General features: G+C 60.1%; 108 protein-coding genes, 4 tRNA genes, 3 pseudogenes and 1 riboswitch (2 of these 116 cut by a window edge). Of the genes and pseudogenes, 40 read left to right on the forward strand and 75 right to left on the reverse strand.

Annotated features, from left to right (window positions below; genetic code table 11):
• Positions 1-170, reverse strand: partial view of an AraC family transcriptional regulator gene (locus HRH33_RS20415; RefSeq protein WP_173603542.1) — the 5' portion only. The gene continues 724 nt to the left of window position 1, outside the view; 170 of the gene's 894 nt are visible here — the first part of the coding sequence; the start codon lies at positions 168-170; its stop codon lies beyond the left edge, outside the window.
• A 221-nt stretch (positions 171-391) separates the two neighbouring features.
• Between HRH33_RS20415 and HRH33_RS20420 the strand changes: the two genes are divergently transcribed.
• Entirely contained in the window at positions 392-1,444 is a 1,053-nt protein-coding gene (locus tag HRH33_RS20420) for an NAD(P)-dependent alcohol dehydrogenase (RefSeq protein ID WP_034099771.1), read from the forward strand.
• Here the strand turns inward: HRH33_RS20420 and HRH33_RS20425 are convergent, their stop codons facing one another.
• The 7 genes from HRH33_RS20425 to HRH33_RS20455 all read right to left on the reverse strand — a co-directional run bounded on the left by HRH33_RS20425 (position 1,445) and on the right by HRH33_RS20455 (position 9,148).
• Entirely contained in the window at positions 1,445-2,248 is an 804-nt protein-coding gene (locus HRH33_RS20425) for an IclR family transcriptional regulator (protein WP_167416835.1), read from the reverse strand.
• 444 nt (positions 2,249-2,692) lie between these two features.
• Positions 2,693-4,068, reverse strand: a protein-coding gene (locus HRH33_RS20430) for an IS3 family transposase (protein WP_425326810.1) whose coding sequence is annotated in 2 segments (ribosomal slippage) — positions 2,693-3,546 and positions 3,546-4,068 — 1,377 coding nt in all. Because the reading frame shifts where the segments join, the coding sequence is not laid out codon by codon here.
• Positions 4,069-4,173: 105 nt separating this feature from the next.
• Positions 4,174-5,142, reverse strand: a complete 969-nt coding sequence (araH, locus tag HRH33_RS20435) for an L-arabinose ABC transporter permease AraH (RefSeq protein ID WP_034096889.1) — start codon at positions 5,140-5,142, stop codon at positions 4,174-4,176.
• 9 nt (positions 5,143-5,151) lie between these two features.
• Positions 5,152-6,654: an L-arabinose ABC transporter ATP-binding protein AraG gene (gene araG, locus HRH33_RS20440; protein WP_173603543.1), complete on the reverse strand. Its 1,503-nt coding sequence runs from the start codon at positions 6,652-6,654 to the stop codon at positions 5,152-5,154.
• Positions 6,651-7,640 carry a substrate-binding domain-containing protein gene (locus HRH33_RS20445; protein WP_173603544.1) on the reverse strand — a complete coding sequence of 330 codons (990 nt, stop codon included), beginning with the start codon at positions 7,638-7,640 and terminating at the stop codon, positions 6,651-6,653. The genes araG and HRH33_RS20445 overlap by 4 nt, the downstream gene beginning before the upstream one ends.
• A 38-nt stretch (positions 7,641-7,678) precedes the next feature.
• Positions 7,679-8,500, reverse strand: coding sequence for an SDR family oxidoreductase (locus tag HRH33_RS20450; protein ID WP_167418081.1), 822 nt, complete (start codon positions 8,498-8,500; stop codon positions 7,679-7,681).
• A 168-nt stretch (positions 8,501-8,668) separates the two neighbouring features.
• Positions 8,669-9,148, reverse strand: coding sequence for a GNAT family N-acetyltransferase (locus tag HRH33_RS20455; protein WP_034139011.1), 480 nt, complete (start codon positions 9,146-9,148; stop codon positions 8,669-8,671).
• A 219-nt stretch (positions 9,149-9,367) separates the two neighbouring features.
• Here HRH33_RS20455 and HRH33_RS20460 point away from each other — a divergent pair, with 219 nt between their 5' ends.
• Genes HRH33_RS20460 through HRH33_RS20470 form a run of 3 tightly spaced genes read left to right on the forward strand, consistent with a single transcriptional unit; the run spans position 9,368 to position 10,449 of the window.
• Positions 9,368-9,700 (forward strand): hypothetical protein, encoded by a 333-nt coding sequence (locus HRH33_RS20460; RefSeq protein WP_167418082.1) that lies wholly within the window; start codon positions 9,368-9,370, stop codon positions 9,698-9,700.
• 51 nt (positions 9,701-9,751) lie between these two features.
• Positions 9,752-10,018 (forward strand): hypothetical protein, encoded by a 267-nt coding sequence (locus tag HRH33_RS20465; protein ID WP_034114858.1) that lies wholly within the window; start codon positions 9,752-9,754, stop codon positions 10,016-10,018.
• 50 nt (positions 10,019-10,068) lie between these two features.
• Positions 10,069-10,449, forward strand: a complete 381-nt coding sequence (locus HRH33_RS20470; RefSeq protein ID WP_167418083.1) for a termination factor Rho — start codon at positions 10,069-10,071, stop codon at positions 10,447-10,449.
• 51 nt (positions 10,450-10,500) lie between these two features.
• On the opposite strand, the gene HRH33_RS20475 is transcribed toward HRH33_RS20470, so the two are convergent.
• The 20 genes from HRH33_RS20475 to HRH33_RS20570 form a co-directional block, all read right to left on the reverse strand.
• Positions 10,501-11,418, reverse strand: coding sequence for a PfkB family carbohydrate kinase (locus tag HRH33_RS20475; RefSeq protein ID WP_167418084.1), 918 nt, complete (start codon positions 11,416-11,418; stop codon positions 10,501-10,503).
• Positions 11,411-12,877 carry a purine-cytosine permease family protein gene (locus HRH33_RS20480; protein WP_167418085.1) on the reverse strand — a complete coding sequence of 489 codons (1,467 nt, stop codon included), beginning with the start codon at positions 12,875-12,877 and terminating at the stop codon, positions 11,411-11,413. Before HRH33_RS20480 ends, HRH33_RS20475 begins: the two co-directional genes overlap by 8 nt.
• A 102-nt stretch (positions 12,878-12,979) precedes the next feature.
• A complete protein-coding gene (locus HRH33_RS20485) occupies positions 12,980-13,981 on the reverse strand; it encodes an ADP-ribosylglycohydrolase family protein (RefSeq protein WP_167418086.1) in 1,002 nt (333 codons plus the stop codon).
• Positions 13,978-14,691 (reverse strand): GntR family transcriptional regulator, encoded by a 714-nt coding sequence (locus tag HRH33_RS20490; protein WP_034139017.1) that lies wholly within the window; start codon positions 14,689-14,691, stop codon positions 13,978-13,980. Before HRH33_RS20490 ends, HRH33_RS20485 begins: the two co-directional genes overlap by 4 nt.
• Positions 14,692-14,761: 70 nt before the next feature.
• On the reverse strand, positions 14,762-15,322 hold the full coding sequence (locus tag HRH33_RS20495) for a DUF1285 domain-containing protein (RefSeq protein WP_034139018.1): 561 nt from the start codon (positions 15,320-15,322) through the stop codon (positions 14,762-14,764).
• Positions 15,323-15,349: 27 nt separating this feature from the next.
• The gene (locus HRH33_RS20500) at positions 15,350-15,955 is read right to left on the reverse strand and encodes a DUF4823 domain-containing protein (protein WP_034139019.1); all 606 of its coding nucleotides are present in this window, start codon (positions 15,953-15,955) and stop codon (positions 15,350-15,352) included.
• A gap of 87 nt (positions 15,956-16,042) precedes the next feature.
• Positions 16,043-17,011, reverse strand: a complete 969-nt coding sequence (locus HRH33_RS20505; protein ID WP_167418087.1) for a GTP 3',8-cyclase MoaA — start codon at positions 17,009-17,011, stop codon at positions 16,043-16,045.
• Between the two features lie 107 nt (positions 17,012-17,118).
• Positions 17,119-17,778: a TetR/AcrR family transcriptional regulator gene (locus HRH33_RS20510; RefSeq protein ID WP_034139021.1), complete on the reverse strand. Its 660-nt coding sequence runs from the start codon at positions 17,776-17,778 to the stop codon at positions 17,119-17,121.
• A gap of 443 nt (positions 17,779-18,221) precedes the next feature.
• Entirely contained in the window at positions 18,222-19,007 is a 786-nt protein-coding gene (locus HRH33_RS20515; RefSeq protein ID WP_167418088.1) for a TatD family hydrolase, read from the reverse strand.
• 65 nt (positions 19,008-19,072) lie between these two features.
• Entirely contained in the window at positions 19,073-20,062 is a 990-nt protein-coding gene (locus HRH33_RS20520) for a DNA polymerase III subunit delta' (protein ID WP_167418089.1), read from the reverse strand.
• Complete coding sequence (tmk, locus tag HRH33_RS20525) at positions 20,055-20,687, reverse strand: dTMP kinase (RefSeq protein ID WP_094066822.1); 633 nt, start codon at positions 20,685-20,687, stop codon at positions 20,055-20,057. The genes HRH33_RS20520 and tmk overlap by 8 nt, the downstream gene beginning before the upstream one ends.
• A 19-nt stretch (positions 20,688-20,706) precedes the next feature.
• Positions 20,707-21,816 carry an endolytic transglycosylase MltG gene (gene mltG / locus HRH33_RS20530; protein WP_123478789.1) on the reverse strand — a complete coding sequence of 370 codons (1,110 nt, stop codon included), beginning with the start codon at positions 21,814-21,816 and terminating at the stop codon, positions 20,707-20,709.
• 1 nt (position 21,817) lies between these two features.
• Complete coding sequence (gene pabC, locus HRH33_RS20535) at positions 21,818-22,633, reverse strand: aminodeoxychorismate lyase (protein ID WP_167418090.1); 816 nt, start codon at positions 22,631-22,633, stop codon at positions 21,818-21,820.
• Complete coding sequence (gene fabF / locus HRH33_RS20540) at positions 22,633-23,877, reverse strand: beta-ketoacyl-ACP synthase II (RefSeq protein WP_167418091.1); 1,245 nt, start codon at positions 23,875-23,877, stop codon at positions 22,633-22,635. The genes pabC and fabF overlap by 1 nt, the downstream gene beginning before the upstream one ends.
• A gap of 128 nt (positions 23,878-24,005) precedes the next feature.
• A complete protein-coding gene (acpP, locus tag HRH33_RS20545; protein WP_016973676.1) occupies positions 24,006-24,242 on the reverse strand; it encodes an acyl carrier protein in 237 nt (78 codons plus the stop codon).
• 193 nt (positions 24,243-24,435) lie between these two features.
• Positions 24,436-25,179 carry a 3-oxoacyl-ACP reductase FabG gene (gene fabG / locus HRH33_RS20550; protein ID WP_034139026.1) on the reverse strand — a complete coding sequence of 248 codons (744 nt, stop codon included), beginning with the start codon at positions 25,177-25,179 and terminating at the stop codon, positions 24,436-24,438.
• 31 nt (positions 25,180-25,210) lie between these two features.
• A complete protein-coding gene (gene fabD, locus HRH33_RS20555) occupies positions 25,211-26,149 on the reverse strand; it encodes an ACP S-malonyltransferase (protein ID WP_034139027.1) in 939 nt (312 codons plus the stop codon).
• A 126-nt stretch (positions 26,150-26,275) separates the two neighbouring features.
• Positions 26,276-27,286, reverse strand: coding sequence for a phosphate acyltransferase PlsX (plsX, locus tag HRH33_RS20560; RefSeq protein ID WP_080761471.1), 1,011 nt, complete (start codon positions 27,284-27,286; stop codon positions 26,276-26,278).
• 4 nt (positions 27,287-27,290) lie between these two features.
• Positions 27,291-27,473, reverse strand: coding sequence for a 50S ribosomal protein L32 (rpmF, locus tag HRH33_RS20565; RefSeq protein ID WP_003179396.1), 183 nt, complete (start codon positions 27,471-27,473; stop codon positions 27,291-27,293).
• Positions 27,474-27,486: 13 nt separating this feature from the next.
• Complete coding sequence (locus HRH33_RS20570) at positions 27,487-28,017, reverse strand: YceD family protein (RefSeq protein WP_034099894.1); 531 nt, start codon at positions 28,015-28,017, stop codon at positions 27,487-27,489.
• A gap of 105 nt (positions 28,018-28,122) precedes the next feature.
• Here HRH33_RS20570 and HRH33_RS20575 point away from each other — a divergent pair, with 105 nt between their 5' ends.
• Complete coding sequence (locus HRH33_RS20575; protein WP_034139029.1) at positions 28,123-28,701, forward strand: Maf family protein; 579 nt, start codon at positions 28,123-28,125, stop codon at positions 28,699-28,701.
• Between the two features lie 128 nt (positions 28,702-28,829).
• On the opposite strand, the gene HRH33_RS20580 is transcribed toward HRH33_RS20575, so the two are convergent.
• From HRH33_RS20580 to rluC, 3 genes are read right to left on the reverse strand one after another with little or no spacing between them, the layout of a single operon-like run.
• Complete coding sequence (locus HRH33_RS20580) at positions 28,830-29,813, reverse strand: S49 family peptidase (protein WP_034099896.1); 984 nt, start codon at positions 29,811-29,813, stop codon at positions 28,830-28,832.
• A gap of 21 nt (positions 29,814-29,834) precedes the next feature.
• Entirely contained in the window at positions 29,835-30,497 is a 663-nt protein-coding gene (locus tag HRH33_RS20585; protein WP_034114866.1) for an HAD-IA family hydrolase, read from the reverse strand.
• Positions 30,484-31,443 carry a 23S rRNA pseudouridine(955/2504/2580) synthase RluC gene (rluC, locus tag HRH33_RS20590; RefSeq protein WP_034114867.1) on the reverse strand — a complete coding sequence of 320 codons (960 nt, stop codon included), beginning with the start codon at positions 31,441-31,443 and terminating at the stop codon, positions 30,484-30,486. The genes HRH33_RS20585 and rluC overlap by 14 nt, the downstream gene beginning before the upstream one ends.
• A gap of 767 nt (positions 31,444-32,210) precedes the next feature.
• Here rluC and rne point away from each other — a divergent pair.
• Positions 32,211-35,411: a ribonuclease E gene (gene rne, locus HRH33_RS20595; RefSeq protein ID WP_167418092.1), complete on the forward strand. Its 3,201-nt coding sequence runs from the start codon at positions 32,211-32,213 to the stop codon at positions 35,409-35,411.
• A 59-nt stretch (positions 35,412-35,470) separates the two neighbouring features.
• On the opposite strand, the gene HRH33_RS20600 is transcribed toward rne, so the two are convergent.
• From HRH33_RS20600 to HRH33_RS20610, 3 genes are all read right to left on the reverse strand, one after another.
• Entirely contained in the window at positions 35,471-36,055 is a 585-nt protein-coding gene (locus HRH33_RS20600) for a nucleotidyltransferase family protein (protein ID WP_040269227.1), read from the reverse strand.
• Positions 36,052-37,038, reverse strand: coding sequence for an XdhC family protein (locus tag HRH33_RS20605; RefSeq protein ID WP_167418093.1), 987 nt, complete (start codon positions 37,036-37,038; stop codon positions 36,052-36,054). The genes HRH33_RS20600 and HRH33_RS20605 overlap by 4 nt, the downstream gene beginning before the upstream one ends.
• Before the next feature lie 136 nt (positions 37,039-37,174).
• Positions 37,175-38,506, reverse strand: coding sequence for a dicarboxylate/amino acid:cation symporter (locus HRH33_RS20610; protein WP_034099901.1), 1,332 nt, complete (start codon positions 38,504-38,506; stop codon positions 37,175-37,177).
• Between the two features lie 340 nt (positions 38,507-38,846).
• Between HRH33_RS20610 and HRH33_RS20615 the strand changes: the two genes are divergently transcribed.
• On the forward strand, positions 38,847-39,845 hold the full coding sequence (locus HRH33_RS20615) for an AraC family transcriptional regulator (RefSeq protein WP_167418094.1): 999 nt from the start codon (positions 38,847-38,849) through the stop codon (positions 39,843-39,845).
• A 99-nt stretch (positions 39,846-39,944) separates the two neighbouring features.
• Here the strand turns inward: HRH33_RS20615 and HRH33_RS20620 are convergent, their stop codons facing one another.
• Genes HRH33_RS20620 through HRH33_RS20630 form a run of 3 tightly spaced genes read right to left on the reverse strand, consistent with a single transcriptional unit; the run spans position 39,945 to position 42,292 of the window.
• Positions 39,945-41,291, reverse strand: a complete 1,347-nt coding sequence (locus HRH33_RS20620) for an ATP-binding protein (RefSeq protein ID WP_167418095.1) — start codon at positions 41,289-41,291, stop codon at positions 39,945-39,947.
• Positions 41,288-41,965: a response regulator gene (locus tag HRH33_RS20625; RefSeq protein WP_034099904.1), complete on the reverse strand. Its 678-nt coding sequence runs from the start codon at positions 41,963-41,965 to the stop codon at positions 41,288-41,290. The genes HRH33_RS20620 and HRH33_RS20625 overlap by 4 nt, the downstream gene beginning before the upstream one ends.
• A gap of 18 nt (positions 41,966-41,983) precedes the next feature.
• On the reverse strand, positions 41,984-42,292 hold the full coding sequence (locus tag HRH33_RS20630) for a hypothetical protein (RefSeq protein ID WP_167418096.1): 309 nt from the start codon (positions 42,290-42,292) through the stop codon (positions 41,984-41,986).
• Positions 42,293-42,427: 135 nt separating this feature from the next.
• On the opposite strand from HRH33_RS20630, the gene HRH33_RS20635 reads away from it, so the two are divergent.
• Positions 42,428-43,153, forward strand: coding sequence for a 4'-phosphopantetheinyl transferase family protein (locus HRH33_RS20635; protein ID WP_167418097.1), 726 nt, complete (start codon positions 42,428-42,430; stop codon positions 43,151-43,153).
• On the opposite strand, the gene HRH33_RS20640 is transcribed toward HRH33_RS20635, so the two are convergent.
• On the reverse strand, positions 43,154-44,770 hold the full coding sequence (locus HRH33_RS20640) for an ATP-binding protein (RefSeq protein ID WP_123478781.1): 1,617 nt from the start codon (positions 44,768-44,770) through the stop codon (positions 43,154-43,156). It abuts the gene before it with no gap.
• Positions 44,767-45,492 carry a response regulator gene (locus HRH33_RS20645; protein ID WP_034114870.1) on the reverse strand — a complete coding sequence of 242 codons (726 nt, stop codon included), beginning with the start codon at positions 45,490-45,492 and terminating at the stop codon, positions 44,767-44,769. Before HRH33_RS20645 ends, HRH33_RS20640 begins: the two co-directional genes overlap by 4 nt.
• Before the next feature lie 786 nt (positions 45,493-46,278).
• Here HRH33_RS20645 and HRH33_RS20650 point away from each other — a divergent pair.
• The gene (locus HRH33_RS20650; protein ID WP_034099909.1) at positions 46,279-49,173 is read left to right on the forward strand and encodes a ribonucleoside-diphosphate reductase subunit alpha; all 2,895 of its coding nucleotides are present in this window, start codon (positions 46,279-46,281) and stop codon (positions 49,171-49,173) included.
• 90 nt (positions 49,174-49,263) lie between these two features.
• On the opposite strand, the gene HRH33_RS20655 is transcribed toward HRH33_RS20650, so the two are convergent.
• From HRH33_RS20655 to HRH33_RS20685, 7 genes are all read right to left on the reverse strand, one after another.
• Complete coding sequence (locus HRH33_RS20655) at positions 49,264-50,367, reverse strand: hypothetical protein (protein ID WP_173603545.1); 1,104 nt, start codon at positions 50,365-50,367, stop codon at positions 49,264-49,266.
• A gap of 142 nt (positions 50,368-50,509) precedes the next feature.
• Positions 50,510-51,820, reverse strand: a complete 1,311-nt coding sequence (flgE, locus tag HRH33_RS20660) for a flagellar hook protein FlgE (protein WP_167418098.1) — start codon at positions 51,818-51,820, stop codon at positions 50,510-50,512.
• Between the two features lie 31 nt (positions 51,821-51,851).
• Positions 51,852-52,577, reverse strand: coding sequence for a flagellar hook assembly protein FlgD (gene flgD / locus HRH33_RS20665; RefSeq protein WP_034139038.1), 726 nt, complete (start codon positions 52,575-52,577; stop codon positions 51,852-51,854).
• Between the two features lie 15 nt (positions 52,578-52,592).
• Complete coding sequence (gene flgC / locus HRH33_RS20670; RefSeq protein WP_024076985.1) at positions 52,593-53,036, reverse strand: flagellar basal body rod protein FlgC; 444 nt, start codon at positions 53,034-53,036, stop codon at positions 52,593-52,595.
• Positions 53,037-53,039: 3 nt separating this feature from the next.
• Entirely contained in the window at positions 53,040-53,447 is a 408-nt protein-coding gene (flgB, locus tag HRH33_RS20675) for a flagellar basal body rod protein FlgB (RefSeq protein WP_003175633.1), read from the reverse strand.
• A gap of 296 nt (positions 53,448-53,743) precedes the next feature.
• Positions 53,744-54,571 carry a protein-glutamate O-methyltransferase CheR gene (cheR, locus tag HRH33_RS20680; protein ID WP_034099912.1) on the reverse strand — a complete coding sequence of 276 codons (828 nt, stop codon included), beginning with the start codon at positions 54,569-54,571 and terminating at the stop codon, positions 53,744-53,746.
• Positions 54,572-54,612: 41 nt separating this feature from the next.
• On the reverse strand, positions 54,613-55,545 hold the full coding sequence (locus HRH33_RS20685; protein WP_167418099.1) for a chemotaxis protein CheV: 933 nt from the start codon (positions 55,543-55,545) through the stop codon (positions 54,613-54,615).
• Positions 55,546-55,626: 81 nt separating this feature from the next.
• On the opposite strand from HRH33_RS20685, the gene flgA reads away from it, so the two are divergent.
• The 4 genes from flgA (at position 55,627) to HRH33_RS20705 (ending at position 58,207) form a co-directional block, all read left to right on the forward strand.
• Positions 55,627-56,382 (forward strand): flagellar basal body P-ring formation chaperone FlgA, encoded by a 756-nt coding sequence (gene flgA, locus HRH33_RS20690; protein WP_034139041.1) that lies wholly within the window; start codon positions 55,627-55,629, stop codon positions 56,380-56,382.
• A 140-nt stretch (positions 56,383-56,522) separates the two neighbouring features.
• Positions 56,523-56,843, forward strand: coding sequence for a flagellar biosynthesis anti-sigma factor FlgM (gene flgM / locus HRH33_RS20695; protein ID WP_034139042.1), 321 nt, complete (start codon positions 56,523-56,525; stop codon positions 56,841-56,843).
• A gap of 48 nt (positions 56,844-56,891) precedes the next feature.
• Positions 56,892-57,362, forward strand: coding sequence for a flagella synthesis protein FlgN (locus HRH33_RS20700; RefSeq protein WP_034139043.1), 471 nt, complete (start codon positions 56,892-56,894; stop codon positions 57,360-57,362).
• A gap of 95 nt (positions 57,363-57,457) precedes the next feature.
• On the forward strand, positions 57,458-58,207 hold the full coding sequence (locus HRH33_RS20705) for a flagellar brake protein (RefSeq protein WP_034099917.1): 750 nt from the start codon (positions 57,458-57,460) through the stop codon (positions 58,205-58,207).
• A 59-nt stretch (positions 58,208-58,266) separates the two neighbouring features.
• Here HRH33_RS20705 and HRH33_RS20710 read toward each other — a convergent pair whose 3' ends face one another.
• Both HRH33_RS20710 and HRH33_RS20715 read right to left on the reverse strand, forming a co-directional pair.
• Positions 58,267-59,658 carry an MFS transporter gene (locus HRH33_RS20710; protein ID WP_034139044.1) on the reverse strand — a complete coding sequence of 464 codons (1,392 nt, stop codon included), beginning with the start codon at positions 59,656-59,658 and terminating at the stop codon, positions 58,267-58,269.
• A gap of 285 nt (positions 59,659-59,943) precedes the next feature.
• A tRNA-Arg gene (locus HRH33_RS20715) sits at positions 59,944-60,020 on the reverse strand.
• 324 nt (positions 60,021-60,344) lie between these two features.
• On the opposite strand from HRH33_RS20715, the gene HRH33_RS20720 reads away from it, so the two are divergent.
• The 3 genes from HRH33_RS20720 (at position 60,345) to HRH33_RS20725 (ending at position 61,479) form a co-directional block, all read left to right on the forward strand.
• Positions 60,345-60,575 (forward strand): hypothetical protein, encoded by a 231-nt coding sequence (locus tag HRH33_RS20720; RefSeq protein WP_034139045.1) that lies wholly within the window; start codon positions 60,345-60,347, stop codon positions 60,573-60,575.
• A gap of 10 nt (positions 60,576-60,585) precedes the next feature.
• Positions 60,586-60,765, forward strand: a complete 180-nt coding sequence (locus HRH33_RS26450) for a PA3371 family protein (RefSeq protein WP_080761473.1) — start codon at positions 60,586-60,588, stop codon at positions 60,763-60,765.
• A gap of 387 nt (positions 60,766-61,152) precedes the next feature.
• Positions 61,153-61,479, forward strand: a complete 327-nt coding sequence (locus HRH33_RS20725; protein WP_024076996.1) for an Arc family DNA-binding protein — start codon at positions 61,153-61,155, stop codon at positions 61,477-61,479.
• Between the two features lie 128 nt (positions 61,480-61,607).
• Here HRH33_RS20725 and mgtE read toward each other — a convergent pair whose 3' ends face one another.
• From mgtE to ltaE, 8 genes are all read right to left on the reverse strand, one after another.
• The gene (mgtE, locus tag HRH33_RS20730) at positions 61,608-63,050 is read right to left on the reverse strand and encodes a magnesium transporter (protein WP_034099922.1); all 1,443 of its coding nucleotides are present in this window, start codon (positions 63,048-63,050) and stop codon (positions 61,608-61,610) included.
• A gap of 329 nt (positions 63,051-63,379) precedes the next feature.
• Positions 63,380-63,456: transfer RNA gene (locus HRH33_RS20735), tRNA-Arg, on the reverse strand.
• Positions 63,457-63,528: 72 nt separating this feature from the next.
• Positions 63,529-63,605: transfer RNA gene (locus HRH33_RS20740), tRNA-Arg, on the reverse strand.
• Positions 63,606-63,713: 108 nt separating this feature from the next.
• A tRNA-Ser gene (locus HRH33_RS20745) sits at positions 63,714-63,804 on the reverse strand.
• Between the two features lie 62 nt (positions 63,805-63,866).
• Positions 63,867-64,055 carry a carbon storage regulator CsrA gene (csrA, locus tag HRH33_RS20750; RefSeq protein ID WP_003175645.1) on the reverse strand — a complete coding sequence of 63 codons (189 nt, stop codon included), beginning with the start codon at positions 64,053-64,055 and terminating at the stop codon, positions 63,867-63,869.
• Between the two features lie 186 nt (positions 64,056-64,241).
• Entirely contained in the window at positions 64,242-65,483 is a 1,242-nt protein-coding gene (locus HRH33_RS20755) for an aspartate kinase (protein ID WP_034099923.1), read from the reverse strand.
• 95 nt (positions 65,484-65,578) lie between these two features.
• On the reverse strand, positions 65,579-68,197 hold the full coding sequence (alaS, locus tag HRH33_RS20760; protein WP_034139047.1) for an alanine--tRNA ligase: 2,619 nt from the start codon (positions 68,195-68,197) through the stop codon (positions 65,579-65,581).
• A 146-nt stretch (positions 68,198-68,343) separates the two neighbouring features.
• On the reverse strand, positions 68,344-69,348 hold the full coding sequence (gene ltaE, locus HRH33_RS20765) for a low-specificity L-threonine aldolase (RefSeq protein ID WP_167418100.1): 1,005 nt from the start codon (positions 69,346-69,348) through the stop codon (positions 68,344-68,346).
• 190 nt (positions 69,349-69,538) lie between these two features.
• Positions 69,539-69,708, forward strand: a riboswitch (FMN riboswitch).
• Positions 69,709-69,822: 114 nt separating this feature from the next.
• Between ltaE and HRH33_RS20770 the strand changes: the two genes are divergently transcribed.
• On the forward strand, positions 69,823-70,332 hold the full coding sequence (locus tag HRH33_RS20770) for a 6,7-dimethyl-8-ribityllumazine synthase (RefSeq protein WP_003193604.1): 510 nt from the start codon (positions 69,823-69,825) through the stop codon (positions 70,330-70,332).
• Between the two features lie 120 nt (positions 70,333-70,452).
• Here the strand turns inward: HRH33_RS20770 and astE are convergent, their stop codons facing one another.
• The 7 genes from astE to HRH33_RS20805 form a co-directional block, all read right to left on the reverse strand.
• A complete protein-coding gene (gene astE, locus HRH33_RS20775) occupies positions 70,453-71,457 on the reverse strand; it encodes a succinylglutamate desuccinylase (protein WP_167418101.1) in 1,005 nt (334 codons plus the stop codon).
• A 12-nt stretch (positions 71,458-71,469) separates the two neighbouring features.
• Positions 71,470-71,760, reverse strand: coding sequence for a hypothetical protein (locus HRH33_RS20780; protein WP_034099931.1), 291 nt, complete (start codon positions 71,758-71,760; stop codon positions 71,470-71,472).
• Between the two features lie 23 nt (positions 71,761-71,783).
• The gene (astB, locus tag HRH33_RS20785) at positions 71,784-73,130 is read right to left on the reverse strand and encodes an N-succinylarginine dihydrolase (RefSeq protein WP_034099933.1); all 1,347 of its coding nucleotides are present in this window, start codon (positions 73,128-73,130) and stop codon (positions 71,784-71,786) included.
• 156 nt (positions 73,131-73,286) lie between these two features.
• On the reverse strand, positions 73,287-74,756 hold the full coding sequence (astD, locus tag HRH33_RS20790; protein ID WP_167418106.1) for a succinylglutamate-semialdehyde dehydrogenase: 1,470 nt from the start codon (positions 74,754-74,756) through the stop codon (positions 73,287-73,289).
• Positions 74,753-75,778, reverse strand: coding sequence for an arginine N-succinyltransferase (astA, locus tag HRH33_RS20795; RefSeq protein WP_034139052.1), 1,026 nt, complete (start codon positions 75,776-75,778; stop codon positions 74,753-74,755). Before astA ends, astD begins: the two co-directional genes overlap by 4 nt.
• A 48-nt stretch (positions 75,779-75,826) precedes the next feature.
• Entirely contained in the window at positions 75,827-76,846 is a 1,020-nt protein-coding gene (gene aruF / locus HRH33_RS20800; protein ID WP_034099938.1) for an arginine/ornithine succinyltransferase subunit alpha, read from the reverse strand.
• Between the two features lie 204 nt (positions 76,847-77,050).
• The gene (locus HRH33_RS20805) at positions 77,051-78,271 is read right to left on the reverse strand and encodes an aspartate aminotransferase family protein (RefSeq protein ID WP_034099940.1); all 1,221 of its coding nucleotides are present in this window, start codon (positions 78,269-78,271) and stop codon (positions 77,051-77,053) included.
• A 304-nt stretch (positions 78,272-78,575) separates the two neighbouring features.
• Between HRH33_RS20805 and HRH33_RS20810 the strand changes: the two genes are divergently transcribed.
• Positions 78,576-84,506: a leucine-rich repeat domain-containing protein gene (locus HRH33_RS20810; protein ID WP_167418102.1), complete on the forward strand. Its 5,931-nt coding sequence runs from the start codon at positions 78,576-78,578 to the stop codon at positions 84,504-84,506.
• Between the two features lie 8 nt (positions 84,507-84,514).
• On the opposite strand, the gene argR is transcribed toward HRH33_RS20810, so the two are convergent.
• The 7 genes from argR to acs form a co-directional block, all read right to left on the reverse strand.
• A complete protein-coding gene (gene argR / locus HRH33_RS20815; RefSeq protein WP_034139054.1) occupies positions 84,515-85,495 on the reverse strand; it encodes a transcriptional regulator ArgR in 981 nt (326 codons plus the stop codon).
• A 205-nt stretch (positions 85,496-85,700) separates the two neighbouring features.
• The gene (locus HRH33_RS20820) at positions 85,701-86,465 is read right to left on the reverse strand and encodes an ABC transporter ATP-binding protein (protein ID WP_010208310.1); all 765 of its coding nucleotides are present in this window, start codon (positions 86,463-86,465) and stop codon (positions 85,701-85,703) included.
• Positions 86,466-86,492: 27 nt separating this feature from the next.
• On the reverse strand, positions 86,493-87,605 hold the full coding sequence (locus HRH33_RS20825; protein WP_034099947.1) for a succinylglutamate desuccinylase/aspartoacylase family protein: 1,113 nt from the start codon (positions 87,603-87,605) through the stop codon (positions 86,493-86,495).
• A 1-nt stretch (position 87,606) separates the two neighbouring features.
• Positions 87,607-88,305, reverse strand: coding sequence for an ABC transporter permease (locus HRH33_RS20830; protein ID WP_094066800.1), 699 nt, complete (start codon positions 88,303-88,305; stop codon positions 87,607-87,609).
• Positions 88,302-88,991, reverse strand: a complete 690-nt coding sequence (locus HRH33_RS20835; RefSeq protein WP_003193627.1) for an ABC transporter permease — start codon at positions 88,989-88,991, stop codon at positions 88,302-88,304. The genes HRH33_RS20830 and HRH33_RS20835 overlap by 4 nt, the downstream gene beginning before the upstream one ends.
• Positions 88,992-89,082: 91 nt before the next feature.
• On the reverse strand, positions 89,083-89,868 hold the full coding sequence (locus HRH33_RS20840) for an ABC transporter substrate-binding protein (RefSeq protein ID WP_167418103.1): 786 nt from the start codon (positions 89,866-89,868) through the stop codon (positions 89,083-89,085).
• 624 nt (positions 89,869-90,492) lie between these two features.
• Positions 90,493-92,448 (reverse strand): acetate--CoA ligase, encoded by a 1,956-nt coding sequence (gene acs / locus HRH33_RS20845; RefSeq protein ID WP_034099953.1) that lies wholly within the window; start codon positions 92,446-92,448, stop codon positions 90,493-90,495.
• Positions 92,449-92,847: 399 nt separating this feature from the next.
• Between acs and HRH33_RS20850 the strand changes: the two genes are divergently transcribed.
• The 5 genes and pseudogenes from HRH33_RS20850 (at position 92,848) to HRH33_RS20865 (ending at position 96,388) form a co-directional block, all read left to right on the forward strand.
• Entirely contained in the window at positions 92,848-93,117 is a 270-nt protein-coding gene (locus HRH33_RS20850; protein ID WP_034139056.1) for a DUF2790 domain-containing protein, read from the forward strand.
• A 510-nt stretch (positions 93,118-93,627) separates the two neighbouring features.
• Positions 93,628-94,878, forward strand: coding sequence for a ribonucleotide-diphosphate reductase subunit beta (locus tag HRH33_RS20855; RefSeq protein ID WP_173603546.1), 1,251 nt, complete (start codon positions 93,628-93,630; stop codon positions 94,876-94,878).
• A 75-nt stretch (positions 94,879-94,953) separates the two neighbouring features.
• On the forward strand, positions 94,954-95,463 hold the full coding sequence (locus HRH33_RS20860) for a hypothetical protein (protein WP_167416709.1): 510 nt from the start codon (positions 94,954-94,956) through the stop codon (positions 95,461-95,463).
• A gap of 31 nt (positions 95,464-95,494) precedes the next feature.
• Positions 95,495-95,713, forward strand: a pseudogene (locus tag HRH33_RS26795) (HNH endonuclease); the annotation flags it as partial.
• 27 nt (positions 95,714-95,740) lie between these two features.
• Complete coding sequence (locus HRH33_RS20865) at positions 95,741-96,388, forward strand: HAD-IB family hydrolase (RefSeq protein ID WP_034139059.1); 648 nt, start codon at positions 95,741-95,743, stop codon at positions 96,386-96,388.
• Positions 96,389-96,504: 116 nt separating this feature from the next.
• Here the strand turns inward: HRH33_RS20865 and HRH33_RS20870 are convergent, their stop codons facing one another.
• Complete coding sequence (locus HRH33_RS20870; RefSeq protein WP_034139060.1) at positions 96,505-97,464, reverse strand: LysR family transcriptional regulator; 960 nt, start codon at positions 97,462-97,464, stop codon at positions 96,505-96,507.
• A 194-nt stretch (positions 97,465-97,658) separates the two neighbouring features.
• On the opposite strand from HRH33_RS20870, the gene argH reads away from it, so the two are divergent.
• The 7 genes from argH (at position 97,659) to HRH33_RS20905 (ending at position 104,527) form a co-directional block, all read left to right on the forward strand.
• Entirely contained in the window at positions 97,659-99,086 is a 1,428-nt protein-coding gene (gene argH, locus HRH33_RS20875; protein ID WP_167416708.1) for an argininosuccinate lyase, read from the forward strand.
• 119 nt (positions 99,087-99,205) lie between these two features.
• On the forward strand, positions 99,206-100,084 hold the full coding sequence (locus HRH33_RS20880) for an amino acid ABC transporter permease (protein ID WP_034114941.1): 879 nt from the start codon (positions 99,206-99,208) through the stop codon (positions 100,082-100,084).
• Positions 100,085-100,108: 24 nt separating this feature from the next.
• Positions 100,109-100,873: an amino acid ABC transporter ATP-binding protein gene (locus HRH33_RS20885; protein ID WP_034099976.1), complete on the forward strand. Its 765-nt coding sequence runs from the start codon at positions 100,109-100,111 to the stop codon at positions 100,871-100,873.
• A gap of 25 nt (positions 100,874-100,898) precedes the next feature.
• Positions 100,899-101,717: an ABC transporter substrate-binding protein gene (locus HRH33_RS20890; protein WP_034099978.1), complete on the forward strand. Its 819-nt coding sequence runs from the start codon at positions 100,899-100,901 to the stop codon at positions 101,715-101,717.
• A 151-nt stretch (positions 101,718-101,868) separates the two neighbouring features.
• Entirely contained in the window at positions 101,869-103,038 is a 1,170-nt protein-coding gene (locus tag HRH33_RS20895; RefSeq protein WP_034099980.1) for an MFS transporter, read from the forward strand.
• 54 nt (positions 103,039-103,092) lie between these two features.
• Positions 103,093-104,040 (forward strand): hypothetical protein, encoded by a 948-nt coding sequence (locus HRH33_RS20900; protein ID WP_167416707.1) that lies wholly within the window; start codon positions 103,093-103,095, stop codon positions 104,038-104,040.
• Between the two features lie 106 nt (positions 104,041-104,146).
• Positions 104,147-104,527, forward strand: a complete 381-nt coding sequence (locus tag HRH33_RS20905; RefSeq protein WP_034099984.1) for a helix-turn-helix domain-containing protein — start codon at positions 104,147-104,149, stop codon at positions 104,525-104,527.
• A 29-nt stretch (positions 104,528-104,556) separates the two neighbouring features.
• Here the strand turns inward: HRH33_RS20905 and HRH33_RS20910 are convergent, their stop codons facing one another.
• On the reverse strand, positions 104,557-105,306 hold the full coding sequence (locus HRH33_RS20910) for a hypothetical protein (RefSeq protein WP_243269792.1): 750 nt from the start codon (positions 105,304-105,306) through the stop codon (positions 104,557-104,559).
• A gap of 106 nt (positions 105,307-105,412) precedes the next feature.
• Entirely contained in the window at positions 105,413-106,462 is a 1,050-nt protein-coding gene (locus HRH33_RS20915; protein ID WP_094066975.1) for an MBL fold metallo-hydrolase, read from the reverse strand.
• 124 nt (positions 106,463-106,586) lie between these two features.
• Here HRH33_RS20915 and HRH33_RS20920 point away from each other — a divergent pair, with 124 nt between their 5' ends.
• From HRH33_RS20920 to HRH33_RS20935, 5 genes and pseudogenes are all read left to right on the forward strand, one after another.
• The gene (locus HRH33_RS20920; protein ID WP_167416706.1) at positions 106,587-107,213 is read left to right on the forward strand and encodes a TetR/AcrR family transcriptional regulator; all 627 of its coding nucleotides are present in this window, start codon (positions 106,587-106,589) and stop codon (positions 107,211-107,213) included.
• A gap of 192 nt (positions 107,214-107,405) precedes the next feature.
• Entirely contained in the window at positions 107,406-108,464 is a 1,059-nt protein-coding gene (locus tag HRH33_RS20925; RefSeq protein ID WP_167416705.1) for a diguanylate cyclase, read from the forward strand.
• A gap of 340 nt (positions 108,465-108,804) precedes the next feature.
• Positions 108,805-109,497: pseudogene (locus HRH33_RS26800) on the forward strand (PAS domain-containing protein); the annotation flags it as partial.
• A 111-nt stretch (positions 109,498-109,608) separates the two neighbouring features.
• Positions 109,609-110,046 (forward strand): annotated as a pseudogene (locus tag HRH33_RS26805) (methyl-accepting chemotaxis protein); the annotation flags it as partial.
• A gap of 85 nt (positions 110,047-110,131) precedes the next feature.
• The gene (locus tag HRH33_RS20935; protein WP_034099993.1) at positions 110,132-110,650 is read left to right on the forward strand and encodes a DUF1003 domain-containing protein; all 519 of its coding nucleotides are present in this window, start codon (positions 110,132-110,134) and stop codon (positions 110,648-110,650) included.
• On the opposite strand, the gene HRH33_RS20940 is transcribed toward HRH33_RS20935, so the two are convergent.
• A complete protein-coding gene (locus HRH33_RS20940; RefSeq protein WP_167416704.1) occupies positions 110,647-111,531 on the reverse strand; it encodes a LysR family transcriptional regulator in 885 nt (294 codons plus the stop codon). The genes HRH33_RS20935 and HRH33_RS20940 overlap by 4 nt on opposite strands.
• An 80-nt stretch (positions 111,532-111,611) precedes the next feature.
• Between HRH33_RS20940 and HRH33_RS20945 the strand changes: the two genes are divergently transcribed.
• Together HRH33_RS20945 and HRH33_RS20950 are read left to right on the forward strand one after the other, a co-directional pair.
• A complete protein-coding gene (locus HRH33_RS20945; protein ID WP_167416703.1) occupies positions 111,612-112,319 on the forward strand; it encodes a CTP synthase C-terminal region-related (seleno)protein in 708 nt (235 codons plus the stop codon).
• On the forward strand, positions 112,316-112,630 hold the full coding sequence (locus HRH33_RS20950) for an antibiotic biosynthesis monooxygenase family protein (protein ID WP_167416702.1): 315 nt from the start codon (positions 112,316-112,318) through the stop codon (positions 112,628-112,630). Before HRH33_RS20945 ends, HRH33_RS20950 begins: the two co-directional genes overlap by 4 nt.
• On the opposite strand, the gene HRH33_RS20955 is transcribed toward HRH33_RS20950, so the two are convergent.
• Positions 112,627-112,965 (reverse strand): DUF2025 family protein, encoded by a 339-nt coding sequence (locus HRH33_RS20955; protein ID WP_094066969.1) that lies wholly within the window; start codon positions 112,963-112,965, stop codon positions 112,627-112,629. The two genes, HRH33_RS20950 and HRH33_RS20955, sit on opposite strands and share 4 nt — an antisense overlap.
• 232 nt (positions 112,966-113,197) lie before the next feature.
• On the opposite strand from HRH33_RS20955, the gene HRH33_RS20960 reads away from it, so the two are divergent.
• The 3 genes from HRH33_RS20960 to HRH33_RS20970 form a co-directional block, all read left to right on the forward strand.
• Positions 113,198-114,325, forward strand: coding sequence for a glycerophosphodiester phosphodiesterase (locus HRH33_RS20960; RefSeq protein ID WP_034114948.1), 1,128 nt, complete (start codon positions 113,198-113,200; stop codon positions 114,323-114,325).
• Between the two features lie 79 nt (positions 114,326-114,404).
• Positions 114,405-114,710 (forward strand): PepSY domain-containing protein, encoded by a 306-nt coding sequence (locus HRH33_RS20965; protein WP_034139076.1) that lies wholly within the window; start codon positions 114,405-114,407, stop codon positions 114,708-114,710.
• Positions 114,711-114,855: 145 nt separating this feature from the next.
• Positions 114,856-114,916, forward strand: the 5' portion of a protein-coding gene (locus tag HRH33_RS20970; protein WP_123478755.1) for a transporter. Its footprint extends 962 nt past the window's final position; only the first 61 of its 1,023 coding nucleotides appear in the window; it begins with the start codon at positions 114,856-114,858; the stop codon falls past the right edge of the window.

Genomic DNA, 114,916 nt, shown 5'->3' on the forward strand with positions numbered 1-114,916 from the left:
ACGAACATCAGGCTCGGCTCATAGATCTGCGGGCCGCGTGCCACATCACAACTTGCACGCAAAACCTGTACGCCAGGCAAGTGGGTCGGGGAGAAACCGTCACGGGTCGTGAGGCCCTCGATCAAGGAAACCAACGTGGCGTTGGCGTCGAGATGGCAGGTCAATAACATAAAGGCAGTTCTCGGGAGTTTTCAGATCTGAGCATCAGCAAGCTTCAACCTCAAGCTGCAAGAGAGCGCGCAGTTTATAGCTTGCGGCTTGTAGCTTGCTGCTTTTAGCTGCTCCCCCGGAGTTTTAGGCATGAGACTCGGAGCAATCGCCATGGCCGCCAAGCAAGTCGATGCGGACAATGGCCCGCCTCACTTGTCATTGTTTTTGCGAGGTTCTCTGCATGTACACCGCCATCGGTTACGCCGCCCAGTCGGCCACCACTCCCCTCGCCCCCATGAGTTTCCAACGTCGCAGCCCACGGGCCGACGACGTGGCCATCGAGATTCTGTACTGCGGCGTGTGCCACTCTGACATTCACCAGGCGCGCAACGAGTGGGGCATCGCCGTCTACCCGCTGATGCCCGGCCACGAGATCGTCGGCAAAGTCACCGCCGTGGGCGCCAGCGTCACCGCGCACAAAGTCGGCGACCTGGTGGGCGTGGGCTGCATGGTCGATTCGTGCCGCCAGTGCCAGGCTTGCCAGTCGGACCTCGAGCAATACTGCCTTGAAGGCCCGACCATGACCTACGCCACCCCCGACCGTGTGGACGGTAGCAATACCATGGGCGGCTACTCCGACAGCATCGTGGTCAGCGAACATTTTGTGGTGAAGATCCCGGCCAAGCTCGACCTGGCCAGCGCTGCGCCGATCCTGTGCGCGGGCATCACCACCTACTCACCGCTCAAACACTACGGGGTCAAGGCTGGCGACAAAGTCGGGATTCTCGGCATGGGTGGCCTGGGCCACATGGGCATCAAGTTCGCCAAGGCCATGGGCGCGGAAGTGACGCTGTTTACCCGTTCCGCGAGCAAGGCCGAAGAAGGCCGTCGCCAGGGCGCCGATCATGTGATCGTGTCCACCGACGCCGAGCAAATGAAAGCCGCCGCCGGGCACTTCGACTTCCTGCTGGACACCATCCCGGTGCAGCACGACCTGAACCCCTACCTCGACACCCTGCGTTTTGACGGCGTGCATATTCTGGTGGGCCTGATCGAGCCGGTGGACCCGCCCGTCAATGCCGCCAAACTGGTGCTGGGGCGCAAAGTGCTGGCCGGCTCGTTGATCGGCGGTATTGCCGAAACCCAGGAAGTCCTGGATTTCTGTGCCGAGCATGGCATCACCTGCGATATCGAAATGCTCGACATCCGCCAGATCAACGAGGCTTACACCCGCATGATCGCCGGCGATGTGAAGTACCGCTTTGTCATCGACATGGCGACCCTCAAGGTCTGATCAGGCCTTCGCACCCAACTCCGCCGACAGCCGTGCTGCGACCTGTTTGATTACAGGGATCAGCTCGGCCATTTTTTCCAGCGGCATGTAGGGCACGGTACTGGCGATGCTGATGCCGGCGACGATCCGCCGGCTGGCATCGCGCACCGGTGCGGCCACGCAACGGATCGACGGTTCGTTGTCTTCCAGATCGAACGCATAACCACCCGCCACGTACTCGTGCATGCGTTGCTCGAACTGCGCCCAGGATTGCTCAGGATGGTGGGGCCACTGCAGATTCTTCCCGCCTGCTGGCAGGCTGGCGTCGTACAAGCGTTGCCATTCCTGTACCGAATCATCCAGCAACATCGCCTTGCCCACCCCGGTACGCGCCAACGGCATGCGATGGCCGACCCGCGAGCGCATTTCCGGGCCGTAGCGGCCAGGGTTCTTGTGCAGGTAGAGCACATCGTCGTGTTCGCGGATGGCCAAGTGGATGGTGTCGCCGGTCAGCGCCGATAGTTCGTCCAGGTACGGCACCGCCAGGGTAACCAGCGGCAACTCTTCGCGCGCCTGGAACCCCAGCTCGATCAACTTCGGCCCCAACAGGTAACCAACTTGCGGCACCACACGCAGGTAACGCTCGTCCACCAGGCAACTGGCCAGGCGGTGGGTGGTGCTGCGAGTGGTGCCGATGCGCTTGGCGATCTCTTTCAGATCCCGCGCACCCGCCGCCACCGCCTGCACCACCCCCAGGCCACGCAACAGGGTCTGGGTGCCGGTGGGGGCGGCGTCTTTGACGGGGATGTGGGCGTTTTCCTGCATATCGGGCCTATTGGGAAGTACGAAAACGGGCGCCATTATGGCAAATACCCGAGGGCAACACAGTGCGGATATCTATGTAGGGGGCTTTGCCCAATGGCCGTGGGTCAGTTTGAACATCCTGGTCTGACACACCGCTATCGGGGGCAAGCCTCCTCCCACCTTTTGATTTCACATGACCAGGGCTCAGCGTTGTTTCATGGGCTCAGTCACCGCTGCCAGCACCAGCATCGAACAGCCTTACTGTGGGAGGGGGCAAGCCCCCTCCCAGCTTTTGATTTCACATGACCAGGGCTCATCGCTGTTTCATGGGCTCGATCACCGCTGTCAGCAACAACATCGAAGCGCCTTACTGTGGGAGGGGGCTTGCCCCCGATTGCGGAGCGTCAGTTTGCATTTTTGTTTCTGATCTACTGAAGTGCGCCCCAAAAGTTGGACAGTAATTGTCTAGGCTACAGCGGAACGGGCTCTGTACTCTACAGGGCTCAGTCCGCCAAGCTTCGTTTTGATTCGCTTATGGTTGTAGTAATGGATGTATTGATCCAGTCCAGCCTGCAACTGAGCCGCGCTGTCGAAGCTTTCGCGGTAGTAAAACTCTGACTTCAACGTGCCGAAGAAGCTCTCCATCGTGGCGTTGTCATAGCAGTTTCCTTTGCGTGACATGCTTTGTTCCAGCCCCGCCTGTTCTAGTCGCTCGCGATACTTCGAGTATCGATAGTGCCAGCCTTGATCCGAGTGCAGCATGGGTTTAGCGCCCTCAGGCAGGCGCTCGAGCGCTCGCTCCAGCATGTCGCCAACCAGGGCATATTGGGGGCGTATGGCGGTCTGATAAGCCACGATTTCTCCGTTGTATAAGTCCAAGATCGGCGACAGATACAGCTTTTTACCTGCCACTTTGAACTCGGTGACATCCGTCACCCATTTCTGATTCGGCTTTTCGGCTTCGAACCGACGAGCCAAGGTATTGGGTGAGATTTCTCCCATCGGCCCTTTATATGCTCTGTATTTCTTGGGTCGCACCGTGCATTTGAGCCCCAACGCTCCCATCAATCGTCGTACCGTTTTACCGTTGATCTGTAGTCTTTCTTTGCGCAGTTCCAGCGTCATACGGCGGTAGCCCAGGCGCCCTTTATGCTCTTCCTGAAGGCTCTGGATCGAGGCTTTGACTGAGACGAAGCGGTCCGCAACGCCCATGACCTTGAGTTGGTAGTAGTACGTGCTTCGCGCCAGCCTTAGCAGTTTGAGCAGGTCCGCCAGCGGAAAGTCTTGTCTCAGCTCAGTGACTATTCGAGCTTTTTCTTCGCTTCGTTCTCCCGCCTAATCACCGCCTCGCCTAACTCCCCAAGCTTTTTTAGGTAGGCGTTCTCCATGCGCAAATACTGAAGTTCATCCAGCAGGGCTTTGTGCGCAAGCTCCTCCTTTGTAAGGGGGGCGGCAGATTTACGCAGTTTGGCAGGTGGCTTTGGCATAGCGGTATTCAGTCCTTTTTTCCCTGAGGCCAGGGCTTCAATACCGCCACTGTAATACTGCTGCTGCCATCTGCCCACTTGGGTGGAGTCACCCAGGTTGAAAAGCGCCGCTGCGCGGCGCAAGGAGAGGGAGTCGCGCCACATGCGTTGCAGAACGGAAAACTTGAACAGCGCGCTGTAACGCCCACCGGCACTGCTCAGGCTGGCCTCACCGTGCAGCCGGTAAGCCTCCACCCAACGGCGAAGCAAGGTGGGGTCCATTTGAAATTGAGCGGCGATATGGCGAAAACCCCGGCCTCGTTCAAGAAAAGCCGTAATGGCGGAAAGCTTGAACTGCGTCGTGTACTTGCTCATGAAAAAGCCCCAAGAGTTGGATAGGTGTCCAACTTTTGGGGCGCACTTCACTACCGCTATCGGGGGCAAGCCCCCTCCCACATTGAGTCCTTACGGGGCATGGAGTCAGCGTTGTTTCATGCGGTCGATAACCACGGCCAGCAGCAGGATGGAGCCGCGGATTACATACTGGTAGAAGGTGTCGATGTTCTTCAGGTTCATCGCGTTTTCGATGATCGCCAGGATCAGCACGCCCGCGATTACGTGGCGGATCATGCCGATGCCGCCGCTCAGCGACACGCCGCCCAGTACGCAGGCCGAGATGACGGTCAGTTCGAAACCCTGGCCGATCATCGGTTGGCCCGAGGTCATGCGTGAGGCCAAAATCACGCCGGCCAGGGCACCGATCAGGCCGTGTACGGCGAAGATCAGGATCTTGGTGCGGTCCACGTTCACGCCCGCCAGCAGCGCCGCTTCCGGATTGCCGCCAATGGCCATGGTGTTGCGCCCATAGGTGGTGTAGTTGAGCAGCCAGCCGAAAAACACGAAGCACACCAGGGTGATCAGGATCGGCACCGGCACGCCGAACAGTTGGCCGTTGCCGAAGATAAAGAACTGCTCCTGGGACACCCCCACCGCTTTGCCGTCGGCAAAAATGTAGGCCAGGCCGCGCACAATTTGCATGGTTGCCAGCGTGGTGATCAGCGCGTTGACCCGCAGCTTGGCGATCACGATGCCGTTGATCAGCCCCACCACCAGGCCCATCAGCAACGCCGCGCCAATGCCCAGCATGACGCTGTCGGTGTCGCGCATGACGATGGCCGCGACCACCCCGGCACAGGCGATCACCGAACCCACCGACAGGTCAAAATGCCCCGAGGCCAGGCAGAACAGCATGGTGCAGGCGGCGATGCCCACGGTGGAAATCGCCAGGCCCAGGCCGCGCATGTTCAGCGGCGAGAGGAAGTTGTCGATCAGCAAGGCGCACAACACGAAGATGGCGATGGCCGCCAGCAGCATCGCCCAGTTGTCGAGCAAGGCGCGCATGTCCAAGGGCTTGCGTGCCGTGGGCAGCGCGTTGTTTTGAGTGGTCATGGTTTTCTCTCAGTTCGTCACGCGGCGCGGCAAGGCCAGCTGCAGCAGGTTGGATTCAGTGGCGTGTTCGCGCGGGTGTTCGCCGCGCAGCGCGCCTTCGCACAGCACCAGGATGCGGTCGGCGATGCCCATCACTTCCATCAGGTCGCTGGACACCACGATCACCGCGATGCCCTGGGCCGCCAGGTTGTGGATGATCTGGTAGATCTCGGCCTTGGCGCCGATGTCGATGCCGCGGGTCGGTTCGTCGAGCAGCAGCACTTTCATCGGCATCGACAGCCAGCGGCCCAAAATGGCTTTCTGCTGGTTGCCGCCGGAGAGGTACAGGATCTTCTGCGCGGCGTTCGGGGTTTTGACTTTCATCGCCTGGATCTGCTGCGCGGCGTTGCCCTTTTCCCAGCCCTCGCGCAGCAGCCAGCCGAACCGCGAGTGGGCGCCACGAGCACTGATGTTGATGTTTTCGGCCACACTGGACAGCGGGATGATGCCTTCCTTTTTGCGGTCTTCGGGGCACAGCAGCACCCCGGCGGCGATGGCGTCGCGCGGCGAGCGCAACTGCAATGGCTCACCCTCCAGCGCCAGGCTGCCGGCGCTGGCACGCTCCAGGCCGCTGAGCAGACGGAACAGCTCCGTACGCCCGGCCCCCACCAGCCCGAACAGGCCGAGGATTTCGCCTTTGCGCACCTGGAAACTCACCGGCTCGCGCAAGCCTGGCCCAAGCAGACCGTCGACCTTGAGCGCCACCTCGCCGTGCTCGCGCGGGCGGTAGTCGTAGATGTCCTGAATATCGCGACCGACCATGCAGGTCACCAACTGGTCGTGGGTCAGCGCGCTCATGTCCTCGAACGTGCGCACGTAGCGGCCGTCCTTGAACACCGTGACCGCGTCGCAGATGCGGAACACTTCTTCCATGCGGTGCGACACGTAGAGCACCACTTTGCCCTCGTCGCGCAGGCGCGTGATGATCGCCATCAAGCGGTCAATCTCCCGCGCCGAGAGGCTGCTGGTGGGCTCGTCGAAGGCGATCACATGGGCGCCCCGGGACAGCGCCTTGGCGATTTCCACCAATTGGCGCTGGCCCAGGGACAGGCGCCCGAGCTTCTGGTCCGGGTCGATCTCATCGGCCAGGCCCTTGAGGCACGCCAGGGCCTGCTTGCGCAGCAGGCCACGGTTGACCACGCCCCAGCGCGTGGGCAAATGGCCGAGAAACAGGTTCTCGGCCACGCTCATTTCCGGCACCAGGTGCAGCTCCTGGTGAATCACCGCCACGCCGCTGGCGATGCTGTCGGCCGCGCATTTGAAGGCCAGGGTCTGCGCGCCGATCTGCAGCGCGCCGCTGCTGGGGATATAGGCCCCGCCGAGGATCTTCAGCAGCGTCGACTTGCCCGCGCCGTTCTCGCCCATCAACGCATGCACTTGCCCGGGCTGGGCGGTAAAACTGATGCCGTCCAGCGCCTTGACCCCGGGAAAGGTCTTGCCGATGCCGTCAAACCGCAAGGCCGCAGCGGTCATTTCCACAGCCCGATTTTGGTCAGTTCTTCTTGGAAGTTGGCGCGGGTGATCAGGGTCACTTCGTCCATGGCGGTGTATTTAGGCGGCTCTTTGCCGGTGGTCACCCACTCGAACATCATCTCGGCGGTTTTGTAGCCTTCGATATGCGGGCTTGGCAGCATGGAGCCGTAGAAGCCGCTGTCGGGTTTTTTCAGTTCGCCGATGGCATCGGTGCCATTGATGCCGATCCCGATCACATTGGCCGCCTTGAAACCGGCCGCTTCAGTGGCGCGCACGCCGCCGAGCACCGTGTTGTCGTTCATACCGCCGATGATCAGGTTTTTCACGCCGCTTGGGAGTTTGACCAGGGCCGAGTTGGCGGCGTCCATGCTGCCCGGTACGTCCAGGGTTTTCAGCGGGGCGGTGAGGATATGGTCCGCGGGGATGCCGGCTTTTTTCAGCGAATCGATCGAACCGTCGGTGCGTTTCTTACCGGTATCGAGCTCGTTGAAAGTGGTGATCACCGCGTAGGTTTCTTTCCAGTCCCAACCGCGTTTTTTCGCCTCATCCGCCATGGCCGCGCCCTGCTTCTGGCCCACCTCGAACGCGGCCATGCCCAGGTACGGCACGTCTTCCATAAACTTGCCCTTGGCGTCGACGAAACGGTCGTCCACCGCCATGACTTTCATATCGTTGAGCTTGGCCTTGGCCACAATCGCCGGGCCGAGGGACACATCCGGCGGGCAGATCACAAAACCCTTGGCGCCGTTGGCGGCCAGGCTGTCGATGGCCGACAGGGTTTTCTCACCGTCGGGCACGGCGATCTTAATCAACTCAAACCCCTTGTCCTTGGCGGCTTTTTCGGCGAAGGCCCACTCGGTCTGGAACCAGGGTTCTTCGGCTTGTTTGACTAGGAAGCCGATTTTGACTGTATCCGCAGCCACGGCGAAGGAGCTGAGGCTGCTGAACGCAACGGCGGTAGCGAGAACACGTAAGGCTTTTTTCATGAACGGCACCTCTTGTTGTTATTGGAGAGCGGCAGGTTCTAGTCGTGGTACATCACAGACCGCCCGCCATCGATCATCAGGCAGGTGGCATTGATAAAAGGCGCTTCGTCGGTGGCCAGGAACAGCGCCGTCATCGCCACCTCGACCGGTTGGCCAATGCGCTTGGGCGGGTGCAGGTCGAAGGCGCGCTGGCGTTCGGCGTGGGGGTCGGGGAAACCGTTCCAGTAATCGACATTCAGCTGGGTTTCGATATAGCCCGGCGCAATCGCATTCACGCGGATGCCTTTGGGCGCGTATTCGATGCCCAGCGCGCGGGTCAGGCCGAGCAGGCCATGTTTGGCCACCGGGTACGGAAAGCACCCGGGAATGATGTGGCTGGAATGGGTGGAGGCGATGTTGATGATATTGCCGATGCCCTGCTCGATCATGTGCGGCAACACCGTGCGACAGCCGAACCAGGCACCGTCGAGATCGATGGCGAAGCAGCGGCGCCAGTCTTCGTCGGTCATTTCCAGCGGGTCGCGGAACACATTGACCCCGGCGCAATTGACCAGCACATCCACACGCCCGAAGCGCTCGATGGCCAGGTTGACCAGCGCCTGCCACTGTTCCTTGGCGGTGATATCGATAGGGAGTGCATGGATCTGGGCGCCGCGTTCGCGCCAGTGAGCGGCAACGGCCTCGACCTTGTCGCCCTGGATATCGCCGATCACCAACTGCGCCTGCTGGGCTTGAAAGCACGCGACGATCGCCTCGCCAATGCCTTGGGCGGCACCGGTGATCACGACCACCTTGCCTTTGAGACGCTCGCCGTAAGTAGGCTCGGACACCCTGGGCAACGACAACGGTTGTGCCTGCATCGCTTCACCTGTTTTATTTTTGGTAGTGAGTGCTGATGCCGCCGACTATAAACCTAGAACCTGAAACATCTCAATATATAAATTTACATCCCATATTGTGAGAAAAAATGTAAAAAAACCGGCACATCCATGCCGGTAACTGATCAAGTAATAGAACGACTTTCAGCCTCAACCCAAGGCGAAGTCACGCAACGCATCGCCTTCCATGCGGTACCGCACCCACTCTTCCTGCGGCTGTGCGCCAATGGATTTGTAGAAGGCAATCGCCGGCTCGTTCCAGTCCAGCACGCTCCACTCAAAGCGCCCGCAGCCATTGTCGAACGCGATCTTGGCCAAATGGCGCAACAACTTCTTGCCCGCCCCGCCGCCACGTTGTTCCGGGTTGATGTAGAGGTCTTCAAGGTACAGGCAGTTACTGCCCAGCCAGGTGGAGTAGCTGAAGAAGAACACTGCAAAACCGATGGGCACGCCGTCCCGCAAGCAAATCAGACCATGGGCGGTGGCGCCCTCGCTGAACAGGCTACGTTCAATGTCCACCACACTGGCGATCACTTCATGCCGGGCTTTTTCGTACTCCGCAAGCTCGGTGATAAAAGTCAGGATCTGCGCAGCGTCACTGGGCACGGCGGGACGAATCTCGATGGTCATGGGCGAGCCTTGGCAATGTCAAAGCCCACATACTAAGGCGCTTTGATGACTGATTGCAGCGCAATTTTATGGGCTACGAGGTGGCGTCGATGTGGCCCAATGCGCTGACACACAAATTTTTACAGGCAACTTGATACCGTTCGTCGCCATCGAGGCACGATCAATAAACGTCGGCTGACCAACAAAGGGTAAGGACATTAATCATAAGGAGACACCCTCATGAACCATTCCAAATGTGCTGCCCTCGCCCTCGCCGGTCTGCTGTCCGCGGTTTCCCTGAGCAGCTTCGCCGCGACCTCATCCACCGGCCTGACCAACCCGGACGCCACCACCGAGTCGCAGAAGTCCATGGGCACGGGCCTGGACACCAATGGCGGCGCGGTGATCGATAACACCAACGCCGCCGACCCGCACACTCAAGGTCATGACACCCAACGCCAGGCACCGGCTGCGGTGGGTAACGGCAAGATGGGCCCGTCGGTGAACGAGCCGAAGATCAACAAAGGCGACGACTCGAACCTGCCGGGTTCGCCGAAGCAACCTGCACCTTGATTCATCGCACGCGAGACGAACACCCGATCATTTCCCCATGAAGAGGTACGCATGAACGTCGATAAGAACCTTGAGAGAGAAGTCCTCACCCGCCTGTTGCACGCCCATCCCCATGGTTTGGGCAAGGAGGTGCTCGACAACTACCGCGGCGAGAAAGTAGTCGCCAGTGCCTTGGCGTTCCTTCAAGACCGTGGACTTATCAAGGACGGTCACGTGACCACCGACGCTGCCGGTGAATATGCCTTGAACCTGCCGATCAAGTTGACCGCGTCGGGTGTCGATGAGGCGCGCAAGCTGGAAAGTGCCGACCCTCAGTAATTCATTTTGTCTGGTCTGGCCCTGGCGACAGGGCCAGTAGGAGTATCGCAATGCCTCTTGGAAGCAAAGCCAAATACACCGCCGCACAGAAGCGTAAAGCCTCCCGTATCGAACAGAGTTACGAGGACAAAGGCGTGCCCAAATCCGAAGCCGAAGCCCGTGCGTGGGCCACCGTCAACAAGCAGTCCGGCGGGGGCGAAAAGGCCGGTGGCTCGGGTCAGCGCAAGGCCCCGGCGAAGAAGGCCCAGGATCGTCATGACTCGGCCAAGCGGGCTGCCGCCAGCCGTGAAGGGCATCCGCGCAACAGCCGTGAGTCCTTAAGCACCCAGACCAAGGAAAGCCTGCTCAAAGAAGCCCGGGCGAAAGATATCCGCGGGCGTTCGAGCATGCGTAAAGATCAGTTGATCGAAGCGTTGAAGAAGGCAAGTTGACCCTGCCTTGGCAGCGGTGGGAGGACGTCCGCGTCCTGCCACCGTTGGTTGTCATGATTTGAGGAAGGCGTCGACTTCAGCACCGGTCGGCGCAGTGGCCGGGCCCCAGCGCGTCACCGCCAACGCCGCCGCCGCATTTGCACGGCGCGCCGATTCCACCGGTTCGAGGCCTTGGGCCAGACCGGCAATCATCACCCCCGCGTGCGCGTCCCCAGCGCCATTGCTATCCACCGCCTGCACCATGAACCCCGGCACATGTTCGATCTGAGCCCCACGCCCCACCCAGCAGCCATTCGGACCATCGCGTACCACCAACAGCGTGTCAGCGGGTAAGTGCCGAGCGAGGTCGGTCAACGCCTGCGCAATATCCGGCGCCCCGGTGAATGCCAGTGCTTCTGGCCCGTTGCTGGTCCAGATATCGATGCGCGGCAGCAAGGCAACCATCAGTGCCGAATTCGGCCCCTTGGCCAGCGGTCCCGGATCGAACACCACCGCGATGGTCCGCGGTAAGGCCAGCAGCCAGTCGATCAGCGGCTGGGCCTTGCCTTCCAGCAGCAGGCTGTAGCCGCTGACATACACGTAGTCATCGGCACATGGCACCACGCTGGCCAAATCTTCGGCGCTCAGTTCCCCCTCTGCCCCAAGGCGCGAGATAAAAGTGCGCTCCGTGGACGCCTCGGTCAGCGCCACGCATAGGCCTGTGTCCTTGCCACTGCTCGGTGCCAGGGCCACGTCGATGCCGTCCGCCTGCATCGCCGCACGGGCCAGATCGCCGAAGCGCCCGGTGCCATGGCGCCCCAAGTACACCACCGGCATGCCGTTGCGTCGCGCGGCGGCCATCACATTGAAGCCGCCGCCGGTTTCGAAACTGGCCGATTGGGCCAGTACGTCGCCCCCCGTGGCAGGCAATGTATCGAGGGCCATGACCAGGTCGACGATGACCTGCCCCGTGTGCAGCAATCTAGACATGCGCGCCCTCAACCAGCGCCGGGCGTCGATCAGATGCACCACCCAGCACGGCGTAGATCCCACCCGCGACCAAGAACGTGACAATCCAACCCAGGCCGTTATGGCCCAGCCAGGAGTCGGACAACGGCCCGGCAAACCATATGTTGTCAGCGGTAGTGCCGATGGTGGTAAAGCTGAAACCCAGCACGATCGCCACGGCCCACGCGCCGAATGCGCGCCATTCCACGCCGCCGCGATACCAGTAGGCGCTGCTGGGGCTGACGTCCAGCAGATCCTGGGCGCTGTAGTAGTGACGGTGGATCAAGTCGACCACGAAGATGCCGACCCACGCGGTAATCGGCACCGCCAGCAGTGAAATGAAGGTAATAAACGGGCCGTAGAAACTGTCGGCAATCAGCATGAAGTAAATCGAACCGGCGAAGATCGCCACGATATCGACGATCACCGCATGTACGCGCTTGACCTTCAAACCGAGGGTCAGGGTGGTCAGCCCCGCCGAATACACCGACAGGTTATTCGACAGCAACAGCCCCCCGAACGCCGTGATCAGGTACGGCACCGCCATCCAGGTGGGCAGCATGTCGCGGATCGCGATGATCGGGTCCGTGGCCGCCGCCAGGTCGTTATTGCCCACCGACAACAGGCCGCCCAGGGTGATCAACAGCACCAGCGGAATGCCCGCGCCAAAGGCAGCGGACGCAACCAGTCGCGCGGCCTTGACGCTGCGGTGCTGGTAACGCGACATATCGGCACCGGCGTTGGCCCAGCCGATACCGGTACCGGCCGCCATGGTGCCGATGCCGATGATCATCGCGCTCAGGGGTGCCGGCGTGGCATTGAACACGGCGTTCCAGTCGATGGTGGCGCAGAGAAAACCACCCACTAGGATATTCAGCGCGCCAAACACGTAAGTGGCCCATTTCTGGATCACCAACAAAGTGGCATGGCCCAGACCGGAGACCGCCAGGGTCAGCAGCACGAAAATGCCGATAAAGATCAGGGTCAGCACCGGCGCGCTTTTGGCCTCGACCGCCGAGCCGAACAGGATTGAGCACAGCGACAGCAGCACAAACGCAGCGGTAGTGGTGTTGACGGTTTCCCAGCCCAGGCGCGACATCAGCGAAACCAGAGTCGGACCGATATTACCGCGCACGCCGAAGATGGCGCGCGACAGCGTCAGGCTGGGGGCGCGGCCGCGTCGGCCGGCGATGGAGATGATGCCCACCACAGCAAAGGAACCGGCGGCGCCGAGGATCGCCACGATCACCGCCTGCCAGATCGCCAAGCCGCGAAACGCCACCAACGTGGCACCCAGCGGCAGGCCGAGGATGCTGATATTGGCGGCAAACCACACCCAGAACAGCTGCAGCGGGTGACCATTGCACTCCGCTTCGGGGACCGGTTCGATACCGCGTGTTTCCAATTGCCCGGCGTTTTGGCCGGCAGACGTGCTGCTCATGGTGCTGCTCCTGATGCCTGTATTTGTTGTGGTGATGGCAAATAGTTAAAGGGTTAACCCGTCATCCTGACTGTGTTCAGCAACGCACGTCGCAACGCGCGCTTAACGCAAGGCGAGCAGCCCCTGGACCAAGGGTTGCAAATCCAGCCCATTGACCCGTCTGACCTGCTCGATCATCGCTGGTGGCCAGCACTGCATGCCCAGACAAGCGCCAAGCATGGCGCCCAGCATCGCTGCGATGGTGTCGGTATCGCCGCCGAGGCTGGCGGCCAGGCACAACGCGTCCAGCGCCGTCAGCTCACCCACCGCCACCCGCTGCGCGAGGGCGAACGACACCACCACTGACTCCTGGGAGGCCACGGAGGTGCCGATCAACTCATACAACAGGTCAGCGAACAGCGCGGTATCGCCGCTGCCAACGCTCAAGGTGCGCGCCCAACTGATGCGCGTGGAAATCCGCCCACCCGCCACCCAATGGCCCTGGCTCTCGGTTTGTTGGGCTATCTGGGTGCCGATGCTTAACGCTTCGCCCAGATCCACGCCGTTGATACCGGCCGAAACCACCGCAGCCACCGCTGCCGCGCTGGAGATGCCCAGGGTCGTGTTGTGGGTGACTTGGCACGCCTGGATCACCGACTGGACAAATCGAACCGAATCGTTGACATCGGCGGCAATGCCCACCGGCGTGATACGCATGGCCGCGCCGTTGGTGGTGCCGTAACGCCCGGATTCCTCTGGAGTATGGCCGGCGAGGATCATGTCGATCGCGCGCTTGGTGGAGGGACCGAGCAAGTCCTGGGAGCCCTTGGCGCGCATGCTCGCTTCCCAGTCGATCAGGCGCTGGGCGAGGACCGCAGGCTCGATCGTGCCCTGGCCTTGCACCAACAACTCGCCCACCAGAATCGCTTGCTCGGTGTCGTCGGTCACCGAGCCGGCGGGCATGTTGGGGGCGATGGGTTGGTCGGCGTGGGCATCGACCAGCGTTGTGATCGCGCCGAACCGCGCGCGTACCTGCTCGCGGTTGAGGGATTGGGTCGGCATGCCGAGGGCATCGCCCAGGGCCAGGCCGTAAAAGGCGCCGAGGGCGCGATTATGCGGGGTCATTTGGCGGTTCCGAATTGCAGGTGCAGGCGAAAGTGCACAGGGTCAAGCACGCTTTCGACGTACTCCATAAAACGTCCGCGACGGTCGAAAGTGGTTCGCGACGCCTTCAAAAACACCGTGCCGACTGGGCGCCCCAGCAGCTCGGCGTCTTCGTCGCTCAATGGCTCGGCACCGATCCACTGGTCGCCATCAGCGCCGACATAGCCATAGGCCGCCAGGGTAATGGTCAGAGAATTGTCGATCAGGCCGACCCGGGGCAGGCTCTCAAGACTGCCAGCGGCGGGCATCAACGAGCGTTCCAGGGACACGGCAGTGCCATCGGTGGTCCGACGGCGCCGGTCGAGGGCGATGAACTGATCGCTGCCGAAGCGGTTGAGCAAGTCCGGGCGGGTTACCGCTTCCAGGCGCAGGACGTCAGTGGTGATCAACGCCCCCGTATCGGCCAAGGCCTGCGCCCAGCCGCTGGCTTGATCGAGCACCATGCCGTCAAAGGTGACAATGGAGCCGACCCCGCTCTGGGTGGCGATGTAGTTGCGGCGCTTCAGCTCGGCCAGAGCCTCGCGCAAGGTGCCTCGGCTGACCCCGAACTCTTCGGCCAATTGGTGCTCGCCCGGCAGCAGGAAACCGTCGGCCATCATGCCACCTTCAATGCGGCGGATGAGTTCGTCGACGACGCGTTTTTTCTTATCGAATCGCACATGTCTAATCATGTACAAATTGATAACCGAAAGGCCCGGTGAGCGGCAAGCGAATTATGTCAGGGCCTGGTAAAAACCGGCCTCAGGGCTCCAGGCCAATCGGGAAAAACTCCCCGCCGCTCCATACACCCAGCCAATTTCGCCCGTTGATCGGACGACTCACTGCCAACTCGACCAATTGATAGAACACGTTGCGATGCACCAGGGCTTCGAGGTTGGCGCGCACGCGCAGATAAGGCGATGGCTCTTCGGTGACCGGGTCAATCACCACCCGTAGGGGATGTTCGAGACCCGCCTCGATCTGCTCGTCGACGTTGGTGGTCAAGCGCAGCCGCTGACTTTCGCCCTCGCCTTCCACCTCCAATGTCACCGCAACGAACGGCGCGTCGTCGACCACGATCCCGACTTTTTCCACCGGGGTAACCAGAAAGTAATCATCGCCATCGCGGCGAATGATATTGGAGAACAATTTGACCATCGGCTTTCGCCCGATCGGTGTGCCTTGGTAAAACCAGGTGCCGTCGCGGGCGATGCGCATGTCGATATTGCCGCAGAACTCCGGGTTCCACAGATGCACCGGTGCCGGGCCCTTGCCTTTGGGCAGTTGCGCCAACAGATCGTTGGCCTTGGCGGAATCGGTCATGGGTTCTCCCTTGAGGATGCGCCGGACCTATTGATCACTCATACCCAGCAAGCTGCGTGCGTACTGCGCCAGGGGACGGGCAATCAGGTCTTGTGGCTTATTGTCGTGGAATGTCAGTAAACCGCCACGACTGCGAATACGTGCAGTATCAATCAAATACTGGGTGCTGGTCTCGATCAACATGATCTGGATAACGCCGCTGTCCAGGCCAACGCGGTCGAGCGCCTCTTGATCGGCCCATTCATCGGCGTTACCGATACGGTCGTCGGCCTTGGCGAAGCGGCAGTACAGCAGGTAATGAGCGCCCGCCGCACGGGCTTCGGCCATGGCTTGCTCAAGGCCTTCAGGTTGCCGGGCGCGACGTACCATGGGGAAATATTCGACGAAACCATTGAAGGCTTCCTCAGCCACCACGTTCGGACGCGGATAGGCACTGCCCGGCGGCACAAACGCGCCCTGGGCGATAAAAATAAAGGAATCCGGCTGCACACGAATCGACGCCGTGCGGCGAGTGTCGCTGTGATCCAGCAACCCGGCGTCACTCATCTGATAGCGGGTGCCTTCGGCCATATCGCTGACGGTCATGCAACCACTCAGCGTCAACGACGCCAGCAACAAAACCAGACTACGCATCCTATTCCTCCAGAAGCCGGTGACGGAAAACCGGCGAATGGGCACGAGATGCAGAATCTGGGCCAGGGCAGCTGCACACATGCGGCGTTAGCCGCCGATGATTTTCATGATGGTTGCGCCGCCGGAGAATGCCACTTCCTGCTTATCGCCCAGGGCTTTCATCAACAAACCCTGCAAGGCCGGCAGCGCCTGATGACGGGGCTTGTCGAGCAAGTCGCCGACATAGTGGCGGTTGCTCGACGATAGACAGCCATGCAACCAACCGGTGGACGACAGCCGCAACCGCGAGCAAGTACGGCAGAACGGCACGCTTTCGTTGGCGATCACGCCGAAATGGCCTTTGCCCGGCACTTCATAGCGCACCGCCGTGGCGTCCACGGGGGCATTGGCCTGCAAGTATTCGTAGCGTTCGCCGATCAGGCTCAACAGTTGTTGCAGGCTGACGAACTGCTGCAGAAAGGCATTGGAATCCTTGGCCAGGTGGCCCATGCGCATCAACTCGATAAAGCGCAACTCGTAGCCGCGCTCCAGACAGTAATCGAGCAGCGGCATCACCTGATCCAGGTTCTGGCCGCGCAATGGCACCATATTGACCTTGATCTTGAGCCCGGCGGCGCGAGCCCGATCCATGCCATCGAGCACGGTGGCCAGGTCGCCGCCACGGGCAATGCTGCGGAACGCGCCGGCGTCCAGGGTATCGAGGGAGACGTTGATACGCCGGATGCCGGCATCCACCAGCAACGGCAATTTGCGAGCAAGCAGTTGGCCATTGGTGGTCAGGCTGATATCGCTCAGCCCCAGCTGGCCCACGGCACCGAGGAACACTTCCAGCTTGGGACTGACCAGCGGCTCACCGCCAGTGATGCGTAAACGCTCGATGCCGGCCGCTTCAATCAGGTACGCCACGCCACGGGCCATGGCCTCGGCCGAGAGTTCGTCCTGGGCAGCCACCAGCCGCTTGCCATCAGGCACGCAGTAGGTACACGCGTAATTGCAGGCTGAGGTCAGGCTGATCCGCAAATTGCGAAAACGCCTGCCTTGACGATCAACGATCATGGAACACTCCGGCAGAGGATAATTCGGGCGCACTAAAAGCTGACCTATAAATCAGCTTTTAGCAAGATCCTTGCCTGAGTATATTCCTGGGTTACTGCGCCTGGCAGCTAATCTTGAGTGGCGGGCGTGGCTTCAAGCGCCGGTTCGGCACTGTGCTTGCGCTTGTTGCCCATACGCACACCGATATCCATCAGGAACTGGAAGAACCCTTCCTGATCTTCCAGCACATTGCTCCAGAACGGCGAGTGATACAGCGCCACGGCGCCATGCACCAACGCCCAGGCGGCGCAATAGTGGAAATACGGCGGTACATCCTCCAGCTTGCCTTCGCTGATACGGCCTTTGATAAGCAGAGTCAGGCGTTCGAAGTTCGAGGCGCGGATCTTATGCAGCTCCTCGACCATTTCCGGGACTTGATGGCCTTTGACCACCTTCTCTTCCAGTCGGTCGAACAGGCGGTAGCGCTGGGGGTCACGCATACGGAATTCGAAGTAGGCGCGGGACAGGGCTTCCTTGTCCTTGTCCACGTCGGCCGAATGCAGCAACTCGTTCAAATCGCGCTCGTAGTCGAGCATCAGGCGCAGGTAGATCTCGGCCTTGGATTTGAAATGTTTGTAGATGGTGCCTTTGCCGATACCCACGGCATCCGCAATCATCTCGACGGTGACGCTGTCTTCACCTTGTTCGAGGAACAACTTGAGCGCGGTGTCTAGAATTTCCTGCTCTCGGCGGCGAAACTCACGGACCTTACGGGGTTCTTTGTGCATGAGGAAGAGGTCTGCAGAGGTCGGTAGAGGGAGGGCCATGCAAGGCCACGGATACGTGGCGATACGATTTACCCGATGCGAGGGATTATCCCGACTGAACGGTCGTTGGGCAACGCCTATGTGAACCCACCCTGCACTTTAATGACAACATGCCAACGAATCAGCGGTTATCAGTCAGAAATAATACGCAACATCCACCCATGCCCATGGCGTCGATGAGAACTCAACTGAAGCGCACGTATTCCAAATCTGTTTAAAAAACGATCAGGGGCGACTGGACTGAATCGGATACTGATCAATACTTCAACTGTCGGCGTGACATCTCCCCCAAGTGAAACGCCGATCTGGGTACCGACGGACTGCGTGCCCTTGTTTACTCCTAATGGTCTTAGCCCGGATTCACCCCCCAGAACCCGGGTTTTTTTTGCCTGGGATTTGGTCCCTCAAGCGGCGACATGAGCCAACGGGAACAGGCGTTTGAAGTTCTCGGTGGTCTGCTCGGCGAACCGCTCGTAGGGCACGCCGCGCAGCATTGCCAGGTAATCCGCCACATCGCGTACGTACTCCGGCAGGTTCGGCTTGCCGCGATGGGGGATAGGGGCCAGATATGGCGAGTCGGTTTCCACCAGCAGACGGTCGGCCGGTACTTGTCGCGCCACGTCGCGCAGGGCATCGGCATTGCGGAACGTGACAATCCCCGACAAGGAGATATAGAAACCCAGGTCCAGGGCGGCCTTGGCCATGTCCCAGTCCTCTGTGAAGCAATGCAACACACCGGCCTGGGGCAAGGCGGCTTCGCGCAGCAGCGTCAATGTGTCGGCACGGGCGCCACGGGTATGGACGATCACCGGTTTACCGGTCTGCTGGGCGGCTTGCAGGTGCAAACGGAAGGACGCCTGCTGCAACTCGGCGGCTTCGGGCTCGTAGTGGTAATCCAGGCCGGTCTCGCCAATGCCCACCACGCGTGGGTGATTGAGCTCAGCCAGCAGCCAATCGAGCGCTGGCGCTTCACCAGGCTGGAGGTCCAGCGGGTGGATACCCACCGAACAATCCACATCGGCGTAGCGCTCGGCGAGGGCTTTGACATCAGCGGCGTTTTCGGCGCTGACGCCGATGCACAGGAAATGCCCTACCCCGCGCTGGCGCGCCGCTTCAAGCGCAGCGTCAAGGGACCCGGCGTGCTGGGCGAGGTCAAGGCGGTCAAGGTGGCAATGGGAATCTACGAGCATAAGAAGGTACGACTTAAGTCACGGTAAATGTCTGACCAACGATACACTCGTCGGCCATCGAAGGATCAACGGCGCCCGAGCAGGCCAACCCATTGCACCAGCAGCGCTTCAAGCAGCAGCACACGGTTGAGGTTGGCTTTGCCGAGGACTTTCTGGCGCTGGACAAGGATCCAGTCTTGGATAGTCAGCACCTTGGCCTGGGGGCTTTTCTGCGCGAGGTACTGCACCACTTTGCGCATATCCGGCAGACCCAGGCCGGTTTCGTCCTGGGTCAGTTGGTAGCGCAGGATCAGGCTGGACCAGTCGCAGAACCAGTCGAACAACAGCAGCAGAGGGATATCCTTCCAGGCCGTCTCGGCCAACTGAGTGGCGGACAGCTCCTGCTTGAGCAGTTTCTTCACTCCATCGACCACCAGGGCCCGCTGCTCACGCACGCCTTGGGCCTGCAGCTTGACGGCCGCCAGTGGCGAGCCGGCCGCCAGGGTCAGCAACTCCACGCGCTCCTCAGCGGAGCAATCCGGCAGGGCCTGCGCCAGCCATTGCACACTCATCGCCTCGCTTGGCAGAGGGCAAGCCTGCTGCACGCAGCGGCTGCGAATGGTGGGCAACAAGCGGCTGGACTGGTGACTCACCAACAACAGAACAGTGTCGCCGGAAGGCTCTTCGAGGCTTTTGAGCAGGGCGTTGGCGGCATTGATGTTCATCGCCTCCACCGGCTCGATCAGCACCACTTTGCGCCCGCCCATCTGCGCGGTCTGCACCACGAAGCTGACCAGATCGCGCACCTGGTCGACCTTGATCGCCTTGTCGGCCTCTTCCGGTTCGAGCAGGTAGTTATCCGGATGGCTGCCCGCCTTGAGCAACAAGCAGGATTTGCATTCGCCGCAAGCCTCCAGGTTGACCGGCCGTTGGCACAACAGACTGGCCATCAAGCGCTCGGCCAGATGGCGCTTACCGATGCCTGCCGGCCCATGCAGCAAATAGGCATGGGCATGCTGGGCACGTCCGGCCAACTGCTGCCAAAGACTGTCTTGCCACGGATAGGCTTCAGCCACGGGCCCGCTCCAGCAGCGCGGGCAACAGCGCATCGATGGCCTGTTGCACATTGGCCAACGGTTGCGCCGCATCCAGCAGGTGATAGCGCGCAGGTTCAGCCTTGGCGCGCGCGAGGAAAGCGCGACGCACGGCGTCGAAGAACACCTGGCCTTCCAGCTCGAAACGGTCCAGACGACCACGGGCACTGGCGCGCGCCATGCCCACTTCCACCGGCAGATCGAACAACAGGGTCAGGTCCGGGCGCAGGCTGCCCTGTACAAAGGTTTCCAGCGTGGCGATGCGCTCCAGGGGTAAGCCGCGCCCCCCGCCCTGGTAGGCGTAGGTCGAATCGGTGAAACGATCGCAGATCACCACGGCGCCGCGGGCCAGGGCCGGACGTATCACTTCGGCAAGGTGCTGGGCGCGGGCGGCGAACACCAGCAGCAGCTCGGTGTCCGGATTCATCTGTTCTTCGCCCGGGGCCAACAGCACTTCACGGATGCGTTCGGCCAGAGGCGTACCGCCAGGCTCACGGGTCAACACCACCTCGATGCCTTCGGCGCGCAAGCGCTCGGCCAAGTAGTCGCGGTTGGTGCTTTTTCCGGCGCCTTCCGGGCCTTCCAGGGTAATAAACAAGCCAGTCACAGGCGGTCCTTAGTCAGAGTCATTGCGGGCTTTGAGGCGCGGCGGTATCCGGCACCGCCTCGGCCGGAGGCGCTGCCTCTTCCGGCGACTTCACCACCGGTGCCGGGCTGGAGCGGTAATCGGCCCGACGCTTGAGCTGAAACTCGCGCACGGCCGCATTATGCGCATCCAGATCATCCGAGAAAATATGGCTGCCATCGCCACGCGCGACAAAATACAGGCTGCTGCCCGGTGCGGGGTTCAACGCCGCATGGATCGCCTCACGGCCGACCATCGCGATCGGTGTCGGCGGCAACCCGGCCACCATGTAAGTGTTGTACGGGTTGGCTTCCTTGAGATGGGCGCGGGTCAATTTGCCGTTGTAGCGCTCGCCCAGGCCGTAGATCACCGTGGGATCGGTCTGCAGCAACATGCCGATCTTCAAGCGGCGCACAAACACACCGGCAATCTGACCGCGCTCTTCCGGTATGCCGGTTTCCTTCTCCACCAAAGACGCCATGATCAGCGCCTGGTAAGGATCGGTGTATGGCGCATCGGCGGCGCGCTTGCTCCACTCCTGAGCCAGGACATCGTCCAAGCGGTTATAGGCTTTTTTCAGGAATTCAACGTCAGTCATGCCCCGCACAAAGCGGTAGGTATCGGGAAAGAATCGCCCTTCGGGGAACACACCTGGATGACCGAGCTTATCCATGACATCGCTGTCAGGCAGGCCCGCCAAGGTCTGCACGATTTTTTCGTGCTTGGCCAACGCCGCCCGCACCTGACGAAAGTTCCAGCCTTCCACCAACGTGAGGCTGTATTGCACCACTTCGCCACGCTGCCACAAACCGATCAGCCCCTGGGCAGTCATGCCGGGGGTCATGCGATATTCACCGCTGTGCAGCGGTTGGCCATCCAGGTTCAAGCGCCAGTAAAGGCGCAACCAGAAGGCGTCGTCGAGCACGCCGTCGGCTTCGAGGCGATTGAAGGTGCCGGTGGGGGTTGCCCCGGCCGGTACATCAAGCAATTGCTCCTGGGTCAGCTTCAAGGGCTGCTTGAGGGCAGAGTCGAGTTTCCAGGCAGAAAAGCCCAACAGCAAACCGGCGGAAAACAGACCGATCAGCAGCAGTACAACCAGTTTTCGTATCAACTCAAATATCCAATAAGGCGCGAACAATGCCCTGCAGTTTACGGGTGAGCGGGCCAACCGACCAGCTCATCGCCGCGCACTCACGCACCGGCCAAATGCCATAAACGCTGTTGCAGACAAAGACTTCGTCCGCCTGCCGTAACTGCTCGACATTGATGTCGGCCACGGCCACCGGGACGCCCAGCGCTTCGGCCTGAGCCAGAATCTCAGCACGCATGACGCCAGCAACCCCGCAACGCTTCAGATCGGCGGTTAGTAACAAACCGTTGCTTACGATAAATAAATTACTGAACACGCCTTCGATGACACGTTCGGACATATCCAGCATCAAGCCTTCGGCATGCTCGACGTCCTGCCACTCGGCACGGGCAATCACCTGTTCCAGCCGATTGAGGTGTTTGAGCCCGGCCAACAGCGGTTGCTCGGCCAGACGGGTGGCACACGGAAAGAGACGAATGCCGTCGATTCCGTGGGCCAGGGGATAGGAGGCGGGCGGGCTGCCCTGCACAATGCGACGCACCGCTGCGTCGGGGTTCATGCCGTAACCGCGCAGGCTGTCGCCACGGGTGAGAATCAACTTGAGAACGCCTTCGCCGAGGCCGGCGGCGTAGGCCAGCACTTCATTGCGCACAAGGCGGTGGTCGACCTTTAAAGCGAGGCGCCGGCAACCCTCTTCCAGGCGCTGCAGATGTCGGTCGAGCAACACGGGCCGCCCGGCCTTGACGGCAATGGTCTCGAATAGACCATCGCCGTATGCCAGGCCCCGGTCTTTCAGGGGCACGGTGTCCGCTGGCTGACCGTCGACCCAGCAATGCATCACTCGGCGAACCGGCGGAACACCAGGGAGCCGTTGGTGCCACCAAAGCCAAACGAGTTGGAGATGGCCACATCGATCGGCATCGGCTGGGCTTCGTGAGGCACGAAGTTCAGGTCGCAGCCTTCGTCCGGCTCATCCAGGTTGATGGTCGGCGGTGCGACCTGATCCTTGATGGCCATCACGCTGAAGATCGCCTCAACCGCGCCCGCCGCACCCAAGAGGTGACCGGTCATGGACTTGGTGGAGCTGACCGCCAGCTTATAGGCGTGCTCGCCGAACACCGACTTGATGGCCTCGGCTTCCGCCAGGTCGCCGGTCGGGGTCGAGGTACCATGAGCATTGATGTACTGCACCTGGTCGGCACTGACCTTTGCATCACGCAACGCATTGGTGATGCAGCGCGCGGCGCCAGCACCATCGGACGGTGGCGAAGTCATGTGGTAGGCGTCGCCACTCATGCCAAAGCCAATCAGTTCGGCATAGATGGTGGCACCACGCGCCTTGGCGTGTTCCAGCTCTTCCAATACCAAGGCACCGGCACCGTCGGACAGCACGAAGCCATCACGGCCCTTGTCCCAGGGACGGCTGGCGCGGGTCGGCTCGTCGTTGCGGGTCGACAGCGCACGAGAGGCACCGAAGCCACCCATGCCAAGGCCGCAGGCGGCCATTTCGGCGCCGCCGGCAATCATCACGTCCGCCTCGTCATAGGCAATGTTGCGCGCAGCCATGCCGATGCAGTGGGTGCCCGTGGTGCAGGCCGTGGCGATTGCGTAGTTGGGTCCCTGTGCGCCCAGGTGGATGGACAGGAAGCCGGAAATCATATTGATGATCGAGCCTGGCACGAAGAACGGCGAAATCCGACGTGGGCCCGTCTCATGCAGCGTGCGGCTGGTCTCTTCGATATTGGTCAAACCGCCAATGCCCGAACCCATGGCTACGCCGATACGCTCACGGTTGGCGTCAGTGACTTCCAAGCCAGCATTACGCACTGCCTGAAAACCAGCAGCCAAACCGTATTGAATGAACAGGTCGAGTTTGCGGGACTCTTTGATCGAGAGATATTCCTCGACATTGAACCCCTTTACCGAGCCGCCAAAACGGGTGGAATAGGCAGAAAGGTCTGTGTGTTCGATCAGACCAATACCACTGCGGCCAGCCAGAATGCCCTGCCAACTGCTCGGCACATCTGTACCCAGTGGCGACAACATACCCATACCGGTGACTACGACGCGTCTACGCGACACAGCACTCTCCTTTTTCTTGATGACGACACTTTGCTTCAGCGCTCACTTTTCATTGGAGCTAAAGAAAAAACCGCACGCCGTTACAGCAGTGCGGTTTTTCCCTGACAGCAAGCGACGACTACAAACAATTACGCCTGGTGGGCAGTAACGTAGTCGATAGCAGCTTGAACAGTAGTGATTTTTTCAGCTTCTTCGTCCGGGATTTCGGTCTCGAATTCCTCTTCCAGAGCCATCACCAGCTCAACGGTGTCAAGGGAGTCGGCACCCAGGTCTTCAACGAAGGAAGCGCTGTTGGTCACTTCTTCTTCTTTAACACCCAGTTGCTCGGCAACGATTTTCTTGACGCGCTCTTCGATGGTGCTCATACCTTGTTTTCACTCCTAATGGACAAATTCAGGCAGCTGGCCAGTGGGTAAGTGTATAGAAAGCCTTTTCAGCTTTTCAACTGAAAGCTTCACCCTGTACCCCGAACGACCCTCTGCCTATAAATTAAGTTGCAGCTTTATAACGGATTTTAGACAGCTCGTATGACATTTTTTTGAAGCGATCCGTCACAATTTAACTCATGTACATCCCGCCGTTCACCGGGATTGTAGCCCCAGTCACGTATGCCGCACCGTCAGATGCCAGGAAAGTGACCACATTCGCGATCTCTTGAGCCTGGCCCAGACGGCCCAGCGGAATCTGCGTCAGCAAGGCTTCACGCTGTGCTTCCGGCAGTTCGCGTGTCATATCGGTGTCGATGAACCCTGGGGCCACCGAGTTGACCGTAATCGAGCGCGAACCGACTTCACGCGCCAGTGCGCGGCTGAAACCTTCCAGGCCGGCCTTGGCGGCTGCGTAGTTTACTTGGCCTGCGTTGCCCATGGCACCCACTACGGAGCCAATATTGATAATTCGGCCCCAGCGCGCCTTGGTCATGCCGCGCAAAACGCCCTTGGACAGGCGGAACAGACTGTTCAAGTTGGTATCGACCACGTCGTACCACTCGTCGTCTTTCATGCGCATCATCAGGTTGTCGCGGGTGATACCGGCGTTGTTTACCAGGATCGACGGGGCGCCGAACTGTGCAGTGATCTCGGCCAATACGGCAGCCACGGACTCATCGCTGGTCACGTTCAGTTCAAGGCCAGTGCCCTGAACGCCGTTTTCCTTCAGGGTCGCGGCAATACGCTCGGCGCCCGAAGCGGAAGTGGCGGTGCCGATCACGACGGCGCCCTGACGGCCCAGTTCCAGGGCGATCGCCTGACCAATGCCACGGCTTGCGCCGGTAACCAGTGCAACTTTACCTTGCAGACTCATGCAGGCTTCTCCTAAGTTCGGAATTCAGGGTTCAGGCCAGTGCCGCGCGAGCGGCAGCGAAGGCATCCGGGGTATTGAGGTTGGATGTCGAGACCCCATCGGCGCAGCGCTTGTTCAGGCCAGCCAGGACCTTGCCCGGACCGCACTCAACCAGCTCGGTGGCGCCGTTGGCGGCCAGGGTCTGGACCGACTCAACCCAACGCACCGGCTTGTAGAGCTGCTCCAGCAGGTCGCGCTTGAGGGTGTCGAGGTCGGCCACTACCGCTGCGCTGACGTTCTGTACCAACGGGATCTGCGGCGCCTGCCAGTTGATCGCAGCGATGGACTCGGCAAAACGCTCGGCCGCCGGGCGCATCAGCTCGCAATGGGACGGCACGCTCACCGGCAACGGCAGCGCACGCTTGGCACCACGCGCCTTGCAACCCTCAATGGCGCGCTCGACGGCGGCCTTGGCACCGGCAATCACCACCTGGCCAGGGGAGTTGAAGTTGACAGCGCTGACCACTTCGCCCTGAGCGGCTTCGGCGCAGGCTTCGATCACCACCGCGTCGTCCAGACCCAGAATAGCGGCCATGCCGCCCTGCCCGGCCGGAACGGCGTCTTGCATCAGTTGACCACGGCGCTCGACCAGCTTGACCGCTTCACCCAGGGTCAGGCTACCCGCCGCGACCAGAGCGCTGTATTCGCCCAAGCTATGACCTGCAACAAACGCCGGACGCGCGCCGCCCTCTGCCAGCCACAAGCGCCACAGGGCAACCGAGGCAGTCAGGATCGCCGGTTGGGTTTTATCAGTTTGATTGAGTTGCTCTTCCGGCCCCTGTTGGGTCAGTGCCCAGAGGTCGTAACCCAAGGCATCGGAAGCTTCCTTGAAAGTATCCAGGATCAGCGGGTATTGCGCGCCCAGCTCGGCCAACATGCCGAGGGACTGCGAGCCCTGCCCTGGAAAGACGAATGCGAGGGATGTAGACATGTAACAAGCCCCTAATGATCTGGTCGTCGGAAATGGGCGCCCCTACGGTGGGAGCGCACGAAACTGACAGATTGGATGGTCAATTGAACTGGCCGGTCACATTTAAGCATTCCTGGGCCAATTCGCCTAAGGCAACAGGTCCTCGAGACGGCCATGCAGGCGTTGGGGCAGGTTTTCCTGGAGCTCGATCACCGCGCGGGCAATCGCACTCTGAAAACCTTCCACGCCCGCCGAACCGTGACTTTTCACCACAATGCCCTGCAAGCCTAGAAAACTCGCCCCGTTATGCCGCGCCGGCGCCAGATCAGCCTGCAGACGACGCATCAATGGCAGCGCCAGAGCACCTACCAGACGCGAGACCAGGCTCTGCCTGAACAACGACTCGATGCGCGTGGCAATCATGGTCGCCAGGCCTTCGCTGGATTTAAGCAGGATATTGCCCACAAAGCCGTCGCACACCACCACGTCCGCTTCGCCACGATACAAACCGTCACCTTCGACGAAGCCGATGTAATTCAAGCCTCGCGCGCCTTGCAACAGCGTCGCGGCGAGCTTGACCTGCTGGTTGCCCTTGATGTCTTCGGTGCCGATGTTCAACAGCGCCACGCGCGGGCGGGCCACGCCCAAGGCTTGCGCCGCCACCGAGCCCATCACAGCGAACTGGAACAGGTGCTCGGCACTGCAATCCACGTTCGCCCCGAGGTCCAGCAACTGGCAATAGCCTGTCTGCGTGGGAATCGCCGCCACCATGGCCGGCCGGTCGATTCCGGGCAAGGTCTTGAGCACATGCCGCGACAACGCCATCAAGGCCCCGGTATTGCCGGCGCTGACACAGGCTTGCACCTTGCCGTCGCGCAACAGTTCCAGGGCCACCCGCATCGAAGAGTCAGGTTTACCGCGCAGGGCCGCCGCCGGCTTTTCATCCATCGTGATGGTTTCGCTGGCCGGTACAATGCTCAGGCGCGCACGATCCACCGCCGGATGGCTGGCAATCAGTTCTTCGAGAAGGGAGGGTTGACCGACAAGGGTCAGGTGCAGCGAGGGTGTTGCAGACAGGCTGGCAACGCAGGCCTGAACAATGCTGCGGGGACCGAAGTCCCCGCCCATTGCGTCAATCGCGATGACGAGAGCAGACAAGTGATTACTCGTCAGCGCCCTTGTCGATCACTTTACGACCACGGTATACGCCTTCTGGCGATACGTGGTGACGCAGGTGAACTTCACCAGTGGTCTTTTCCACGGACAGAGTGCTTGCCTCGAGAGCGTCGTGCGAACGGCGCATGTCACGGGCGGAGCGGGATTTTTTGTTCTGCTGAACAGCCATAATTGATTAACTCCTAAACGTTTGGGTCACGCTTTAACTGCGCCAATACACTGAACGGGTTGGACCGCGTTACCTCGTCCTCGCTCGGTTCGGGCTCGTCATCGAGGCCCGCCGGCTGCTGGCATTCTTCCGGATGATGAGCAGGCACAATGGGCAAGGCGAGCAGAAGCTCCTCCTCGATCAGTGCATGCAGATCCAAAGGATCTTCGCCCAGTTCCAGCACGTCATAACCTTTCGGCAACGACTGGGTATTCGCACCCTCCTTCACCACGGCGTAACTGCATTCGCTGTGGATCGGCAGGGTGACCAGCTCAAGACAACGCTGGCAAACCATTTTGACTTCGGTGTCGATAAAGCTGTGAATGACCACAGATTTACGTTCATCTCGTTCAAAAACGAATTTGGCCTGCACCGTACCGACAGTGTCGGAAAGCGGGTCGCAGAGTCTCTCCAAATCGGCCAGCAGCACTTCACCTTGAAGGGAGGTGCCACGATCAGCCAATTTGCGCGGGTCAACGTGAGGTGGAATCGGGTCATTCAACATAGGCGCAGCATTATAGGGATGCACCCGGCCATGTCAAAGGAAATTCGGCCCTGTGCGTCAGCCGGTCACCCCGCTAGAATCCCGGCCTGCCCTGAGGAGACGCCCATGCTGCCTTTATTACTCGCATCCAGCTCGGTTTACCGCCGGCAATTGTTGAACCGCCTGCACCTACCGTTCATCTGCAGCTCTCCGGATATCGATGAAAGCCATCGTCCAAATGAGCTGGCGGTGGAGCTGGTCAAACGCCTGGCCGAGGAGAAGGCCCGAGCGTTGGCCGCCAGCCATCCCGGGCATTTGATTATCGGCTCGGACCAGGTGGCCGCGCTCGACGGCCGGGTCATCGGCAAGCCGCATACATTCGAGAACGCCCGCGAGCAGTTGCTGGCGGCAAGCGGCAAGCGTGTCAGCTTTCTTACCGGCCTGGCATTGCTCAACAGCGAAACCGGGCGCTGCCAAGTCGACTGCGTGCCTTTTACCGTGCATATGCGCGAGCTGGACATTGAGCGCATCGAGCGCTACCTGCGCATCGAGCAACCATTTGACTGCGCGGGCAGCTTCAAAGCTGAAGGCTTGGGCGTGAGCCTGTTCCAGAGCACCGAAGGGCCGGATGCCACCAGCCTCGTCGGCTTACCCCTGATTCGACTGGTGGACATGCTGCTCAGCGAAGGCGTGCAGGTCCCTTAAGAACACCGCAAAACCCATTGTGAGAGGGAGCTTGCTCCTGACAGTACTGGATCAGCCAACCTGTCTGTAGCACCACAGCAATCAGGGGCAAGCCCCTCCCACATCTTGGCTATGTCAGCCTGACTATCTCAACGCAACGTAGGACCTTGGAAGCCCATATAGAGCGCCAGTTTTTCAGCCACGCTGGCGCCGAGCTTCTTGGAAAACCGATCGAATGGCGATTCCTCAACAGTGAAGTCCACCAGTTCTTTCTCGCCAATCACATCCCGCGCCACCGAACTGGCACTGCCCAAGCCGTCGATCAAACCCAACGGCAATGCCTGCTCGCCGGACCAGACCAGGCCGGAAAACAACTCAGGGTGCTCCTTGTCCTTCAGACGATCGCCTCGGCCCTGCTTGACGCTGGCAATGAACTGGCGATGAGTGGTATCAAGCACGCTCTGCCAGAACTGCGTTTCATCGGGCTTCTGCGGCTGAAACGGGTCAAGAAACGCTTTGTGCTCACCCGAGGTGTAGGTACGACGCTCCACACCAAGCTTTTCCATGGTACCGACAAAACCGTAACCGGCCGCCGTCACGCCTATGGAGCCCACCAGACTGGCCTTGTCGGCGTAAATCTGGTCGGCCGCGCTGGCAATGTAATAAGCACCGGAGGCGCCAAGATCAGAGATCACCGCGTACAGCTTGATATCCGGATGCAGAGCGCGCAGACGACGAATCTCGTCATACACATAGCCCGATTGCACAGGACTGCCGCCCGGGCTGTTGATGCGCAGGATCACGCCCTTGACCTTGGTGTCTTCGAACGCGGCGCGCAGACTGCTGACAATATTGTCGGCACTGGCCGGTTCTTTATCGGCAATCACCCCGCGCACTTCGATCAGCGCGGTGTAGTTGGCGCTGCGGGTCGCGCTTTTCTCCATATCCATCAATGGACTGAACAGCGCCAGCATGATCAACAAGTAAGTGAAGGTCAGCAGCTTGAAGAAAATCCCCCAGCGCCGCGAGCGACGCTGCTCCTGCACACTGGCCAGCAGGGTTTTCTCCAGCAGCTTCCAGCTTTTGTCGTCGCTGCTTTCAGCCTTTTCGGGCGCTTTCCACTCGTCACTCATGCCATAAACCCCAGCAAAGACTTATTGAGCCCGATTGAGCCAGGCGTGCAATTCAGAAAAATGATCGATCGTGACCCTGGGCTCGTACTGCTGCAACGCCTCGGGCGATTGCGCGCCGTAACTGACGGCCACACTGTCCATACCCGCATTGCGCGCCATCATCAGGTCAAAGGACGCATCCCCCACCATCAACGCCTCACGCGGGGAAACGGCACAATGGGCCAGAATCTCCTCCAACATCAGAGGGTGAGGCTTGCTGGCGGTTTCATCGGCAGCTCGGGTGATATCGAAATAATCTTCAAAACCGTGGGCTTTGAGTACCCGATCCAAACCGCGACGGGCCTTGCCGGTGGCGACAGCCAAGTGGTAGCCATCGGCACGGAACGCCTCCAGGGATTGGCGCACACCCTCGAACAAAGGCGAAGGCTCGGCCTCCAGTGCAATGTAGTGATCGGCGTAGTGCTCACGGAATGCGAGCAACTCTTGATCGGCGATCTGCGGATACAAGGTACGAATCGCCTCAGGCAAGCCCAGGCCGATGATGCCTTTGACCGCCAGGTCGCTGCACAGCTCGAACCCCGAGCGGGTCGAGGCCATGTGCATCGACTCAACGATGCGACCAATGGAGTTGGCCAGGGTCCCGTCCCAATCAAAAATCAGCAGTTTGTAGTCACGGTGCGACACTCAAACGCTCCACGGTCTTGGCCCACATCTCATCAACCGGCGCCTGCAGCTTGAGCTCACCGCCATCGGGCAACGGCACGGTCAGCATATAGGCGTGAAGGAACAGGCGTTTACCGCCCAGATCGCGAATTTCCTTGGAAAAATCTTCATCGCCATACTTGGTGTCACCGGCAATGCAGTGACCAGCGTGCAGGGTGTGCACGCGGATCTGGTGGGTACGACCGGTAACGGGTTTAGCCTCCACCAGCGTGGCGAAGTCGCCGAAGCGGCGCAGCACCTTGAACAGAGTCAGCGCCTCTTTGCCCTCCTCGTCCACCTCCACCATGCGCTCGCCGGAGCGCAAGTTGCTCTTCTGCAACGGCGCTCGAACGCTCTTGATCGAACTGGCCCAGTGGCCCCGCACCAGCGCCATGTAGCGCTTATCCACGCCATCGCCGCGCAGAGCGGTATGCAGATGACGCAGCATGCTGCGTTTTTTGGCGATCATCAGCAGGCCAGAGGTGTCGCGGTCCAGACGGTGCACCAGTTCCAACTCCTTGGCATCCGGGCGCAACTGACGAAAGGCTTCGATCACGCCGAAATTCAGGCCGCTGCCGCCGTGCACCGCAATGCCGCAGGGCTTGTTGATCACGATCAGCTTGTTGTCTTCGAAGACTATCGATGCTTCCAGACGCTGAAGCAGGCCTTGTGCCAGCGGCACAGGCTCGTCGCGCTCAGGCACGCGAACCGGCGGCACACGGACGATATCGCCCGCCTGCAATTTATACTCGGGCTTGATCCGCCCCTTGTTCACGCGCACTTCGCCTTTACGCAAGATGCGGTAAATCAAGGTCTTGGGCACGCCTTTGAGCCTGGCCAGGAGAAAATTGTCGATGCGTTGGCCGGCATATTCCGGCGAGACCTCAAGCAGCTGAACGCTGGGGGTCGGGGGGGCGGTAGTCGTCATGGCGGCGATGATAACAATTTTTTATGGAATTGAAGCACTTAATCATTACTGCTATAGTCGCGAACGCCGCCAAAAGCGGCCTGGCCAGAGGACTTGCGGCAAACTGCCGGCCCTGACCATCGCAATTCATCAGGACGCGAGGCCGTCCTACGGGGCGTTTGCCACCCTGGAAAGCTCAAAATTGTAACAAGCGCAGGTGACATGAGGCCTGAAGCGAGTGCCAAAAGCAGAGTGAATACTCGCGTTTGGCGCCGATATTTACGGCCAGTTCACAAAGTGCAGTCAGTTTTGAGCCAGACCATGGCGAATGCTTCGGAAACAACGCCTGTTAAGAGCTGAGTGAGAGCGCAGTCGTTTTCATTCAGGCCTGTTTAGCCATGAGCGTGGACTCCCCGTTGGAGAACACGGTAAATGCCAACCCGCTGCGGATTCTGCGCGCGGCAGCACCCGAATTATCAGGGATACGTGTAGGGTGGAGATGCACAACCGTCGGACCGTGTAGCACTAGGCTTATATTTAGACGCTTCATCTCGTCCACAGTCGCCGGTTGATTCCTCCTCCTGACCTTAGCTTTTGTTGAAGCGGTGCCTTTGTCACCGCCGCTAACAAGCAGGACGCGTCCGTCGCGACTCCCGCCCAATTGGCAGGTTTTGCTGGACACTGGAGTGGCCAACCACTCTTGACGCACCTGACACCGACCGTGAGAAGTCGTGTGTGCCGAACGCCGTTTCCGGCAGCCCGGAAACCGACGGTACAACATGAAAAGAATGCTGATTAACGCAACTCAACCCGAAGAGTTGCGTGTTGCACTGGTAGATGGCCAACGCCTCTACGACCTGGACATCGAATCCGGTGCACGCGAGCAAAAAAAGGCCAACATCTATAAAGGCCGTATTACTCGCATCGAACCAAGCCTTGAGGCTGCCTTTGTCGATTTCGGCTCCGAGCGCCACGGCTTCCTGCCCCTCAAAGAAATCTCCCGCGAATACTTCAAGAAAGCCCCAGAAGGCCGCGTGAACATCAAGGACGTCCTGAGCGAAGGCCAGGAAGTCATCGTTCAGGTGGAAAAAGAAGAACGTGGCAACAAGGGCGCCGCCCTGACCACCTTCATCAGCCTGGCCGGCCGCTACTTGGTCCTGATGCCGAACAACCCGCGTGCCGGTGGCATCTCCCGCCGCATCGAAGGCGAAGAGCGCAACGAGCTGCGTGAAGCGCTCAACGGCCTGATCGCCCCGGCCGACATGGGCCTGATCGTGCGCACTGCCGGCCTGGGTCGCAGCAGCGAAGAGATGCAGTGGGACCTCGATTACCTGCTGCAACTGTGGACTGCCATCAAGGAAGCCTCGCTGGATCGTTCCGCGCCGTTCCTGATCTACCAGGAAAGCAACGTAATCATCCGCGCCATCCGCGACTACCTGCGCCAGGACATCGGCGAAGTGCTGATCGACAGCGTCGAAGCCCAGGACGAAGCCCTGACCTTCATCCGCCAGGTGATGCCGCAGTACGCCAGCAAGATCAAGCTGTACGAAGACAGCGTCCCACTGTTCAACCGCTTCCAGATCGAAAGCCAGATCGAGACCGCTTTCCAGCGCGTAGTCGAACTGCCTTCCGGCGGTTCCATCGTGATCGACCCGACCGAAGCCCTGGTGTCCATCGACATCAACTCGGCGCGCGCCACGAAAGGTAGCGACATCGAAGAAACCGCCCTGCAGACCAACCTGGAAGCGGCCGAAGAAATTGCCCGCCAGCTGCGCCTGCGCGACATCGGCGGCCTGATCGTGATCGACTTTATCGACATGACCCCGGCCAAGAACCAGCGCGCCGTGGAAGAAAAAGTCCGCGAATGCCTGGAAGCCGACCGTGCCCGCGTGCAAGTGGGCCGCATCTCGCGCTTCGGCCTGCTGGAAATGTCCCGTCAGCGCCTGCGGCCTTCCCTGGGCGAAAGCAGCGGCATCGTCTGCCCGCGCTGCAACGGCACCGGCATCATCCGTGACGTTGAATCGCTGTCCTTGGCTATCCTGCGCCTGATCGAAGAAGAAGCCCTGAAGGACCGTACCGCCGAAGTCCGCGCCCAGGTGCCGATCCCGGTGGCCGCGTTCCTGCTCAACGAAAAACGCAACTCGATCACCAAGATCGAACTGCGTACCCGCGCTCGTATCGTGATCCTGCCGAACGACCATCTCGAAACACCGCACTTCGAAGTGCAGCGCCTGCGTGATGACAGCCCGGAAGCCCACAGCGGTCAGTCCAGCTACGAAATCGCTGCAGCCGCTGCCGAGGTGGAAGAAGTCCAGCCAGCCGCCGCAACCCGCACCCTGGTCCGCCAGGAAGCTGCCGTGAAGACCGCTCCAGCCCGTGCCAACGCACCGGTTCCGGTTGAAGCCGCTGCACCGGTTGCCGCGCCGGCCGCGATGCCTGAACCAAGCCTGTTCAAAGGCCTGGTGAAATCCCTGGTTAGCCTGTTCGCCACCAAGGAAGAGCCTGTCGCACCGGTCGTGGTCGAAAAACCTGCCGCCGAGCGCCCAGCGCGCAACGAAGAGCGTCGCAACGGTCGCCAGCAAAGCCGTAACCGCAACGGTCGTCGTGACGAAGAGCGCAAGCCGCGCGAAGAGCGTGCATCGCGTGAAGAGCGTGCGCCGCGTGAAGAGCGTCAGCCTCGTGAAGCCCGCGAAGACACCCCTACCGTAGCCCGCGAAGAGCGTGCACCGCGTGAAGAGCGCGCGCCACGTACGCCGCGTGCCCCGCGTGAAGATCGCAAGCCTCGCGGTGAGCGTGAAGAGCGTGTGCGTGAACTGCGCGAGCCTCTGGATGCCGCCCCGGCCGTTGCCGCTGCTGCTGCCACCGAAGAACGCCCAGCCCGTGCGCCGCGCGAAGAGCGTGCGCCACGAGAAGAACGCCAGCCTCGTGCCCCGCGTGAAGAGCGCCAACCGCGCACCGAGCAGGCCGCTGCCGCCAGCGAAGAGGAAGTGCTGACCGGCGAAGAGCAACTGCAGGAAGACGGTCAGGACAACGCCGAAGGCGATCGTCCACGCCGCCGCTCCCGTGGCCAGCGTCGTCGCAGCAACCGTCGTGAGCGTCAGCGTGATGCCAACGGCAATGTGATCGAAGGCTCGGAAGAGACCGGCGAGAACGCCGAAGGCGCCAACAGCGAGCCGACCACTACCGAACTGGCTGCAGGTCTGGCCGTTACCGCAGCGGTTGCCAGCTCGGTTATCAGTGCACCGGCTGAAGCCCAGGCTCATCAGCAGGCTGAACGCGCTACCGCCGCTGTCGAGGACACCGTCGTCGCCGAAGCGCCTGTGGTGCAGACCCCAGCGGTTGAAGCGCCGGTAGTAGAAGCAACGACCCCGATCGAAGCCCCCGTGGTACCGGAAGTAGAAGTCGCGCCGGTTCGCGACGCCCAGCCGGTGACCGACGTGGTTGCGGTTGAAGTGGCGCCGGTGGCTGAGCCTGAACCCGTGGTTGAAGCCGCTGCGCAAGCGCCGGCTGTAGAAGAAGCCGCCCCGGCAGTGCGCGAAGTTCGTGAAGAACAGACCGCCTTCCAGTGGGCCGCCGAACCTGCCGCTCCAGTTGAAGCGCCTGCACCGGCGGCGGAAGAAGCCCCGGCACCGGTTGCCGAAGTGGCCGTTGCCGAGCCTGCACCCGTGGTTGAGGCCGCTCCGGTGGCTGAACCTGCGCCTGTGGTTGAAGCGCCCGTGGTTGCCGAAGTCGCCGCGCCGGTAGTTGAAGCCGCACCGGCCAGCGCCTTGACCGAAAACGGCCGTGCGCCGAACGACCCACGTGAAGTGCGTCGTCGTCGCAAGGAAGCCGAGGCGGCCGCCGCTGCGGCAGCGGCTGCACCGGCTGTGGTTGAAGCTGTCGAGGCGCCAGCCCCGGCTGCAGAAACCGTGACTGAGCACTCTGCTGTCGAAGAAGTGGCCGAGCACAAGGTTCAGGAAGAAGCACACGAGCCTAAACCTCTCGTCTGATTCCAACCGCCACTAAAAAGCCCCGCCTGAGTGATCAGGCGGGGCTTTTTTATATCGGATCAGCGGTAATTAAGGCGCTCTGGTACATCCACATCCCATAACACGCCTGGGTCATTCACCGGCACCTCCCTCACAGCCGTCGGTGTAAACAAGAGCCTGGCACCTCGATCACCCGCTAACGCCTTCAACCCCGGCCCGAAGTCACGCCCAAACGCCACAGGGTGACCATAACGGCCATCCTGCACTGGCACGCGAATGCCCTGCTCCGGCAGCCCCTGAATCACTTGCTCGATGCTGGATGACTGGATAAAGGGCATATCCCCCAGTACCACCAACCAACCTTCGGCCGTAGCGCTGGCCGCTACCGCCGCCGCGATACTGTCGCCCATACCTGCCGACGTCAGTTGCAAAACCTTACAGCCATGTGCCTCGGCCAACTGAATCACCTCGGCACGCTCCGGCGACGTCACCAGCCAGCGCTCTACCACGCACGTCGGCAAATTCACCAACACCTGTTCGATCACCGGCCGCGTCACCCCGTCCAGTCCCAGGCAAGGCGCCAGCAATTTATCCTGATCAGCTCCCGCCTCGGCGCGGAAACGACTGCCCTGCCCCGCCGCCAGCACAATTGCCGTGACGGTCACTCGGCCACCACCGGCAGCGGCTTTTTCTGCATCGGTGCTACGCCGTTTTTGATCGCGACAATTTCCGCCATCAGCGACAGTGCGATTTCCGACGGCGTATGACTGCCGATATGCAAGCCGATCGGCCCATGTAGCCGCGCGATCGCCTGCGCCGACAGGCCCAGCGCCGACAGGTTCTCACGGCGTTTCTGACTGTTGACCCGCGAGCCCAGCGCGCCAATGTAGAACGCCCGGGAATCCAACGCCGTCAGCAGCGCCATATCGTCCAGGCGCGGGTCATGGGTCAGGCAAACAATGGCCGTACGCTCGTCGGTCTGGATAGACAGTACCGCTTCATCGGGCATACCGGGCACGAAGCGCCCATGTTGCGCCTCCCAACCGTAGACGAACTCTTCGCGGGGGTCGCAGATAAGCACTTCGAAATCCAACAAGCGCGCCATTTCCGCCACGTACCGCGACAATTGCCCGGCGCCGATCAGCAGCAGACGCCAGCGCGGGCCATAGATGGCGCGCAAGCGTTCACCGTCGAAACTCAGGCCATCGGTCTTGGTGGCGCTGCTCAAGGTAACCTCGCCCGTGGCCAGGTTGAGTTCCCGCGCGACGATCTCATGGGCCTCGCAACGCGCCAGCAGGTCGGCGACCCATTGCCAGTCCAGCACCCGCTCTTCGGTCAGGCGCAAGGTGCCGCCGCAGGGCAGGCCAAAACGCGCGGCCTCGTCCAGGGTCACGCCGTAGGTCACTAACTTCACCGGCGGCCCGTCGTCCGCCAGGCGGCCGTCGTGCAAGCGGGCTATCAGGTCATCTTCGATACAACCGCCAGACACCGAGCCGATGACAACACCATCGCCGCGCAGCGCCAACATGGCGCCCGGTGGACGCGGCGCGCTGCCCCAAGTCTGGACCACGCTGTACAACACTACTCGCTGCCCGGCACGACGCCATTCCAGCACACTGCGCAGCACATTCAGATCCACACTGTCCATCAAGCCTCCCGCGGGCAATATCGCGCTTACTGTAACCAAAAAATAACCCGGGTGCCGCGCGCCAGAAACGCAAACGCCCCGAACAAGTCGGGGCGTTTGCGCAGAGCTGGGGGCGTCAGTTCACGCCATCAGCGGCTTACTTGACCACCGGTGCAGGACCTTCGGCCACACCCAGGTCATCGAGTTCACGGGTTTCGGAAATACCGGTCCCGCCCGATGCCAGTTCGCTGTGCAGCTTGTCGGTATCCAACTCCTTGACCCACTTGGCCACAACGATGGTGGCAACGGCATTACCCACCAGGTTGGTCAGCGCACGGGCTTCGGACATGAAACGGTCGATACCCAGAATCAGCGCCAGACCGGCAACTGGCAGGTGGCCAACCGCCGACAGGGTTGCAGCCAGTACGATGAAACCACTACCCGTCACGCCCGCAGCACCTTTGGAGGACAGCAGCAGCACCAGCAGCAGGGTGATCTGGTGGGTGATGTCCATATGGGTGTCGGTCGCCTGAGCGATAAACACGGCCGCCATGGTCAGGTAGATGGAGGTACCGTCGAGGTTGAAGGAGTAGCCGGTCGGGATCACCAGACCTACTACGGATTTCTTCGCCCCCAGGCGCTCCATCTTGATCAGCATGCGTGGCAGCGCGGATTCGGAGGAGGATGTACCCAGAACGATCAGCAGCTCTTCACGAATGTAGCGGATCAATTTCAGCACGCTGAAACCGTGAGCGCGGCAGATGGCGCCCAGCACCAGGACCACAAACAGCACGCAGGTGATGTAGAAGCAGATCATCAACTGGCCCAGTTGCACCAGGGAACCCACGCCGTAGGCACCGATGGTGAACGCCATGGCGCCCAGGGCACCAATCGGCGCCAGCTTCATGATCATATTGATGATGTTGAACATCACGTGAGCGAAGCGATCGATAAAGTCCAGCACCGGCTTGCCGTAAGCGCCCAGGCGGTGCAGGGCAAAGCCGAAGATCACCGAGAACATCAGCACTTGCAGAATGTCGCCGTTGGCAAAGGCGCCGACGATGGTGTTCGGGATCACATTAAGAATAAAGCCGACAATGCTCTGGTCTTTACCGGCGGTGACGTAAGCAGCCACTTTGGACGCGTCCAGGGTCGACACGTCGATGTGCATGCCGGCGCCCGGTTGCACGACGTTAACGACGACCAGGCCGATCAGCAGGGCAATGGTGGAGACGATTTCGAAGTAGAGCAGCGCATAGCCACCGGTTTTGCCCACCGACTTCATGTTCTGCATGCCGGCGATGCCGCTGACAACGGTACAGAAGATGATCGGGGCGATGACCATTTTGATCAGTTTGATGAACCCGTCACCCAATGGCTTGAGGGCCACGCCGGTCTGCGGGTAGAAGTGACCGAGCAAAATACCGATAACGATTGCAACGATCACCTGGAAATACAGGGATTTGTAGAGTGGCTGACGAGTCGTCATTGCAAAATTCCTCAATCGTCCCGTGTGGCAAATATCCGCCATTGCCCACGACACTTGAATTGCGAACCCTCCTGCACTGGAGGGATTTGTTGTTTGCGAGGGCTGTGAGATAAGTCCTGCGCTGTCTTACCTATCGCAAACGTCGTGCCACTTTGTGCAAATCCGCTTTATGCCTTAAGACAGCGGGCCCGGCGCCTACAAGCGGCCCCTCCCAGTGGACGAGCACATGGCGGATTTCCGCCGTACCGACCGATAGCACCCTGCAATTTGGCGGATATCCGCCTTGTCGCTCCCACTCGGTGGTGGCTACCATCGGCCATTCTATGGATGAGGGCCCCCCATGCGCGAACGTACCATCGCCAGCCACTTTGCCCGCGCAGCCCTGGGCGGTGCGCGGCGGGTCGGTTATGACTATTCGGCCCTGCTGCAGCAGGTGGGCATTGCCCGGGAGCTGTTGAGCGAACCACGCGCACGCATCGCACCGGAACAATTTACCCGACTGTTGCAATTGCTCTGGCTGGCGCTGGACGACGAATACCTGGGGTTTGCTGAAGGCCCCAGCAAACGCGGCACCTTCGCCATGATGTGCCACGCGCTGATCCACTGCCGTACCTTGGAGAAGGCTCTGGAACGCGGCTTGTTGTTTTATAGCCTGTTCCCACAGGGGCCCCGCTGGCAGCTGACGCGTGAAGGGGAAATGGCGCACTTAAGCCTGGACCACACCCAACTCTGGGACCCGGACCACTTCCTCAGTGAATGCCTGCTGGTGATCTGGCATCGGCTGGGCAGTTGGCTGATCGGCCAGCGCATTCGACTGCACCAGGCCACCTTCGCCTACCCGAAACCGGCCCACGCCAGCGAATATGATCTGCTGTTCCCGTGCCCTCAGGTATTCGGTGCACCGAACAGCAGCCTGGTGTTTCCGGTGCGCTATTTGAGCCTGCCACTGTTGCAGGACGAGCGTACCCTCAAACATTTCCTCGAACGCTCCCCCGCCGACCTGCTCTCACGCCCGGACGAAGGCGACAGCCTGAGCAGCCAGCTGCGCCGGCTGCTGAGCCGCGACCGCACGCCTTGGCCGGCCCTTGAAGCGGTCGCCCAGCACCTGCACATCAGCCCGCAGACCCTGCGCCGACACCTGCGCGAAGAAGGCACCAGTTTCCAGGCACTCAAGGATGAACTGCGGCGAGACATCGCCATTTTTCACTTGGGACGGGCGGACTTGTCATTGCAGGAAATTGCCGAACAGTTGGGTTTCTCCGAACCCTCGGCGTTTCATCGGGCGTTCAAGAAGTGGACGGGGCTGACGCCGGGCGCCTATCGCGAGCAGGAGAGTTAGAGAGGGTGGTGTTGGTGCGTCTCATCGGGAGCAAGCTCCCTCCCCATTTGTAAGGGTTCACGCATGAAAAATGCGAACGAGCGATCCAGCCACAACTGATCACACGGCCGGAAAGTGAATCCTGAACGCCGCGCCGCCCAGGGGTGAATCGTCCAAGGTCAACCGCGCGCCGTAACTTTCGATGATGTCCTTGACCACCGCCAGGCCGATGCCCTGGCCCGGGTGCTGGCGGTCCAGGCGCTCGCCACGTTGCAGGATGCGCGCACGTTGGTCCGGCGGCACACCGGGGCCGTCATCTTCGATGCACAACTCGGTGCCGTCCTCGCTTTCCACCAGGCTGACGCGCACCTGGCTCAGGCATAGGCGGTAGGCGTTTTCCAGCAAGTTGCCAAGCAATTCAAGCAAGGCGCCCTTCTCGATGGGTACGTCACATTCATCCGGTAATTGGAAGAACACCGTCACTGCTTTGTCGCGGTACACCTTGCCCAGGGTATCGCAAAGGCTTTGCACTACCGGCTCCAGGCGCACCTGATGGCGCACCAGGCCGCTTTTACGCAGGCTGGCGCGTTGCAACTGGTAGCTGATCTGTTGGCTCATGCGCTCGATCTGTGTTTGCAGCACTCTGGCCTGGTCGCGGTCCGCAGGGCGTTGAGCCATGTCTTCGCTCACGCCCTGCAAGACCGCCAGCGGGGTTTTCAAGCTATGGGCCAGGTCGTCGAGGGAGTCGCGGTAACGCGCCCGCTGTTCGCGCTCGCTGTGCAACAAGCGGTTGAGCGAGCCCGTCAGGCGCAGCAGCTCGCGGGGGTGCTGCTCGGACAAACTCTCGCGGGTGCCGCCTTCAATCTGGTCCAGCTCCTGGCTCAGCCGCCGCAGCGCCTGCAAGCCCCAAGTCAGGCCCAGCCACAACAGAGTCAATAGCACCAGCAATGCCGCGCCGAAGCCCAGATAGAGGTTTTCGCGCAGGCCTTCGAGGGTCAGCTGGTATTCGCGCACCGGTTGCAGGGCCACAATGCTGAACGCCGCGCTCTTGCCACCGAGCAGCTTGACCTCGACGTCATACACGAAGAATTCCTGGCCGTTGTCTTCGCGAATCCGCGCAAACTCATTGCCGCGTCCGTCATAGCGCGGTTTGTAGTTGATGTTTTCTTCGCGGGTCGCGCGCGAGCGCCATACCAAATGGCCTTCGCGGTCGTAGATGTACCCCAGCAGCCGACTGTCAGCGAGGTTGAAGCGCTCATCGGGCAATTGCGCAGGCATCAGCAAGTGGTTGTTTTCCACCCGCGCGGCGGAGATCAGCGTGGTGACGTCCGACGCCAGGCGCTGCTCAATGGAATCCTGCAACGCCAGGCTGAAGGCGCCTTGCATCGCCGGCAGCAAACCGAGCATAAACAGCACGGCCAGGGTGGCGGCCGCCAGCATCAAGCGCACACGTAGCGAGCGAATCAACGGCAGCGCTCATTGAACAGGTAGCCCAGGCCACGCACGGTGTCGATGGGCTTGAACCCGGCCGGGCCTTCCAATTTGCGGCGCAGGCGGCCGACCAGCACTTCGATGACATTCGGGTCGCGCTCGTCGTCGTCCGGGTACAACTGCTCCATCAAACGATCCTTGGCCACCACTTGCTGGTGATGGCGCATCAGGTATTCGAGAATGCGGTATTCGTAGGCGGTCAGCGCCAAGGGTTGCTCGTCGAGGGAGGCTTGCTTGCGGTTGATATCCAGCAGCAACGGCCCGGCGACGATGGTGGACTGGGTAAACCCGCTGGAGCGGCGCAACAAGGCATTCATCCGCGCTTCCAGCTCTTCGAACTGGAAGGGTTTGACCACGTAGTCGTCGGCGCCGGCGGCCAGGCCTTCGACCTTGTCCTGCCAGTTGCCGCGCGCGGTGAGGATCAGGATCGGAAACGTCTTGCCCTTGGCGCGCAACTGGCGAATCAGGTCCAGGCCGCCCATGCCGGGCAGGCCCAGGTCGATGATGGCCAGGTCGTGATTGAACTGGCCGGTCTGGTACAAGGCTTCCTCGGCGTTGGCCACAGCCTCGACCACATGGCCACTGTCGGTCAGGCGGGTAAACAGGTGATGGCGCAGCAGCGCCTCATCTTCCACCACCAGCAATTTCATAAGGCTCTCCAAAGCAAATCAACTGTCCGACTGGGTGACATCATAGCGGCCCTGCAGGTCTTGCGGGCGCAGTTTAATGCCATTGAATTGGCCGGTCAGGCGCGCATAACCGACGCGGTAGGCTGGCTGCGCGGCGGTAGCGCCCAAGGGCTGGCCCCAGGGCGAGGCCTGGCTGCTGACCTCTTCGAAGTTCACACGATGGATCAGGCTACTGGGCTTCCTGGTTTTCTCCCTGCCGAATTCGGCGAAAGCGCCCTCGGATGCCTGGGCGCCAGCGGTGGCACTCAGCAAGGTCAAGGCCAGCATCAGCTTTTTGATCGCAGTCATGGTGTTACCTCATACGCGTTTGGCTGTAGAACCAGACTACGCAAGCGCCCCTGAACTCCCCCTGAACAGGCTCTGAACCCAACCTGAACCGGCGCGGGCTATCCTGTGGCGCGGCAACTGGGCAAAATAGCGCCCATGAATCCTCTACCCGCTTGCTGCACCCCACTTGACGCCCGCTGGCCGTTACCCGAACGCTTGCCGGGCACGGTATTCCTCAGCACCCGCTTCGATCCTGCGTCACTGGTAGCGGATGATTTCCAACGTTGCGCCGTGCCGCCGCCGGCCAGTATCCAGCGTTCGGTCGCCAAGCGTCAGGCGGAGTTCCTCGCCGGCCGCGTGTGCGCCCGCGCCGCGCTGCATCAGCTCGGTCACCGCGACTGCATCCCGGCCATTGGCGAAGACCGCGCGCCGGTATGGCCCGCGTCTATCAGCGGCTCCATCACCCACAGCACCGGCCACGCCGCCGCGATTGTTGGGCACAAGGCGCAATGGCGCGGCCTGGGGATGGACTTGGAAAACCTGCTGAGCCTGGAGCGAGCACAACGCCTGGCCGCGGAAATCCTGACCGCCGATGAGTTGCAACGCATGGCCGCCCTGGCGCCAGAGCAGGTCGCCCTGCTGGTGACCCTGACGTTTTCCATCAAGGAGAGCCTGTTCAAGGCGCTCTATCCGATTGTGCAGAAGCGCTTTTACTTTGAGCACGCCGAGTTACTGGAATGGTCCGACACCGGCCAGGTGCGCCTGCGGTTGCTGACGGACCTGTCCCATGAGTGGTGCCAGGGCAAAGAGTTGCAGGGGCAGTTTGCGCTCGACGATGGTCAGCTCTTGAGCGTCGTCGCGGTATCCAATCAGCCCCATTGATCAATCTGCCGGTTTTTCTTGGCTCCGCGGCCAGCTCAGGCTGAAACACGCCCCGCCCAGGTTATTGCTCTTACCGATCAACGCCCGCCCGCCGTGCCAATAAATGATGCGTCGCACGATAGACAGGCCCAGACCATGGCCTCCCGAGGCGCGGGTGCGGCTGTCGTCCAGGCGCAGAAACGGCGTGAAGATACGCTCCCAGGCACTTTCCGGCACGCCGGGGCCGTCATCCTCCACGTCGATGCGGCAACGTACCTGGCCCACTTGATAACTGATCAACACCTGCCCCTGGGCATGACGCATGGCATTGGACACCAGGTTCTGCAACGCGCGATGCAGATAGCGCGGCTCGGCATCGACCCAGGCGTCGTCCCAATGCGCAGACGACAGGCAAATGCCACGACTGACGGTGATCTGCGGGCGCAGTGGCGACAATTCGCCGATCACCTGATCGAGCAACGCATTGAGGTCCACCCGCTGGAAATTCAGCGCCGGCGAGCCTTGCTCCAGGCGTGCGTAGGTGAGCATTTCGTCCACCAGTCCATCCAGATCCTGGATATCGCTGTCCATACCGTCCAGGTACTTGCGTCGCGCTTCTGGCGTGGCGGCATCGCCCAGCATCTCCAGGCCAAAGCGCAGGCGCGCCACTGGCGTGCGCAGTTCATGGGACACCGCACGCACCAGTTCACGCTGGATCGCCAGCAATTGCTGCAAGTGCTCGGCCATGCCATTGAACGCCGCCGCCAGGCGCCCCACCGAGTCCGCGCCACGGGCCGGTACGCGCACTTGCAGATTGCCCTTGGCGATACGGGTAGCCGCCGCTTCCAGCCCTTTGAGCCGACGCTCCAACTGACGGACTAATAAATAGACGATTAAGCCGATCAGGGTCAGGCCGATCAACGCAATCAGGATCAGCCATTGCGCCGGGTACGGGTTCATTTGATACAACGGGCCGATTTCCAGCACCCAAGGCGTGCCGACCATACCGGCGAACACCCGGATCGAATCGCCGCCCTTGCCCAGGGCCATCACCGTGTCGCCCTCGGACACGCGTCGACGCTGATCGTCGTCCATGTCGGCCTGGTCGAGGGTCATCAAATGCATGTCGAAGCCGAAACCCTTGGCTTCTTTGATATCCGCCAGCCGCTGCGGCTGCTCGGCCTCGGGATAACGCACCAGCTCATCGGCCAGTAAATAAATAGTCGCGCGGGCCAATTGCTCGCTGATCTGCTGCACTTCGCCGGTCAGCACCAGTTGTTCCTGCTCGCTGACCAGGCGCACCACCCGCGCCGCGTGGGGGCCGGTCTGTTCCACCAGAACCTGGCCGCGTTGCAGGCGCGTGCGCTGGCTGAGGTCCAGGCGGGCTTCGGCGAGGGTGCGCAACTCCAGAGGAATACCCAGCAGACGCTCCCATACCGCCAGGGCGCGTTGGCGTTCGATGGTGCTCATGGGCTGCAGGTTGTCGCCCATCAAGGCAAATGTGCCGTGGGCCAAGCGTTCACGATACTGACCACTGCGCACCTCATTAAGCAGGTGCAGCGCCAGCACGCCAAGCAACGCCACCAGGATCAGCGCGGCGCACATGCCGCCGTAGATGCGTAGGAAGATTGAGTTCACAGCGGCATGTCAGCGGCGGCTTCGGGGACGAACAGGTAGCCTTTACTACGGATGGTCTTGATCAGGCGTGGGTGGATCGGGTCGTCGCCGATTTTCGGGCGAATCCGCGAGATGCGCACATCGATGGAGCGATCCTGGCCGTCATAACCGACGCCACGCAGGGCAATGAAGATTTCTTCGCGGGACAGGATGCGCCCGGCGTTGGCCACCAGTAGCCACAGCAGGTCGAACTCAGCGCTGGTCAGCTCGATACCGGTGTCATGCAGCCAGGCTTCGCGCAGGGCGTTGTCCACCACCAGCGGGCCGAACTGCAGGCGCCGTTGCAGCTCCACCGTCGCCGGTTCTGCCGGCTCGCTGCGGCGCAACAGCGCTTGGATACGCGCCAACAACAAGCGCGGACGCACGGGTTTGCACACATAATCGTCGGCGCCCAGGTCGAGGCCGAGCACTTGGTCCATGTCGTCGGTGCGCGCGGTGAGCATCAGGATCACGCCGTCATAGCGTTCGCGCACTTTGCGGCAGATGCTCAGGCCGTCTTCGCCAGGCAGCATCAAGTCGAGGATCACCAGGTCCGGTTGCTCGTCGATGATGCGCTCGGCCGCCAGCGCTCCATTGCCTTCCACCGCAACCCTCAGACCGTTGCTTTGCAGGTAATCACGGGTCAACTCGGCCAATCGCTCATCGTCTTCGACGATCAGGATTTGCCAGGCGTCATGCTCCATCCGCTACCTCGGTTGTATTTATTGTTGGAGAAGCCCAAGGGGCCCGCGTCTATGCAAGATGCCAGGGTGATCGCCGAGCTCGTGCGCAGGCAAGCGCACTCCTACAGCTGTCATCTGGCCAGGGCAAACTACCGCCGATTGTAGCCATGGGCCAGCCTTCAAACACAAGCCAGGAAATCCATTCGGTGATCACCTTTTTTTGTGGTAGGGTTCGCGCCCTCAAAAATCCAACCGACTGTTTTTCTCCTGGAATATTCAGTGACAAACGGCTGAATCCAGCAGTACTGCGGCCTACACGGGCGTTCCACGTTTCATACACATTTTACCCACAGCGTTATCCACAGGTCTTGCGTTGCTAAGCCCTCCAAAACGCATTATCTTGTAGCTCGGCGCTAAAAAAACCCTACATGTAGGGTTTTAAGCGAAACCACCAAACACAGATCAGACAAGAAACTCAAGTCATTTCTTGCTCCCGTTTGGTTGAACCAAAGCATTTTTTGAAAGCCCAAACCGCGCACGCGGATGGCGACCGTTTTCAAGCTTCAACAGCGCAAAACGGTATGGGTGTTGCAGTGCTTGAATCCAGCAACTGTCACCTACCAGGAATACGGCCAAGGGCATTGAGCCCCGAACCGAAGACTTCGGCATGGAAGCGGCGCGAACAGCCCCCTTCCTACTGTCCCGAAGTTGTTATGCCAGGCCCAGGCCTGCTGTAAGTGCTTCAGGACGGAACGGTGGGCACCGTGATGGTGCTCAAATAAATATAGAATGTGGAGACACCCCCCCATGCAAACCGACACAACTCGCGAGAACCCGCAGGGCTCCGTGCCGCAGGCCGCCGATTCGACTATGGATCTGTCCGCCACTGCACCTGGCCAACTGCGCGTGATCAAGCGTAACGGCACTGTCGTTCCTTACACCGATGACAAAATCACCGTCGCCATCACCAAAGCGTTTCTTGCAGTTGAAGGCGGCACCGCTGCCGCCTCGTCGCGTATCCACGACACCGTTGCCCGCCTGACCGAACAAGTCACCGCGACCTTCAAGCGTCGCATGCCCTCGGGCGGCACCATCCACATCGAAGAAATCCAGGACCAGGTCGAACTGGCCCTGATGCGTGCCGGCGAACAGAAAGTCGCCCGCGACTACGTGATCTACCGCGATTCGCGCGCCAAGGAACGTGCCGTGCGCACTCCCGCCGAAGAAGCAGCGGTACAAGCGCACCCGTCGATCCGCATCACCCTGGCCGACGGCAGCTTTGCGCCGCTGGACCTCGGCCGCCTGAACACCATCATCACCGAGGCCTGCGAAGGCCTGGAAGAAGTCGACGGCGACCTGATCCAACGCGAAACCCTGAAGAACCTGTACGACGGCGTGGCCCTGACCGACGTCAACACCGCACTGGTGATGACTGCCCGCACCCTGGTTGAACGCGAGCCGAACTACTCGTTCGTAACCGCGCGCCTGCTGATGGACACCCTGCGTGCCGAAGGCCTGGGCTTCCTGAAAGTCGCCGAAAGCGCCACCCACCATGAAATGGCCGACCTGTACGCCAAGGCCCTGCCTGCGTACATCGCCAAGGGTATCGAATTCGAATTGCTGAACCCGGTCCTGGCCACTTTCGACCTGGAAAAGCTCGGCAAGGCCATCAACCACGAGCGTGACCAGCAGTTCACCTACCTGGGTCTGCAAACCCTGTACGACCGTTACTTCATCCACAAGGACGGTATCCGCTTCGAACTGCCGCAAGTGTTCTTTATGCGCGTGGCCATGGGCCTGGCGATCGAAGAGAAGCACAAAGAAGACCGCGCCATCGAGTTCTACAACTTGCTGTCGTCCTTCGACTACATGTCCTCGACACCGACGCTGTTCAACGCCGGCACCCTGCGCCCACAGCTGTCCAGCTGCTATCTGACCACCGTGCCGGACGACCTGTCGGGCATCTACCACGCGATCCACGACAACGCCATGTTGTCCAAATTCGCCGGTGGCCTGGGCAACGACTGGACGCCGGTGCGTGCACTGGGCTCCTACATCAAGGGCACCAACGGCAAGTCCCAGGGCGTAGTTCCGTTCCTGAAAGTGGTGAACGACACCGCCGTCGCGGTTAACCAGGGTGGCAAGCGCAAAGGCGCTGTGTGTGCTTACCTGGAAACCTGGCACATGGACATTGAAGAGTTCATCGAGCTGCGCAAGAACACCGGTGACGACCGTCGTCGTACCCACGACATGAACACCGCCAACTGGATCCCTGACCTGTTCATGAAGCGCGTCTTCGATGACGGCAAGTGGACCCTGTTCTCGCCCTCCGAAGTACCGGACCTGCACGACCTGACCGGCAAGGCCTTCGAAGAGCGCTACGAGTACTACGAAGCCCTCACCGAGTACCCAGGCAAGGTCAAGCTGTTCAAGACCATCCAGGCCAAAGACCTGTGGCGCAAGATGCTGTCCATGCTGTTCGAAACCGGCCACCCATGGCTGACCTTCAAGGATCCGTGCAACCTGCGCAGCCCGCAGCAGCACGTGGGCGTGGTCCACAGCTCCAACCTGTGCACCGAGATCACCTTGAACACCAACAAGGACGAGATCGCCGTTTGCAACCTGGGCTCGATCAACCTGCCGAACCACATCGTCAACGGCAAGTTGGACACCGCCAAGCTGGAGCGCACCGTCAACACCGCCGTACGCATGCTCGATAACGTGATCGACATCAACTACTACTCGGTGCCACAGGCGCAGAACTCCAACTTCAAGCACCGCCCAGTGGGCCTGGGGATCATGGGCTTCCAGGACGCGTTGTACCTGCAGCACATTCCTTACGGTTCGGACGCTGCGGTCGAGTTCGCCGACAAGTCCATGGAAGCGGTCAGCTACTACGCGATCCAGGCTTCCTGCGACCTGGCCGACGAGCGCGGCGCCTACGAGACGTTCCAGGGCTCGCTGTGGTCCAAGGGCATCCTGCCGCTGGACTCGCAACAGATCCTGATCGAAGCCCGTGGCCAGAAGTACATCGACGTTGACCTGAACGAAACCCTGGACTGGGCACCGGTACGTGCCCGCGTGCAGAAAGGTATTCGTAACTCCAACATTATGGCCATCGCACCGACCGCCACCATCGCTAACATCACCGGCGTGTCGCAGTCGATCGAACCGACCTACCAGAACCTGTATGTGAAATCGAACCTGTCGGGCGAATTCACCGTGATCAACCCGTACCTGGTTCGCGACCTGAAAGCCCGCGGCCTGTGGGACTCGGTGATGATCAACGACCTGAAGTACTACGACGGTTCCGTGCAGCAGATCGAGCGCATCCCGCAAGAACTCAAAGAGCTCTACGCGACCGCGTTCGAAGTGGACACCAAGTGGATCGTTGACGCCGCCAGCCGTCGTCAGAAGTGGATCGACCAGGCGCAGTCCCTGAACCTGTACATCGCCGGCGCTTCGGGCAAGAAGTTGGACGTGACCTACCGCATGGCTTGGTACCGTGGCCTGAAAACCACCTATTACCTCCGCGCCCTGGCCGCAACCAGCACCGAGAAGTCGACCATCAACACCGGTAAGCTGAACGCCGTTTCCAGCGGCAACCACGGTGATGATTCGGTACTCGCCGCCCCGGCCGGCCCAGCGCCAGTGCCAAAGGCCTGTGCTATCGACGAGCCGGATTGCGAAGCTTGCCAATAAGCTGAGCGCATGACTAAAAAGCCCGTCATCCCTTTGGATTGACGGGCTTTTTGTTTTTACAGCGCCACGAATCCTGAACGGTCTTTGCCATTATTTGAATGCATACGCCTCGCCACCATTCTGAGGCTGGCCGCCTCGTCCGCCCCATAGCTCCACATGTCCGCCAATGGATGCCATCGCATGGCCGCCATAAGCCACGACGCCAAGCACGCCGCTCGCAAGCTCAGAACTTGAAGATTGTCGGTACAAACCTTTCAACCCCAGGCGATCAAGTCCCTCGGAGAGCATTTCACCGTCATTCAAACTGACCAACGCATCTGCGAAGCTTCTGCGTGCATTAGCGTCATTACCAAATCCCCATCCCTGATTGCCCTCCATATGAGCCCGCTTTGCACTGGCTGCATATAAGAAGTTGGCATCAGTCATCATGCCCGCATCATCGCCCATGAACCGAGCCTGCTGTGCTGCCTGCCGCAGTTCGCTCTTGCTTAGATGGAGCTGGAACCCATCTCGCATCTGTATATCCCAACCGTCGCCATTGGCTGTCACGTCCCTGAAAATATCGGTGGGTTTCTGACCAAACTTCATCATTGCAGCCTTTATTGCAGCCACTGTGGTGCAGTTCCCATCAGGACCTTGCTTGAAACCGCTCCAGATATTGCCGGCCTCTGTAGACATGCCAGGTTTTTGCCCCGGATTGCTTTTGTCGATTTTATAATCAGTGTACTTGGCGCCTTCAGTAAACGGCTTGTTGGTCATAGCCTGCACGGGACCGAAGTCCGTAGGGTTGACCCTGCCACCACCACCACCACCACCACCACCACCACCAGGTGATGGCTGCGGAGAAGGAGAAGGCTCATCAGGGAACAAATCCGGAAACAGCATCTTCAAAAGATCCAGCCACCGTCTCGGCCATTCTTCCTTGAGTTGCTCAAGGATTTTTTTGAACTCCTCGTCGCCAAGCGCTTTGCGCTTCTCATTAAGCTTGTCGCGTAGCTCCCGGACGGTCTGGCTCTTGCCGGTAATTTGCGCGTCGTCAAGCTCCTTGAGCAGTGTTGCGACGGCGCTCTTATTTGCGCTCACGTCATCGTTAATATTGACTGTCGCGCCTTTTTCGCTCAAATAAAGCGGTGCCGCTCCAGCAGCAAAATGCGCTCCGGTCCCGACAAGACCCACCTGCCACTGATTTCCCATCGTTCTCCCCCAACCAAAATCACACACTCAACGGCTTGCCGCTTTCTGGGTGGTATTGGGGGTGTAGGGCGTTCCAGATGATATTGATTAAAAAAAACCCCTCGATGGAGGGGCTTTAAGTCAAACGCATAACGCCATGGCATCAGGTCATCTGAATGATGGTCTGCATAATGGTGCTCTGGGTCGAGATGGTCTTGGCGTTCGCCTGGTAGTTGCTCTGGGCCTTGATCAGGTCCACCAGTTCGTTGGTCAGGTTGACGTTGGAGTTCTCCAGCGAGTTGGCCACGATCGAACCCAAGGTACCGGACTGCGGAGTGTCGTAACCCGGTTGGCCCGAAGCAAAGGTCTCACGCCAGGAAGTGCCGCCCGAAGGCTGCAGACCCTGTTCATTATTGAAGCTGGCCAGAGAGATTTGGCCGATGGCCTTGCTCTGCTGGTTGCTGAACGTGGCGAACAGTACACCGCTGCCGTCAATTTTCAGGCCGGTGATCTGGCCAGTCGCATAACCATCAGTCACTGGCGGGTTACGGTAGGTGGCCGAGTTGTACTGCGTGATGTTGGCCATGTTGACGGCGATACCGCCCGGGTTGGCATCCGCACCGTTTGCCGTCCACACGCCATTGGTCACGGTGCCTGGCACCCACCCGGTGATGGTCAGCGTCGTGCTGGACACAGTGCCGGTGAGAATACCGGTGAGCTTGCCCGCGCCATCAAAGCTCAGGGTCGACGGTACAGGCGGCGTGGAAGGTGTGCCGGTAGGCGCCGAACCGTTCGGGTTGCGGCCGTCGATCAAAGTGTAGGCGTTCCACTTGTTGCCGTCGGTTTTCACCAGGTACTGCACCATCGGGTGCGCATTACCCTGGGCGTCATACAACGTGGTGCTGTACTGGGTGGTGAAGGTGCTGGTATCGCTCGGATTGAACGGCTTGAGCGTCTGGTCGATCACCGGCTCAGAGGAGTTCAGGTTACTGGTGGAGTCCACTTTGGTGGATGCTTTCGGCGGCAGATTCGACAGGTTCAGTTGCAAGTCGGTCAGGCCGCCCTTGATGATCTTGCCGTCTTCATCCGCTGCGTAACCCTGCAGACGCGAGGTGCCGGTGTTGTTGGTGATGTAGCCGTCCTTGTCGGCACGGAAAGCACCGGAACGGGTGTACTCCAGGGAGCCGTCGCTGCCCTTCTGCACGAAGAAGCCGCCGCCTTGGATAGCCATATCCAGGATACCGCCGCTGCCGTTGACGTCACCTTGGGTGAACTGCTGGGACACCGCCGCCAGGTTCACACCGTTACCGATGCTGTTCTGACCGGTGCCCAGCTTGGAGGCAGCGTAGATATCGGCGAATTCCGCACGAGAGGATTTGAAGCCAGTGGTCGCGACGTTGGCGATGTTGTTGCCCGTCACGTCCAGTTGTTTGTTGGCCGCATAGAGGCCGCTAAGGCCGATGTTAAAAGACATGTTTCTCTCCTTCTGCCGTATTTAGCCGGCTCTATGTACCGATAGTCTGAATTTGCGACAGCTTGACGCTGCCCATGCCGCCCGCCAGGTTCAGCAGCATTTCGCCGCCGGTCTTGCTCAGCGTCACGCTGGTCACCGTTGCCGGCAGCGAAGTCGCCAGGGCCACCGAGTCGCCCTTGTCGTTCTTGGTCGTGGCCGCGAAGGTATAAGTACCCGCTGCCGCCACCTCACCTTTGTCGTTCTTGCCGTCCCAGATAAAGTCGGACGTGCCGGCGCTTTGGGCGCCCATGTCGATGGTGCGGACCACGTTGCCGTCCTTGTCGGAGATCTTGATGGAGACGTTGCCCGTCGCCGCCGTCACCGCCACCGAACCGGTCATGCTTTTACTGGTATCGACCAGCGCCTTGTCGGTCTGGGTAATGATCGAGCGTCCCACCAGCGACGAAGCCTGCAGCGCCTGGGAGGAACTGAAGTTGCTGGAAATCGCATTCACCGAGTCATTCAGGGTATTGATGCCTTCCAGGCTACTGAACTGCGCCAGTTGAGCGACGAACGCACCGTTGTCCTGAGGCGACAGCGGGTTCTGGTTTTTCAGTTGGGTAACCAGCAACTGCAAGAATGCATCCTTGCCCAGCGACTGGCTGCCGGTCGCGGCCTTGGAAGCATCGGCTAAATTAGTGTTGTCCGACGCCGTCTTGACCTTCGAGTTGAAAAGGTCTTGAACCGCCGTGTTATTAGACGTATCGACAATGGCCATGGTTGGCGCCCCTTATCACTGACCCAGGGTCAGGACCTTCTGCATCATGGTTTTGGCGGTGTTCATCATTTCCGCGTTGGTCTGGAACGAGCGGCTGGCCGAAATCATGTCCGCCATTTCCTCGACCACATTGACGTTCGGGTAGTACACGTAGCCTTTTTCGTTCGCCGCCGGATGGTTGGGCTCGTAACGGGCTTCGAGGTTGCTTTGATCCTCGACTACGCCGAGTACCTGCACACCCTGGCCCGCGGCGTCCTGGTTCTGGAACAGCGAATCGCTGCCACCGCTCTGGCCGCCCTGGAACATGGTGGCGAACACCGGGTGACGGGCGCGGTAGGTTTGGTCAATGCTCGAAGACACGGTCTCGGCGTTGGCGATGTTACTGGCGACGGTGTTCAAGCGCGTGGTCTGCGCGCTCATGCCACTGCCGGCAATATTGAAAACACTGGACAGGGACATAGCTTACTCTCCACGCAGGGCTGACATCAGCCCTTTGAATTTACTGTTGAGCAGGGTAAAGCTGGCCTGGAAGTTCACCGAGTTCTCGGCATAGGCCGATTGCTCCAACTGCGCGTCGACGGTGTTTTGGTCGATGGACGGCTGCATCGGCGTGCGATAAAGCAGCGACTCGTCACCACTGCTCAGACCTTGTGCTTCGATATGACGGCTGTTGGTCATATTTAAGGCAAAGGTGCCGTTTTTGGTCTTGTCCTGCTGTGCAGCGAGCACGGCGGAGAAGTCCAGATCCCGAGCCTTGTAGTTCGGGGTGTCGGCGTTGGCAATGTTGTTGGCCAGGACTTCGGCACGCTGGGCGCGGAAGCCCAAGGCTTGTTCGTGGATACCGAGCGCTTTGTCGAAGCTGATGCTCATGGCGGAGACCTTTAGGCTGACCTGCTGTTCGTTAACAGAGGTATAGCAAGGTGCATGCCAATTTTTTCAGCCCCCATATATCAAGGACTTAAGCGGAAATTGCCGGCGGCAATGCCAGAAAAGCGGCAAGCGGCTTCCGCTTGGCGCCAGTAAAGCGGCAATGGGGGATTGCCGCAAAACTAAAAGTGGGAGGAGGCTTGCCTCCGATAGCGGCGTATCAAGTCATGGACAGGTGACTGATCCAACGCTATCGGGGGGCAAGCCCCCTCCCACATTTTTGACTGCACAGGCCTTGTTTACTTGGCCTGGTAGATGATGCCCGGGCTGCACTGCACCATCTGGTAGTGATCCGGCAGGCCGTTGAGCGCCTCAGACGCACCGAGGAACAAGTAGCCGCCACGCTTGAGCGTGCCATGGATACGCAGCAGGATGTCTTTCTTCACTTCGGCCGAAAAGTAGATCAGCACGTTGCGGCAGAACACCATGTCGAACTTGCCCAGGCTGGCGTAACTGTCGAGCAGGTTGAACGAGCGAAACTCCACTCGGCTCTTGATCGGCGCTTTCACCGCCCAGCGGCCCGCGCCTTTGGAGTCGAAGTAACGTTGCAAACGCTCCTGGGACAAACCGCGCCCCAGCGCCAGGGTGTCGTATTCGCCGGTCTTGCAGTTATTCAACATGGTCCCGGACAAGTCTGTGGCGACAATCTGCGCTCCAGCCTTCAACTGGCCCATGTTGGTTCGCTCGAACTCGTCGATAGCCATGGAAATCGAGTACGGCTCCTGCCCCGAAGAACAGGCCGCCGACCAGATGCGCAAGCGCTGTCCGGGACTGGCCTTGATGGCCTCCGGCAGCACCTTGCTTTTAAGCACTTCAAACGGATACGTATCGCGAAACCACAGGGTTTCGTTGGTGGTCATGGCATCGACCACCATCTCCTTGAGCCCACTGCGCGGCTGACTCTGGATCCGCTGAACCAACTCGCCCAGGGACTTGATGCCCTGCTGCTCCATCAGCTTGTTGAGACGGCTGGATACCAGGTACTGCTTGTTCTCACCGAGCAATATGCCACAGGCTTTTTCCAGGAAGACCCGGAACTGTTCAAAATCCAAATTACCTGTCGACACTGATACCGCCTCTAAAATCGTATGATCGCCAAGAATAAACCTTAGCCGTGATCTGCTGCTTTGATCCGGTCGACGACTCGGGATGCGAGGTCATCAGGACGGAATTTGGCCAGGAAATCATCCGCCCCGACCTTTTTGACCATGGCCTGGTTGAATACACCCGACAACGAAGTATGCAGCACGATATGCAATTTTTGCATACGCGGGTCGCTGCGTATCTCGGCTGTGAGAGTGTAGCCGTCCATTTCCGGCATCTCGATATCCGAGATCATCATCAGGAATTCTTCTTCCGGCTTCTTGCCCTCATCCACCAGTTTGCGCAGGTAATCCAGCGCCTGGCGGCCATCGTTGAGCGCTATCACTTCCACGCCGACAGTTTGCAGGCAACGGGTCACCTGCTTACGGGCCACGGAAGAGTCATCCACCGTCAGTACACGCAGGGACACCGCTTTGTGCGCCGTCTCGGCGTCTACCACGCCCACCGAAATCGTCTCAGAGGTAGGGGCCACTTCGGCGAGGATCTTCTCCACATCGATAATTTCCACCAACTGGTTATCGACCCGCGTCACCGCCGTAAGGTAGTGATCGCGGCCTGTGCCCTTGGGTGGTGGATGAATCTCTTCCCAGTTCATATTGACGATGCGCTCCACCGAGCGCACCAGGAAACCCTGGGTCTTGGTGTTGTACTCGGTGATGATCACGAACGGACTTTCACGGTCCTGAAGACCGGACGAGCCTGTCGCCAGAGCCAGATCAAGAATCGGGATGGTCGCACCGCGAATATTGGCAACGCCACATACCACTGGACTGGATTTGGGCATGATCGTCAGCTTGGGACATTGCAGCACTTCCCGCACTTTGAACACATTGATGCCATACAGCTGCCCGCCGTCGAGGCGAAAAAGCAACAACTCCAGGCGATTCTGCCCTACCAGCTGTGTGCGCTGGTTTACTGAATCCATTACACCTGCCATGCCCAGACTCCTACGCTAAAACCTTCGGGGGTACGACGCGCACCCGACACTAAACGGCACGAGCTTTGCTATTTGTTGGCTATGGATATGAAAACGACAGTTTCCCGACACCCCCGCCACCGCAGATTGCTCAGCGTCTCGATGGCATTGCTGGCTTTCTGCCTGGGCACCACGGCCCGCGCAGAGAACGTCACCTTGCCTGATCTCCTTATCGGCGTCACTCAAGGCTTTCTTGAGTTCACTGTAGAAGATTATCTGGCAACTACACAGACGCTGGGGCGTTATGAAATCCAAGTCAACCAGTTGGACCCTCGCCTGCGCATGCCTATGTGCGACAAGGAATTGACAGCCACCCTGGAAAGCCCCGCCCAGCCCATCGGCCGTGTGACGGTAAGGGTCCGATGCGACGGCGCTTCGCCCTGGACTGTTTTTGTGCCGGCGCAGGTCAAGCTGTTCCGCGATGTGGTGGTGGTCGCGCGACCGCTCAAGCGCACCGCCATCATCGCGTTTGAGGATGTCGCCTTACGCGAGCGCGACATCAGCCAGATCAATCAGGGGTATTTGACAAGCCTCGACCAGGCCATCGGGCAGAAATTAACCCGACCAGTGGTCACCGATCAGGTCCTGACTCTTGTCCATCTGGAACAGGCCGAGGTGATTCGCAAGGGCGACCAGGTGGTGATCTCCGCCAGCAGCGGCGCCTTGAACGTGAAAATGCCCGGTGAAGCACTGTCCAACGGCGGCATGAGCGAGCAGATCCGGGTTAAGAACCTCAATTCAAACCGTGTAATCAAAGCGCGCGTGACCGCCCCAGGACAAGTCGAGGTGGCTTTATAGATCGCTGGTAGAGGACGCTGGGTTTTCCTACACTGTGCACGAGAAGTCCCGTGTGGAGATTTATTGTCATTCGCGCCTAAAGTTTATCCGGGTATGGCCGAAAACATGGCAAGCGTCCAAATACCCAGAGGTTTTTTATCATGGTCATTGATTTCAGTCGTTTAAATAACTCCCCGGCAACGTCTGGTACTGCACGCACCACGGGTGCCAAAGAAAGTGCCGAAACCAAGGCCCCAGTGCCTGCCAAGACGGAACAAACCAGCGCCAGCCAGAGCGGGGAATCGGTACACCTGAGCAATGAGGCTCAACAGTTGCAGAAGGTCACTGACTCGCTGCGCGATCAACCGGTTGTCAATAAAGCCCGCGTGGCCGAGTTGAAACAGGCAATCGCTGATGGCAGCTATAAAGTCGACAGCAACCGTGTAGCCAGCAAGCTGCTTAACTTCGAAGCCGAGCGCTAGGCAAAGGCCTGCGCCGGGCTTTTGGACGCTTAAAACCCAAGGCCAGCCATGCATCACGACGAAACCCTGCTTCAACTGATCATCGATGATCTAGCGCCGACGCAACAATTGCTCGAGCTGCTGAAAGAAGAATCCTTGGCCCTCTATGGCCGGGACATGCCACTGCTGGAGGAAATCCTCGCACGTAAGCAGTCGCTGATCGTCCTGCTGGAACAGCACGGCAAGAAACGCAGCCAGATCCTGATCAGCCTGGGCTTGCCCGCAGACCATGACGGCCTGGCCCAACTGGCCAGCCACTCTTCGGTCGGCGACCAACTGCTGAGTCAGAGCAAAGCACTCAATCAGTTGCTTACCCAATGCCAGGAAGCCAACCAACTCAATGGTCAGTCGATCCAGCTTCAGCAAGCTACGACGGCCAACCAGTTGCGTATACTCCACGGCGGCGAGCCACCGGCGCTGTATAACGCGCAAGGCTCTACCTCTCGCTTGGTCAAGCCCAGCACCCGCAGCCAAGCCTGATACCGGTTTACCGCGCGCCCTATCCAAGGCGCGCTACATGCTGGCAAAATGCCGGTTCTTGCGTGTAGTCGTATTTGTCTGGAGATGGAAGAACCGTGTTCAACGCTCTTAATGCGGAAGATGCTCCGCAGCCCCCCAAGGTCCTCACCACGCCTCTGGAAATCGCCGGCAACTTGCGAATGCTGCAAGAAAGCCATGACCCGCTGATCATTACGTTTCACGAGCGCAGCCAGCGTTTCCAGAGTTATCTGGTGGATGTCGATCGGGACAGTAACACGCTGGTCATGGACGAAATGATCCCCCGCGACGGTGAGCGCTATCTTGAAAATGGCGAGCCGTTCCGCATCGAAGGTTTCCACGATGGCGTGCGCGTTGCGTGGGAAAGCAACGGTGGCATGACCATCAGCGAAAAGAATGGTCACCGCATCTACACCGGCAGCATGCCCAACGAAGTTGTCTATCACCAACGTCGGAATGCCTTTCGTGCCGCCCTGAAGCTGGCACAGTTGGTGAACATCGAGCTGGGTGGTGAAAAGCTCAAGGCGCCGATCAACGGCAAGCTGTTGGATATTTCCGCCACCGGCTGCAAATTGCGCTTCGAGGGAGACATCACTGAGCGCCTGCAACTGGGCCAGGTCTATGATCGATTTATCGCCGCCCTGCCCTTCGGCAGCATGACCACCTCGGTCGAACTGCGCTACCTGCACTTCGAAGAGAAGATCAACACCACTTTCGCCGGCGTACGCTTCCATAATATGAGCGGGCTGGTGCAGCGACAGGTCGAGCGTTTCGTTTACCAATTGCAGCGCGAAGCACGGCGTTTCGACAAAGACGACGACTTTTAAGCGTAACAGGTCGCAATAAAAAACGGGCAGACCCTCAGGGGTCTGCCCGTTTTTCGTTATTAGGGACGCGCCCCACTCAAGCCGTTGGGATGCTCGTCGGAGTCCGGCTGTTCGGCAGGTGCCTCGGCACTTGGCTCTTCGACCGGTGGCGGCTGCGGTGGCTGCGGCGGCTCGACTTCGGGCTCAGGGCTTGTTTGCATCTGATCCTGCACCACTTGCTCATCCACCCGCGGATCGAGCGCCGCGACCAGCGGCGAACTGGACATACTGTCGGGCATCGCGACGTGATGCAAAGGCGCGTCGTCCACCTGATGCAGATTGGTGACCGCCTTGGGCCTAATCCGCCACACCAGGATCAGCGCGCACAAGGTGAAAAACGCGTACAGCATCTGACTGCCGAACAACTTCATCACCACACCCGCCAACAAAGGCCCGACACTGGCGCCGACGCCATAGGTAACCAACAGCATGGCCGTCAAAGATACCCGGCGGTCACCTTCGACATGGTCGTTGGAAAACGCCACCGCCAGCGGGTACAGGCAAAACTGCACCAACGAGCACAGGAATCCGGCGATGAACAGTACCTCCAGCGGCACCTGAGTGAGAATCGCCAGCGGCAATGACGCCACCGCCAGGCAAAGCGCGAAGCAACGAATCAGCAGCGCGCGATCATAACGGTCCGACAGCCAGCCCAACGGCCACTGCACCACCAACCCGGCAAAGATGCAGCTACCCATGAACAAGCCGACCTGCTCGGTCGTCAACCCCTGCTGGGAGGCATACAGCGGCGCCAAACCGTAGAAGGAGCCGACGATCAGCCCCGCGCCCAACACAGTACTCAGCGACTGCGGCACGCGCTTGATAAAGAAGCGCGGCTCCATCGGAGCCGGCCGCAAAGGCGCCGGGTGAATGCGCCGAGTCATGGCAACCGGTACCAGACAGAGCGCAAAGCACAACGCGACCAGCATCAACAGTTCCAGGCCGAGCTGGGGATGCATTACCAGAATCAACTGACCCAGTACCAGGCCCAGATAAGAGGCGATCATATAGCCACTGAACACCACACCCCGCTGCTTGGCGTCAGCCTGTTCGTTGAGCCAGCTTTCAATGACCATGTACTGGCACATCATGCCCAGCCCCACGATCACCCGCAGCACGATCCAGGCTGGCAACCAATCGACCAGGCCATGGCCCAACACCGCCGCACCGACAATCCCGGCACAGGTGGCATAGGCGCGGATATGCCCCACTCGGGCAATCAGGCGGTGTCCAATCTTGCCGCCCAGCACCAGACCAAAATAGTTGGCGGCCATCAGCGCACCGACCCACAGGCTGTCAACGTTATCAGCCGCCAGGCGCAGAGCCAGGTAGGTGCTGAGCAAGCCAGAGCCGATCAGCATCATCAAGGAGGCGAAATAAAGGGCTCGAAAAGATTTCCAGATCTGTCGCATCGGCGTTCCGAGCGGCTCCTTGCAGTGAGAAACAGGGCTATCGGCATGATAGTCCTGGGTGGCCGGTTCCGGACAGGCGGTAAGGCAGTTTCCGGGGATAAATTTGTACAAAACAATTGGCTACAGCTCAGACGCAGCTCAGTGTCGCCCGAGATACACCGTTGTCACGAATACACGACAGTCCCTGCTGTGAACCTCGATTGCCGCCAAGGTTCGACCGGCTCTGGAAAAGTTCGATCACGCACAAAAAAGCCCCGCCGGATATTCCGTACGGGGCTTTGAATATGGCGTCCCAGGGCCGGTTCGAACGGCCAACCTTCCCCTTAGGAGGGGGATGCTCTATCCAATTGAGCTACTGGGACTAATGACAGCCATCAAGCCATGGCGGCGATGGACGGCGTGCATGTTAACGGCGGAGGTGAGTTTTGTCATGTCGTCCTTAGGCTTTTTGCCCGTAAGCCGATCCTGACTACAGCGATTTCGGTTTCGCCCCGTAAACACAGGCACTTGGCCTAAGTCGTGCAAAATGCACTCCCGCAAACTGGTCGCGTTGCAAATTGCAACCTCAAAAGCAGTATAAACACCTACAAACCATTGATTTTATTGAAATAATGGTTTGGCACGACACCTGCAATATTGTTCTTATACCCCACCACTCAGCCAGGCGGTAAACGGAGAACATGCCCATGAACAGCGCCCTTCTGTTAGCTCTCAATTCTGTCGCCCTGGCTGCACTGGTGATGTTTCACTTTCAATCGTCGAATGCGCAAGATCCGGCACAGATCAGCCAAAACGCTGTTCCACACCACCTGCAGCAACGCCCGCAGCTGGCGGTGATGACGCCAACCGCACAATCTCCCGTACGCCTGACCCAGGGCTCCCAGCCCGCCCCTGCAGCCGAACACTGGGTTTTCTGAGGACAACATGATGAGCAAATCTGCCTGGCTTCTCCTATGCCTGACCGCGGCAACGGGTCTCTATGGCCTGCGGACAGATGCGCCAGATGAGCAAACCACTGCGCTGATTGCCAGCGGCGTATCTGCCTGCTTATTCGTGCTCACCCTTTTCGTGGGCCGTCGCATCAAATTCGATCCAGTCCTACGCTGAAAGCTCCTCTTCCTCCATACCTTACGTCGCCCCAACCTAGCCAATCGGCCATTTGCCACTAGTCTTAAAGATAAGGGCAAAAGGCCACTTTGTTATAGGATGTGCGGCCTCAAACCCTGCTGTGACTGGGTTTTTGGGATAGTTCCATCTGGGTAGCCCCTCAAGTGAATGTTTTCCAACCAGTCCGCAAAAATGCAAATCAGTGCTGGCATAAAGCCTCCAGGCAGTTCAATATTTGTCACAGAATTGACGCCAAGGAACTGGCAAATGTGAGGCATGATGCGGCCTCTTTGCAATTCGGGTTGAACTTTGGTCGTGAGTCTTGTCTTAACACTCATCTTGCGGCCAATTCCAGAAACCGCTCCCCTGAACTAACCGGTTAAATATATGCGCCCATTGAAACAGGCAATTTATTCCAGCCGTACGGCTGACAAGTTCGTCGTACGTCTGCCAGACGGAATGCGGGAACGCATTGCCGAGGTGGCTCGCAATCATCACCGCAGCATGAACTCCGAAATCATCGCGCGCCTGGAACAGAGCCTTATTCAGGAAGGTGCGCTGGGTGAAGAGTTGAGCATGCGCCTGGACAGTCCTGAGCTGTCGCTGCACGAACGCGAACTGCTGCAGCGTTTTCGTCAGCTCTCCCATCGCCAGCAAAATGCTCTCGTCTCGCTGATCGCGCACGACGTTGAGGCTGCCGCAGAAGCCGATTGATGTGCAACCGAAAGCCGAAGCCAGCCTAGTGCTGGCTTTTTTTTGCGTGGGATTTGTGAAAACAACCGCAAGAGCAAGTCTGCTCGCTCTTGCGGCGTAGCGGCCGGGCAGCCGCGCATCGACTTGGCTTAGAGGAGAAAGATCGTCGCCAGGCCCAGGAATATAAAGAAGCCGCCGCTGTCGGTCATGGCCGTGATCATCACGCTGGCGCCCATGGCAGGGTCGCGCCCCAGGCGCGCCAAAGTCATAGGGATCAACACGCCCATCAGCGCCGCAAGCAGCAGATTAAGGGTCATGGCAGCAGTCATCACTACCCCCAGCGACCAACTGCCATACAGCAAGTAAGCCACGACGCCGATCACGCCACCCCATACCAGACCATTGATCAAGCCCACCGCCAATTCTTTGCGCAGCAATCGCGACGAGTTGGCAGTACTCACCTGATCCAGCGCCATCGCACGCACAATCATGGTAATCGTCTGGTTGCCTGAGTTGCCGCCGATGCCTGCCACAATCGGCATCAGCGCCGCCAACGCCACCAGCTTCTCGATGGAGCCTTCGAACAATCCGATCACGCGGGATGCGATAAACGCAGTAATCAGGTTGATTGCCAGCCACGCCCAGCGGTTATGCAGCGAACGCCAAACCGAGGCAAAAATATCTTCCTCTTCACGCAGACCCGCCATGTTGAGGACTTCGGTTTCACTCTCTTCACGGATCAGGTCGACGATTTCATCGATAGTCAGACGACCGATCAGCTTGCCGTTCTTGTCCACCACGGGAGCCGAAATCAAGTCGTAACGCTCAAAGGCCTGAGCCGCCTCGTAAGCATCTTCGTCAGGATGAAAGCTCACCGTGTCGCTGGCCATCAAGTCGGCCACTTTTTTCTCAGGGTCGTTGACCAGCAGCCGCTTGATCGGCAGCACACCCTTGAGAATACCTTCGTAATCCACCACGAACAGCTTATCGGTGTGGCTTGGCAATTCTTTCAATCGACGTAGATAGCGCAGTACCACTTCCAGGCTGACGTCTTCACGGATGGTGACCATCTCGAAGTCCATCAGGGCGCCGACCTGATCCTCATCGTAGGACAACGCTGAGCGCACGCGCTCGCGCTGCTGACCGTCAAGGGCCTCCATCAGCTCGTGGACAACGTCACGCGGCAATTCCGGCGCCAGGTCGGCCAGTTCGTCGGCGTCCATCTCCTTGGCCGCCGCCAACAATTCGTGATCGTCCATGTCGGCGATCAGGGTTTCACGCACCGAGTCCGACACTTCGAGCAGGATGTCGCCATCACGGTCGGCCTTGACCAACTGCCAAAGGGTCAGTCGATCATCGAGCGGGAGGGCTTCAAGTATGTAGGCAACGTCGGCGGAGTGCAGATCATCGAGCTTGCGTTGCAGCTCGACGAGGTTTTGCCGGTGCACCAGGTTTTCGACGCGGTCGTGGTGAGGACCTTCCTGGCGGTGCGTTAGGTCTTCGACCACACGCTGGCGCTGCAGCAGCTCGATAACTTGAGCAAGGCGATCCTGCAGGCTTTCTTGAGTTTTCTTTACTTCAACTTCGGTCATAGGCGAACTCCACTCCCAGCAGCGGGGCACGCCGGAAGGATCAATCAGTCAATTCATGATTGGTGAAACGGGGCACTGAGTAACTACTGGGTAAGTCCATGGAGGTATTCCACAAGCCCCGGCGGGGCTGACGGGCGCAATGATACACCTTGCGTCCGCTTTTAACGTTAAAAAACTGGAAAGAACAAGCGCTTGCGAGCCAAAGCTGAGTATTGGCCGCATCTATGAACTGCGACGACGCAGACGGAAAGGAAAACACATGGGCCGAGAGAAAAAAGATAAAACCCCAGACGGCAAAAAGCCCGCGCTAGGCGGGCTTTTTGTTTGTATGGTGCACTCGACAGGATTCGAACCTGTGACCGCTCGGTTCGTAGCCGAGTACTCTATCCAGCTGAGCTACGAGTGCAGATTGTGTTTTTAGACCAGATCACAACTGGTTGAAGCCAAGCCACCTGCATCGCTGCAGCTAACTCTTAAATGGTGCACTCGACAGGATTCGAACCTGTGACCGCTCGGTTCGTAGCCGAGTACTCTATCCAGCTGAGCTACGAGTGCATTTGTTGCCGCGTATTATAGGCCGTTCAATCTCTATGTAAAGCGATTTTTTCGAGTAATTTCAACAACTTACCGATAAATCCAGATTGCAACGTACTAAGCAAATAATGGCGGAGAACGGGGGATTCGAACCCCCGACACCCTTTTGAGGTGTACTCCCTTAGCAGGGGAGCGCCTTCGGCCACTCGGCCAGCTCTCCGCAACACGGGGCGTATATTAACCACGTTCATCCCCGTTTGCAAACATAAAAAACGATAAAAATTAAAGGCTTGGTTCTTCGTCCTTCTCTTTCTTGATCCGCAGGTAAATTTCCTCGCGGTGGACCGCTACCTCTTTCGGAGCGTTAACCCCGATACGCACTTGATTGCCTTTAACGCCGAGCACGGTCACGGTGATTTCTCCATCACCGATAATCAGGCTTTCTGCGCAACGACGAGTCAGAATCAGCATGCCTTTCTCCTCACGCATTTCAGTTCAGGAACAACAGTCTGCAAAAAAAAGGCCTTCGACCTACAACCCGAAAGCCATAGCCCTACCCGCCTAAGTATTGTCGAGCGCGCGCAAAAGAACAGGTCCTACACACGCAGCCCACAAAAAAATGAAAGGCGCGGTAAACCGCGCCTTTCTGGCATTACGTCACTCGCCCTGTCGGGCCGGAGCGTCCAGCTCAAAAGCGGTATGCAGCGCGCGTACAGCCAGTTCCAGGTACTTCTCTTCGATCACCACCGAGACTTTGATTTCCGAGGTGGAGATCATCTGGATGTTGATGCTTTCCTTGGCCAGGGCTTCGAACATGCGGCTGGCAACGCCGGCGTGGGAACGCATGCCCACGCCCACAATGGAGACCTTGGCAATCTTGGTGTCACCCACCACTTCACGGGCGCCGATTTCTTTTGCAGTGTTCTGCAGAATACGCTCAGCCGCATCGTATTCGTTGCGGTGCACGGTGAAGGTGAAATCGGTAGTGTTATCGTGCGAAACGTTCTGCACGATCATGTCGACTTCAATGTTTGCGCCACTGATAGGGCCCAGGATCTTGAACGCCACGCCCGGGGTGTCTGGCACGCCACGGATCGTCAGCTTGGCTTCATCGCGGTTGAAAGCGATGCCGGAAATGATCGGCTGTTCCATGGATTCCTCTTCATCAATAGTAATGAGGGTGCCCGGACCCTCTTTGAAGCTGTGCAATACGCGCAGCGGAACGTTGTACTTGCCGGCGAACTCCACCGCGCGGATTTGCAACACCTTGGAACCGAGACTGGCCATTTCCAGCATCTCTTCAAAGGTGATCTTGTCCAGGCGCTGCGCGACGGACACCACACGCGGGTCCGTGGTGTAGACGCCATCCACATCGGTGTAGATCTGGCATTCATCAGCCTTGAGAGCTGCCGCCAGCGCCACACCGGTGGTGTCCGAACCGCCACGGCCAAGGGTGGTGATGTTGCCCTGCTCGTCCACACCCTGGAAGCCCGCTACAACTACCACACGCCCGGCTTTCAGATCAGCGCGAATTTTCTGATCGTCGATCTGCAGGATACGCGCCTTGGTATGAGCGCTGTCGGTGAGGATGCGCACTTGGCTGCCTGTGTAGGACACAGCCGGCACGCCGCGTTTGTTCAGGGCCATGGCCAGCAGGGCAATGGTCACCTGTTCGCCGGTGGACACGATCACATCCAGCTCGCGCGGCAACGGTTGCTGGTCGCCACTGATTGCCTTGGCCAGATCGATCAGGCGATTGGTCTCGCCGCTCATGGCCGACAGCACCACCACCAGGTCGTCGCCAGCGTCGCGGAATTTCTTAACTTTGTCGGCCACCTGCTCGATTCTTTCGACAGAGCCGACCGAGGTGCCTCCAAATTTCTGTACGATCAAAGCCATTTCCAGCCGCCTCAGCCCGTAAAGGGGCGCCTAAATATCCAATCAACCAGCACTGATCAGGCCCGCGACTAGACCACGGGCCGATAAACAATGCCTTAAATGCCAGCCTCGACAAACGGCACGGTCAGGGCCAGGGCCGCATCCAGGGCACCGGCGTCTACACCACCGCCTTGCGCCATGTCCGGACGACCACCACCCTTCCCGCCCACTGCCGCAGCGGCTTGCTTCATCAAATCACCGGCTTTGAGTTGGCCAGTCAGGTCTTTGGTTACACCGGCAACCAGTACGACCTTTTCCTCATGGACACCGCCGAGCAGGATCACTGCGCGGCCGAGCTTGTTTTTCAACTGATCGACCAGGGCCAACAACGCCTTGCCGTCCTGACCGTCCAGGCGTGCGGCCAGGACTTTCACGTCCTTGACGTCAACGGCCGAAGCCGACAGATCGTCGCCCGCTGCGCTGGCAGCCTTGGCTTGCAACTGTTCCAGCTGTTTCTCCAGGGCACGGTTGCGCTCCAGGACAGCGGACAGCTTGTCGATCAGGTTGTCGCGGCTGCCCTTGACCAGGCTGGCCGCTTCCTTGAGTTGTTCTTCCGCCGCGTTCAGGTATGCCAGGGCCGCAGCGCCAGTCACCGCTTCGATACGACGCACACCGGACGCCACGCCGCCTTCGCTGATGATCTTGAGCAAAGCAATGTCGCCGGTACGGTTGGCGTGGATACCGCCACACAGTTCCACCGAGAAATCGCCGCCCATGCTCAGCACGCGCACGCTGTCGCCGTACTTCTCGCCGAACAATGCCATGGCGCCCTTGGCCTTGGCCGTTTCGATATCGGTCTCAACGGTTTCAACCGGGGTGTTCTTGCGGATCTCAGCGTTGACGATGTCTTCCAGCGCCTTGATCTGCTCTGGCTTGATCGCTTCGAAGTGGCTGAAGTCGAAACGCAGGCGCTGACTGTCGACCAACGAACCTTTCTGCTGAACGTGTTCGCCCAGCACCCGGCGCAGGGCGGCATGCAGCAAGTGGGTGGCAGAGTGGTTCAGCGACGTGGCGTGGCGCACGTCGGCGTCTACCTGGGTGTCCACCGGGGAGCCTACGGTCAGACTGCCTGAGGCCAGCACGCCGTGGTGCAGGAAGGCGCCGCCGGTCTTGGTGGTATCACGTACGTCGAAACGACCGGAGCTGGATTTGACGAAACCACAGTCGCCGATCTGACCGCCGGATTCGGCATAGAACGGGGTCTGATCCAGCACCACGACGCCCTCGTCGCCTTCGTTCAACACGTCGACCGACTGGCCTTCCTTGTACAGCGCGACCACTTTGGCCGAGCCGCTGGTGGCCTTGTAGCCGGTGAACTCGGTGGCCACATCCACCTTGACCAGGCTGTTGTAGTCCATGCCGAAGGAACTGGCCGAGCGTGCGCGCACGCGCTGGGCTTCCATCTCGCGTTCGAAACCTTCCTCGTCGAGGGTCAGGTTGCGCTCGCGGGCGATGTCGCCGGTCAGGTCCATCGGGAAGCCGTAGGTGTCGTAGAGCTTGAACACCACGTCGCCCGGCACCACGTTGCCCGACAGGTTGGCCAGGTCTTGTTCAAGGATCTTCAGGCCCTGTTCCAGGGTTTTGGCGAACTGTTCTTCTTCGGCCTTGAGCACACGCTCGATGTGCGCCTGGTTCTGCTTGAGTTCCGGGAAGGCATCGCCCATCTCGGCGACCAGGGCCGCGACGATCTGGTAGAAGAAGCTGCCATTGGCGCCCAGTTTGTTACCGTGACGGCAAGCGCGACGAATGATGCGACGCAGCACATAGCCACGGCCTTCGTTGGACGGCAGTACGCCGTCGGCGATCAGGAAGCCGCAGGAACGGATGTGGTCGGCCACCACTTTGAGCGAGGCTTGGTCGTCATTGCTGCAACCGATGGCCTTGGCGGCCGCAGCCAGCAGGCTCTGGAACAGATCGATTTCGTAGTTGGAATGAACGTGCTGCATCACCGCACTGATCCGCTCCAGGCCCATGCCGGTGTCCACCGACGGTGCCGGCAGCGGATGCAACACGCCATCGGCGGTGCGGTTGAACTGCATGAAAACGTTGTTCCAGATCTCGATGTAACGGTCGCCGTCTTCTTCCGGCGAGCCCGGTGGGCCACCCCAGATATCGGCGCCGTGGTCGTAGAAGATCTCGGTGCAAGGGCCGCATGGGCCGGTATCGCCCATGGTCCAGAAGTTGTCGGAGGCGTACGGTGCGCCTTTGTTGTCGCCGATACGCACCATGCGCTCGGCCGGCACGCCCACTTGTTTGGTCCAGATGTCGTACGCCTCGTCATCACTGGCGTAGACGGTGACCCAGAGTTTTTCCTTCGGCAGTTTCAGCACGCCGGTCAGGAAGGTCCAGGCGAAGTTGATCGCGTCTTGCTTGAAATAATCGCCAAAGCTGAAGTTGCCGAGCATTTCGAAAAAGGTGTGGTGACGGGCGGTGTAGCCGACGTTTTCCAGGTCGTTGTGCTTACCACCGGCGCGCACGCACTTCTGGCTGCTGACCGCGCGGGTGTAGGCGCGCTTTTCCTGGCCCAGGAAGCAGTCCTTGAACTGGTTCATCCCCGCGTTAGTGAACAGCAGGGTAGGGTCATTGCCTGGGATCAAGGAGCTGGAGGAGACACGGGTGTGACCTTGCTCTTCGAAGAAGCGAAGGAAGGCTTCACGGATTTCTGCGCTTTTCATTAGGTTCTTCCACGGAGGCTGCGGCCAAAGGCCAGTGCGCAACATCATCAGACGGAGCGACGGCAAAGGGCCGCATTATATCGGCCCTTTGCCGGTGGTACAGCGTGTTTATGCGATAGAGAGGTTCAATTAGACGGTCTGCACGTTCATTTACGCGAATATTCGACGAATGTTTCCAGCACCTGTGCCATCTGCGCCCGATTCACATCCAAATGGGTGACCATGCGCAGGCGAGGCGCCGCGCTCAACTTGATCCCGCGCTCGGCGGCAAACGCCTTCAATGCCTGGGCCTGATCGCCCACCTGCACATAGACCATGTTGGTCTGCACCGGCTCTACGCTGTAACCGGCCTTGCGCAGTTCATCCCCCAGCCACTGGGCATTGGCGTGGTCTTCGGCCAGGCGCTGTACCTGATGATCCAGGGCATACAGGCCTGCCGCCGCCAGTGAACCGGCCTGACGCATACCGCCGCCCACCATCTTGCGCAAACGGCGCGCCTTGGCGATCAGCGCGGTAGACCCGCACAACACCGAGCCCACCGGTGCGCCGAGGCCCTTGGACAGGCACACCGACACCGAATCGAAATGCTGGGCGATCTCCCGCGCATCCACCCCAAGCTTGACCGCGGCGTTGTAGAGGCGCGCGCCATCCAGATGCAGGGCCAGGTCATGCTCACGGGTAAACGCTCGCGCCTTGGCCAGGTACTCCATGGGCAGCACTTTGCCCTGCATGGTGTTTTCCAGGGCCAGCAAGCGGGTGCGGGCGAAGTGGAAGTCGTCTGGTTTGATGGCCGCCAGCACTTGGTCCAGATCCAGGGAACCGTCCGCCTGCACCTCCAGCGGCTGTGGCTGGATCGAGCCCAGCACCGCCGCGCCGCCGCCTTCGTATTTGTAGGTGTGGGCCTGCTGCCCGACGATGTATTCCTCGCCGCGTTCGCAGTGGGCCATCAGCGCCAGCAGGTTACTCATGGTGCCGGTGGGCACGAACAACGCGGCGGCAAACCCCAGGCGTTGGGCCAGTTCGGCTTCCAGTCGATTGACGCTGGGGTCTTCACCGTAGACGTCATCGCCGCTGGCGGCGCTGGCCATGGCATCGCGCATGCCGGCGGTGGGTTGGGTCACGGTGTCGCTGCGAAGGTCTATCACGGTCATCTAACTGGCCTCGGGCAGGTGGGGCGTTTTGTCGTATTGACGATTACTGCGGGCAAAGCCGCGCAATATCAAGCCCCGTGTGCATTCAATCGAATACCAACCAAACAAACCGATATAGCTAATCGATACGACGTCCGTGCAGTTTCTGAAAAACCGTGTTAAAAACTCTGCGCCGCCAGGGTTCTGGCGGCAACGTTCTCAGGGCGGGGTGTAATTCCCCACCGGCGGTAATTACACGCAATGTGTATAGCCCGCGAGCGCTTGGCGCCTTGGACTGCTTACGCAGGCCGGCGGCAAGGTCAGCAGACCCGGTGTGATCCCGGGGCCGACGGTCATAGTCCGGATGAAGAGAGAACGGGATTGGCACCCAAGGGCCGCACGTTGACCGCATGCCCGCATGCCCACGCGTTGCATACCCTTGAAATCCCATTCGATTCATAACGCCCTGTTTTTTTCTTAAACAGGAGTCAGAACATGCAACCCACCGCTATCGACAGCAAAAGCAAAAACCATCACGGCGAGCGCGTCGCGTTTATCCAAGCCTGCTGGCACAAGGATATTGTCGACCAGAGCCGTAAGGGCTTTCTCGCCGAAATGATCGCCCAGGGCTACCAGGAGTCGGACATCGACTTTTTCGAAGTCGGGGGTGCCTTTGAAATGCCCCTGCACGCCAAACTGCTGGCCAAGACCGGTCGCTACGCGGGCATCGTTGCCGCCGCGTTGGTGGTGGACGGCGGCATCTACCGCCACGAATTCGTTGCCCAATCGGTGGTCAGCGGCCTGATGCAGGTGCAGCTGGAAACCGAAGTGCCGGTGTTCTCGGTGTCCCTGACCCCGCATCACTTCCACGCCGGCAGTGAACACACCACATTCTTCTATGAGCACTTCGTGCACAAGGGTCAGGAAGCCGCGCGTACGTGCGCCGACACCCTGCACAAAGTGCGGGCGATCCGCCGCAGCGAGCCACGGGCGGTAGCAGTCTAAGCAATACTGCAAAACAAAATGTGGGAGGGGGCTTGCCCCCGATGGCGGTGTCTCAGCTCCAGATGAGCTGACTGACACACTGCTATCGGGGGCAAGCCCCCTCTCACATTCGGTCCAGGTCTATGCCAGGCCCACGTCCGTGGTCGGCACAATCAATATCCCTGCGCGCAAACCGTTTTTCACCTTCGGGTTGGGGAAGATGATGCGCGCGCCCTCCTCCTCAATCACCCAACGGGTCTTGGCCACGTCTTCGGCCAGCAGATAACCCTTTTCCAACTCAGAAAAGTTTTCCACGTCCGCGGGCAAGTGCAGCAGGAACGCATCGCTGTGCTTGATGACTTCCCGCGACACGGCGAACAGTTTCAACCCATCCAGGCTGTCCGCCTCAGGCTCGCTGCCTTCGATGATCTGAGTCAGGCGCGCCTCCAGGCGTGAGACGTCCACCCCCTGGTTCTGTCCGAACGGCCGCGCCTTACCCAATTCCAGGGTGAAAGCCTCGGCGTCCAGTTGCTCGTAGGTGAAGGCCGTGAAGGTGATGGACGTTTTATTCTGCAGCAGCACCGCTTCCATCCCGGCCGCACGCAGCCGCTCCAGCTCGCGTCGCGAATGCTGGCGCCCGTCTTTCCACGGGTACAGCGCGAACTGCTCGATCTTCGAGCCACGGATGGCGGTGTGCAGGTCGTAATGCAGGCGCGAACGCTCGGGCTTGCTGAAAAAACTACGGGCCAGTTGTTCCAGCTCCGCGGCGCGCATGGCTTCGGGGCCGATGTTGTTTTCATGACGGCCGTTGAACAGCCGGTTGATGTCCAGTTCGAGGTAACGCTCGCCGCGGCGCATGGCCTCGGGGTTGCCGAACAGGAACAGAATACGGGTGCGGGGTTTGATCTCCCCACGGGCGATGCCATGCAGCAGGCGGTCGAGCAATTCGACCGGCGCGGTTTCGTTGCCATGGATGCCGGACGACAGCAGCAGGTCGCTGCCATTGTCCGAGGCTTGCGGCGGACGCACTTCCAGCGCGCCCTCGCTGAGCCAGCGCATCTGCACGCCGTCGACAGTCAGTTGAATTTTTTGCGCCGGTTCGCGACCGGCGAGGGTCAGTTCAAGCAGTTTGCCGAGGGCGAGCATACGCAAGCTTCCTTAGTGGTTGCAGCCAGGACCGTGGACGTGATCGTCATCATCACCTTCCATGTCGGCCGGTTCCATTTCCAGCTGCAGGCTCATCAGGTTGGTAGCCAATGGGCGCATCAGCAGGTTGGCGTACTCGGCGTCGCCTTCTTCGACGTCCACACCGATCAGCAGTTGGCCGCGACCGTCGTGCTGGATCCAGATCTCCTTGCCCTGCCACACCACGGCGACGCGGGTGCAGGAAGTTTCCAGCTGGGTGCCGTCGGTGTCTTCAAGGATCAGTTTCAGGGTGTCGGTGCTCATAAAATGCTCTCAGCCGTGCGGCGTTAATTGATCTGGAAAGGATAAACCGCGCCCAGTTTAAGGATTTGCGTCAGTTCATCCAGTGCCGTCCGGCACTCAAGCAGCAATTGCGGATCAGCCAGGTCGGATTCGCGCAGGCTGTCGCGGTAGTGCTTGTGGACCCATTGGGTCAGCGTGTCGTACAACGGCGCGGTCATGATAACGCCTGGATTCACCGCCGCCAGTTCGGTTTCGTTCAATGCCACGCGCAGACGCAGGCACGCCGGGCCACCGCCATTCTGCATGCTTTGCTTGAGGTCGAAGACTTTCACTTCGCGGATCAACCCACCGGAGGCCGTCAGGCCCTGCAAGTAGTGCCAGACACGTTCGTTGGCGCGGCACTCTTCCGGCACGATCAGCAGCATCGAGCCGTCTGCGCGGGTCAGCAACTGGCTGTTGAACAGGTAGGAGCGCACCGCGTCCTCGACACTGACCAGGGCGCGCGGTACACACACCGACTGGAAATTGCCGCCCAGCTTGCCCAGCTTGGCTTGCAGTTCGCCGAGCATCTGTTCGGTATTGAGGAACGCATCCTCGTGATAGAACAGCACCTCGCCGTTGCCCACCGCGATCACGTCGTTGTGAAACACACCCGCGTCGATCACCGCCGGGTTCTGCTGGCCGTAGACCACGCCGTCGTCCTTCAGGCCGTGCAGGCGGGCGACAGCCTGGGACGCTTCGAGGGTCTGGCGCGCCGGGTACTTCTGCGGTGCCGGGTAGCGGGTGTCGAACGCACTGCGGCCGAACACGAAAAACTCCACGCCCGCCTCGCCGTATTCGCGGCAAAAACGCGTGTGGTTGGCCGCGCCTTCGTCGCCGAACTGCGCCACCGCCGGCAACGCGGCGTGGTGGGCGAAGTGCTGCGGATCGGCAAACATGGCGCCCAGCACGCGGCTGGTGGTCGGGTGCTCGATGCTGCGGTGGTATTTGCAGTTGAGGTTGGCGGCGGTGAAATGCACACGGCCATCCGCGGTGTCGGCGCTGGGGCTGACGGTGGCGGCGTTGGCCACCCACATACTCGACGCCGAGCAACTGGCGACCAGCAAAGGCATGGCTTGCTGGGCCGCCTGCTGGATCACCTGGGCATCGCTGCCGCTGAAACCGAGGTTACGCAATGCGGCCACGTCGGGACGTTCCTGGGGGGCCAGCACGCCCTGCACGAAACCCATATCCATCAGGGCCTTCATTTTTTGCAGGCCCTGCAACGCCGCTTCCTTCGGGTTCGAAGACTGCTGGCTGTTGCTCTGGGACGCGACGTTGCCGTAGGACAAACCGCCGTAGTTATGGGTCGGCCCCACTAGACCGTCAAAATTGACTTCATAGGATTTCATCGGCGAGGCTCCACGAACATCTGTTTTTATAGGCATCAAAAGTCTTCAACACACCGCAAATCCAGTGTGGCAGAAGGCTTGCCTGCGATAGCAGTTGGTCAGTTGATAAATCAGGTGCCTGACACACCGCCATCGGGAGCAAGCCCCCTGCCACATTTAGATCAGCGTAATGCCGGGGGTTAGCGTGGCCGGAACCACCAGGCTTGGGGTCTCAAGCGATGCCACCGGGTACGCGCAATAATCCGCCGCGTAATACGCACTGGCGCGATGATTGCCCGAGGCCCCTACCCCACCAAAAGGCGCGGTGCTGGCGGCGCCGGTCAGCTGTTTGTTCCAGTTGACGATCCCGGCGCGGCTTTCCAGCCAGAACTGCTGGTAGCGCGCTTCGGAATCGGACAACAAGCCAGCGGCCAGGCCGAACTGAGTGTTGTTGGCCTCGGCTATCGCCGCTTCGAAATCGCTGTAGCGGATCACTTGCAGCAGCGGGCCAAACAGTTCTTCGTCTTCGCGCTCGGCCACGCCGGTCACGTCGATGATGCCCGGAGTCAGCAAGGCGGCCTGGTCCTGGGGCTGGGTCATTTCCAGCAGCGCCACGGCGCCGTTGGCCAGCATCAACTCCTGGGCGTCCATCAAGGCTTTGGCAGCGGCGAGGGAAATCACCGAGCCCATGAACGGCGCCGGTTGCTGATCGAACGCGCCGACTTCAATGGTCGAACTGACTGCCACCAACCGCGCCAGCAACGCATCGCCCCAGGCGCCTTGCGGCACCAACAGGCGACGGGCGCAGGTGCAGCGCTGGCCGGCCGAAATAAACGCCGATTGGATGATGGTGTACACCGCTGCGTCCACGTCGGCCACTTCATCCACCACCAGCGGGTTGTTGCCGCCCATCTCCAGGGCCAGGATTTTGTCCGGGCGCCCGGAAAACTGCTGGTGCAGATGGTTGCCGGTGCGGCTGGAGCCGGTGAAAAACAAGCCGTCGATGCCTGGATTGGCCGCCAAGGCGATTCCGGTTTCCCGCGCGCCTTGCAGCAGGTTCAACACGCCCGCCGGCAACCCGGCTTCGATCCAGCATTGCATGGTCAGCTCGGCGACTTTCGGCGTCAGCTCGCTGGGTTTGAACAGCACGGTGTTACCCGCCAGCAACGCCGGCACGATATGCCCGTTAGGCAAGTGACCGGGGAAGTTATACGGGCCGAATACCGCCACCACGCCGTGCGGCTTGTGGCGCAGCACAGCGGTGGCGTCGCCCAGCGGGCCGCTCTTCTCGCCGGTGCGTTCGCGGTAGCTTTGCACCGAGATGGCGATCTTGTTGGCCATGCTGGTGACTTCTGTCGCCGCTTCCCACAACGGCTTGCCGGTTTCCTCGCCGATGCAGCGGGCGATTTCATCGGCGCGACGCTTGAGGGTGGCAGCGAAGGCTTCCAGCACCGCGATGCGTTCTTCCAGGGTACGCCGGGCCCAAGCCGGGAACGCCTGGCGTGCGGCCTGCACGGCGGACTCGACTTGCTCGGCGGTGGCACCGTTGCCGGCCCACAGCACTTGCTGGGTCACCGGGTTGCGCGATTCGAACAGCTCACCCTGGCCAGCCAGCCAGCTACCTGCGATATACAGCGAATTCATTATTTCGACTCCCGAGCAGCGGACAACGGTACGGCACGCACTTGATCGCCGACCACCAATTGCAGGCGCTTGGCGGTCAACGGGTCGACCACCAGCGTGCCGGCGGCCAGGCGTGCGGGCGCGGCGGTGATGCGGCAATCTTCGCGTTTGCGGTTATGGATCAGGAACGGTGTGGCGTCGTCCCCCGGAGTGCCGATGGCCAACACCAGTGACTGGCTGTCACGCACCGCGCGAATCTTGGTGGTCTCGCACTCCACCGCCGGGCCGGCGTCGAAAATATCGACATAGCCCTGGTAACTGAACCCTTCGCTCTTGAGCATGCTCAGCGCCGGCTCGGTGTCCGGATGGACTTTGCCGATCACATTGCGCGCGTCCTCGGACAAAAAGCAGCTATACAGCGGAAACTTCGGCATCAACTCGGCGATAAATGCCTTGTTGCCCACGCCGGTGAGGTAGTCGGCCTGGCTGAATTCCATCTTGAAGAAATGTCGACCCAGGCTTTCCCAGAACGGTGAGCGCCCGGCCTCGTTGGACACGCCGCGCATCTCGGCAATGATCTTGTTGCCGAACAGTTGCGGGAACTCCGCGATAAACAGCAGGCGCGCCTTGGCCAACATGCGGCCATTGAGGCCGTTGCGGTAATCGGCGTGCAGAAACAGCGAGCACAACTCGGAATTGCCGGTGAGGTCGTTGGCCAGGAACAACGTCGGAATCTCGCGATAGATATTCAACTCCTGGGACGCGCTGACGGTCAGGCCCACCCGGAAGTTGTACCAGGGCTCGCGCAAGCCCACGGCACCGGCAATCGCAGAAATGCCCACCACGCGGCCTTCGTCGTTTTCCAGCACGAACAGGTAGTCGGCGTCGCCGCGACCGGCCTCGCCGCGAAAGGTTTTTTCCGCCCAGCCCACCCGGTGGGTCAGGCGCTCTTCGTTGGCCGGCAAGGTGGTCAGGCCGGTGCCGGTGCTGCGCGCCAGATCAATCAGGGCCGGTAAATCGCTGCTGCGTACGGGACGAACGATCATGCTATCTCCTCAAACGGGCCGCCGTGGGCCACCCGCGAAACTCTGCTTTTAAACCGCGACCAGACGCACACTGGCGCCCTCACCCACACCCAGGGCTTCGGCCGCGGCCAGGTCCAGGGTCACCGGTTTGCCGGGCGCGTAGTCCAGCTCCAGCATCACGGCGCGGTAATCCTGCAACTGTGCGTTGCTCACCAGGTACTGGCGGCCCGCCCCCTTGACCATCTCACCGATCTTCACTGGCACCACGCGGCTCTGGGCAATCGAGCGGATGCCCGACACCCGCGCGTGCAGCGTCGGGCCGCCGTCGAAGATGTCGATGTAATGGTCGGTCTCGAAGCCTTCACGCATCAGGATGTCGAAGGTGATCTGCGCACGCGGGTGTACCTGGCCCATGGCTTCCTGGGCTTCGTCCGGCAATAGCGGCACGTAGATCGGGTAATGGGGCATCAGCTCGGCGAGGAAGGTGCGGCTTTTGAGCCCGCACAGGCGCTCGGCGGCGGCGTAATTGAGGTCGAAGAAGTTGCGCCCGATGGCGTCCCAGAACGGCGAGTCACCGTTCTCGTCGCTGTAGCCGACGATCTCGGTCACCACCGAATCGGCAAAGCGCTCCGGGTGGCTGGCGACAAACAACAGGCGCCCGCGGGAATTGAGTTCCGACCACGGCGAGCCGACCAGCTCCGGCACCACGTAGAAACTGGTGAGCAGGCTATTACCGGTCAGGTCGTGGCACTGGGAAAGCACATGGATCTTGTTGTGGATCTTCAGCTCGCGGGAGGCGTGCACGAAGGTCTCGTTGCGAAAACTATAGAACGGCTCGGAATAGCCAGCCGAGGCGACGATGGCCGAACACCCGACGAGCTTGCCGGTCTCGGTGTCTTCAAGTACGAAGAAATAGCTTTCTTCACCGTTGAAACTCACCTCGGCCGCGAAGGAGGCTTCGCTCGCGGCGATCTTGTCGCTCAGGCGTTCCACATCGTCCGGCAAGGAGGTGACACCAATCGGGCTGTCCGCAGCCAGACGCTGTACCTCGCCCAGGTCAGCCATTTGCGCGGGGCGCATCACCAGCATGGTGTCACTCCTTAACTCTAGAACTCACAGAAAAAAATACCGAACAGGTCAGGAACACCACATATCTTCAAGTGGGCATATTCCAGTGTGGGAGGGGGCTTGCCCCCGATAGCAGTCTGTCAGTTGATACATCTGTGACTGATACACCGCCATCGGGGGCAAGCCCCCTCCCACACTTGATCCGGTCCGACAGACAGATGTGTATCAGGCTTGGGTCAGCGTTTTAACCGCACGCTCGAAACGATCCAGGCCTTCGTTGATGTCTGCTTCGTCCACCACCAGGCTCGGGGCGAAACGCACCACGTCGGGGCCGGCTTGCAGGATCATCAGGTTTTCTTTTTCGGCTGCGTTGAACACGTCCTTGGCCTTGCCCTTGAATGCATCGCTCAATACGCAACCGATCAGCAGGCCCATGCCGCGTACTTCGGTGAAGATGCCGTACTGCTTGCCGATCTGCTCCAGGCGCGCCTTGAACAGTGCATGCTTGGCCGTCACGCCCGCCAGCACTTCAGGGGTGTTGATCACGTCGATCACCGCTTCGGCCACTGCACATGCCAGCGGGTTGCCGCCGTAAGTGGTGCCGTGGGTGCCGACCACCAGGTGCTTGGCCAGCGCTTCAGTGGTAAGCATCGCCGCGATCGGGAAACCGCCGCCCAGGCTCTTGGCGCTGGTGAGGATGTCCGGGGTCACGCCGTAATGTTGGTAGGCGAACAGATGGCCGCTACGGCCCATGCCGGTCTGCACTTCGTCGAACACCAGCAGCGCATCGTGTGCATCGCACAGCTCGCGGGCGCCTTGCAGGTAGGCCAGCTCGGCCGGCAGCACACCGCCTTCGCCCTGGATCGGTTCCAGCACCACGGCGCAGGTCTTGTCCGAAACGGCGGCTTTCAGTGCAGCCAGGTCGTTATAAGGAACGTGGGTGATGCCGGTGATTTTAGGCCCGAAACCATCGGAGTACTTGGATTGGCCACCGACGTTGACGGTGAACAGGGTACGGCCATGGAAGCTGTTGAGTGCAGCGATGATCTCGTACTTCTCGCTGCCGAAGCGGTCGAACGCCACGCGGCGCGCCAGCTTGAACGCGGCCTCGTTGGCCTCGGCGCCGGAGTTGCAGAAGAACACGCGCTCGGCAAAGGTGGCGTCGATCAGCTTATGGGCCAGGCGCAGGGCCGGCTCGTTGGTGAATACGTTGGAGACATGCCACAGCTTGTTGGCCTGCTCGGTCAACGCGCCGACCAGTGCCGGGTGGGCATGGCCCAATACGTTGACCGCGATGCCGCCGGCAAAGTCGATCAGCTCGCGACCGGCCTGGTCCCAGACGCGGGAACCTTTGCCACGCACAGGGATGAACGCGGCAGGTGCGTAGTTGGGAACCATGACCTGGTCGAAATCGGCACGTTGCACCGGGGCTTGCTCAACGGACATCGGAGTCTCCTGAAGAGGAACGCCTGCCTGGAACTGGCGGGCGATGCAGGGATTGTAAGGACAGTTTTCAGCGCGACCTTGCCGCCAAGCGACAACTTCTTATAGCGCCAACCCCGGTTTTACGCGGGTTTACGGCAATGCGACATATAGCGTCGCAATGGCGCAGTTTAAACCGTGCGCCCGCTCCGTGGGCAGGTTCGATCACGGCCCATCGGCAAATTTCGCGCAGCCCTAACCGGCTACCACAGGCTGCACGACGCGAACTGGTTTGCTGAGGGCTTCTTGACCTTGCCCTGGAGCCCTTGTGACTGAACTCCCCACCTCCTCCGTTCCCCACTACGACATCCTGAAAAACGCCCTGCCCCCATGGCTGGCCGACATCACACCCGACAGACGCAGCGACCTGGCCCAGCCCGAATCGATCGTCGCCAACTGGTACAAAAATGCCAGCGCGGCGCAGCATCGAACGCTCAAACGCCTCAATGACCAGGCCTGGATTGCCCAGAACTCGGTGGACACTGCCATGGCGCAGCTCAAAAGCCCCCAGGCTTTTGGCGCCGAGCGCCTGCAAGCGGCGCTCAAGGCGCAATACGGCGTGAGCATCGACGTGAGGAGCACCTGGCTGCAGCTTTATATCCCGCTGAAAATCGCCGGTTTCACCGTCAAACCCGGCGCCGCGCGCACCTGGTCGGTGTCACTGATCGAGGCGGCGCTGCACAACTTTGAAGCCAGCGAAACCGCAGTCGATGCCTATGACAGCGCCTCCACCTTCAGCACCCGCCCCACGGCCGCCGGGCACTTTGAAGCGCTGCCTGGGGTGGCCGCGCAGATCACAGTCGCGCAATTCACGGCGCTGTGTCGCCAGCTCGACATCGGCGCGGCGTATCAGCGCTACCTGCGCGACTACCTTGACCTGGATAACGCCGTGGCCCAGGCCCGCCTGCGGCAACTTCTCCAACACAGCCACATGAGCGCCCTGAAACGCGCGCTGTACATGGCCCTACTCAAGCAAGACCTGCCGCAGAGTGGCTATGACAGCGTTATCGGCCTGCTCAATGGCCAAGCCCACAGCGCTAACGGTTGCCAGCCTCTGTTGCGGTATGAGCTGAGTATCCTGTCCACCCGACTGGCCGGCATCGTGCTGTTCGCCGACGATCTGGCGACCAGCCGCAGCGTGGTGCCGGTGATCGCCTGGATCCCGGATGACCCGCAGCACCCGATCAAGCACTACCCCAGCGGCCAGGCGTTTATGCGCGCGCTGTGCGAGCAATTGCGCGATCCGGATTACCAGCGCTTTTTCAGCCGCTTTGTCGCCCACGAGGACCTCGGTACGTTCTTTGCCGACCTCAACCAACGCCTTACCCAGGTCACCTGGCATGCGCACATCCCTGGCGAATCGACCGCCAGCTGGCGCGAAACCGCAGTGGCCCGGCCGAACCTGCAGTTTCGTCCGATGCCCATCGCCGGCGATCTGTTCGAGCACCTGTATCAGGTCAAGCTCAATAAACTGCTCAACGATGCGCGCACCCAGGCGGTGTCCACGGCCAGTGTCGATCAGCAAGCGCGCTGGGAACGCTGGGCGGTGCTGCAAAAGATCGGCAGTACGTTGCTGCAAATCCTCGCGTTTATTGCCACGCCGTTCGTGCCGCCGCTGGGAGCGTTGGTACTGGGCTACAGCGCCTATCAACTACTCGACGACGCGTTTGAGGGGATTGTCGACTGGGCCGAAGGCCAAAGGCGCGAGGCGCTTGGCCACGCGTTGTCGTTTTCCGAGCAACTGGTGCAACTGGGGATGTTCGGCGTCGGCCTGCCCATTGCAGCCGACCTGCTGCGCGCATCCCTGCCGGCCAATGTGTTGGGCTTTATCGACGCGCTCAGTCCGGTCACCAGGCCCAGCGGCGATACCCGCTTGTGGAAGCCCGACCTGGCGCCCTATCGCCATGACCTGAGCATTCCCAAGGACCTGCGCCCGGATGCACAAGGCATCCTTTGGCACCACGGCAAGCCCGTGCTGCGCCTTGGCGATGGGTACTACCAGTTGCGCACCGACGCGACATCCGGGCGCCATACCCTTGAGCATCCCACGCGCGCCGATGCCTATCGCCCCAGCGTCATGACCAATGGCCACGGCGCCTGGCTCACCGAGCTGGAACGCCCCCTGAGTTGGGACACGCCCACCCTGCTGCGGCGCCTGGGTCATCAGGTCGACAACCTCAGCGATACGCGCCTGCAACAGGCCCAGGACATCAGCGCCACCCACGACAACCTGCTGCGCCACATGCACATCAACCAGCAGCCCCCACCGCCGCTGCTGGCCGACAGCCTCAAGCGCTTCACCCTCGACCAGCGTCTGCAAGACTTCGTCACCCAGATGAACAGCGACGACCCGGCGGTCTATCGACAGGCCGATCCGCGTATCCAACTGCAGTTGGTGGTCACCTACGAACCGTGGCCGCAAACCCGAACCCTGCGATTCCTCGATCCTCAGGGCAACACCCTGTGGGAGTTTGCTCGCAACGGTGAGGCCAGCGTGGTGCAGGTGCATCAGGCGCAACTGGAGAACGGCGACCTGCTGCGGGTGCTGATCGAAAGCCTGGATGAATCAGAGCGCAAAAGCCTCCTGGAGGAGCCATTCGGCACGCCGCCGTCTTCGGCGCAAACCCGTGCGAACGCGTGGCGCAAACGTCTCGCGCGGCTGGCCTGGGATAAGCGCTTTGCGCTGTTCGACGCCCACTATCGAGGCCTGGAAACCGCGCGCAATGCCCGCGTGCAGCGCATCATCGACGCCGCACCGAACCCCGGCCTGCCCACCAGCGTCGCCGAAGAAATCCTCGCCGGTGCCGACGGCGACGAGCTGCGCGCCCTGGACCGGGCCACCGTGCCCGCCCGTTTGAGAGAACTGGCCGACTGGGCGCAACTGCAAGTCAGGACCACCCGCGCCTACGAAGGCCTGTACCTGGAAGCCAGCGACAGCCCGGACACCCCCAGGCTGGCCCTGCACTCCCTGGAAAACCTGCCGGGCTGGCAGGCCAGTACGCGCCTGGAAGTTCGCCGCTACCAGGTCAACGGCACGCTGCTTGACGCCATCGGTCCCGAGGATGCCGAAGTGCGCCGCGTCCTGGTGCACACCGTGGAAGGCGACTACGTTCCCTATGATCAGCAGAACGCGCTCTTTGGCAGCAGCGACTTTTACACCGCCCTCCTCCAGGCCCTGCCGGACGCCCGCCGCGATGCGCTGAACATCCATATCGGCCAAGGCGAACGGCTCAAGCAGGCGATTGCCGCCCACGCACTCGGGCGCGAACCCTTGCGCCGACTGTTGCACGCAGATCCGCTGATCAAGCCACCCTACAACCCAGCCTTTATGCGCCTGCGTGGCGGCATGGACGGCTATCGGCCCGCCGATGCGCCGCAACCCGGCTCCAGCCAGGAGTTGACCCTCGAACAACGCGCCCACGACTTACTGCCGACGCTGTCCGCCGAACAGGTACGCGATCTGGTACAGACCCTGGAGAGCCGACCTGGCGGCGCATTGGCCACACTGGTGACGCTGAAAAATGAATACATGAGGCTGGATGTCGGCCTGTCGCTGTGGGTGTCCAGCACCCCACGTTTTCGCGCGGTCAGCGAAGCTCCAATGAGTGAAGCCGAGTATGACTATGCGCGGCGCAACCGTGAGCTGTGGGCCACGGAAATCCGGCGCGCATGGCGCCAGGAAACCGAGGTGGATCAGTACTACGAAGCCATGTCGCGCAACGGCCATGTACTCAAACTGACCGCGCCGATCATCGGTGAACTGCCGCGCCTGTCGGCGCGTATGGAACACATCTCGCGCTTGGAAGTGGTCGGCGACGGCCAGCCGTTACAGATCAATACGTTCCTGCAACTGTTTCCCCGGCTGCGCAACCTGACCCTTCGCCACCTGGCGCTTGAGGGGCTTCCGGAAACCATCGCCGCGATGCCCAACCTCAACGAGCTGATCCTCAGCGACTGCCAATTGCGTCTGAACCAGGAAGCCCATGGTCGCCTCAGCGCTCTGAGCCGCCTGGTCACGCTGGACCTGTACAACAACCCGCTGGGCCGCACCCCCACGGTCGAGCACATGCCGAACCTGAAATACCTTGACCTCAACCACACCGGCATCACCGAACTGCCTGCGGGCTTGTTGACTCGCCAGGACCTGACCCTGGCGCTGCTGTCGCACAACCGTATCCAGACACTGCCCGCCGAGCTGTTCGATGCGCCCGCGCGCATCAGCGACAAGCTCGACCTGTCCGAAAACCCGCTGTCGCGCGCGTCGCTGGAGCGGGTCAAGGCGCATTTCCAACGCACCGCCCGGCACTGGGGCATCAGCGCCGATCCGGCGGATGTGGCCCAGGCCCAACAGCTGTACCCCACTTTCAGCAGCGACGAAATCAATCGCTTCATTTTTGCCCTGCCGGGCAATCTGGAGGCCGGCAGGATCACCCTGACCCGTCTCGAACTTGAGTACCTGGGCATCCGTGGCGACATGCAGGACTGGGCCGACGCGCCCCTGCTGTCCACGGCCGAGCGCACCTACCGCAACCTGTTTCTGCAGGATGTGGAGGCGGCCTGGCGGCGCGAAATCCCCCTCGATGCGCAGCATCAGGGCCTTACCACCGGCTATGAACTGACCCTACGCAAACCGGTCAGCGGCACACTGCCAAGCCTGCATACCACCTTCGACCACGTCACAGCGCTCAGCCTGCACGGTGCCGGTGCCGAGCTGCGCCTGGGAGCGTTCCTGCAAGCTTTCCCCGCGTTGAAACGGTTGACCGTGCGGCAATACTCCCTGGACGCGCTGCCCTTGAGCATCACCAACCTGCGCCAGCTCACCCAATTGAGCCTGAACCGCACGCGGCTGCGCCTGACCCCATTGGCCGCCAATGCACTGTCGGGGATGGTCAACCTGGAACAGCTGGATTTGAGCGACAACCCCCTCGAACATATTCCCGATACGCGCCGTCTGACGCGGCTCACCCGACTGTCACTGAGCAATACCGGCCTGACCGAGATTCCCGCCGACCTGCTGTCGCTGCCGCCCCGCACCTATCTGGACCTGAGCCACAACGCCCTGGAGAACCTGCCGGATCAAGCCTTCAACCTGCCCGTCAACGTAGCGGCCAGGGTCGATCTGTCCGCCAACCCGCTGTCGCGCCCAGCGTTGCGCCGCATCAAAGCCTACTACCAGGCCACCGGAGAGTTCTGGCTGGCGACTCCGCCCGCCGAGGACCTGCAACGGATCAGGGCGCTATATCCGGCCGTCTCGGACACCGAACAAGCACGCATCTATTTCGATCTGCCTGGCGACATCGATGGCGCCGCTCACCAGATCACGCGCCTGGGCCAAGAGTACGAACAGCTGCGCAGCCAGTTGCAGGAATGGGCACTCAATGTGCCCACCCGCGATCCGCTGCTCGATACGGTACTGGACGTGGGTGCCCGCGCCGAAGAACAACTGCGGCGCATGCACTTCAAAGCGCTGCTGGAAAGCTGCTGGCGCCGGGAAGTCGAGCCGGATGAAGCGGGCAACGTCCCGCCGTATCACACTTACAAACTGGTATTCCACGGCCAGCTACTCGGGCCGCTGCCGACGCTGCGCGCCCACTTCGGCCACGTCACCTTGCTTGAATTGATCGGCGAAGGCACCAGCCAAAGCGTCGACGGCCTTTTGCGGTGCTTCCCCAATCTCAAGCATCTGGTGATCGAACGCTATGTTCTGGGCGACATCCCCGCGCCGGTGTTCGCCTTGCATTCGCTGCGTAACCTGACGCTGACAGAAAACATGATCCGCCTGACCCCACAGAGCGCGGGCCAACTGGCCAGTCTGGAAAATCTCATTTATCTGGACTTGAGCGACAACACCCTGGGCATCACACCGGATGTGCGCAACCTGCAGCGCCTTACCACCCTTTACCTGCACAACTGTGGCCTGACCGAAGTGCCAATCGGTGTGTTCAACCTTGGGCGACTGCGCATTCTGGATGCCAGCGACAACCTGATCGAGCACCTGCCCAGCGATCTGCTGGAAATGCCTCTGCCGATTAACGACGACTCCGATCTGAGTGGCAACCCATTGTCGGACGAGAGCATCGAGTTGCTGCGCCAGTATTATCAGCAGACTGGCTACGAACTCGGCGTGGAAGCGGCGATGTTCGACGAGCATGGCGTGCCGCTGCTGCCGCCGGGAACACCGGAGCCGATGGAGACGTGAGGTTGTTTTCAGCCGCGTTCGGCCGGCACCGAGGACAGCTCGAACGGGCTGCTGCTGCGGCGCTGGTTGCGGTCTTCGCGCGGGGTGGCGCCGAAGAAGTTGCGGTAGGCGCTGGAGAAGTGTGGCCCCGAGGAGAAGCCGCAGGACAGGCCGATCTGGATGATCGATTTGCTGGTTTGCATCAGCATCTGGCGCGCTTTGTTCAGGCGCAGTTCCAGGTAGTACTGGCTGGGAACGCGATTGAGGTATTGCTTGAAGATGCGCTCCAGTTGTCGTCGTGACACGCAGACATGCTGGGCGATTTCGTCGGTGGTCAGCGGCTCTTCGATGTTGGCTTCCATCAGCAGCACCGCTTGGGTCAGCTTCGGATGGCTGGAGCCCAGGCGGTTTTGCAGCGGAATGCGCTGACGCTCGCCGCCTTCGCGGATACGCTCGACCACCAGCTCTTCCGACACCGCACCGGCCAGTTCGGCGCCGTGATCACGGGCCAGCACCGCCAACAGCAGGTCGAGCACCGACATGCCGCCGCAGGCAGTCAGGCGGTCGCGATCCCAGTCGAACAAATGGCTGGTGGCGATGACCTTGGGGAATCGCTCGGCGAAATCGTCCTGCCAGCGCCAATGCACGGCGGCGCGGTAGCCGTCGAGCAGGCCGAGCTGGGCCAAAGGATAAACCCCGGCAGACAGCCCACCGATCACGCAACCGGTGCGCACCAGTTGCTTGAGAGCGACGTTCAGTTGGGAAGCGATAACGGTGGGCGGCTCGTCGGCCAGCAGGAACAGTTTTTGGAAGCCTTCCAACTTGCCGGCCCACGGCTCGCCCGGCAATTGCCAGGCACCGTCGGTTGCCGGCTCCGCCAGCAGAAACGACAGCTCGTAGACCACCTCCGGATGCACCCGCTGGGCCACGCGCAAGGCCTCCTCAGCCAGCGCAAGCGTGAGTGCTTTAGTGCTGGGCCAAATCAGGAAACCAATTCGATGGGCAGTCATGGAGGGCTATCCGAAGCAAAAACAGTGAAAGAAGCCGTGGGCCAATGCTAGCCCGTAAATGAACACAAATCTCAAAAACGATGAACATCCAATGTGGGAGGGGGCTTGCCCCCGATTGCGGTGTATCAGAATCAGATGTGCTGACTGACACTCAGCTATCGGGGGCAAGCCCCCTCCCACATAAAGCAGCGCTCACAAGGAGTGGCTACTTCAAGCTGCCGGAAAGGAACTGCTGCAAACGCTCGGACTGCGGGTTCACCAGCACTTCACGGGGGTTGCCGCGCTCTTCGACGATGCCTTTGTGCAAAAACACCAACTGGTTGGACACTTCACGGGCAAAGCCCATTTCGTGGGTCACCACCACCATGGTGCGGCCTTCCTGAGCCAGGTCTTGCATCACCTTGAGCACTTCGCCGACCAATTCCGGGTCGAGCGCTGAGGTGGGTTCGTCGAACAGCATCACCTCCGGTTCCATCGCCAAGGCACGGGCAATCGCCACGCGCTGCTGCTCGCCGCCGGACATGTGGCCGGGGAACGCATCCTTGCGATGGCCCACGCCGACCTTGGCCAAGTAGTGCTCGGCCTTTTCACGGGCCTCTTTCTTCGATACGCCCAGCACATGCACCGGGGCTTCCATCACGTTCTCAATAGCGGTCATGTGCGACCACAGGTTGAAATGCTGGAACACCATGGACAGGCGCGAACGCATGCGTTGCAGCTGCTTGGGGTCGGCCGCCTTCATGGCGCCGTCCTTGTTGGCCACCAGTTTCAGCTCTTCGTTATTGAGCAGAATCTTGCCGGCGTGGGGTTGCTCCAGCAGGTTGATGCAGCGCAAAAAGGTACTTTTGCCCGAACCGCTGGAACCGATGATGCTGATCACATCACCGGCGGCAGCGGCCAGGGATACGCCTTTGAGCACTTCATGACTGCCATAGCGTTTATGCAGGTCTTGGACTTCAAGCTTGTACATGCGGTCGGTTCTCACAAAAACAGGTGGTCAGTCGTTGAGCAAGCGCCCGTGTCGCAGCGCTTCGCGCCCCGCCACCTTGGCCAGCCAGAAACCCGCTTGGGCATAACGTAGCCGTTCAACGGCAAACAACACCCCCGAGGTGCCCGCGCAGATAATGCTCACGCGGTCGGTCAGGGGATCAATCACTTCAAAAATCGGCTCGCCTTTGTCGACCCAGTCCCCGGCTTTGCGCAGGTAACTGATCACCCCGGCATGGGGCGCGAACAGCAATTCGGTGCCTTCGAACGGCACGCCTTCGCACGGCTCGTGCTGCGGCGCCGGCCATTGGCCCTTGATCAGGCCTTGCTCGGCGAGGAACGCGAGGATGCCCTCGGCGTGGAAGATCGCCTCAGCGCGACCGGTATCGGCCTGCCCGCCCAGCTCCAGGGTGGTCGCCAGGCACGCCAGCGGGATCTGCGCCTCGGGGAACGCCCGCGACAAGCGCAGCCACGGCAGTGAGCAAGCCTCATCGAACGAACTGCCGCCGGAATCTTCTGCGAGCAGGCCGACTTTGACATTCAGGTGCGCCGACAGTGAGCGCCACTGCGGCCAGTGCTGAGGCAGCGCGTACATGTGCAGCGCGGCTTCGGCGTCGCAGTGCAGGTCGAGCACAATATCGGCGGTGCACGCATGCTTGAGCAGCACGCGCTGCATGCCTTGCAACTGGCTGCTGGGTTCGGGCAGTGCGTCCAGCGCCTGATCCATCGCCTGGCGGATCAAGCGAACGTTGGCGTGAGGATCATCGCCCAATTTGCCGTGCAGCAGCGCAGCGACCGGCTCGCTCAACTCGACAAAATCGCGGTTGAAATTCTTGCCGCTGCCCACTTCGAAACGCCCCTGATGGCTGCCTTGCAGCAACTGGCCCAGGCCCATCGGGTTGGCCACTGGCACCAGCTCGATCACGCCGTTGAGGGCGCCTTGCTGCTCCAGTTCGGTCAGGCGTTTTTTCAGCTCCCAGGCGGCGCGCATGCCGGGCAGTTCATCGGCGTGCAGGCTGGCCTGGATATAAGCCTTGCGCTCGCCGCTGCCGAAACGGAACACGCTCAACTGGCGCTCGCAGCCCAGGTGGCCCCAGGGCAACAGGTGGTCGATACGTTGCATATCAGTGCTTCCGTGGAGCCAGGTAGCTCAGCCAGCGGCGCTCGGCCAACTTGAACAGGCGCACCAGGATAAAGGTCAGGCACAGGTAGAACGCGCCAGCGGTGATATAGGCTTCGAACGGCAGGTAATACTGCGCGTTCACGGTGCGCGCGGCGCCGGTTATGTCGATCAAGGTGACGATGGAGGCCAGGCTGGTGGTCTGCAGCATCATGATCACTTCGTTGCTGTACTGCGGCAGCGCGCGACGCAGGGCCGACGGTAGCAGGATGCGGCGGTACAGCTTGTAGCGCGACATGCCCATGGCCTTGGCCGCTTCGATCTCACCGTTAGGCGTGGCCTTGAGGCTGCCGGCAATAATTTCGGCGGTGTAGGCGCTGGTATTGATGGCAAACGCCAGGCACGCGCAGAACGTGGCGCTGGACAGCAGCGGCCACATAAAGCTTTCGCGCACCGCTTCGAATTGGGCCAGACCGTAGTAGATCAAAAACAGCTGCACCAGCATCGGCGTGCCACGGATCACGTAGGTATAGAGCCAGGCCACGCCATTGACCAACGGCTGCTTGGACACCCGCATCAAACCCAGGGGCACCGCCACGAGCAAGCCGAAGAACAGCGAGATGGCCAGCAGTTTCAGGGTGGTTGCCAGGCCGCCGAGGTACAGCGGCATGGCCTCCCAGATGACGTTGTAGTCGAAGATCATAGATCAGCCGCCCTTACGCCTACCGAGTAGCGCTTTTCAAGGTAACGCAAGGCCAGCAACGACACGCTGGTGATCACCAGGTACATCGCCGCCACTGCGAGGAAGAAGGTAAAAGGTTCGCGGGTGGCGTCGGCCGCCTGCTTGGCCTTGAACATCATGTCTTGCAGGCCCACCACCGAGATCAGCGCGGTGGCCTTGGTCAGTACCAGCCAGTTATTGGTGAAGCCGGGGATCGCCAGGCGGATCATCTGCGGCACCATCACCCGGAAAAACACCTGGAAGCTGCTCATGCCATACGCAAGGCCGGCTTCGGCCTGGCCTTTGGGGATGGCCATGAAGGCGCCGCGGAAGGTTTCCGACAGGTAGGCGCCGAAGATGAAACCCAGGGTGCCGATGCCGGCGGCCAAGGGGTTCAAGTCAATATAGTCGTCGAAGCCGAGCAGCGGCGCGACGCGATTGAGCAGGTCCTGACCGCCATAGAAAATCAGCAGGATCAACACCAGGTCGGGGATCCCGCGGATCACCGTGGAGTACAAGTCACCCAGCCAAGCCAGCCAGCGCACCGGCGATAGGCGCAGGGCGACCCCGATCAGACCCAGAACGATGGCCAAGGCCATGGACGACAAGGCGAGCTGAAGCGTCAACCATGCGCCATCGAGGATAACGGCCCCGTAGCCTTTCAACATGATTCAGGTCCTCGAAAAGGGGGATGAAAAAATGGCGCAAACCGCAGGAATTCTGTTGCTTGCGCCATTCTGGACAGACAGCCGCGACGATTTACTTGGCGTCGGCGCCGTAGATATCGAAGTCGAAGTACTTGTCTTGGATTTGCTTGTATTTGCCGTTGGCACGGATCGCCGCGATAGCCGCGTTGATGCGGTCGAGGCTTTCCTTGTCGCCTTTGCGCACCGCGATGCCTACGCCGTCGCCGAAGTATTTGACGTCGGTGAATGCAGGGCCTACGAAGGCGAAACCTTTGCCGGCGTCGGTCTTCAGGAAGCCGTCCTGCAGCAGGGTCGCATCAGCCACGGTGCCGTCGAGGCGACCGGCGGCCACGTCCAGGTAGATTTCGTTCTGGGTGCCGTAAGGAACCACGGTGGCGCCTTTAGGGGCCAGCACTTCCTTGGCGAAGCGATCGTGGATCGAACCGCGCTGCACACCGATCTTCTTGCCTTTCAACTCTTCCAGGCTGTCGCTGACGGTCGTGCCTTCCTTCAACACCAGGCGTGCTGGGGTGAGGTAGTAGCGGGTGGTGAAGTCCACAGACTTCTTACGGTCTTCGGTAATGGACATGGACGACAGGATCGCGTCGATCTTGCGCACTTTGAGTGCTGGGATCAGACCGTCGAATTCCTGCTCAACCCAGGTGCACTTGACCTTCATCTCTTCGCACAGCGCGTTGCCGATGTCGTAGTCGAAACCGACGATGCTGCCATCCGGCGCTTTCGACGCAAACGGAGGGTAAGCTGCTTCGATACCAATTTTCAGTGGCTTGCCTTCAGCGAAAGCCTGCATGGACAGCACGGACAGCGCCAGGGCGCCCAACAGCACGAGTTTCTTCATCTTGGGACTCCATCGGTATAGGGCAGAAACAGCAGTATGAGCCATGGCCCATGATGCGATTGAGTAAAACCGAATAGCGTTGCAGCGTCCTACGCCGGTGACTACCTGCGACGACGAGCGAGTGATCGGCATTCTAACGACAGGCCGGAAGCCGATATTTCCTCAATGCGACAACAATTTACAGAAGCACCGAGAAAGCGGTTCCAGCTCATTGACAGCCTCTGAAATTTATGCAGAGACAAAAGATATTAAACCTGTTGATGCTGCAAATTGCGGGCCTATTATTCGCAAACCCTTCTAGCACGGCAAGTCTAGCGTTTAATCTTATTTCCAGGGGTGTCTAAAACGCGGTTTTTCGGGGCATTCGCGTAGCCGTTCGCCTCAGGTGTGGGCAGCGGGTTACACATTTGCACCACTCGGTAACATTCAGAAACCTCCTACACAATAAATCGATATTTATTGGCCTGGTGGTTATGTCGGACCGTCAGCCCCTCCGCCATACCCGCCTGGAACTGCACTCCAGGGGGCAAGCCCCCTCCCACATTGGTTCTCAGTGGCTTTGAGAGATCATAAAAAAGCCCCACTCGGCTTACGCCGAATGGGGCTGTTCCCACCTATCCCGCCTTACGCGACGTTCATGGTCTTGTGCGTCTCAATCAAATGCGCCACCACACCTGGGTCCGCCAGGGTGGAGATATCCCCCAACCCGTCGTACTCGCCCGTGGCGATCTTGCGCAGGATGCGGCGCATGATTTTGCCCGAGCGGGTTTTCGGCAGGCCCGGTGCCCACTGGATCACATCCGGCGAAGCAATCGGCCCGATCTCTTTGCGCACCCAGTTTTTCAACTCCAGGCGCAGGGCTTCGGTCGGTTCTTCGCCGCCATTCAAGGTGACGTAGACATAAATGCCCTGCCCCTTGATGTCGTGCGGCACACCCACCACCGCCGCTTCGGCGACTTTAGGGTGGGCGACCATCGCGCTTTCGATCTCGGCGGTGCCCATGCGGTGGCCGGAGACGTTCAACACGTCGTCCACGCGCCCGGTGATCCAGTAGTAACCATCCTCGTCACGGCGCGCGCCGTCACCGGTGAAGTACATGCCACGGAACGTTTTGAAATAGGTATCCACAAAACGGTCGTGGTCGCCGTACAAGGTACGGGCCTGGCCCGGCCACGAATCGAGGATCACCAGGTTGCCTTCGGCGGGGCCTTCGATCAGGTTGCCGAGGTTGTCCACCAACGCCGGCACGACGCCAAAGAACGGCCGCGCCGCCGAACCCGGCTTGAGCGCATGGGCGCCCGGCAGCGGGCTCATCATGTTGCCGCCGGTTTCGGTCTGCCACCAGGTGTCGACGATCGGGCAACGGGATTGACCGACGTTCTTGTAGTACCAGTCCCAGGCTTCCGGGTTGATCGGCTCGCCCACCGAACCGAGCAGACGCAGGCTGCTGCCGTCGGCGCCTTCGCAGGCGGCGGTGCCCGAGGCCATCATCGCGCGAATCGCGGTCGGGGCGGTGTAGAGGATATTGACCTTGTGCTTGTCGACAATCTTCGCCACTCGGGTGATGTCCGGGTAGTTCGGCACGCCTTCGAACAGCAGCGTGGTCGCGCCATTGGCCAGTGGGCCGTAGACGATGTAGGTGTGACCGGTGACCCAGCCGACGTCGGCGGTGCACCAGTAGATTTCGCCCGGGCGGTAGTCAAAGACGCGCTCATGGGTCAGGGCCGCATACAGCAGGTAACCGCCGGTGGTGTGCTGCACGCCCTTGGGCTTGCCGGTGGAGCCGGAGGTATAGAGGATAAAGAGAGCTTCTTCGGCCCCCATCTCTTTCGGTGCACAGACCGCGCCCGCCACTTTCATCAGGTCTTCGTACCAGATGTCGCGATGCTGGTTCCACTTGATCGCGCCGTTGGTGCGCTTGCACACGATGACTTTCTGGATGCTGCTGGTTTCCGGATTGGTCAGGGCGTCGTCGACGTTGGCCTTGAGCGGAATTTTCTTACCGGCGCGGATGCCTTCGTCAGCGGTGATCACCACCTTCGACTTACAGTCGATGATGCGACCGGCCAGGGCCTCCGGCGAAAAACCACCGAACACCACTGAATGGATCGCACCGATGCGCGCGCAGGCCAGCATGGCGACCACGGCTTCGGGAATCATCGGCATATAGATGGTCACCACGTCGCCGCGGTGTACGTCCTGGCCACGCAGGGCGTTGGCGAATTTGCAGACTTCTTCGTGCAGCTCGCGGTAGGTGATGGTACGGCTCTCGGCAGGGTCATCGCCCTCCCAGATGATGGCTGCCTGATCGCCGCGCTCGGCGAGATGACGGTCCAGGCAGTTGTAGGAAACGTTCAAGGTGCCATCGGCGAACCACTTGATGTCGACGTGGTGATCGTCGAACGACGTCTGCTTCACCGTGGTGAAAGGCTTGATCCAGTCAAGACGCTTGGCTTGCTCGCGCCAGAAACCGTCGGGGTTGACCACCGACTGCTGGTACATGGCCTTGTAGGTCGCCTCGTCGGTCAGCGTGTTGGCTGCTACTTCGGGGCGAACGGGGTACAGGGAAGCCGCACTCATCTTTCTTACCTCGGTGACAATAGTTGTTTTTGTATGGCCCCTGTTTTAGCCGGGGTGAGCCTATAGAACCATTCGACGATGGTAGTAACAAGACCCTACAAATTGCCCTGCTATCCCCTTACACCGCTCTGGCCCGCAGCCTACGGGGCTTTACCGCCCAATGAAAAATCCTTCACCCGGGGATTGTTACAAAAACCGCCAAAAGTGTTTATCAAAAGCACGGGTATATGAATATAACCGGCACGCCTAAAATCAACTCCGCCAACAAGGCACTGTGATTAACAACGCAACAGCCCCCACGAAGGCAACGTTAATCCGAACTTCCCAACTTTTAAGTTACACACGCGGCCTCACAAGGGCCCCGTGACCCCTTTCGCCCTGAAGAAGGTAAATACAGTAATGAAAGCGTTAGTAGTGATGGCCCTCAGCAGCGTGTGTGCCACTGCCGCCCTGGCCGACGAAGCCCCGACCGAACTGGCCGGCAAGAACGCACCGATTGTCGAGGACTACACCTACAGCACTCATTTGGACATCGCTAAAGTACTGTCCATGAGCAACGTGCCGGATGTCTGCGAAGTTGTACCGGTAAAAATGGAATATGAAGATTCCCAAGGTCAGCGTCATATTCTTAATTACCATGTAATGGGCAATGGCTGCTCTAACGGCTAATAACGTATTTATTCAGATATAAACTCGGATCTTGGCCGCCGCAGAAAATCGTTTCTGCGGCCAAGAACCTGCCTTACAAAGCCCTACGTTGTGCCCTCACCCTCGCCTACCCAAAACATCCCACCGCCCGTCAAAAAATTCCTACCCCAGCAAAGCCTTGCAAACACGCGCTTTGACCGAAAACCATGGCCTTACAGCGGTCAATCGTGACCATCCGCCGCAACACAAAGCCGATTTTTTCCCTATAATGCGCGGGTAAATCGGGCCTGCAATATCCCTTTACACAGGGACGAAGAGCCAGACCTGAGGCCATCGCCGGAGCCAGCACCGACCGCTCCGCCCCTCAAGCCTCACGCAGCGCACCCGTTACGCAATTTCCGTTTAATGCCTGCGCGAGCTGTTGCAAGAAACGATTCCTTAAGATCCACCGCGGCCCTCGGGCCGTGTGAACACCCAACCATCCGGTTTCACACGGGCACCTTGGAGCCCTCACGCAGGAGACGACACGTCATGCTGAGCTGGGACGAATTCGACAAAGAAGATGAAGGCGAAGTAGCCACCAAAGGCGCCAACGCCGGCCACGCCACCGAAGCCAACATGGACCGCCTCGACGGTGCCGGCGCCGCCGCCGCCATCGAAGCCCGCGCCGTCACCGCCAGTGACTCCGCCGCCATCGTGCGCGCCAAGGCCGCCCTGGACAAACTCGACATCGCCGAAGGCCTCGCCGAACTCGAAGGCGCCTCCGCCCGCGTCGCCGTCGACGAAAAGCGCATGATCAACTGCCGCGCCGACCTCAACCAACTCGTGCCTTTCAAGTACGACTGGGCCTGGCAGAAATACCTCGACGGCTGCGCCAACCACTGGATGCCGCAAGAGGTCAACATGACCGCCGACATCGCCCTGTGGAAAAACCCCGAAGGCCTTACCGACGACGAACGCCGCATCGTCATGCGTAACCTGGGCTTCTTCTCCACTGCCGATTCGTTGGTCGCCAACAACCTGGTGCTGGCCGTGTACCGCCTGATCACCAACCCGGAGTGCCGCCAATACATCCTGCGCCAGGCCTTCGAAGAAGCGATCCACACCCACGCCTACCAGTACTGCATCGAATCGTTGGCCATGGATGAAGGCGAGATCTTCAACATGTACCACGAGATCCCATCGGTGGCGAAGAAAGCCGCCTGGGGCCTGAAGTACACCCGTTCGATCTCCGATCCGAAGTTCGAAACCGGCACCGTCGACACCGACAAAGAACTGCTGCGCAACCTGGTCGCCTACTACTGCGTACTGGAAGGCATCTTCTTCTATTGCGGCTTCACCCAGATCCTCTCCATGGGCCGCCGCAACAAAATGACCGGCGTGGCCGAGCAGTTCCAATACATCCTGCGCGATGAGTCGATGCACCTGAACTTCGGTATCGACGTGATCAACCAGATCAAAATCGAAAACCCACACCTGTGGGATGCCGAGATGAAGGAAGAAGCGACCCAGATGATCCTGCAAGGGACCCAACTGGAGATCGAATACGCGCGCGACACCATGCCACGCGGTGTATTGGGCATGAACGCGGCGATGATGGAGGATTACCTCAAGTTCATCGCCAATCGTCGCCTGTCGCAGATTGGCTTGAAGGAAGAGTATCCGGGGACCACCAACCCGTTCCCGTGGATGAGCGAGATCATGGACTTGAAGAAAGAGAAAAACTTCTTCGAAACCCGCGTGATCGAGTACCAGACCGGCGGTGCGCTGAGCTGGGATTGATTAACAAGTAACAGTAAAAAGAGCTGCTCACGGCAGCTCTTTTTTTTGACAAAAACTCAGGATCGGACCTACAGCATGGAAATGCTTGTCTTCACACTTATCAGCATCGCCCTACTCGCTCTTGGTGCCTGGAGCATTCTTTCGGGAAGACTCTACAGACAACCATTTGCCCTGTATCTAATTGGTTTTCTATTGGCGCTGGGGGGCGGGTACATCGCGTACGGCCTGGATCTGGGTTCTCAAAACGGTACAGTTTCTAAATTTTTCACCCATCTCAAACTCGCCTCATCGTTTGTCAGTTACACCATCGCAGCAGCGGGCGGCAGCCTCATCGCCAGCGGTATTGTTCTGAAAGCACAACACCAGGCCCAAAGGGACTACCTGAAAGCGAAAGCCTGCGTAGACCTGATTCTGGACAACATCAGGATCATTCAATTGAGCGCCAAGGAAATACTCGACGACCCTGCAAGATTCCCTTTAGAACAACAGGAAAAAAGACTCCGCGCGTTGCGCGAACGCTTTTGTGACCAGACGATCGCGCTGCGTCAAGCCACTGATCAACTAGATCGGATGGCGCATCTATAGAGGCCTGGGTGGGGGCAGGCTTATTTTTGGGGGCCGGCCACTTCTTGAAGTACATCAACGCAAGCACCTGCCCCCAGAAGGGTTCGGATCGCATCACCAATGCTGTAGCCTTGTGCCCCAATTGCCATCAGCGTTGTCACCGATCAGCGACCGGGGTGCTTTCACCGAAGCGCTCTACACCAGATCGGAAGATTGGCACGGGAGTAAACTCCTGCTGTCACACCTGATGCACGAAAAAAATACTAGATAGGACCGAGGCCAACCCGTGAACCCAGACATGCTCGAAGCCGGCCCCGTTGATGCCAAAGTACTCTCCGTCTTTGACTTCGACGGCACCCTCACCCACCACGACAGTTTCGTGCCCTTCCTCAAGTTTGCCTTCGGCAGCGGCGAGTTTTATGGCCGGATGGTCAAGCTGGCGGTGCCGGGGCTGCGTTTTTTGTTGCGGCAGATCAGCCGGGACGAGTTGAAGGCGCAGTTGATCCGCACCTTTATGACCGGGGTGGAGAAGACGTGGGTGCAGCAGAAAGCCGAAGAGTACTGCCAGCGCAATTGGGCGCGGCTGATGCGCCCGGCGGGGGTGCTGTCGGTGGAGCAGGAGTTGGGCTCGGGGGCGGAGGTGACGCTGTGCTCGGCATCGCCGGCGTTGGTGCTGCAGCCATTTGCCGATCGGCTTGGGATCAAGTTGATTGGCACGGAGCTGGAGGTGGTCGACGGGGTGTTGACCGGCAAGCTCACCGGCAATAACTGCCGTTGTGAGAATAAAGTGCTGCGGCTTGAGGCGGTGTACGGGGATCTGGGGGAGTATCGACTGCGGGCCTGGGGCGATACGCGTGGGGATCGGGAGTTGTTGGCGGCAGCGCAGGATGCGCATTTTCGGCATTTTCATGCGAAGAAGAAAAAGCGCGCTCGTTTGCAGCGGTGATGCGGGTGGAGACGTTCGACAGGGAAACCGAGTCGGTCCCATCGCAGCCTCGCTAAAGCTCGGCACCTCCCACATTTGACCTTTTGCAGCCCGTTGATCTGTGTTCGGCGAAGGGTTTATGGGGTGGCTTTGAGATTTACGCCGAGGGCGGTGGCAAAGGCTTTTACCAGCGGACTTCTCGGCGCGTTGTGGCGCAGGATCAGGTTAAACGCCGTGCTCAGGTGAACCTGCTCCGGACACAGTGCGCGCAGGCGCCCTTCCCTTACCAACGGTGTGGCGTAGTGTTCGGGCAAGAAACCGATAAAGCGGCCGGTAAGGATCAGGATGGCGACGGCTTCGACCTGGGAGGCTGAGGCCGATTGGCTGTCGTAGTTGACGAAATGGCTCTTATCGCGATGGATCGCATACCGATGGTTGACCACTTCATATTGGCGCAGCACCTCAGGCGTGATGTCGTTCGCGGTGAACAGCGGATGTCCTACGGCGCAGTAGGCGTGGGCCCTTTCTTCGTAGAGCGGGAAGTAGTCGAATTCTTCGCGGCGCTGGTATACGGGAACAATACCGACGATCAAGCGCCCTTCCACTACGCCGCGCTCAACTTCATCCAATTGCGAGGCATGTAGGCGCAATCTTATTTTTGGCGATTGGCTATGTAAGGCGCCCAGGGCTTTAATCAATGGTGAATTAACATCGGAGACGGTGTTATCAATAACTCCGACACTAAGATCACCAATAAGCTCGTTTTGCGCCGAACTAAGCTTGTCTCTGAAACTGTCCACCGAAGCAAATAACTCAATGCTCGCCTGATACACCAGCTTGCCTTCTTCGGTCAGCCCGAAGCCTTCGCGGCCCCGCGTACACAGGCGCATGCCGATGCGGATTTCCAGGTCGGAAATCTGTTTGCTGATGGCCGCGAGGCCCACGTTCAGCTCGTTTTGCGCGGCACTGAAGCCTCCCGCCTCGACCACGGCCATAAATACCCGGAGCAATTTGAAGTCCAGGCCGCTCAGTTGCAAAGGCGGTCGAGTGCCGGGTTTTGGCGCTATGTTTCCAGAATTGGAAAGTGGGGTTTCCATAATACGCGTTGACCTCTAGTGCCATATTCAAACAGGCTTTGACCCAATCCTTGAATACAGCCAGGCGGCGATAATGAACATAAACAACCGCCCTTGGCAACCTTGAATACGGTGCGTCAGACGCCGGTTCAACCCGATTGAAAACTTACTTTTACTGCCTCCGACTCTTCTAAAAACAAGCGTGAGGAACACCTATGTCTCAGCCCACCGACCGCCTTTGGGGCGCGCGTTTCAAGAGTGGCCCGTCCGCGGCATTGGCGGCGCTGTCCCGTTGCCCTGAGCGTTATTTCCGCCTGACGCCCTACGACCTGGCTGGCTCCCGCGCCCATGCCCGTGAGTTGCAGCGCGCCGGGCTGCTGGACGAATCGGAGACCCTGCGCACGCTGCAAGCACTGGACACTATCGGCGAGGATTTCGCCGCCGGCCGCCTGCATCCGACCCGGGATGACGAAGACGTCCACACCTTTATCGAACGCGTCCTGACCGAGCGCCTCGGCGCCCTCGGCGGCAAGCTGCGCGCCGGGCGTTCGCGCAACGATCAGACGGCCAATGATCTGCGCCTTTTCCTACGGGACCATGCGCGCACCATCGCCACCGAGGTGCTGGGGTTGCAGCAGGCATTGGTGACCCAAGCCGAACAGCATATCGAGAGTATCTGCCCGGGCTTTACCCACTTGCAGCAGGCCCAGCCGATTGTGTTCGCCCACCACTTGCTGGCTCACGCCCAGTCGATGTTGCGTGACGTACAGCGCCTGGTGGATTGGGATGCGCGCACGGCATTGTCGCCGTTGGGCGCGGCGGCGATGGCAGGTTCCGCGATTGCGCGTCAACCGCAGCAGTCGGCTGAGGAAATGGGCTACAGCGCACCCTGCGAAAACTCCATCGATGCCGTGGCCAGCCGCGATCATGTAGCGGAATTTTTGTTTGTGGCGGGCATGCTCGGGGTGAATATTTCGCGGCTGTCCGAAGAGTTTTGCCTGTGGTCGTCGCGCCAGTTTCGCTGGGTCGTGCTGGACGATGCCTACGCCACCGGTAGCTCGATCATGCCGCAGAAAAAGAACCCGGACATTGCCGAATTGGCACGGGGCAAGGCCGGACGTTTGATCGGCAACCTGACCGGGTTGATGTCGACGCTCAAGTCGTTGCCACTCTCCTACAACCGCGATTTGAGTGAAGACAAGCACAGCGTGCTGGACAGCGTCGACACCCTGCTGCTGGTGCTGCCGGCCATGGCCGGGATGGTCGCAACCATGAAGGTGCAGGTGGAGGAGCTGCGGCGCCAGGCCCCAATGGGTTTTACCTTGGCGACCGAAGTGGCCGATTGGTTGGCCACCCGTGGCGTGCCGTTCAAGGAGGCCCACGAGATCACCGGCGCTTTGGTGCAGGCCTGTGAGAAGCATGAGATCGAATTGTGGGAAGCCTCGCCGGCGATGCTGGCCGAGGTGGATGCGCGGTTGACCCCTGAAGTGCGCGATTGCCTGACCCTGGAAGCGGCGATTGCTGCGCGCAGTGGCTGGGGTGGGACGGCGCCGGAGCGGGTGCGCGAGCAGATCGGGCGGTTGAAGGTGGCGTTGGCTGAGCAGCAGAAATGGGCTGAGAGTTACCTGGGGTTTCGGCTTTGAGCCACTGGAATAGGTGGTGCCTGCACTGGCGCTTTCGCAGGCAAGCCAGTTCCCACATTTTGACCGCATTTCAACAGTTGCACCGAGTACAGCGGTAATCGCTTTTTTGGAGAATCACCATGAACCCAACCCCTGCCGAGCGCTTGCAAGCCGAGCGCAAGCAGTCCGAGAACCAGTTCGATATCACCCAGTACGAACATGTGCCGCGGCGCTATTACGGGCGCATGTTCTTCGCCACGTTGATTGTGATCGTCCTGGCCGCACTGTTGCGCGCATTCGCCAATGGCCAGATCGAATGGTCCTACATCGGTCAGTTCCTCACGTCTGAGGCCATTCTGTGGGGCCTGGTGAACACCATCGTCATGTCGATCCTGGCCATGGCGCTGGGCGTGGTGATCGGCGTGATCACCGCGATCATGCGCATGTCGGCCAACCCGATCCTGCGCTACGTGGCCATCACTTACACCTGGCTGTTCCGTGGTACGCCACTGATTCTGCAACTGCTGCTGTGGTTCAACCTGGCATTGATCTTCCCGGTGATTGCGATCCCGGGCCTGTTCAGCATCGACACCGTCGACCTGATGACGCCATTCGTGGCCGCCCTGCTCGGCCTGAGCATCAACCAGGGTGCCTACACCGCCGAGGTGGTGCGCGCCGGTTTGCTCTCGGTGGATACCGGCCAGTACGAAGCGGCCAAATCCATCGGCATGCCGAGTCTGCAGGCGCTGCGTAGGATCATTCTGCCGCAGGCCATGCGCGTGATCATTCCGCCAGTAGGCAACGAGTTCATCAGCATGGTGAAAATGACCAGCCTGGCCAGCGTGATTCAGTACTCGGAGCTGCTGCACAACGCGCAAAACATCTACTACGCCAACGCCCGGGTCATGGAGCTGCTGATCGTCGCGGGCATCTGGTACCTGGCGGTGGTGACCGTTCTTTCATTTGGCCAAAGCCGCCTGGAGCGTCGCTTTGCCCGCGGCGCCGGCAAGCGTTCGTAAGTCTGGGTTGAGGAGATTTGCCCCATGAGAAGCATCGTCAAGGCCGTCAACCTGAACAAGTATTACGACCAGTATCACGCGCTGCGCGACATCAATATCGAGGTCGAGCAAGGCGAGGTGATGTGCATCATCGGCCCGTCCGGCTCGGGTAAAAGCACCTTGCTGCGCTGCGTCAATCAACTGGAAAAAATCGACAAGGGCGGCCTATGGGTCGACGGCGAGCTGGTGGGTTACCGGGTGGTCGGCAACAAGCTGCACGAGATGAACGAAGTGCAGATCGCCCGCCAACGCCTGGCCACCGGCATGGTGTTCCAGCGCTTTAATTTGTTCCCGCATATGACCGTGCTGCAGAACATCATCGAAGGCCCGTGCCAGGTGCTCAAACGCTCGCCCAAAGAGGCCATCGAAGATGCCATGGAGCTGCTGGCCCGCGTCGGCCTGGCGGACAAGCGCAATGCCTATCCGGTGGAATTGTCCGGCGGTCAGCAGCAGCGTGTGGCGATTGCCCGCGCCCTGGCGATGCGTCCCAAGTTGATGCTGTTTGACGAACCCACGTCGGCCCTCGACCCGGAGCTGGTAGGAGAAGTGCTGTCGGTGATGCGCGATTTAGCCACCACCGGCATGACCATGATCGTGGTCACCCATGAGTTGGGCTTCGCCCGTGAAGTGTCCAACCGCATGGTGTTTATGGACGCCGGCCAGATTGTGGAAGCCGGCAGCCCCGAAGAAATTCTAATAAGCCCACAAAACCCGCGTACCCAAAGCTTTATTTCTGCCGTTCGCACTTAACTAAATAACTAACGAGAACGTCCCCATGAAAAACCTGTTTATCCCTACCCTGCTCGCCGGCCTGATGGCCTCCACTGCTGTGTTCGCCTTGCCGGCGGCCATCAAGGACAAAGGCGAAATCAGCGCGGCCATCGTGCCGAACTACCCGCCGATGGATTTCAAAGACCCGGCCACCAACAAACTCACCGGTTTTGACTTTGACCTGGGCAATGCGTTGGCCGAGCGCCTGGGTGTAAAGATCAAATGGCAGGAAACCGGCTTCGAGCAAATGCTCAGCGGCCTGACCACCAAGCGCGTGGACATCGTGCTGTCAGGCATGACCGACACCGCCGAACGGCAGAAATCGGTGACCTTTATCGACTACTTCACCAGCGGCCCACAGCTGTACACCCTGGCCAAGCGTGAAGAGATCAAGGAATTGACTGACTTGTGCGGTAAAAAAGTCGGCACCAGCCGCCGCACCACTTGGCCATCGGAGATTACCGCATGGAGCAAGGAACACTGCGAAGCGGCGGGTAAGCCAGGCATCGTAGTGATCGGTACCGAAGGTTCGGCGGACGCGCGAGCGCAGTTGCAGCAGAACCGCCTGGATGCAGCGATGCAGGGCAGCGAAACCATTCCGTATCTGATGTCGTTGGACAAGGGCAAGTACAAGCCGGTGGGCCTGGCGATTTCCAAGCAATTCACCGGGCTGGGCATCGAGAAGAGCAACACCGAGCTGGTCACGGCGATCAGTGAGACGTTGCAGGCCATGATTGATGACGGCACCTACGGCAAGATTCTGAAGAAGTGGGACCTGGAGCAAGGGGCGGTCGAGAAGATCACCATCAATGCCGGCCAGTAACAACACGGTCTGAAAATGTGCGAGGGGCTTGCCCCGATAGCGGTGGTTCAGTTAACTGATGCTTGTCTGATACACCGCTATCGGGGGCGAGCCCCCTCCCACCTTTGATCTGTGTTGTCGTTAAGTACTCTTTAGGAAGCTCGCCTTCACCGTGGCCACCTACTCCCTGGTAATCCGCCGCTTGATGATCTGCTCGGTCACCATCGTGGTCAGCCGCGCCATGACCAGCCCGTTGCTGGCGCTGCTATTGAGCACCCGCCTGGGCCTCAACCAGCAGGACATCGGCCTGTTGATGGGCGTCGCGGTGTTTATCGCCACACTGTTGGGCTTGTATGGCGGCTACATCATCGATCGTTTGGAAAAACGCAAGCTGTTGATCCTGGCGATGCTCTCCAGCTCCATCGGTTTTCTGTTGCTGACCTTTGCCAGCAACCTCTACCTCACCACCTTGACCCTGGTGATCACCGAAGCCGCCTCGGCCCTGTTTTTGATCGGTTCCAAGGCGATCATCAGCGAAAACCTGCCGGTGGGGGAACGGGCCAAGGTGTTTTCCCTGCGTTACACCCTGACCAACGTCGGCTACGCCACCGGCCCCATGGTGGGCGTAGTGATAGCCGGGCATATGCCGTTGGCGCCGTTTTTGATCGCCAGCGCGATTGCCTTGGGCAGTGTGTTCCTGATGATCGGCATCCCGCCCACTCAACGCGACGAAAGCGTCAAGCCACTGAGTTTTCTCAGCACGCTGCGCACCTTGCGCAACGATCGCACGTTGATCCTGTTCACCAGCGGCAGCTTGTTCAGCACCATTGTCCACGGGCGCTATACGCTTTATCTGTCACAGTTTCTGCTGGTGGCCTACAAGCCGGAGCAGGCGCTGAAAATTCTGTCAGCGGTGCTGGCATGCAATGCCGTTACCGTGATCGCCATGCAATACCAGATCGGCCGCTTCCTCAAGCGTGAGCAATTACGCTACTGGATCGTGCTGGGCACCACGCTGTTCATCGCCGGGTTGGTTGGCTTCAGCCTCGCGGACGGTCTGCTGAGCTGGTGCGTGGCAATGTTCGTGTTCACCTTGGGCGAGATGATCATCTACCCATCAGAGTTCCTGTTTATCGACACCATCGCCCCGCAAGCGCTGCGTGGCAGTTACTACGGCGCACAGAACCTGGCGGCGTTCGGCGGGGCGATGAGCCCGGTGATCTGCGGCTATCTGTTGATCAACGCAGCGCCCACCAGCATGTTCTACGCCCTGGGTGCGTTGACCGCGCTGGGCGGCACCTTGTGTTTTCTGAGTGGGCGGCGGGTTGCAGGTTCTTGCTGATATTTACCCAGGATCCGGCTATTAATAGCGAACTTTCTCACGGACCCGAGCCCTATGAAATTCGACACGGCCTACTGCCTGAGTCTCGACGAAAAGCTATCGATCTATGATGTGCGCGAGCTGAATTTCGACGAAACCGTCGCCTTCGACTCTGACAAGGACAGCTTTCTGTGCCCCAACGACGTGTGCCGCGCTGCGTTCCAAGCGAGCAACGTGCTGACCACCTTCAACGCGAAAAACGTCAACTACCTTCGCACGCCACACTTCAAGAACTCCCCGGCCACCCAGCATATCGACGGCTGTCGTTACGCCAGCACGCACAAGGGCGCTGCCGGCGAAAGCGACGACGAGCGAGAGGACAATTTCCCATCGGAATTTGTACTGACGCGACGTACTTACCCACGCAACACCGCACTGCCCGGTAGCGAAGAGAAAATCCCACAAGATCCGACGAAAACACCTTCAACACGCGTAGGCTCCCCCGCCAGCTCCCACGAAAGTACACCGGACAAAACCAGCGTGTTCGCCCATCCGGTGGAGTGCTATGTGTCGAACATCGACAATAAGGACAAGCTGAAAAGCATGCCGTTGAAGATCGGCGATCACACCGCGACCTACTGGACGTTTTTCAAGAAAATCGAATACCTGCAAGACAACAAGGGCCTGATTTACTGGGGCAAGATCAAAGAGATTAAGGACTACACCAACAGCTTTCGCATCGACTTCGAAAAGAAGGTATGGCTGGACAAGAAACCCTATTCGGTGAATGTCTACCTGAGCAAAAAACTCATCGAGAACTATCGCAAACGCAAGGCATTCCTGGAGCAGATCAAAGCGGCTGTCGACAGTGAACGCACGCTATATTGCTTCTTTTACGGCGTGACCCCGGAGTTGAAACAGGTGCCGAGCAAGAAAAAACCCGAACAGACGTTCGGGGTGTTCAGCGCGGATATCGAGAACCTGGACCATCTGATCATTCGCGAGGCGCCAGGGGTGCAATAGCAAGCGGCTCAACGCCAAGAGACGGCACCAGTTGATGAGCGGTCAAAACAACTGTACAAAAAAACAGTATAGTTTGCCCTCACTCGTCGAACCCTGGAGAAATTCCATGTCCTCTCTGGCAATCAGCTCTTTCGTAGACCAACAGATCCTGCTGCACCAATTCACCGCCAAGCACTGCGTGCAGGCCCGCGCCATGTTGGGCTGGAGCCGGGAAGAGCTGGCACGCCAGGCAGGTGTGACGGTCGACGCAGTGCAACGCTTTGAGCAGCACGTCGAGGCCGATGACGAAACCCGCCTGGCGTTGGCGTTTCGGCTGGAGGCTGAAGGGTTGGTATTCTTCCCGGGCTTCGCACCGGGATGGGGTATGACCGCTCGCAAGTGGGCCGCCAGCCCCACCGAACCCGCCGCCCAGAGCATGATTGCACGGCTGATGGGCTCCACCGCGGCAGCCATGGACTCGACCACGCCTCACGCCAATGGAGCTTAGCCACTCAGCCTATTCCGTGCCTACGGCGGTTATGAAGATGTCAGCCGAGCGGCGTTGCGATAGGCCTGTGCCAGCGCCGCCAGAGAGTCCCTGGACCATCGCGCGCCGTAAAACCATAACGTGGCGCCATCTTCGAGGGGTTCGCCCACCTTGGGGTAGCCAGTCCAGCAAGCAGCATGGAATGCCCCGCTGCGGCTGTCCGACACCAGGGCATCCAGACGGTATTGGTTTATCAGATCATCGATTTCATTGCGGGTATGCAGGTCGAATTGCAGGCTGGCGTCCAACCGCTGCGCAGACACTGGAAACAGCAACGCCCCTCCCCGGCGCAGCCTCTCCAGTGCGCGCATGAAGGATGCGGAGTGCTCAATGGAGGCGTGGGCATCGCCCTGCTGGTAGCGGTCGGCAAACCCTACACGCGTGCCAGCCAGAAGTGGGGTAGCCGTGCGGGTGGTGTCGTTTTGCACCAATGGCACTTCCACCATCACCGGCTCGGTAGGGTCCACGCCGCTTAACGCGATGAGTGACAGCGACGGATCCCGCATGGGTTTTGCAGGCAGGCTGGGCGCGTTGAAACCGGGAATCGGAATATGACTTTCCAGATGAATACGAGCTTGGGGGGCCGTATCGAAAGCAATACCCTTTTTTGCGCCGCCAGCGTCAGCGGAGACCGGAGGCGGGCCGCAGGTGGGTTTTGTCGATTCGCCCTGCACCAGCCCCAGTGACAACACTGGGCAAACGACTATTTTTGAACACGGTTTCCTGTAATCCTTTTCCATCGGATGGCCCCCCTGCGATGATTTTCCGGGGGATGATCGCACCCTTGACTGTCGCCTGTCGCAGCCTTGAAACAGCTTGAAAACTCCTTTTTCGACAACACTTTCGTCAGCTCGCCAGATGCTCCCGAGCACCATGGGTTTCCACGTCCAGCCACCAGGCATGCCCACGCTCTGGCTGATTCAAACTGAATGCCCGTCCCATTGGCGGCGTTGCAATCGACACATTGCGCTCCCACGCCAATGCCATGATGCGATCAAAGGGTTCGTGCCAGGCATGGAACGCCAGGTCGAAGGTGCCGTTGTGGATCGGCAGTAGCCAACGGCCCTTGAGGTCGATATGGGCCTGCAGGGTTTGCTCGGGTTGCATGTGAACATGGGGCCAGTCGACGTTGTACGCACCGGTTTCCATCAATGTCAGATCGAAGGGGCCGTAGTGTTCGCCGATGCGCTTGAAGCCGTCGAAGTAGCCTGTATCGCCGCTGAAAAAAACTCGACGAGGGCCGTCGATCATGACCCATGAACACCAGAGAGTCTGGTTGGCATCGAACAGGCCGCGCCCGGAAAAATGTTGGGCGGGGGTGGCAACAAAACGAATGCCATCCACCTCGGTGCCCTGCCACCAGTCCAATTGACGCACTTTGCTGGCATCTATCCCCCACTTGACCAAGATGTCGCCCACGCCCAGCGGCGCGAGGAAATGCCGGGTTTTGTCGGCCAGTTGGATGACAGCATTGCGGTCCAGATGGTCGTAGTGGTTGTGGGAAAGAATCACCGCTTCAAGGTCAGGCAGTTCATCCAGACTGATCGGCGGTTGGTGGAAACGCTGGGGGCCGGCCCAACTGAATGGGGAAGCGCGTTCGGCGAAGACCGGGTCGGTCACCCAGAACTTGCCGCGCATTTTCAACAGCACGGTGGAATGCCCAAGGCGAAACACACTGTGGTCCGGCGCATTCCATAACTGCTCGCGGGTCAGCGGTTCGACGGGTATGGCCCCTACCGGCCGCGTTGTGCGGGGTTTGTTAAACAGCATATTCCAGAAAATACGCAACGTTTTGCCGAACCCACCATGCTGCACGGGGGCTTCGTTGCTGAAAGCGCCCTTACCCTGCTCGGCGGGTTTGGCTGAAGGGACGACACGGGATGAAATCATGGCCATGACAGAGTGACTCCTACAGTCCGCTCATAAACTACACTGCACAGTGTAGTTTCAAGATTGCAACAAAACCCGTAGCAAGTAAACTACCGAGTGTAATTTCCCTCCTGAGAGCCGACCGCCAACCATGACTGCCCCTCAACGTCTTACCGACCGCAAACGCGAAGCCATCGTGAGCGCGGCGATCAGCGAATTTCGCGAAAACGGTTTTGAGGTCACCAGCATGGACAAGATCGCCGCCACTGCCGGGGTCTCTAAACGCACGGTCTACAACCATTTCCCGAGCAAAGAAGAATTGTTCGCCGAGATCCTTCATCAACTCTGGGCCAGCACGGTCGCGCAGTTAGACGTCTGCTACAGCAGCGACCGCCCGTTGCGCGAACAGTTGCGCGGGTTGCTGGAGGCGAAGATGAAGATGATGTCGGATAACAACTTTCTCGACCTGGCCCGAGTTGCCATTGCCGCCACGATCCATTCGCCAGAACGCGCGCAGGATATGGTCACGCGCTTGAGCCAACGGGAAGAAGGCTTTACCCAATGGGTCCGCGCGGCTCAAGAAGACGGGCGGCTATCCGGCAACGACCCGGCCTTTGCCGCTCACCAGATCCAGAGCCTGCTCAAGGCGTTTGCATTCTGGCCGCAGATTACGCTGAGCCAACCTACCCTCGACGCGGCCACTCAGGCCAGCGTGATTGAGTCCGCCATCGACCTGTTTCTGGCCGGCTACGAAATCAAGCCCAGCACACAGCCATAACGACTGTTGCAACAGCGACATTCCTGGTCGCTTTTGACGCATCTGCCATCCTTTTTGCGCAAATGGCCTGGAAGGACACTGATTATTCCTACCCGAATAATTGACAATATTCACGGGATTTATCCGATCAACGGTAATTCCCGCGAATGCGTGCCTTTATATCTACAAAAAAATCAGCTAACCCAGGTATCTATGGAAAACCGACAAGGCAAAGGGATCTCGTTTGCCAGGCGTATCTACAAGCCAAGAATCATCGGCGCGGCCATGTGCTGCCTCAGTGTGACCGCCGCGCTCTACCCGCTGGGGATGCCTGCGTGGATCTGGGCGGCGCTGCTGGTCAATGGTTTTGTCTGGCCTCATGTGGCGTATCAACTGGCTATCCGGGCCAAGTTTCCCTACAACGCTGAACGGCGCAACCTGCTGTTTGATGCCCTGTTCAGCGGGTTTTGGACCGCAACGCTGCAATTTACGCCGTTGACCAGCGTCACTCTGCTGTCGATGGTAGCCATGAACAACGTGGCCGCCGGCGGCCAACGTTTGTTGCTAGTCGGGCTGCTGGCCCAATTGTTCGGAGCAGGATTGGCCTGGGTGTTGTTTGGCGTGCAGCTGAACCTCAATGTCAGGCTGATAGAGGTGTATGCCTGCCTGCCGATGCTGACGCTCTACCCCATGGCTATCGGCATGGTCTGCTATCAGTTGGCGATAAAACTGTCGGACCACAAACGCACGCTCAGCGCCCTGAGCCGTATCGACAGCCTCACGGAGCTGCTCAATCACGGTTCTTGGAAAGACTTGCTGAACCTTAAGTTCCACAAGTGCCAGCATCAGAAAAGCCACGCCACCATCGCGCTGATCGATATCGATCACTTCAAGCAAATCAACGACACCCACGGCCATATCGTCGGCGACACGGTGCTGCGGCAACTGAGCCTGGAGCTACGGCGCAACCTACGGGATAACGACCTGGCCGGGCGTTATGGAGGCGATGAATTCTGTGTGATCCTTCCGCAAATGTCGCTGGAAAAGGCAGCACAACGCATGGAACGCCTGCGGGAAACCTTCGGCAACTATCGCATCCCTCACCTTCCGGAGCTTAAGGTCAGCCTGAGCATCGGCCTGGCGGATTTCCAGCCGGTCTACGACGATGCAGCCAGTTGGCTGAATGCGGCAGACCGTGCCCTGTATGCCGCCAAACACACCGGCCGCAACCGGGTCTGCGTCAACACCGATAGCCTAGCGCGCTCGGCCTGATAGTGGCTCAATGACATCTCGTCCGAAATATCCGCGTTTTCCCGCAGCGATACCATAATGCCTTTACTGGCCACCCGCCCAAAAAGGTCCTGTCCTGGGACGAACTTCTGGTAGGGCTGATCACTCTGAACCGGTTGTTCCACCCACACTGCCAGCACACGGAGGCTGGCAATGAGCACGTCAGCCGTAGGGTCTATGCCTTACGGGGGCAGGCGCATAACCATGGATAACCTCAGACGCTTGCTTGCTCGAGCACACCATCATGTTTTTCAACACTCATAAGAAAACGATCGACACCCTGCAATACACCCTCAATCAACAGAACAGCCTGCTGAACGCCATGGAACGCTCCATGGCAGTGATCGAGTTCGACCCGCAAGGCCAAGTGCTGCGGGCCAACGATAACTTTCTCAAAACCTTGCGCTACCGAGCCGACCAAGTGGTGGGCCAACCCCATCGAATGTTTTGCACCGCCGCATTTGCCCGCAGCGCCGAATACGCCCAGTTGTGGACGAACCTGCGCAGCGGCCAGTTCCAGTCCGGCACGTTCGAACGGGTGGCTGGCGACGGCCAGTCGGTGTGGCTGGAGGCCAGCTACAACCCAGTGTGCGATGACACCGGCCGCCTGATCAAAGTGGTCAAGTACGCCATGGACGTCACCCCGCGCATGCAAAGCGAAAGCGAATCCAACGGCAAACTCGAAGCCATCGGTCGGGCCATGGCAGTGATCGAGTTCAACTTGGACGGCACGGTGATCACGGCCAATACCAATTTCCTGCAACGCATGGGTTATAGCCTGGCGCAGATCCAGGGCCAGCATCACCGTATTTTCTGCGCCCCGAACACCGCCGGCACCCAAGCTTACAGCGATTTCTGGCGGCGCCTGAACCAGGGCGAACTGTTCAGCGGGCAGTTCGAACGCGTGGATAAACACGGCAACACCGTATGGCTCGAAGCCAGCTACAACCCGGTCTACGACGCAGGCGGGCGCCTGTGCAAAATCGTCAAATTCGCCTCGGACGTAACGGCCAGGGTGCAGCAGCACGCCGCCGATGCCGCCAGCGCAGCCCAGGCCTATCACATCTCCATGACCACCCGGGACATTGCCGAAAAAGGCGCCGAGGTGATTCAGCAAAGTGCCAGTGGGATGCGCGACATTGCCGCCGATATCGACGGTTCTTCGCACTTGATCGCCAAATTGGGCGAGCGCTCCGAACAGATCACCGCCATCGTCAACACCATTCGCGCGATCGCCGACCAGACCAACTTGCTCGCGCTCAATGCCGCCATCGAGGCGGCCCGGGCCGGTGAGCAAGGACGCGGGTTCGCTGTGGTCGCCGATGAAGTTCGGCAATTGGCGGCGCGCACCAGTGGCTCGACATCCGAGATATCCAGCATGATCGCAATGATCCAGAACGAAACCCGCCAGGCCATCACCAGCATGGACGGCACCCGTGACCGTGCGGCGCTGGGGGTAGACCTGGCCAACCGCGCCGGTGCCGTGATCGTGCAGATCCGTGAGGGCACCAGCGAGGCGGTGCAGGCAGTGAGTGCGTTTGCCAACGTGCGGGGGGCTCACTGAGCCGGGGCTCGGATCATTCATGCAGCAGACAGTCGGCCAGAGCTATAGTGAACCACTGTCTCACCGTTGATGATCCGAGCCTGCCATGACCCCAGACGCCCCTCAAAAAAAACCTGTCGACCACCTGCGTTTCCACCGAGGCCACGCCCACCTGGCGCCGACGTTCGGTAACGACGCCTTCGCACTCAAAGCCGAAGCGTTTGCGCGGTTCTTCGGCACCCCCGCGTTTCTCGGTGCACAAACCCTGATCGTGATCCTGTGGGTGGCCCTCAACGTGAGTGGTATCACCCACTTCGACGTCTACCCATTTATCCTGCTCAACCTGGCTTTCAGCCTGCAGTCAGCTTATGCCGCACCGTTGATCCTGCTGGCCCAGACGCGCCAGGCCGCACGGGACAAGGCCCAGTCCGATGCCGACGCTCAACATCGAGAAGCCTTGGCCATTGCCAACAGCGAGCGCCAGGCCCAAGCCGAGCAAACCACCAAGCAGCTACTGGAATTGCTGGAGCAGAACACCCGGCTGACGGAAATCACCAAGCAGCTCTCGGAGCACATCGACAGCCTGACGTGCGAAATGCATGAGCACTTTGTGCGCAAGACTTAGCCTTGCGGCAAGCGCACCTGTTTTCCCAACTCATCGAACAGCGTCACCACTGAGCGCAAGGCCCGGCAATCGGGGCGCGTGAGCAGCCACAGCGCGGTGTCATGCCCGGTCAGCACCGGGCCAAGCGCTTGCAGGCCGCTGCCCAGCAGAAAGTCCGGCAGTGCCGCCACCCCTAGGCCCGCCCGCACCAGTTCGGTGACCGACAACATGCTGTTGCAACGGTAGCTGGGGCGTACACCCGGCAAGTGCTGGCGGCGCCAGACGACGGTGGGGTGATCGGGCAGAAAATCATCCGGTGCGATCCAGGCCAGTTCCGCCAACTCACAGCCTGCGTGGCGGGCTGCATAGTCGGTGCTGGCGCAGACTTGGTAGGACACACGCCCCAGACAACGGCCGACAAGATGCTCCGGCGGCGTGCGCGTCAGGCGCAGGGCGATGTCGGCATCGCGGCGGCTGAGGTTGGCAAAATCATTGGAGGTAGTCAGTTCCAGGCTCAGCGCCGGGTAGTCCGGCATGAACTGCGCCAGCGCCGGTAGCAGCAAACCTTGCAGCACGGAGTCGGTGCACGTCAGGCGCACCGTGCCGCTGATCACTTCACCGCCCTGCTCCACGCCGATTCGCGCCGCTTCCAACGCTTGCTCCGCCCGTTCGGCCTGTTGCGCCAAGTTGCTGGCCAGGCCGGTGGGCAGGTAGCCGGCGCGGCTCTTTTCAAACAGCGTCTGGCCCAGCGCCGCTTCCAGTCGACGCACGGCGCGGAACACCGTGGACACATCCACCCGCAGCAGCGCCGCCGCCCGCGCCAGGCTGCCGCCGCGCACCAGCGCGAGGATCAGCGAGAGATCGGCATAGTCGAGCTGATAGTGCATAGCTGCATTGAGCATGTGTTCAAACGCCAATATTGATTGCGTGGGCGCCAATCTATAGTGCACGCCAGGACACCACAAGCCATGGGACGCCCACGATGAAAGCCAAGCACTTGCACCTCGCCCTGATCGGCGACTACAACCCCGATGTGATTGCGCACCAGGCGATTCCCGTCGCGCTGCAACAGGCTGCCGACCGCCTCGGCGTGCAGGTCCATCCGCAGTGGCTCGACACCGACACCCTCACAGCCGGTTCGCAGTTGCACCGCTTCGACGGTTTCTGGTGCGTGCCCGCCAGCCCCTACCGTGATACCGAAGGCGCCTTGCATGCCATCCGCTTTGCCCGCGAACAGCGGCGTCCTTTCCTCGGCACCTGCGGCGGCTTTCAACATGCCGTGCTCGAATATGCCCGCAATGTACTGGGCTGGGCCGATGCCGAGCACGGCGAGCTGGCGCCCTACGCCGCCCGCGCGGTGATCACACCGTTAAGTTGCTCGCTGGTGGAGGCCACCGATACCGTGCGGTTAGCGTCCTACACCCGTATCGCCGACGCCTACGGCCAGTTGGAGATCGAAGAAGGCTATCGCTGCCGCTACGGTGTAAACCCGGCCTTCGCCCAGGCCCTATTCGAAGGCAACCTGATCCCCACCGGGCACGATTCGGCCGGAGACCTGCGCGCGGTGGAGCTACTGGACCATCCGTTCTTTGTCGCCACCCTGTTCCAGCCCGAACGTGGAGCGCTCAAAGGCACCCCGCCGCCGCTGGCGCTGGCGCTGCTCAAGGCCTGCCAGGCGGTGTCGGCATGATCGCTGACACACCGGCGGCGCCCTACTACGCGGTGATTTTCACCTCGCTGCGCACCGAAGGCGATCAAGGCTACAGCCAGGCCGCCATGCGCATGCTCGAACTGGCTCGTGAACAACCGGGGTTTCTCGGGGTGGAGTCAGCGCGAGAGGACGCCCTGGGGATCACCGTGTCGTATTGGGCCAGCGAAGCGGCGATCCTGGCCTGGAAACATCACGCCGAACACCGCGCGGTGCGTGAGCAAGGGCGTAGCACCTGGTACTCGGCGTTTCACACGCGGGTGTGCAAGGTAGAACGGGACTACGCCTTTTAGGCGCGGACCTGGGCCTGCACCAGACTGCGCATGGCGCTGATCTGCGGAATTTCCACCCGGCGCATATACACCCGCAGCGGTTCGGTGATGTTGATTCGATCGTCGATGTTCTGATCGAGCAGCAACTGAATGCGCTCGCGGGACAGGGTCATGGTTTGCCCCGGAGCCGGCAGCCAGACAAATTCGGCGCAGGGAATGATGCCGTCATCGGCCACGTCCATGCCAAACGAGTCTTCGCTGAAACGCACGATGTACTGGCCGGTTTTGCGGTTAAGGCCGACGAAACCGTTGAGTTGGTCGGCGGCCTGGCAGATAAGCTCGGAAGTGATGCGCATGCTAAACCTCACTGAAAAGTCCCACAGGGACTGGAAAGATGGTTTACACGCGTGGCAGAAGTTGCTGTCCTCTGACGGGGCAGCTGCGGGCAAGAGTACTGCAATGCAGGGTAAAAATGCGCAGAAAATTGGCGCGAGCGCACGTTAATGTCGGTTTGGTGATAGCGCCGTTCGCAATCAATTGTTAAAAAGGAGCCCTTCTCAAAGCTACCTCCAAGAAAGGACTTCGCCTATGCCTGCCACGTTCACCAAGAGCGCCTTGCTGCTCGCCCTGATGCTCGGCCTGGGCCACGCACAGGCTGCCGAACCGATCAGCCCGGCTGAATTGGCAACCAACGAAGGCATTCCATACCCCGCCGTGATCGCGCACCGTGGCGCGTCCTACGATGCTCCCGAATCCACTGCCGCCGCTTACAAAGTCGCACGCGACCTGGGCGCCGATTACCTGGAACTGGACCTGCAACGCAGCAAGGACGGCGTGCTGTTCGCCCTGCACGACAACAACCTGCAACGCACCACCGATGTGGCCACCAAGTTCCCCGAGCGCAAAGACGCGCCGGCCAATGAATTCACCTGGAAAGAACTGCAAACCCTCGATGCCGGCAGTTGGTTCAACGCTGCCTACCCGGACCGCGCGCGGCCGGGGTTCGTCGGCCTGAAAATCCTCAGCCTGGACGACATCATCAAGATCGCCGAGGGCAACCCGCAGCACAAACCCGGGCTGTACATCGAAACCAAAGAGCCCCAGCAATTCCCTGGCATCGAAGCCGACCTGAAAAACAAGCTGCTGGATAAAGGCTGGTTGAGTTCCGCCGGTTCCAAGCTGGGCAAAAGCAACACCGGCGTGGGTCAGGGCAAGGGCCGCGTAGTGCTGCAAACCTTCGAAACCGCCAGCCTCAAAGAGCTGCAAAAGGAAATGCCGAACACGCCGAAGATCCTGCTGCTGTGGGTAGGCGAAGGCAGCATCGAGCCGAAGTCCAAGCAGACCTTCGCCGAATCCGGCGAGCCAACCAAGGCCGCGTATTACGCCAAGCAAGAACCCAAGGACGCCGCCGAATTTGAAAAATGGGTGGACCAGGCCAAGAGCCTTGGCGCTATCGGCACCGGCCCATCGGCTCAGCTGACCAACCTGGGCGACCAGAGCTATACCGACCTGGTCAAGCCGGAAATGAACAAGCTGACCCACGATAAGGGCCTGCTGGTCCACGTCTACACGGTGGATGAGCCTGTGGACTTCGACAAAGTGATGAAGGCCGGCGTCGACGGTATCTTCACCAACCGCGCCGCCGAACTGCTGAAGTTCTACAAGCGCTGGCCGTCGTCGAGCGTGCAGGATCTGCTCAACGACTATAAGTACTGAGTGCGCCTTTAAGGATGAGTTAAGTTGCGCCGGTTAATCTGGCGCCACTTAAACAGCTCAACCGAGAAGGAAGCCCACCATGAAAACTCTGACTGCCCTGTTCGCTGCCACTGCCCTGACGTTGACCGCCGGCCTGGCCCAGGCGGACGTTCGCCCGGACCAGATTGAAGGCCTGCTCAAGTCCGGCGAAGTGATGCCATTCGAAAAACTCAACGCCGCCGCTGTGGCCAAACATGCCGGCGCCAGCATCACCGATACCGAGCTGGACCACAAAAACGGCGTACTGGTCTACGAGGTCGAAATGACCGACACCGCCGGTAAAAAGTGGGACGTGACCCTCAACGCCAAAACCGGCGCTGTGCTGGAAGACAAGCAAGACACTTGATCTACCCCTTTAAAAACGCGCTACCTTCGGGTGGCGCTTTTTTATGGGCGTCTTCAAACCGTAATGTCCGCGTCATACAGCCTTGCAATGATTCGCCCATGCGAACCTGTGAAACGTCCTACAGGCGCTTTCTCTGCGAGCCTCCATGAACCACAGCATCGACCACAGCCACCAGGATTCCGATCTGTTTGGCTTGCTCTACGGTT

This window comes from Pseudomonas rhodesiae (assembly GCF_013285305.1).
Taxonomy (GTDB): Bacteria; Pseudomonadota; Gammaproteobacteria; order Pseudomonadales; family Pseudomonadaceae; genus Aquipseudomonas; species Aquipseudomonas rhodesiae.

Bases quoted from the DNA above. Each gene is read 5' to 3' on its own strand.
- HRH33_RS20505 (WP_167418087.1), bottom strand. From the start codon at position 17,011: ATGATCGTTGATCGTCAAGGCAGGCGTTTTCGCAATTTGCGGATCAGC.
- HRH33_RS20475 (WP_167418084.1), bottom strand. From the start codon at position 11,418: ATGTCTAGATTGCTGCACACGGGGCAGGTCATCGTCGACCTGGTCATG.
- HRH33_RS20840 (WP_167418103.1), bottom strand. From the start codon at position 89,868: ATGAAGAAACTCGTGCTGTTGGGCGCCCTGGCGCTGTCCGTGCTGTCC.
- HRH33_RS20890 (WP_034099978.1), top strand. From the start codon at position 100,899: ATGAAAAACCTGTTTATCCCTACCCTGCTCGCCGGCCTGATGGCCTCC.
- rluC (WP_034114867.1), bottom strand. From the start codon at position 31,443: ATGACGACTACCGCCCCCCCGACCCCCAGCGTTCAGCTGCTTGAGGTC.
- HRH33_RS20630 (WP_167418096.1), bottom strand. From the start codon at position 42,292: ATGACTGCGATCAAAAAGCTGATGCTGGCCTTGACCTTGCTGAGTGCC.
- HRH33_RS20465 (WP_034114858.1), top strand. From the start codon at position 9,752: ATGAACGTCGATAAGAACCTTGAGAGAGAAGTCCTCACCCGCCTGTTG.
- flgA (WP_034139041.1), top strand. From the start codon at position 55,627: ATGGATATGAAAACGACAGTTTCCCGACACCCCCGCCACCGCAGATTG.
- HRH33_RS20500 (WP_034139019.1), bottom strand. From the start codon at position 15,955: ATGCGTAGTCTGGTTTTGTTGCTGGCGTCGTTGACGCTGAGTGGTTGC.
- HRH33_RS20725 (WP_024076996.1), top strand. From the start codon at position 61,153: ATGCGCCCATTGAAACAGGCAATTTATTCCAGCCGTACGGCTGACAAG.
- HRH33_RS26450 (WP_080761473.1), top strand. From the start codon at position 60,586: ATGAGCAAATCTGCCTGGCTTCTCCTATGCCTGACCGCGGCAACGGGT.
- HRH33_RS20755 (WP_034099923.1), bottom strand. From the start codon at position 65,483: ATGGCTTTGATCGTACAGAAATTTGGAGGCACCTCGGTCGGCTCTGTC.
- flgC (WP_024076985.1), bottom strand. From the start codon at position 53,036: ATGTCCCTGTCCAGTGTTTTCAATATTGCCGGCAGTGGCATGAGCGCG.
- HRH33_RS20905 (WP_034099984.1), top strand. From the start codon at position 104,147: ATGTCCTCTCTGGCAATCAGCTCTTTCGTAGACCAACAGATCCTGCTG.
- astA (WP_034139052.1), bottom strand. From the start codon at position 75,778: ATGATCGTTCGTCCCGTACGCAGCAGCGATTTACCGGCCCTGATTGAT.
- HRH33_RS20490 (WP_034139017.1), bottom strand. From the start codon at position 14,691: ATGATTAGACATGTGCGATTCGATAAGAAAAAACGCGTCGTCGACGAA.
- HRH33_RS20460 (WP_167418082.1), top strand. From the start codon at position 9,368: ATGAACCATTCCAAATGTGCTGCCCTCGCCCTCGCCGGTCTGCTGTCC.
- HRH33_RS20945 (WP_167416703.1), top strand. From the start codon at position 111,612: ATGAAAGCCAAGCACTTGCACCTCGCCCTGATCGGCGACTACAACCCC.
- HRH33_RS20950 (WP_167416702.1), top strand. From the start codon at position 112,316: ATGATCGCTGACACACCGGCGGCGCCCTACTACGCGGTGATTTTCACC.
- HRH33_RS20625 (WP_034099904.1), bottom strand. From the start codon at position 41,965: ATGAAATTGCTGGTGGTGGAAGATGAGGCGCTGCTGCGCCATCACCTG.
- argR (WP_034139054.1), bottom strand. From the start codon at position 85,495: ATGACTGCCCATCGAATTGGTTTCCTGATTTGGCCCAGCACTAAAGCA.
- HRH33_RS20825 (WP_034099947.1), bottom strand. From the start codon at position 87,605: ATGCAACGTATCGACCACCTGTTGCCCTGGGGCCACCTGGGCTGCGAG.
- HRH33_RS20645 (WP_034114870.1), bottom strand. From the start codon at position 45,492: ATGGAGCATGACGCCTGGCAAATCCTGATCGTCGAAGACGATGAGCGA.
- HRH33_RS20960 (WP_034114948.1), top strand. From the start codon at position 113,198: ATGCCTGCCACGTTCACCAAGAGCGCCTTGCTGCTCGCCCTGATGCTC.
- HRH33_RS20710 (WP_034139044.1), bottom strand. From the start codon at position 59,658: ATGCGACAGATCTGGAAATCTTTTCGAGCCCTTTATTTCGCCTCCTTG.
- aruF (WP_034099938.1), bottom strand. From the start codon at position 76,846: ATGCTGGTGATGCGCCCCGCGCAAATGGCTGACCTGGGCGAGGTACAG.
- alaS (WP_034139047.1), bottom strand. From the start codon at position 68,197: ATGAAAAGCGCAGAAATCCGTGAAGCCTTCCTTCGCTTCTTCGAAGAG.
- HRH33_RS20955 (WP_094066969.1), bottom strand. From the start codon at position 112,965: ATGCGCATCACTTCCGAGCTTATCTGCCAGGCCGCCGACCAACTCAAC.
- flgE (WP_167418098.1), bottom strand. From the start codon at position 51,820: ATGTCTTTTAACATCGGCCTTAGCGGCCTCTATGCGGCCAACAAACAA.
- HRH33_RS20425 (WP_167416835.1), bottom strand. From the start codon at position 2,248: ATGCAGGAAAACGCCCACATCCCCGTCAAAGACGCCGCCCCCACCGGC.
- HRH33_RS20855 (WP_173603546.1), top strand. From the start codon at position 93,628: ATGCTGAGCTGGGACGAATTCGACAAAGAAGATGAAGGCGAAGTAGCC.
- HRH33_RS20470 (WP_167418083.1), top strand. From the start codon at position 10,069: ATGCCTCTTGGAAGCAAAGCCAAATACACCGCCGCACAGAAGCGTAAA.
- HRH33_RS20860 (WP_167416709.1), top strand. From the start codon at position 94,954: ATGGAAATGCTTGTCTTCACACTTATCAGCATCGCCCTACTCGCTCTT.
- HRH33_RS20915 (WP_094066975.1), bottom strand. From the start codon at position 106,462: ATGGCCATGATTTCATCCCGTGTCGTCCCTTCAGCCAAACCCGCCGAG.
- pabC (WP_167418090.1), bottom strand. From the start codon at position 22,633: ATGCATTGCTGGGTCGACGGTCAGCCAGCGGACACCGTGCCCCTGAAA.
- HRH33_RS20850 (WP_034139056.1), top strand. From the start codon at position 92,848: ATGAAAGCGTTAGTAGTGATGGCCCTCAGCAGCGTGTGTGCCACTGCC.
- flgM (WP_034139042.1), top strand. From the start codon at position 56,523: ATGGTCATTGATTTCAGTCGTTTAAATAACTCCCCGGCAACGTCTGGT.
- flgD (WP_034139038.1), bottom strand. From the start codon at position 52,577: ATGGCCATTGTCGATACGTCTAATAACACGGCGGTTCAAGACCTTTTC.
- HRH33_RS20650 (WP_034099909.1), top strand. From the start codon at position 46,279: ATGCAAACCGACACAACTCGCGAGAACCCGCAGGGCTCCGTGCCGCAG.
- HRH33_RS20580 (WP_034099896.1), bottom strand. From the start codon at position 29,813: ATGAGTGACGAGTGGAAAGCGCCCGAAAAGGCTGAAAGCAGCGACGAC.
- HRH33_RS20935 (WP_034099993.1), top strand. From the start codon at position 110,132: ATGACCCCAGACGCCCCTCAAAAAAAACCTGTCGACCACCTGCGTTTC.
- rpmF (WP_003179396.1), bottom strand. From the start codon at position 27,473: ATGGCTGTTCAGCAGAACAAAAAATCCCGCTCCGCCCGTGACATGCGC.
- HRH33_RS20495 (WP_034139018.1), bottom strand. From the start codon at position 15,322: ATGACCGATTCCGCCAAGGCCAACGATCTGTTGGCGCAACTGCCCAAA.
- HRH33_RS20885 (WP_034099976.1), top strand. From the start codon at position 100,109: ATGAGAAGCATCGTCAAGGCCGTCAACCTGAACAAGTATTACGACCAG.
- HRH33_RS20455 (WP_034139011.1), bottom strand. From the start codon at position 9,148: ATGACCATCGAGATTCGTCCCGCCGTGCCCAGTGACGCTGCGCAGATC.
- HRH33_RS20805 (WP_034099940.1), bottom strand. From the start codon at position 78,271: ATGTCCGTTGAGCAAGCCCCGGTGCAACGTGCCGATTTCGACCAGGTC.
- HRH33_RS20610 (WP_034099901.1), bottom strand. From the start codon at position 38,506: ATGACGACTCGTCAGCCACTCTACAAATCCCTGTATTTCCAGGTGATC.
- araH (WP_034096889.1), bottom strand. From the start codon at position 5,142: ATGACCACTCAAAACAACGCGCTGCCCACGGCACGCAAGCCCTTGGAC.
- astE (WP_167418101.1), bottom strand. From the start codon at position 71,457: ATGCTCGCCCTCGGCAAACTGCTTGAACTGACCCTCGCCGGTCGCGAA.
- HRH33_RS20685 (WP_167418099.1), bottom strand. From the start codon at position 55,545: ATGGCAGGTGTAATGGATTCAGTAAACCAGCGCACACAGCTGGTAGGG.
- rne (WP_167418092.1), top strand. From the start codon at position 32,211: ATGCTGATTAACGCAACTCAACCCGAAGAGTTGCGTGTTGCACTGGTA.
- astB (WP_034099933.1), bottom strand. From the start codon at position 73,130: ATGAAATCCTATGAAGTCAATTTTGACGGTCTAGTGGGGCCGACCCAT.
- HRH33_RS20920 (WP_167416706.1), top strand. From the start codon at position 106,587: ATGACTGCCCCTCAACGTCTTACCGACCGCAAACGCGAAGCCATCGTG.
- HRH33_RS20485 (WP_167418086.1), bottom strand. From the start codon at position 13,981: ATGACCCCGCATAATCGCGCCCTCGGCGCCTTTTACGGCCTGGCCCTG.
- flgB (WP_003175633.1), bottom strand. From the start codon at position 53,447: ATGAGCATCAGCTTCGACAAAGCGCTCGGTATCCACGAACAAGCCTTG.
- HRH33_RS20925 (WP_167416705.1), top strand. From the start codon at position 107,406: ATGGAAAACCGACAAGGCAAAGGGATCTCGTTTGCCAGGCGTATCTAC.
- acs (WP_034099953.1), bottom strand. From the start codon at position 92,448: ATGAGTGCGGCTTCCCTGTACCCCGTTCGCCCCGAAGTAGCAGCCAAC.
- HRH33_RS20965 (WP_034139076.1), top strand. From the start codon at position 114,405: ATGAAAACTCTGACTGCCCTGTTCGCTGCCACTGCCCTGACGTTGACC.
- HRH33_RS20720 (WP_034139045.1), top strand. From the start codon at position 60,345: ATGAACAGCGCCCTTCTGTTAGCTCTCAATTCTGTCGCCCTGGCTGCA.
- HRH33_RS20570 (WP_034099894.1), bottom strand. From the start codon at position 28,017: ATGTTGAATGACCCGATTCCACCTCACGTTGACCCGCGCAAATTGGCT.
- ltaE (WP_167418100.1), bottom strand. From the start codon at position 69,348: ATGACCGTGATAGACCTTCGCAGCGACACCGTGACCCAACCCACCGCC.
- HRH33_RS20510 (WP_034139021.1), bottom strand. From the start codon at position 17,778: ATGCACAAAGAACCCCGTAAGGTCCGTGAGTTTCGCCGCCGAGAGCAG.
- acpP (WP_016973676.1), bottom strand. From the start codon at position 24,242: ATGAGCACCATCGAAGAGCGCGTCAAGAAAATCGTTGCCGAGCAACTG.
- HRH33_RS20770 (WP_003193604.1), top strand. From the start codon at position 69,823: ATGCAACCCACCGCTATCGACAGCAAAAGCAAAAACCATCACGGCGAG.
- argH (WP_167416708.1), top strand. From the start codon at position 97,659: ATGTCTCAGCCCACCGACCGCCTTTGGGGCGCGCGTTTCAAGAGTGGC.
- csrA (WP_003175645.1), bottom strand. From the start codon at position 64,055: ATGCTGATTCTGACTCGTCGTTGCGCAGAAAGCCTGATTATCGGTGAT.
- HRH33_RS20870 (WP_034139060.1), bottom strand. From the start codon at position 97,464: ATGGAAACCCCACTTTCCAATTCTGGAAACATAGCGCCAAAACCCGGC.
- HRH33_RS20615 (WP_167418094.1), top strand. From the start codon at position 38,847: ATGCGCGAACGTACCATCGCCAGCCACTTTGCCCGCGCAGCCCTGGGC.
- HRH33_RS20420 (WP_034099771.1), top strand. From the start codon at position 392: ATGTACACCGCCATCGGTTACGCCGCCCAGTCGGCCACCACTCCCCTC.
- HRH33_RS20820 (WP_010208310.1), bottom strand. From the start codon at position 86,465: ATGTACAAGCTTGAAGTCCAAGACCTGCATAAACGCTATGGCAGTCAT.
- HRH33_RS20900 (WP_167416707.1), top strand. From the start codon at position 103,093: ATGAAATTCGACACGGCCTACTGCCTGAGTCTCGACGAAAAGCTATCG.
- HRH33_RS20575 (WP_034139029.1), top strand. From the start codon at position 28,123: ATGCTGCCTTTATTACTCGCATCCAGCTCGGTTTACCGCCGGCAATTG.
- HRH33_RS20880 (WP_034114941.1), top strand. From the start codon at position 99,206: ATGAACCCAACCCCTGCCGAGCGCTTGCAAGCCGAGCGCAAGCAGTCC.
- HRH33_RS20480 (WP_167418085.1), bottom strand. From the start codon at position 12,877: ATGAGCAGCACGTCTGCCGGCCAAAACGCCGGGCAATTGGAAACACGC.
- HRH33_RS20830 (WP_094066800.1), bottom strand. From the start codon at position 88,305: ATGATCTTCGACTACAACGTCATCTGGGAGGCCATGCCGCTGTACCTC.
- mgtE (WP_034099922.1), bottom strand. From the start codon at position 63,050: ATGACCGAAGTTGAAGTAAAGAAAACTCAAGAAAGCCTGCAGGATCGC.
- fabD (WP_034139027.1), bottom strand. From the start codon at position 26,149: ATGTCTACATCCCTCGCATTCGTCTTTCCAGGGCAGGGCTCGCAGTCC.
- HRH33_RS20635 (WP_167418097.1), top strand. From the start codon at position 42,428: ATGAATCCTCTACCCGCTTGCTGCACCCCACTTGACGCCCGCTGGCCG.
- HRH33_RS20835 (WP_003193627.1), bottom strand. From the start codon at position 88,991: ATGTTGAAAGGCTACGGGGCCGTTATCCTCGATGGCGCATGGTTGACG.
- HRH33_RS20865 (WP_034139059.1), top strand. From the start codon at position 95,741: ATGCTCGAAGCCGGCCCCGTTGATGCCAAAGTACTCTCCGTCTTTGAC.
- HRH33_RS20445 (WP_173603544.1), bottom strand. From the start codon at position 7,640: ATGAAAAAAGCCTTACGTGTTCTCGCTACCGCCGTTGCGTTCAGCAGC.
- araG (WP_173603543.1), bottom strand. From the start codon at position 6,654: ATGACCGCTGCGGCCTTGCGGTTTGACGGCATCGGCAAGACCTTTCCC.
- fabG (WP_034139026.1), bottom strand. From the start codon at position 25,179: ATGAGTCTGCAAGGTAAAGTTGCACTGGTTACCGGCGCAAGCCGTGGC.
- HRH33_RS20780 (WP_034099931.1), bottom strand. From the start codon at position 71,760: ATGAGCACCGACACCCTGAAACTGATCCTTGAAGACACCGACGGCACC.
- HRH33_RS20450 (WP_167418081.1), bottom strand. From the start codon at position 8,500: ATGCAGGCACAACCGTTGTCGTTGCCCAGGGTGTCCGAGCCTACTTAC.
- HRH33_RS20655 (WP_173603545.1), bottom strand. From the start codon at position 50,367: ATGGGAAATCAGTGGCAGGTGGGTCTTGTCGGGACCGGAGCGCATTTT.
- HRH33_RS20605 (WP_167418093.1), bottom strand. From the start codon at position 37,038: ATGGACAGTGTGGATCTGAATGTGCTGCGCAGTGTGCTGGAATGGCGT.
- HRH33_RS20910 (WP_243269792.1), bottom strand. From the start codon at position 105,306: ATGGAAAAGGATTACAGGAAACCGTGTTCAAAAATAGTCGTTTGCCCA.
- HRH33_RS20515 (WP_167418088.1), bottom strand. From the start codon at position 19,007: ATGCTCGTAGATTCCCATTGCCACCTTGACCGCCTTGACCTCGCCCAG.
- HRH33_RS20700 (WP_034139043.1), top strand. From the start codon at position 56,892: ATGCATCACGACGAAACCCTGCTTCAACTGATCATCGATGATCTAGCG.
- HRH33_RS20940 (WP_167416704.1), bottom strand. From the start codon at position 111,531: ATGCTCAATGCAGCTATGCACTATCAGCTCGACTATGCCGATCTCTCG.